General features: G+C 60.6%; 107 protein-coding genes and 3 tRNA genes (1 of these 110 only partly in view). 54 read left to right on the top strand and 56 right to left on the bottom strand.

Annotation, left to right across the window (positions count from 1 at the left end; translation table 11 throughout):
- The 12 genes from ACWNRM_RS10955 to rfaD all read right to left on the bottom strand — a co-directional run.
- Positions 1–234 carry the 5' portion of a nicotinate-nucleotide adenylyltransferase gene (locus ACWNRM_RS10955; protein ID WP_062165514.1) on the bottom strand. The gene continues 423 nt to the left of window position 1, outside the view, so only the first 234 of its 657 coding nucleotides appear in the window; the start codon lies at positions 232–234; the stop codon falls past the left edge of the window.
- Positions 200–1,456, bottom strand: a complete 1,257-nt coding sequence (locus tag ACWNRM_RS10950; RefSeq protein WP_485170818.1) for a glutamate-5-semialdehyde dehydrogenase — start codon at positions 1,454–1,456, stop codon at positions 200–202. Before ACWNRM_RS10950 ends, ACWNRM_RS10955 begins: the two co-directional genes overlap by 35 nt.
- 77 nt (positions 1,457–1,533) lie before the next feature.
- On the bottom strand, positions 1,534–2,688 hold the full coding sequence (locus ACWNRM_RS10945; protein ID WP_485170804.1) for a glycerate kinase: 1,155 nt from the start codon (positions 2,686–2,688) through the stop codon (positions 1,534–1,536).
- A 79-nt stretch (positions 2,689–2,767) separates the two neighbouring features.
- A complete protein-coding gene (ychF, locus tag ACWNRM_RS10940; protein WP_122038308.1) occupies positions 2,768–3,862 on the bottom strand; it encodes a redox-regulated ATPase YchF in 1,095 nt (364 codons plus the stop codon).
- A complete protein-coding gene (gene pth, locus ACWNRM_RS10935) occupies positions 3,862–4,440 on the bottom strand; it encodes an aminoacyl-tRNA hydrolase (RefSeq protein WP_023978854.1) in 579 nt (192 codons plus the stop codon). The genes ychF and pth overlap by 1 nt, the downstream gene beginning before the upstream one ends.
- Positions 4,441–4,460: 20 nt before the next feature.
- Positions 4,461–5,099: a 50S ribosomal protein L25/general stress protein Ctc gene (locus ACWNRM_RS10930; protein WP_023978855.1), complete on the bottom strand. Its 639-nt coding sequence runs from the start codon at positions 5,097–5,099 to the stop codon at positions 4,461–4,463.
- Positions 5,100–5,332: 233 nt separating this feature from the next.
- The gene (locus tag ACWNRM_RS10925; protein ID WP_485170803.1) at positions 5,333–5,917 is read right to left on the bottom strand and encodes a histidine phosphatase family protein; all 585 of its coding nucleotides are present in this window, start codon (positions 5,915–5,917) and stop codon (positions 5,333–5,335) included.
- A 12-nt stretch (positions 5,918–5,929) separates the two neighbouring features.
- Positions 5,930–6,862 carry a ribose-phosphate pyrophosphokinase gene (locus ACWNRM_RS10920; protein ID WP_023978857.1) on the bottom strand — a complete coding sequence of 311 codons (933 nt, stop codon included), beginning with the start codon at positions 6,860–6,862 and terminating at the stop codon, positions 5,930–5,932.
- A 174-nt stretch (positions 6,863–7,036) separates the two neighbouring features.
- Positions 7,037–7,999 carry a hypothetical protein gene (locus tag ACWNRM_RS10915; RefSeq protein WP_485170802.1) on the bottom strand — a complete coding sequence of 321 codons (963 nt, stop codon included), beginning with the start codon at positions 7,997–7,999 and terminating at the stop codon, positions 7,037–7,039.
- Entirely contained in the window at positions 7,996–8,802 is an 807-nt protein-coding gene (locus ACWNRM_RS10910; RefSeq protein ID WP_485170801.1) for a purine nucleoside phosphorylase YfiH/LACC1 family protein, read from the bottom strand. Before ACWNRM_RS10910 ends, ACWNRM_RS10915 begins: the two co-directional genes overlap by 4 nt.
- Positions 8,795–9,628: a prolipoprotein diacylglyceryl transferase gene (lgt, locus tag ACWNRM_RS10905; protein ID WP_485170800.1), complete on the bottom strand. Its 834-nt coding sequence runs from the start codon at positions 9,626–9,628 to the stop codon at positions 8,795–8,797. The genes ACWNRM_RS10910 and lgt overlap by 8 nt, the downstream gene beginning before the upstream one ends.
- Positions 9,629–9,636: 8 nt before the next feature.
- On the bottom strand, positions 9,637–10,617 hold the full coding sequence (gene rfaD / locus ACWNRM_RS10900) for an ADP-glyceromanno-heptose 6-epimerase (RefSeq protein WP_485170799.1): 981 nt from the start codon (positions 10,615–10,617) through the stop codon (positions 9,637–9,639).
- Between the two features lie 206 nt (positions 10,618–10,823).
- On the opposite strand from rfaD, the gene ACWNRM_RS10895 reads away from it, so the two are divergent.
- The 5 genes from ACWNRM_RS10895 to ACWNRM_RS10875 all read left to right on the top strand — a co-directional run bounded on the left by ACWNRM_RS10895 (position 10,824) and on the right by ACWNRM_RS10875 (position 13,456).
- Entirely contained in the window at positions 10,824–11,108 is a 285-nt protein-coding gene (locus tag ACWNRM_RS10895) for an accessory factor UbiK family protein (RefSeq protein WP_485170817.1), read from the top strand.
- Between the two features lie 159 nt (positions 11,109–11,267).
- On the top strand, positions 11,268–11,774 hold the full coding sequence (locus tag ACWNRM_RS10890; protein ID WP_023978867.1) for a type III secretion system chaperone family protein: 507 nt from the start codon (positions 11,268–11,270) through the stop codon (positions 11,772–11,774).
- Positions 11,771–12,565 carry a pyrroline-5-carboxylate reductase gene (gene proC / locus ACWNRM_RS10885; RefSeq protein WP_485170798.1) on the top strand — a complete coding sequence of 265 codons (795 nt, stop codon included), beginning with the start codon at positions 11,771–11,773 and terminating at the stop codon, positions 12,563–12,565. Before ACWNRM_RS10890 ends, proC begins: the two co-directional genes overlap by 4 nt.
- A gap of 140 nt (positions 12,566–12,705) precedes the next feature.
- On the top strand, positions 12,706–13,335 hold the full coding sequence (locus ACWNRM_RS10880; protein ID WP_485170816.1) for a TetR family transcriptional regulator: 630 nt from the start codon (positions 12,706–12,708) through the stop codon (positions 13,333–13,335).
- A 46-nt stretch (positions 13,336–13,381) separates the two neighbouring features.
- Positions 13,382–13,456, top strand: a tRNA-Gln gene (locus ACWNRM_RS10875).
- Positions 13,457–13,814: 358 nt separating this feature from the next.
- Here ACWNRM_RS10875 and ACWNRM_RS10870 read toward each other — a convergent pair.
- The 6 genes from ACWNRM_RS10870 to mnmE form a co-directional block, all read right to left on the bottom strand.
- Positions 13,815–13,890 (bottom strand) — tRNA-Lys (locus ACWNRM_RS10870).
- A gap of 91 nt (positions 13,891–13,981) precedes the next feature.
- Positions 13,982–14,863: a ParB/RepB/Spo0J family partition protein gene (locus ACWNRM_RS10865; RefSeq protein WP_485170797.1), complete on the bottom strand. Its 882-nt coding sequence runs from the start codon at positions 14,861–14,863 to the stop codon at positions 13,982–13,984.
- Complete coding sequence (locus ACWNRM_RS10860; RefSeq protein WP_485170815.1) at positions 14,860–15,657, bottom strand: ParA family protein; 798 nt, start codon at positions 15,655–15,657, stop codon at positions 14,860–14,862. The genes ACWNRM_RS10865 and ACWNRM_RS10860 overlap by 4 nt, the downstream gene beginning before the upstream one ends.
- 4 nt (positions 15,658–15,661) lie before the next feature.
- On the bottom strand, positions 15,662–16,243 hold the full coding sequence (gene rsmG / locus ACWNRM_RS10855) for a 16S rRNA (guanine(527)-N(7))-methyltransferase RsmG (protein ID WP_485170796.1): 582 nt from the start codon (positions 16,241–16,243) through the stop codon (positions 15,662–15,664).
- Positions 16,240–18,096 (bottom strand): tRNA uridine-5-carboxymethylaminomethyl(34) synthesis enzyme MnmG, encoded by a 1,857-nt coding sequence (gene mnmG, locus ACWNRM_RS10850; protein ID WP_485170795.1) that lies wholly within the window; start codon positions 18,094–18,096, stop codon positions 16,240–16,242. Before mnmG ends, rsmG begins: the two co-directional genes overlap by 4 nt.
- Positions 18,097–18,103: 7 nt before the next feature.
- Complete coding sequence (gene mnmE, locus ACWNRM_RS10845; protein ID WP_485170794.1) at positions 18,104–19,408, bottom strand: tRNA uridine-5-carboxymethylaminomethyl(34) synthesis GTPase MnmE; 1,305 nt, start codon at positions 19,406–19,408, stop codon at positions 18,104–18,106.
- A 13-nt stretch (positions 19,409–19,421) separates the two neighbouring features.
- On the opposite strand from mnmE, the gene ACWNRM_RS10840 reads away from it, so the two are divergent.
- Positions 19,422–19,868: a methylated-DNA--[protein]-cysteine S-methyltransferase gene (locus ACWNRM_RS10840; protein WP_485170793.1), complete on the top strand. Its 447-nt coding sequence runs from the start codon at positions 19,422–19,424 to the stop codon at positions 19,866–19,868.
- Positions 19,869–20,128: 260 nt separating this feature from the next.
- Here the strand turns inward: ACWNRM_RS10840 and rho are convergent, their stop codons facing one another.
- The 3 genes from rho to ACWNRM_RS10825 form a co-directional block, all read right to left on the bottom strand.
- The gene (rho, locus tag ACWNRM_RS10835) at positions 20,129–21,424 is read right to left on the bottom strand and encodes a transcription termination factor Rho (protein WP_023978877.1); all 1,296 of its coding nucleotides are present in this window, start codon (positions 21,422–21,424) and stop codon (positions 20,129–20,131) included.
- A gap of 221 nt (positions 21,425–21,645) precedes the next feature.
- Positions 21,646–22,212, bottom strand: coding sequence for a hypothetical protein (locus tag ACWNRM_RS10830; protein ID WP_485170792.1), 567 nt, complete (start codon positions 22,210–22,212; stop codon positions 21,646–21,648).
- Positions 22,209–23,195: a magnesium transporter CorA family protein gene (locus tag ACWNRM_RS10825; RefSeq protein WP_485170791.1), complete on the bottom strand. Its 987-nt coding sequence runs from the start codon at positions 23,193–23,195 to the stop codon at positions 22,209–22,211. Before ACWNRM_RS10825 ends, ACWNRM_RS10830 begins: the two co-directional genes overlap by 4 nt.
- Positions 23,196–23,319: 124 nt before the next feature.
- On the opposite strand from ACWNRM_RS10825, the gene trpB reads away from it, so the two are divergent.
- Both trpB and trpA read left to right on the top strand, forming a co-directional pair.
- Positions 23,320–24,546 (top strand): tryptophan synthase subunit beta, encoded by a 1,227-nt coding sequence (trpB, locus tag ACWNRM_RS10820; protein ID WP_485170790.1) that lies wholly within the window; start codon positions 23,320–23,322, stop codon positions 24,544–24,546.
- The gene (gene trpA, locus ACWNRM_RS10815) at positions 24,543–25,358 is read left to right on the top strand and encodes a tryptophan synthase subunit alpha (protein WP_485170789.1); all 816 of its coding nucleotides are present in this window, start codon (positions 24,543–24,545) and stop codon (positions 25,356–25,358) included. Before trpB ends, trpA begins: the two co-directional genes overlap by 4 nt.
- Before the next feature lie 87 nt (positions 25,359–25,445).
- Here trpA and ACWNRM_RS10810 read toward each other — a convergent pair whose 3' ends face one another.
- Positions 25,446–26,090, bottom strand: a complete 645-nt coding sequence (locus ACWNRM_RS10810; RefSeq protein WP_485170788.1) for an HdeD family acid-resistance protein — start codon at positions 26,088–26,090, stop codon at positions 25,446–25,448.
- 294 nt (positions 26,091–26,384) lie between these two features.
- Between ACWNRM_RS10810 and ACWNRM_RS10805 the strand changes: the two genes are divergently transcribed.
- Positions 26,385–27,416, top strand: a complete 1,032-nt coding sequence (locus ACWNRM_RS10805) for a lysophospholipid acyltransferase family protein (protein ID WP_485172211.1) — start codon at positions 26,385–26,387, stop codon at positions 27,414–27,416.
- A 40-nt stretch (positions 27,417–27,456) separates the two neighbouring features.
- Here the strand turns inward: ACWNRM_RS10805 and ACWNRM_RS10800 are convergent, their stop codons facing one another.
- A complete protein-coding gene (locus ACWNRM_RS10800) occupies positions 27,457–29,652 on the bottom strand; it encodes a TonB-dependent receptor (RefSeq protein ID WP_485170787.1) in 2,196 nt (731 codons plus the stop codon).
- A 319-nt stretch (positions 29,653–29,971) separates the two neighbouring features.
- On the opposite strand from ACWNRM_RS10800, the gene ACWNRM_RS10795 reads away from it, so the two are divergent.
- Entirely contained in the window at positions 29,972–30,631 is a 660-nt protein-coding gene (locus ACWNRM_RS10795; protein ID WP_485170786.1) for a preprotein translocase subunit YajC, read from the top strand.
- 137 nt (positions 30,632–30,768) lie between these two features.
- Here ACWNRM_RS10795 and ACWNRM_RS10790 read toward each other — a convergent pair whose 3' ends face one another.
- Both ACWNRM_RS10790 and ACWNRM_RS10785 read right to left on the bottom strand, forming a co-directional pair.
- Positions 30,769–30,939: a hypothetical protein gene (locus ACWNRM_RS10790; protein ID WP_485170785.1), complete on the bottom strand. Its 171-nt coding sequence runs from the start codon at positions 30,937–30,939 to the stop codon at positions 30,769–30,771.
- Positions 30,936–32,081, bottom strand: coding sequence for an Mrp/NBP35 family ATP-binding protein (locus tag ACWNRM_RS10785; RefSeq protein WP_485170784.1), 1,146 nt, complete (start codon positions 32,079–32,081; stop codon positions 30,936–30,938). Before ACWNRM_RS10785 ends, ACWNRM_RS10790 begins: the two co-directional genes overlap by 4 nt.
- Before the next feature lie 151 nt (positions 32,082–32,232).
- On the opposite strand from ACWNRM_RS10785, the gene ACWNRM_RS10780 reads away from it, so the two are divergent.
- The 6 genes from ACWNRM_RS10780 to mdoH all read left to right on the top strand — a co-directional run bounded on the left by ACWNRM_RS10780 (position 32,233) and on the right by mdoH (position 41,502).
- Positions 32,233–33,441: an OpgC family protein gene (locus tag ACWNRM_RS10780; RefSeq protein WP_485170813.1), complete on the top strand. Its 1,209-nt coding sequence runs from the start codon at positions 32,233–32,235 to the stop codon at positions 33,439–33,441.
- Positions 33,442–33,460: 19 nt separating this feature from the next.
- Positions 33,461–34,990 (top strand): Do family serine endopeptidase, encoded by a 1,530-nt coding sequence (locus tag ACWNRM_RS10775; protein WP_485170783.1) that lies wholly within the window; start codon positions 33,461–33,463, stop codon positions 34,988–34,990.
- A gap of 3 nt (positions 34,991–34,993) precedes the next feature.
- Complete coding sequence (locus ACWNRM_RS10770) at positions 34,994–36,049, top strand: FUSC family protein (RefSeq protein WP_485170782.1); 1,056 nt, start codon at positions 34,994–34,996, stop codon at positions 36,047–36,049.
- Positions 36,050–36,226: 177 nt separating this feature from the next.
- On the top strand, positions 36,227–37,690 hold the full coding sequence (locus ACWNRM_RS10765) for a mannitol dehydrogenase family protein (protein WP_485170781.1): 1,464 nt from the start codon (positions 36,227–36,229) through the stop codon (positions 37,688–37,690).
- A gap of 135 nt (positions 37,691–37,825) precedes the next feature.
- A complete protein-coding gene (locus ACWNRM_RS10760; protein ID WP_485170780.1) occupies positions 37,826–39,349 on the top strand; it encodes an OpgD/OpgG family glucan biosynthesis protein in 1,524 nt (507 codons plus the stop codon).
- Positions 39,325–41,502 (top strand): glucans biosynthesis glucosyltransferase MdoH, encoded by a 2,178-nt coding sequence (gene mdoH / locus ACWNRM_RS10755; protein ID WP_485170779.1) that lies wholly within the window; start codon positions 39,325–39,327, stop codon positions 41,500–41,502. The genes ACWNRM_RS10760 and mdoH overlap by 25 nt, the downstream gene beginning before the upstream one ends.
- Before the next feature lie 216 nt (positions 41,503–41,718).
- Here the strand turns inward: mdoH and ACWNRM_RS10750 are convergent, their stop codons facing one another.
- A complete protein-coding gene (locus tag ACWNRM_RS10750; protein ID WP_485170778.1) occupies positions 41,719–42,249 on the bottom strand; it encodes a YjjA family protein in 531 nt (176 codons plus the stop codon).
- Between the two features lie 250 nt (positions 42,250–42,499).
- Between ACWNRM_RS10750 and ACWNRM_RS10745 the strand changes: the two genes are divergently transcribed.
- Positions 42,500–44,629, top strand: coding sequence for a S9 family peptidase (locus tag ACWNRM_RS10745; protein ID WP_485170777.1), 2,130 nt, complete (start codon positions 42,500–42,502; stop codon positions 44,627–44,629).
- A gap of 40 nt (positions 44,630–44,669) precedes the next feature.
- On the opposite strand, the gene ACWNRM_RS10740 is transcribed toward ACWNRM_RS10745, so the two are convergent.
- A complete protein-coding gene (locus ACWNRM_RS10740) occupies positions 44,670–45,062 on the bottom strand; it encodes a hypothetical protein (protein WP_485170776.1) in 393 nt (130 codons plus the stop codon).
- 167 nt (positions 45,063–45,229) lie between these two features.
- Here ACWNRM_RS10740 and ykgO point away from each other — a divergent pair, with 167 nt between their 5' ends.
- The 3 genes from ykgO to ACWNRM_RS10725 all read left to right on the top strand — a co-directional run bounded on the left by ykgO (position 45,230) and on the right by ACWNRM_RS10725 (position 46,500).
- Entirely contained in the window at positions 45,230–45,355 is a 126-nt protein-coding gene (gene ykgO, locus ACWNRM_RS10735) for a type B 50S ribosomal protein L36 (protein WP_023978233.1), read from the top strand.
- A gap of 37 nt (positions 45,356–45,392) precedes the next feature.
- Positions 45,393–46,175, top strand: coding sequence for a tetratricopeptide repeat protein (locus ACWNRM_RS10730; protein ID WP_485170775.1), 783 nt, complete (start codon positions 45,393–45,395; stop codon positions 46,173–46,175).
- A gap of 70 nt (positions 46,176–46,245) precedes the next feature.
- Positions 46,246–46,500, top strand: a complete 255-nt coding sequence (locus ACWNRM_RS10725) for a hypothetical protein (RefSeq protein ID WP_485170774.1) — start codon at positions 46,246–46,248, stop codon at positions 46,498–46,500.
- 219 nt (positions 46,501–46,719) lie between these two features.
- On the opposite strand, the gene ACWNRM_RS10720 is transcribed toward ACWNRM_RS10725, so the two are convergent.
- Positions 46,720–48,954, bottom strand: a complete 2,235-nt coding sequence (locus tag ACWNRM_RS10720) for a primosomal protein N' (RefSeq protein WP_485170773.1) — start codon at positions 48,952–48,954, stop codon at positions 46,720–46,722.
- Between the two features lie 56 nt (positions 48,955–49,010).
- Between ACWNRM_RS10720 and ACWNRM_RS10715 the strand changes: the two genes are divergently transcribed.
- Together ACWNRM_RS10715 and ACWNRM_RS10710 are read left to right on the top strand one after the other, a co-directional pair.
- Positions 49,011–49,946, top strand: a complete 936-nt coding sequence (locus tag ACWNRM_RS10715; RefSeq protein WP_485170772.1) for a tyrosine recombinase XerC — start codon at positions 49,011–49,013, stop codon at positions 49,944–49,946.
- A 5-nt stretch (positions 49,947–49,951) separates the two neighbouring features.
- Positions 49,952–50,878, top strand: a complete 927-nt coding sequence (locus ACWNRM_RS10710; protein ID WP_485170771.1) for a retroviral-like aspartic protease family protein — start codon at positions 49,952–49,954, stop codon at positions 50,876–50,878.
- Between the two features lie 43 nt (positions 50,879–50,921).
- On the opposite strand, the gene ACWNRM_RS10705 is transcribed toward ACWNRM_RS10710, so the two are convergent.
- Positions 50,922–50,997 (bottom strand) — tRNA-Ala (locus ACWNRM_RS10705).
- A 163-nt stretch (positions 50,998–51,160) separates the two neighbouring features.
- On the opposite strand from ACWNRM_RS10705, the gene ACWNRM_RS10700 reads away from it, so the two are divergent.
- Positions 51,161–51,469 (top strand): YggT family protein, encoded by a 309-nt coding sequence (locus ACWNRM_RS10700; RefSeq protein WP_485170770.1) that lies wholly within the window; start codon positions 51,161–51,163, stop codon positions 51,467–51,469.
- Positions 51,470–51,599: 130 nt separating this feature from the next.
- Here ACWNRM_RS10700 and ACWNRM_RS10695 read toward each other — a convergent pair whose 3' ends face one another.
- The 3 genes from ACWNRM_RS10695 to ACWNRM_RS10685 form a co-directional block, all read right to left on the bottom strand.
- Positions 51,600–52,376 carry an IclR family transcriptional regulator gene (locus ACWNRM_RS10695; RefSeq protein ID WP_485170769.1) on the bottom strand — a complete coding sequence of 259 codons (777 nt, stop codon included), beginning with the start codon at positions 52,374–52,376 and terminating at the stop codon, positions 51,600–51,602.
- Between the two features lie 193 nt (positions 52,377–52,569).
- Positions 52,570–53,355 (bottom strand): glutaminyl-peptide cyclotransferase, encoded by a 786-nt coding sequence (locus tag ACWNRM_RS10690; RefSeq protein WP_485170768.1) that lies wholly within the window; start codon positions 53,353–53,355, stop codon positions 52,570–52,572.
- 136 nt (positions 53,356–53,491) lie between these two features.
- Entirely contained in the window at positions 53,492–54,154 is a 663-nt protein-coding gene (locus ACWNRM_RS10685) for a TetR/AcrR family transcriptional regulator C-terminal domain-containing protein (RefSeq protein WP_485172210.1), read from the bottom strand.
- 252 nt (positions 54,155–54,406) lie between these two features.
- Here ACWNRM_RS10685 and fbaA point away from each other — a divergent pair, with 252 nt between their 5' ends.
- The 4 genes from fbaA to speE all read left to right on the top strand — a co-directional run bounded on the left by fbaA (position 54,407) and on the right by speE (position 57,472).
- Entirely contained in the window at positions 54,407–55,516 is a 1,110-nt protein-coding gene (gene fbaA, locus ACWNRM_RS10680; protein WP_485170766.1) for a class II fructose-bisphosphate aldolase, read from the top strand.
- A 5-nt stretch (positions 55,517–55,521) separates the two neighbouring features.
- Entirely contained in the window at positions 55,522–55,833 is a 312-nt protein-coding gene (locus ACWNRM_RS10675) for a hypothetical protein (RefSeq protein WP_062165544.1), read from the top strand.
- Between the two features lie 206 nt (positions 55,834–56,039).
- Positions 56,040–56,516, top strand: a complete 477-nt coding sequence (gene speD / locus ACWNRM_RS10670) for an adenosylmethionine decarboxylase (protein ID WP_023978244.1) — start codon at positions 56,040–56,042, stop codon at positions 56,514–56,516.
- 83 nt (positions 56,517–56,599) lie between these two features.
- A complete protein-coding gene (gene speE, locus ACWNRM_RS10665; RefSeq protein WP_122038487.1) occupies positions 56,600–57,472 on the top strand; it encodes a polyamine aminopropyltransferase in 873 nt (290 codons plus the stop codon).
- Between the two features lie 176 nt (positions 57,473–57,648).
- On the opposite strand, the gene ACWNRM_RS10660 is transcribed toward speE, so the two are convergent.
- The 3 genes from ACWNRM_RS10660 to ACWNRM_RS10650 are packed head-to-tail and all read right to left on the bottom strand — an operon-like array spanning position 57,649 to position 59,482.
- Positions 57,649–57,957 (bottom strand): hypothetical protein, encoded by a 309-nt coding sequence (locus ACWNRM_RS10660; RefSeq protein ID WP_485170765.1) that lies wholly within the window; start codon positions 57,955–57,957, stop codon positions 57,649–57,651.
- On the bottom strand, positions 57,954–58,901 hold the full coding sequence (locus tag ACWNRM_RS10655; RefSeq protein WP_485170764.1) for an SDR family oxidoreductase: 948 nt from the start codon (positions 58,899–58,901) through the stop codon (positions 57,954–57,956). Before ACWNRM_RS10655 ends, ACWNRM_RS10660 begins: the two co-directional genes overlap by 4 nt.
- Positions 58,898–59,482: a DedA family protein gene (locus ACWNRM_RS10650; RefSeq protein ID WP_485170812.1), complete on the bottom strand. Its 585-nt coding sequence runs from the start codon at positions 59,480–59,482 to the stop codon at positions 58,898–58,900. The genes ACWNRM_RS10655 and ACWNRM_RS10650 overlap by 4 nt, the downstream gene beginning before the upstream one ends.
- A 169-nt stretch (positions 59,483–59,651) precedes the next feature.
- On the opposite strand from ACWNRM_RS10650, the gene ACWNRM_RS10645 reads away from it, so the two are divergent.
- A complete protein-coding gene (locus ACWNRM_RS10645) occupies positions 59,652–61,580 on the top strand; it encodes an alpha/beta hydrolase family protein (RefSeq protein ID WP_485170763.1) in 1,929 nt (642 codons plus the stop codon).
- 60 nt (positions 61,581–61,640) lie between these two features.
- On the opposite strand, the gene ACWNRM_RS10640 is transcribed toward ACWNRM_RS10645, so the two are convergent.
- The 3 genes from ACWNRM_RS10640 to ACWNRM_RS10630 all read right to left on the bottom strand — a co-directional run bounded on the left by ACWNRM_RS10640 (position 61,641) and on the right by ACWNRM_RS10630 (position 64,517).
- Positions 61,641–62,588: a S1/P1 nuclease gene (locus ACWNRM_RS10640; protein ID WP_485170762.1), complete on the bottom strand. Its 948-nt coding sequence runs from the start codon at positions 62,586–62,588 to the stop codon at positions 61,641–61,643.
- Between the two features lie 157 nt (positions 62,589–62,745).
- Positions 62,746–63,615 carry an aldose 1-epimerase family protein gene (locus ACWNRM_RS10635; RefSeq protein WP_485170761.1) on the bottom strand — a complete coding sequence of 290 codons (870 nt, stop codon included), beginning with the start codon at positions 63,613–63,615 and terminating at the stop codon, positions 62,746–62,748.
- A gap of 98 nt (positions 63,616–63,713) precedes the next feature.
- Positions 63,714–64,517 carry a tetratricopeptide repeat protein gene (locus ACWNRM_RS10630; protein ID WP_485170760.1) on the bottom strand — a complete coding sequence of 268 codons (804 nt, stop codon included), beginning with the start codon at positions 64,515–64,517 and terminating at the stop codon, positions 63,714–63,716.
- A 206-nt stretch (positions 64,518–64,723) separates the two neighbouring features.
- On the opposite strand from ACWNRM_RS10630, the gene ACWNRM_RS10625 reads away from it, so the two are divergent.
- Positions 64,724–67,072, top strand: a complete 2,349-nt coding sequence (locus tag ACWNRM_RS10625) for a TonB-dependent receptor (protein ID WP_485170759.1) — start codon at positions 64,724–64,726, stop codon at positions 67,070–67,072.
- Between the two features lie 104 nt (positions 67,073–67,176).
- On the opposite strand, the gene ACWNRM_RS10620 is transcribed toward ACWNRM_RS10625, so the two are convergent.
- Positions 67,177–69,429: a Hint domain-containing protein gene (locus tag ACWNRM_RS10620; protein WP_485170758.1), complete on the bottom strand. Its 2,253-nt coding sequence runs from the start codon at positions 69,427–69,429 to the stop codon at positions 67,177–67,179.
- 217 nt (positions 69,430–69,646) lie between these two features.
- On the opposite strand from ACWNRM_RS10620, the gene trhO reads away from it, so the two are divergent.
- Both trhO and ACWNRM_RS10610 read left to right on the top strand, forming a co-directional pair.
- Complete coding sequence (gene trhO, locus ACWNRM_RS10615) at positions 69,647–70,579, top strand: oxygen-dependent tRNA uridine(34) hydroxylase TrhO (RefSeq protein ID WP_485170757.1); 933 nt, start codon at positions 69,647–69,649, stop codon at positions 70,577–70,579.
- Positions 70,542–70,925: a hypothetical protein gene (locus ACWNRM_RS10610; protein WP_485170756.1), complete on the top strand. Its 384-nt coding sequence runs from the start codon at positions 70,542–70,544 to the stop codon at positions 70,923–70,925. The genes trhO and ACWNRM_RS10610 overlap by 38 nt, the downstream gene beginning before the upstream one ends.
- A gap of 134 nt (positions 70,926–71,059) precedes the next feature.
- Here ACWNRM_RS10610 and ACWNRM_RS10605 read toward each other — a convergent pair whose 3' ends face one another.
- Positions 71,060–72,145 carry a CorA family divalent cation transporter gene (locus tag ACWNRM_RS10605; protein WP_485170755.1) on the bottom strand — a complete coding sequence of 362 codons (1,086 nt, stop codon included), beginning with the start codon at positions 72,143–72,145 and terminating at the stop codon, positions 71,060–71,062.
- A gap of 209 nt (positions 72,146–72,354) precedes the next feature.
- On the opposite strand from ACWNRM_RS10605, the gene ACWNRM_RS10600 reads away from it, so the two are divergent.
- The 3 genes from ACWNRM_RS10600 (at position 72,355) to ACWNRM_RS10590 (ending at position 74,972) form a co-directional block, all read left to right on the top strand.
- Positions 72,355–72,726 (top strand): hypothetical protein, encoded by a 372-nt coding sequence (locus tag ACWNRM_RS10600; RefSeq protein ID WP_485170754.1) that lies wholly within the window; start codon positions 72,355–72,357, stop codon positions 72,724–72,726.
- Positions 72,727–72,873: 147 nt separating this feature from the next.
- The gene (gene ahcY / locus ACWNRM_RS10595; RefSeq protein ID WP_062165552.1) at positions 72,874–74,163 is read left to right on the top strand and encodes an adenosylhomocysteinase; all 1,290 of its coding nucleotides are present in this window, start codon (positions 72,874–72,876) and stop codon (positions 74,161–74,163) included.
- Between the two features lie 137 nt (positions 74,164–74,300).
- Positions 74,301–74,972, top strand: a complete 672-nt coding sequence (locus ACWNRM_RS10590; protein ID WP_485170753.1) for an SCO family protein — start codon at positions 74,301–74,303, stop codon at positions 74,970–74,972.
- On the opposite strand, the gene ACWNRM_RS10585 is transcribed toward ACWNRM_RS10590, so the two are convergent.
- The 3 genes from ACWNRM_RS10585 to ACWNRM_RS10575 form a co-directional block, all read right to left on the bottom strand.
- Positions 74,958–76,319, bottom strand: a complete 1,362-nt coding sequence (locus ACWNRM_RS10585; protein ID WP_485170752.1) for a PepSY-associated TM helix domain-containing protein — start codon at positions 76,317–76,319, stop codon at positions 74,958–74,960. The genes ACWNRM_RS10590 and ACWNRM_RS10585 overlap by 15 nt on opposite strands.
- 9 nt (positions 76,320–76,328) lie before the next feature.
- Positions 76,329–78,737: a TonB-dependent receptor family protein gene (locus tag ACWNRM_RS10580; protein WP_485170751.1), complete on the bottom strand. Its 2,409-nt coding sequence runs from the start codon at positions 78,735–78,737 to the stop codon at positions 76,329–76,331.
- An 82-nt stretch (positions 78,738–78,819) separates the two neighbouring features.
- Entirely contained in the window at positions 78,820–79,218 is a 399-nt protein-coding gene (locus ACWNRM_RS10575; protein WP_485170750.1) for a hypothetical protein, read from the bottom strand.
- Positions 79,219–79,634: 416 nt separating this feature from the next.
- Here ACWNRM_RS10575 and ACWNRM_RS10570 point away from each other — a divergent pair, with 416 nt between their 5' ends.
- The gene (locus tag ACWNRM_RS10570) at positions 79,635–80,855 is read left to right on the top strand and encodes a glycosyltransferase family 32 protein (RefSeq protein ID WP_485170749.1); all 1,221 of its coding nucleotides are present in this window, start codon (positions 79,635–79,637) and stop codon (positions 80,853–80,855) included.
- A gap of 216 nt (positions 80,856–81,071) precedes the next feature.
- Positions 81,072–83,111: a M1 family metallopeptidase gene (locus ACWNRM_RS10565; protein ID WP_485170748.1), complete on the top strand. Its 2,040-nt coding sequence runs from the start codon at positions 81,072–81,074 to the stop codon at positions 83,109–83,111.
- Between the two features lie 116 nt (positions 83,112–83,227).
- Here ACWNRM_RS10565 and ACWNRM_RS10560 read toward each other — a convergent pair whose 3' ends face one another.
- From ACWNRM_RS10560 to ACWNRM_RS10545, 4 genes are all read right to left on the bottom strand, one after another.
- Positions 83,228–83,464 (bottom strand): hypothetical protein, encoded by a 237-nt coding sequence (locus tag ACWNRM_RS10560; protein WP_485170747.1) that lies wholly within the window; start codon positions 83,462–83,464, stop codon positions 83,228–83,230.
- Positions 83,465–83,656: 192 nt separating this feature from the next.
- Positions 83,657–84,826 carry a GNAT family N-acetyltransferase gene (locus ACWNRM_RS10555; RefSeq protein ID WP_485170811.1) on the bottom strand — a complete coding sequence of 390 codons (1,170 nt, stop codon included), beginning with the start codon at positions 84,824–84,826 and terminating at the stop codon, positions 83,657–83,659.
- Between the two features lie 184 nt (positions 84,827–85,010).
- Positions 85,011–85,487 carry a RidA family protein gene (locus ACWNRM_RS10550; RefSeq protein ID WP_122038358.1) on the bottom strand — a complete coding sequence of 159 codons (477 nt, stop codon included), beginning with the start codon at positions 85,485–85,487 and terminating at the stop codon, positions 85,011–85,013.
- 38 nt (positions 85,488–85,525) lie between these two features.
- Positions 85,526–87,076, bottom strand: coding sequence for a TSCPD domain-containing protein (locus tag ACWNRM_RS10545; protein WP_485170746.1), 1,551 nt, complete (start codon positions 87,074–87,076; stop codon positions 85,526–85,528).
- A 218-nt stretch (positions 87,077–87,294) separates the two neighbouring features.
- On the opposite strand from ACWNRM_RS10545, the gene mlaD reads away from it, so the two are divergent.
- From mlaD to ACWNRM_RS10515, 6 genes are all read left to right on the top strand, one after another.
- Positions 87,295–87,795 carry an outer membrane lipid asymmetry maintenance protein MlaD gene (gene mlaD, locus ACWNRM_RS10540; RefSeq protein ID WP_023978262.1) on the top strand — a complete coding sequence of 167 codons (501 nt, stop codon included), beginning with the start codon at positions 87,295–87,297 and terminating at the stop codon, positions 87,793–87,795.
- A complete protein-coding gene (locus ACWNRM_RS10535; RefSeq protein ID WP_062165560.1) occupies positions 87,792–87,998 on the top strand; it encodes a hypothetical protein in 207 nt (68 codons plus the stop codon). Before mlaD ends, ACWNRM_RS10535 begins: the two co-directional genes overlap by 4 nt.
- A gap of 10 nt (positions 87,999–88,008) precedes the next feature.
- A complete protein-coding gene (locus ACWNRM_RS10530) occupies positions 88,009–88,911 on the top strand; it encodes a DUF2155 domain-containing protein (protein ID WP_485170745.1) in 903 nt (300 codons plus the stop codon).
- Between the two features lie 193 nt (positions 88,912–89,104).
- Positions 89,105–89,848, top strand: coding sequence for a trehalose-phosphatase (otsB, locus tag ACWNRM_RS10525; RefSeq protein WP_485170744.1), 744 nt, complete (start codon positions 89,105–89,107; stop codon positions 89,846–89,848).
- Positions 89,848–91,191 carry an alpha,alpha-trehalose-phosphate synthase (UDP-forming) gene (locus tag ACWNRM_RS10520; protein ID WP_485170743.1) on the top strand — a complete coding sequence of 448 codons (1,344 nt, stop codon included), beginning with the start codon at positions 89,848–89,850 and terminating at the stop codon, positions 91,189–91,191. The genes otsB and ACWNRM_RS10520 overlap by 1 nt, the downstream gene beginning before the upstream one ends.
- A complete protein-coding gene (locus ACWNRM_RS10515; protein WP_485170742.1) occupies positions 91,188–91,688 on the top strand; it encodes a disulfide bond formation protein B in 501 nt (166 codons plus the stop codon). The genes ACWNRM_RS10520 and ACWNRM_RS10515 overlap by 4 nt, the downstream gene beginning before the upstream one ends.
- Positions 91,689–91,742: 54 nt before the next feature.
- Here the strand turns inward: ACWNRM_RS10515 and ACWNRM_RS10510 are convergent, their stop codons facing one another.
- The gene (locus tag ACWNRM_RS10510; RefSeq protein WP_485170741.1) at positions 91,743–92,534 is read right to left on the bottom strand and encodes an aspartyl/asparaginyl beta-hydroxylase domain-containing protein; all 792 of its coding nucleotides are present in this window, start codon (positions 92,532–92,534) and stop codon (positions 91,743–91,745) included.
- Positions 92,535–92,880: 346 nt separating this feature from the next.
- On the opposite strand from ACWNRM_RS10510, the gene ACWNRM_RS10505 reads away from it, so the two are divergent.
- Positions 92,881–93,234 carry a UrcA family protein gene (locus tag ACWNRM_RS10505; RefSeq protein ID WP_485170740.1) on the top strand — a complete coding sequence of 118 codons (354 nt, stop codon included), beginning with the start codon at positions 92,881–92,883 and terminating at the stop codon, positions 93,232–93,234.
- An 11-nt stretch (positions 93,235–93,245) separates the two neighbouring features.
- On the opposite strand, the gene ACWNRM_RS10500 is transcribed toward ACWNRM_RS10505, so the two are convergent.
- Positions 93,246–95,045, bottom strand: coding sequence for an ATP-binding protein (locus ACWNRM_RS10500; RefSeq protein WP_485170739.1), 1,800 nt, complete (start codon positions 95,043–95,045; stop codon positions 93,246–93,248).
- Between the two features lie 6 nt (positions 95,046–95,051).
- Entirely contained in the window at positions 95,052–95,765 is a 714-nt protein-coding gene (locus tag ACWNRM_RS10495; RefSeq protein WP_485170738.1) for a response regulator transcription factor, read from the bottom strand.
- A 261-nt stretch (positions 95,766–96,026) separates the two neighbouring features.
- Here ACWNRM_RS10495 and ACWNRM_RS10490 point away from each other — a divergent pair, with 261 nt between their 5' ends.
- The 9 genes from ACWNRM_RS10490 to ACWNRM_RS10450 all read left to right on the top strand — a co-directional run bounded on the left by ACWNRM_RS10490 (position 96,027) and on the right by ACWNRM_RS10450 (position 106,173).
- A complete protein-coding gene (locus tag ACWNRM_RS10490; RefSeq protein ID WP_485170737.1) occupies positions 96,027–96,614 on the top strand; it encodes a nucleotide exchange factor GrpE in 588 nt (195 codons plus the stop codon).
- 129 nt (positions 96,615–96,743) lie between these two features.
- Positions 96,744–98,648 carry a molecular chaperone DnaK gene (gene dnaK, locus ACWNRM_RS10485; RefSeq protein ID WP_485170736.1) on the top strand — a complete coding sequence of 635 codons (1,905 nt, stop codon included), beginning with the start codon at positions 96,744–96,746 and terminating at the stop codon, positions 98,646–98,648.
- A gap of 182 nt (positions 98,649–98,830) precedes the next feature.
- Complete coding sequence (gene dnaJ / locus ACWNRM_RS10480) at positions 98,831–99,973, top strand: molecular chaperone DnaJ (protein WP_485170735.1); 1,143 nt, start codon at positions 98,831–98,833, stop codon at positions 99,971–99,973.
- Between the two features lie 5 nt (positions 99,974–99,978).
- Positions 99,979–100,722 (top strand): 4-hydroxy-tetrahydrodipicolinate reductase, encoded by a 744-nt coding sequence (gene dapB / locus ACWNRM_RS10475; protein WP_485170734.1) that lies wholly within the window; start codon positions 99,979–99,981, stop codon positions 100,720–100,722.
- A gap of 146 nt (positions 100,723–100,868) precedes the next feature.
- Positions 100,869–102,056 carry a methionine adenosyltransferase gene (metK, locus tag ACWNRM_RS10470; RefSeq protein WP_485170733.1) on the top strand — a complete coding sequence of 396 codons (1,188 nt, stop codon included), beginning with the start codon at positions 100,869–100,871 and terminating at the stop codon, positions 102,054–102,056.
- Positions 102,057–102,065: 9 nt separating this feature from the next.
- Positions 102,066–102,779, top strand: a complete 714-nt coding sequence (gene trmB, locus ACWNRM_RS10465) for a tRNA (guanine(46)-N(7))-methyltransferase TrmB (RefSeq protein ID WP_485170810.1) — start codon at positions 102,066–102,068, stop codon at positions 102,777–102,779.
- A gap of 24 nt (positions 102,780–102,803) precedes the next feature.
- Entirely contained in the window at positions 102,804–104,447 is a 1,644-nt protein-coding gene (locus tag ACWNRM_RS10460; RefSeq protein ID WP_485170732.1) for an electron transfer flavoprotein-ubiquinone oxidoreductase, read from the top strand.
- A 59-nt stretch (positions 104,448–104,506) separates the two neighbouring features.
- On the top strand, positions 104,507–105,256 hold the full coding sequence (locus tag ACWNRM_RS10455; protein ID WP_485170731.1) for an electron transfer flavoprotein subunit beta/FixA family protein: 750 nt from the start codon (positions 104,507–104,509) through the stop codon (positions 105,254–105,256).
- A 2-nt stretch (positions 105,257–105,258) separates the two neighbouring features.
- Positions 105,259–106,173 carry an FAD-binding protein gene (locus ACWNRM_RS10450; protein WP_485170730.1) on the top strand — a complete coding sequence of 305 codons (915 nt, stop codon included), beginning with the start codon at positions 105,259–105,261 and terminating at the stop codon, positions 106,171–106,173.
- Positions 106,174–106,266: 93 nt separating this feature from the next.
- On the opposite strand, the gene ACWNRM_RS10445 is transcribed toward ACWNRM_RS10450, so the two are convergent.
- Positions 106,267–106,494, bottom strand: a complete 228-nt coding sequence (locus ACWNRM_RS10445; RefSeq protein WP_485170729.1) for a hypothetical protein — start codon at positions 106,492–106,494, stop codon at positions 106,267–106,269.
- Positions 106,495–106,621: 127 nt separating this feature from the next.
- On the opposite strand from ACWNRM_RS10445, the gene ACWNRM_RS10440 reads away from it, so the two are divergent.
- Positions 106,622–107,872, top strand: a complete 1,251-nt coding sequence (locus tag ACWNRM_RS10440) for an allantoate amidohydrolase (RefSeq protein ID WP_240993426.1) — start codon at positions 106,622–106,624, stop codon at positions 107,870–107,872.
- A 41-nt stretch (positions 107,873–107,913) separates the two neighbouring features.
- Positions 107,914–109,041 carry a pyridoxal-phosphate-dependent aminotransferase family protein gene (locus ACWNRM_RS10435; RefSeq protein WP_122038496.1) on the top strand — a complete coding sequence of 376 codons (1,128 nt, stop codon included), beginning with the start codon at positions 107,914–107,916 and terminating at the stop codon, positions 109,039–109,041.
- A 77-nt stretch (positions 109,042–109,118) separates the two neighbouring features.
- Here ACWNRM_RS10435 and ACWNRM_RS10430 read toward each other — a convergent pair whose 3' ends face one another.
- Genes ACWNRM_RS10430 through ACWNRM_RS10410 form a run of 5 tightly spaced genes read right to left on the bottom strand, consistent with a single transcriptional unit; the run spans position 109,119 to position 114,718 of the window.
- Positions 109,119–109,565 carry a MarR family winged helix-turn-helix transcriptional regulator gene (locus ACWNRM_RS10430; RefSeq protein ID WP_485172209.1) on the bottom strand — a complete coding sequence of 149 codons (447 nt, stop codon included), beginning with the start codon at positions 109,563–109,565 and terminating at the stop codon, positions 109,119–109,121.
- A 20-nt stretch (positions 109,566–109,585) separates the two neighbouring features.
- Positions 109,586–111,163, bottom strand: coding sequence for a TolC family protein (locus ACWNRM_RS10425; RefSeq protein ID WP_485170727.1), 1,578 nt, complete (start codon positions 111,161–111,163; stop codon positions 109,586–109,588).
- A gap of 28 nt (positions 111,164–111,191) precedes the next feature.
- A complete protein-coding gene (locus ACWNRM_RS10420; RefSeq protein ID WP_485170726.1) occupies positions 111,192–113,396 on the bottom strand; it encodes an FUSC family protein in 2,205 nt (734 codons plus the stop codon).
- Positions 113,393–114,415 (bottom strand): multidrug transporter subunit MdtN, encoded by a 1,023-nt coding sequence (locus tag ACWNRM_RS10415; RefSeq protein WP_485170725.1) that lies wholly within the window; start codon positions 114,413–114,415, stop codon positions 113,393–113,395. The genes ACWNRM_RS10420 and ACWNRM_RS10415 overlap by 4 nt, the downstream gene beginning before the upstream one ends.
- Positions 114,416–114,424: 9 nt before the next feature.
- A complete protein-coding gene (locus ACWNRM_RS10410) occupies positions 114,425–114,718 on the bottom strand; it encodes a YtcA family lipoprotein (protein ID WP_485170724.1) in 294 nt (97 codons plus the stop codon).
- Between the last annotated feature and the right edge of the window lie 266 nt (positions 114,719–114,984).

Here is a 114,984-nt window from a genome sequence, read left to right as displayed (position 1 = left end):
ATTTTCGAACGGCGCCATACCTCGCCTTGGCTTGAGCGGATTGCCCGGCGAAACCATGAGCCAGACCTGATCGAGCCGCAGATGGGTCAGGGCATAGCGTGCGAGTTGCAGATGACCCGCATGGGCCGGATTGAACGACCCACCGAGCAGCCCGATCGACACCGCACGATTATCGCCATATTTCGGAATTTCCACCACGTCAGGGGCGGGTCTGCCCGGTGCCTCGGACCTCATAACGGAAGGTCGTAAGCTGTTCGAGGCCGACGGGGCCACGGGCATGGATCTTGCCCGTGGCAATACCGATCTCGGCCCCGAATCCGAATTCTCCGCCATCGCAGAACTGGGTCGAGGCGTTCCACATCACCACGGCACTATCCGTCCCATTCAGGAAGCGTTCGGCGACCTCTGCATTTTCAGTGATGATCGCTTCCGTATGACCGCTGCCATAACGCGCGATGTGGGCGAGTGCCGAATCGACATTCTCGACGACCGCCACGGAGAGACGCGCATCGAGCCATTCCGTCGCAAAGTCATCCGACGTGGCGGGTTCGAGATCATGCACGATATGACGCGCAGTCTCGTCACCCAGAATGGCGCAGCCCAGCGCATGCAGGTCCTGCACCAGCGCAGGCAACAGGGCCTCGGCAACCGCGTGGTCGATCAGCAGGGTTTCGGTCGCACCGCAAATACCCGTACGCCGCATCTTGGCATTGGCGAGTATCTCACGCGCCATCGCGAAGTCGGCGTCCTTGTGGATATAGGTGTGACACAGCCCATCGGCGTGAGCGAGAACCGGTACGCGGGCCTCGCGCTGCACCCGCTCGACAAGCGATTTGCCACCGCGTGGAATGATCATGTCGATTTCACCGGCGGCTGTCAGCATGGCGGCGACGTGTGCCCGATCAGCATCGGGGACGATCTGCACACAGTCACGCGGCAGACCCGCCTTCTCCAGTCCTTCCTGGATGCAGGACTGGATGCATCGCGCCGAATGAAGGCTTTCGGAGCCACCACGCAAGATGACGGCATTGCCGGATTTGATGCACAGGCCCGCGGCGTCAGCCCCCACATTGGGGCGGCTTTCATAGATCATGCCAATGACACCAAGCGGAGTCGCCACACGGCGGATGTTCAAGCCGTTGGGACGTGTCCAGTCACACAGCACCCTGCCCACCGGATCCGGCAGAAGCGCAATCGATTCGAGGCCCTTTGCCATGGACTCGATCCGTGCAGGCGTCAGCGTCAGCCGGTCGATGAAGGCGGCGCTTGCCTTGGAGGAGGCGACATCGCGTGCATTGGCCACGAGAATATCAGGCGCATGCTCACGCAGTGACGCTGCGGCGGCACGCAAGGCCTCGTTGCGCTGGCTTTCCGGGGCTATGGCGAGAAGACGGGCCGCTGCGCGCGCTGGTCCGGTCAGGGCCTTGAAATCGGACACGGTCGTAGCAGCTTCCATCATTCATTCTCCTGTCTGCCTTGCGGCATCTAGCCCGGCCGAACCCGAAACCGGCCCAAAGGGCGATCAGCTATGTATCATGCCTGCGCCGCTTGAAAAGATCGGCCCAGGGCAAGGGTCGCAGCCACATTACGCGCACAACGCCGCAGAGCTTGCTCAGCCTCGCCGAATGCCTCTTCCAGCGTGCAGGGGCGCTCAAGACAGCTGAAAACGGCGTCGAAGCCCGTCGCAAGCAGATCGTCATGCCCTGCACCCAGTGTACCCGCAAAGGCTATTACCGGTTTGCCTGCCCTTTTCGCCAGCGTGGCGATTGCCTGCGGTGCCTTGCCCTGCGCGGTCTGACAATCCAGCCGTCCCTCACCTGTGATGACCAGATCCATCTGGCTCACGAGCGTATCCAGACCCAGAAGTCCTGCCACCGCCTCGGCACCCGGAACGAGCCTCGCCCCGCACAGCCCGACCAGCCCCAGAGCCGCGCCACCCGCAGCACCCATACCTTCCACCGCCGTCAGATCACGCCCGCAGCGCAGTTCCACCAGACTCGCAAGGCGCGCCAGTGAGGCCTCAAGCAGCGGGATCATGGCAGGTGTTGCCCCTTTCTGAGGCCCGAACACGGCAACCGCGCCGGTCTCTCCCAGCAGGGGAGCCGTTACGTCGCACAAAATCTCGATACGGCACTCTGCCAGCCGGGGATCGAGCCGGTCGTCATCCAGAGAGAACACCGCCCCGAGCGGTCCTCCTCCGTGAGGGATTTCCCGGCCCTGCAAATCGCGCAGCGAAACACCCAGCGCCTGCAAGAGACCCGCCCCACCATCGCTGGTTGCACTGCCACCAAGGGCGAGAACCAGATGCCTGCACCCCATATCAAGGGCTGCGCTCATGAGTTCACCCACGCCATAGGTGGTGGTGAAAAGGGGTGAGCGCGATTCGAGGGGGGTTTGGGCCAGACCGGCGGCCTCGGCCAGTTCTATCAGTGCTGTCCGGCCATGATCGAGAACAGCGAAATGCGCCGATACAGGCACACCGAGCGGGCCGCATACATCGCGGGTTTCAAGTTGGCCGCCCAGTGTGCGGGCCATGATGGCGGCAGTGCCCTCGCCGCCATCCGCCACAGGAAAGGCATGATAGCGGGCATCCGGGTAGATTTCCCTGAAACCGCCGATAATCGCCTGAACCACGACCTCTGCCGTCAGGCTCTCCTTGAAGGAGTCACAGGCAACGAGAATGTCCATCAGCGCCTCCGGTAAGACGCCCTATCATTGCCTCAGGATCAGGCCGGTCAAGCCCTGATCCTGTCAAACCCGGATGGTATCAAACGTTGAAGCGGAACAGCAGGACATCACCATCCTGCACCACATATTCCTTGCCTTCGATACGCAGCTTGCCCGCTTCCTTGGCACCGGATTCGCCGCCACAGGCAATGTAATCGTCATAGGCCACAGTCTCGCAGGCAATGAAGCCACGTTCGAAGTCGTTATGAATGACCGCAGCCGCCTGAGGGGCCTTTGTGCCCTTGGTGATAGTCCAGGCGCGCGTCTCTTTCGGGCCGACCGTGAAATAGGTGCTCAGACCCAGCAGGCCATAGCCGGCAGCAATCACACGATCCAGACCGGAATTGCTCAGCCCCAGCCCTTCGAGGAACTCGGCGCGCTCCTCCTGCGGCAGCTGGCTGACTTCGGCTTCGATCGCCGCAGACACCACAACCATGGCAGCCCCTTCGGCCTCTGCACGCTTGCGCACGGCTTCGGAATGGCTGTTACCGGTCGAGGCAGAGCCTTCTTCCACGTTGCAGACATAGAGCACCGGCTTGGTGGTCATGAGCTGCAGGCGGCGGGCGGTTTCTTCCTCACCCTTGGGTACGGCAGTACGGGCGGGCTTGCCCTCGCGCAGGGCGGCCATGATCGGATCCATGATGGCGAGCTGCTGCTGCGCCTCACGATCATTGCCGCGGGCGCGCTTCTGCAAGGCCGTCTGACGCTTTTCAAGCGAGTCCAGATCGGCCAGCATCAGCTCGGTCTCGATGATCTCGGCATCGCGCACCGGGTCTACGCCGCCTTCGACATGGGTGATATCGTCATCCTCGAAGCAGCGCAGCACGTGGATGATGGCATCCACCTCACGGATATTGGCAAGGAACTGGTTGCCCAGACCTTCACCACGAGACGCGCCGCGCACGAGCCCGGCAATATCGACGAATTCGAGGCTGGTCGGCAGGATCTTCTGCGACTTGCCAATACGCGCAAGGTTGTCGAGGCGCGAATCAGGCACGGCGACGCGGCCCACATTCGGCTCAATGGTGCAGAAGGGATAATTTGCTGCCTGAGCTGCCGCCGTTTCGGTCAGCGCGTTGAACAGGGTGGATTTGCCCACATTGGGAAGCCCCACGATGCCACAATTGAAGCCCATCAGCGTTTCTCCCCGCACAGCATGGCGATTTTTGTCATTGTCGCTTCCGGTTCCCCCTTGGCCAGCAGGGGCGACGCCGCAGCCACGGCATCGAGAAGCGTTTCGAGTTCTGTCTGTTCGGCCTTGGCGAAATCGCCCAGCACATGGCCTGTCACACGGTCCTTGTGACCGGGATGCCCGATGCCGAGACGCACGCGCTGATAATTCTGGTCACCCAGCATACGGTCCATGGAGCGCAGGCCATTATGGCCCGCCGCACCGCCACCGCGCTTGACCCTCACCTTGCAGAACGCAAGATCGAGCTCGTCATGAAACGCCGTGATATCGGAAACCGGAATCTTGAAGAACCGCGCAGCCTGCTGCACGCTCTCGCCGGACAGATTCATGTAAGTCATGGGCTTGAGCAGAAGAACCTTCTGTCCCTCGATGCTGCCCTCGGCCGTCTCTCCCTTGAAGCGCGAGCGCCAGGGAGAAAACCGGTAGTATTCGGCAATACGCTCGACAGCCATGAAGCCAATATTATGGCGCTGCCTGCGCATGCCGGGCTCGGGGTTACCGAGCCCGGTCCAGAGTAGCATTGCGGCCACCCTGAGCGGTCTTACTTCTTCTTCGCAGGAGCGGCGGCTTCAGCAGCGGCCTTCGCAGCGGCTTCAGCTTCCATCTCGGCATCGACCGTCGGCGGCGCGATGGTGGCGATGACGAAGTTCGGCAGCTGCAGAACCGGCGTCACGTTCTCGGTGCCGGTCAGGTCGTCCCAACGCACGTTGTCGTGGATGTCGAGCGCGCTCAGATCAACTGTGAAGCTGGACGGGATGTTGTCCACATCAGCCATGACGTCCACCGTGTGACGGACCAGGTTCAGCACGCCACCGCGCTTGATGCCAGGAGCCTTGTCTTCACCGGTCACGTGGATGGCGACGGTCACGTGGACCTTCTCGCCAGCAGCCAGACGCTGGAAATCGACATGGATCGGCGCATCGGTCACGGGGTGCAGCTGCACTTCACGCAGAAGGGCGCGCACGGTGCCACCTTCGAGCGGCAGTTCATACAGGCGCGAGCGCCAGCCACCACGGACCATTTCCTTGTGGATGATGCGCGGATCGATCTGGATCAGCGAGGCTTCCTGCTTGCCACCATACACAACACCCGGCACCAGACCGGCACGTCTCGTTGCGCGCGCTGCCCCCTTACCAGCCTTCGCGCGCGTAGAGACTTCGAGGGACGTCATATTTGTCACGGTATTCTCCCAAATTCATTGCACTCATGGCCTCCAGGGGTGCCTGAGTGATGGGGCGCCTTACCGGAATTGGGGGGGTAAAGCAATGTTCTTCGGGATTCGGAAGGAATTCTTCTCGGGGTTCTGCCTGAAATCCACAAAGGAGCGCGGCCCTTCTGGTCCCGGCCCTTATTCAGACCGGGATGAAGAGAACCTTGTCCCTTTTCGGGGTGCGGGGCAGCGCCCCGCATCGCTCACTCGTAGGCGGTGAGCACCCAGCCATTATCTGTCGGGTCGCAGTAAAGCGGCACGGCATTGGCGAGGCGGACATTGATGGGCAGGTTCATGGCGGCGCGCAGGGCGCGGAACAGGGCCCCATGCGCGACAATCAGAGGGATACCGTCCTGTTCGAGTGCGTGATTCACCGCCCCGGCAGCACGGGTCTTGAGGCCCTCGAAAGTCTCGCAGCCTTCAGGTGTAAACTCACCGGCGATCCACGGATCGTACCAGTCGCCCATAGGCTCACCCTCCATCACACCGAAGCAAACCTCTTCAAGGTCGCGATTTGTGCTGAGCGGCAGGGTGACGCCACTTGAGGTTGCAATGGCCTGCTGGGCCGCCATCGCCGTATCATGAGCGCGCGTGAGCGGAGAAGACACGATCTGGCTGATAGGCGCTGCACCATCGCGCCAATGCTGCGAAAGAGACGCGCCAGCCTTGACGGCCTGTTCGCGACCCGTGGCATTCAGCGGTATGTCCGTGCGGCCCTGGGAAAGGTTTTGGGCGTTCCAGTCGGTCTGACCGTGACGCAGATACCAGAAGGGGCGACGAAGCAGCATGAAAACCGGTCCTTAATCGAAGAGCGAGGAGACAGAGCTTTCATCTGCCACAGCACTCATGGCACGCGCCAGCAGATTGGCGGTGCTGATCTGCCTGATATTGGGCGAGGCTTCCATCGCCTCGGTCGCCGGAATGCTGTCGGTCAGGGTAAGCATCCGGATGGGTGATGCCGTGATGCGCTCGACGGCCTGACCGGTCAGAACGCCGTGGGTGACATAGGCTTCGACCCCGGCGGCACCGTGATTGATGAGCGCTTGGGCCGCATTGCACAGCGAGCCGCCGCTATCGACGATGTCATCAACCAGAATACAGTAACGCCCGCTGACATCACCGATCACATTCATGACTTCCGAAACGCCCGCGCGCTCACGCCGCTTGTCGATAATGGCCAGATCGGTGTTCAGACGCTGCGCCAGCTGACGCGCACGCACCACACCGCCCACATCGGGGGAGACAATCATCAGGTCTTCATTGGGATGGCGCGCATTGATGTCGCGCTTGAAGAGCGGGGCCGCGTAGAGGTTATCGACAGGAATATCAAAGAATCCCTGTATCTGCATGGCGTGCAGATCCATGGTCAGGATACGGTTGGCACCGGCCTCGACCAGCAGATTGGCAACCAGTTTGGCGCTGATAGGGGTGCGCGGCCCCGATTTGCGATCCTGCCTTGCATAGCCGAAATAGGGCATGACAGCCGTGACACGACGGGCCGACCCGCGACGCAGGGCGTCGAGCATGATCAGCAATTCCATCAGATTGTCGTTGGTGGGTGAGCAGGTGCTCTGGATCACGAACACGTCTTCACCGCGCACGTTTTCCTGGATCTCGACAAAGACCTCGGCATCGGCGAAGCGTCGTACAGACACCTTGCACAGCGGGAGACGCAATTCCTGAGCAACGGCACGCGCCAGTGGCAGGTTACTGTTACAGGCGACGATCTTCATCGGGAAACGACTCCGGTCCGGGGCGGCAGCAAACGCGGCCTTCTAACAACGTCGGGCCATGCTGTCATTAACTCATGGGCGCCCACTCCCGCTGATAGAGTGATTTTTACAGGGCTGCGACCGACGCCACTCATGTTCTGGGTATTGGCCCGCTATACGGGTTTTTACCGTAGTTCAGGACTTGCCCGTGGTCGCACTGGCACCCTTCGCCTTGTCAGCCCCGCTCTGGTCAGGCGAGAGCGGCTGGTGATTGCGGCCTGAGTAATTGGTGATGATCTGATGCACGGCACCTGACGCCTCTGCGGCTACGACCATCGCGACATCACCCCATGCGCCATCAAGGGAATGGGCGTCGATATCGTGAAGCTGCGTGGCTGCGCCGGCTTCCTTGCCATCTGCCGCCACGGTGCGCCAGACGATCTCGATATGCTGAAGCGGGTGCCCTGTATTACCGGCAGGACCGTCACTCAGGGTCACGATGCACTCCACGCTGTAATCAGCGGCCTTGGCATCACGCTCCAGCTTGTCATGCTGGTCGGGAAAGCTGGCAACGAAGGCGCGGGCGAGTGCCACATTGCCATCGCCCGGAGCGCCATGCACGCCCTTGAAGAACACCTTGGCAGGGCGGCGCTTGAGGCTATGCGGATCGGCCTGCATCATCGAAGCCTGAATGCCTGTCAGCACATTGGCAATCTGCGGCGCAGAACCGGCGGCAAGGGCTGAAAGCTGGTCAGCCTGACCCTGGGCCCAGACCGAGGCCGCGACCGGAGCCGCGTCCCAATGGCCCCGGGCCTCGCCATTGGGCGTCATGACTTCGTAATGCGGCGTGACCTGATCACCCTGCATGGTTGCCGACAGCCTGAGCCACCAGTCACCCGGTTTGGCAGGCTGCGCCACAGCCGGAAGCGATTGGTCAACCAGTTGCGCCGCGATGTCCTTCGCCCAGAGGGCCGAGGCATTATTGTCCAGCAGTGATGCGGCTGGGGTGGGTATAGCCAGTCTCGGCGGCGGCGTGGTCAGGGCCAGGCGGCGCCCTTCCGGCCCCGGATCACCGAAGGGATGCGGCATATCGACGCACCCGGCAAGCAGCGCCAGCGCTCCACACAGCCCGGAAAAACGCATAATCCAGCCTGTCATGCGACTGCCCCTGCCCTGATGGCTGAAATCTGATGTCCGATTGCACCGCCCCCCGCCAGCGTGCGCCGACGATGGCTGAAAAAGCGTAGCGCATCATACCGGGTGTCGAGCCCGATCATGGAAACATGGCGCAGCCCCGCCCGCCTCAGGCGATACAGACAATATCCCGGCAGGTCGAACAGGTAGTGCCCTGCACGGGGTGCCTTGATGAAAAAGCGCTCGGCATAGGGTGCGACACGCGAAGAGCCATCCAGCACCTCCGCACGCATGTCGGCCCCAACCTCGTATCCCGCCTGGCGGATACAGGGCCCGACACAGGCGGTGACATCCCCTGCGCCAAGAGCCTGCATTGCGTTCAGTGTGGCCTCCAGCACGCCGCCCACGGCACCGCGCCAGCCTGCATGGGCGGCCCCCACAACGCTGCCATCGGCACTGGCAAACAGCACCGGTCCGCAATCGGCCGTAATGACACCCAGTGCGAGATCGTGGCGATCGCTCACCAGCGCATCGGCCCTGGGGCCCTTTCCTGTGGGCCAGACCCCCGTATCATGCGTGAGAACCACGACATCGGGGGAATGGGTCTGGGTCAGACCGAGCAAGGACGACGCCTCAACCCCCAGATATTCCGCCACACGCCCGCGATTGAACGCGACATTTGCCGCGAGATCGGCGGAAGCGAGCGAACAGTTGAGCGTGTCATAGGGCGCCGGTGAGACGCCCCCACGGCGCGTGAAAAAGCCATGGCGGACATGCGACAGCGATGGTACTGGCAAGACCCAGCCGCGCGGTGCCTGATCAGCCATAAGCCTTCTCTCCCTCAAGGGTATGGGGATGGCGAATACCGAATGCCATGAGCCAGAGCCCGGCGAGCGCCATGGGGATGCAGAGCACCTGCCCCATGGTTACGCCAAAAGGCAGAAACCCGATAAAGGAATCGGGTTCGCGAAACAGTTCGCAGAAGCTGCGGGCCAGCGCATAGCCAAACAGGAACAGACCCGACAGAAAACCATAGCGCACGCGCGTCCAGGAACGGCTTACCGCGGCAAGCATGACGCAAAGCAGGACAAGGCCCTCCATAAGGGCTTCGTAAAGCTGCGAAGGATGCCGTGCGATGGGGCCACCTGTCGGGAATACCATCGCCCAGGGCAGCCAGTCCGGCGCCGCACGGCCCCAGAGTTCACCATTGACAAAATTGGCGCAGCGCCCCAGCCCGAGCCCGAGCGGTACGATGACCGTAATACGGTCGGAAAAGGACAGGAAACTCAGCCCGTTGCGCCACGTGAACCACGCCAGCGCCAGAATGACCCCCAGCGCACCTCCGTGAAACGACATGCCGCCCTGCCAGACCTGAAGGATCGACAGGGGATGAGTCAGATAGAAGCCGGGTTTATAGAACAGGATGTAACCCAGACGCCCGCCCAGCACGACACCGAGCATGGCCCAGAAGGCAAAATCATCCACCTGCTCGCGTGTGGCAGCGCGTGGCGCCAGCCCGCAGAGCCGGATAGCGATCTTCCAGCCAATCAGGATCGACAGGATATAGGCCAGCGCATACCAGTGCACGGCCAGCGGCCCAAGACGGAAGGCAATCGGGTCGAATTGCGGCAGGATGATCGGATGGGCGGACATGGGGTTCTTTACAGATAGGGGTCGGGCGTCGCGAGATAATCGCGCACATAGCGGGTAATTCCCGCCTCAAGCGTCGTGAATGGGCGGTCATACCCGGCAGCACGCAGGCGCGACATGTCGGCGCAGGTATAGGATTGATACTGCCCCTGCAGGGCCTCGGGCATATCAATAAACTCGATGCGCCGCGGCACACCAGCCGCATCGCACACTGCATTGGCAAGGTCGACATAGCTGCGCGCCGTGCCGGTGCCACAGTTGAACAGGCCGCTGATATCGGGGTGATCATACAGCCACAGCATCACATCAATCAGATCGCCCACCCAGATGAAGTCGCGCGATTGCGCGCCGTCAGCCAGATCGGGACGGTCGGAGCGGAACAGCCGGGCCGGCGCCCCGCGCATCACCTCGTCATACTTCACCTTCACCACCGAGATCATGGATCCCTTGTGATATTCATTGGGTCCATAAACGTTGAAGAATTTCAGACCGGCCCACTGGCGCGGCATCACGCCACCTGAAGCCTGCCGAGCCAGAAGATGCTGGTCAAACACATGCTTGGACCAGCCATAGAGATTCATGGGTCGCAGCGTCCTGAGCGATTCGGGCGCATCGGAAAAAAGCTCCGGTCGGTCGGCTGCGCCATAGGTGGCAGCAGATGATGCATAGAAGAACGGCACATCGCGTGAGGCGCACCAGTCGAGTAGCGTTTCGGACAGGGTGATATTGGTCTGCCAGACCAGATCGCCATCGCGTGCCGTGGTGCTGCTGATAGCCCCCATATGAAACACGGCCTTGATGCCGGTCGTGTTAATCAGGAAGGCATCGAGTTCCTCCGGGCTGATCAGCCGGTCCGGGGCATGTTTGGCAAGATTGCGCCACTTGCTCTGATCACGAAGGCGGTCCACGACCGCGACAGCCTCACCCCGCGCCTTGAGCGCTGCGACCAGGCACGAGCCAATAAATCCGGCGCCGCCGGTGACGATCATCATGGAACCTGTATAAGACGCCGCAACGCAACCTCCAAGCCACACCAGCCGGAGAAAAGCGCGGCCCTGGCATCCTGATCCTCCATGCCGCGTTGCAGCCGAACGATGTGGGGGCCAGTCTGGGCGGCATGACGCCCTGTGTTGGCTACACGGGGGCATTTTCACCGCCCGGTGACAAGGCCGGGCGACACGACAGCAAGGATACCGCCATGGCAGACCGGCCCCGTTTTTTCGATGATCTCGCAGGTGTCGCCGGAGGTGCCTTTTCGGCCCTGACCGGGCTGCGGGAAGAAGTCCATGCCATGGTGCGCGCGCGGATTGACGAGGTTCTGTCCTCGCTCGATCTCGTGCGACGCGACGAGCTGGATGTGGCCCGCGAACTGGCCACACGGGCGCGCATGGCGCAGGAAGATGCCGATGCCCGCATCGCCAGGCTGGAAGAGCGGCTGTCTGATCTAGAAAAGGCCGTCACCGCCCCACCGTCACACGACTGAAGGCCCTTCGTACCTGCGATCTTGCAACAGGACGCAGGCATACGTAACGTGGCCTGATATGACGATTCGCAGCTTGCACGGCCCCGGATCGTCATATCGTTGCAGACATCCTGATGCGCATCGCCATGCCATGCGCATCACCGGCCCAGGGAGTCCCGAATGCCTGCTCTTTCCTTCTCCTCCTCCTCGCATCAGGATACAAATCCCCTCGACGTCATGGAGCAGATCGTCTGCGGCCATGACTGGGCGTTCGACCGCCGCACAGATTGCGAGATGGCCGCCGAAGCACCGGGAAAATGGTGCGATTACGGGCTGTATTTCTCATGGTCCCGCGAGATCGCAGCCATGAACTTTACCTGCACCTTCGACCTGCGGGCTCCCGCCAACCGCCGCAAGGCGCTTTACGAACTGATCGCACTGGCCAATGAGCGCCTCTGGATCGGGCATTTCAGCCTCGACCTCGAAACCGGCACGCCGGTTTTCCGCCATTCGGTTCTGCTGCGCGGTGCCACGAGCCTTGCCGCAGAAAGCATGGAAGACATGATCGATATTGCCATCACGGAATGCGAGCGGTTTTACCCCGCCTTCCAGTTCACACTCTGGAGCGGGAAATCCCCCGCCGAGGCCCTCGAAGCGGCCATGCTCGATTGCGCAGGTGAAGCATGAGCCTGCCGTCACTGCTTCTGGTCGGTTGCGGCAAGATGGGTGGGGCGCTCTGGCAGGGCTGGCTTGAGGAGGGTCTGGCACCCTCCGTCATTCTGGACCGACGCTGTGAGGCTCCCCCCGCCCCCCACCGGATCGTACGCAACCCTTCGGAGATCCCGCCGGGTTTCAAACCCGACATCATCATCCTGGCCGTCAAACCGGCTGGCATGGAAGAAACCATGGCATCGCTCAGGCCCCTTCTGGACGATACCATTGTCATCTCGATGCTGGCCGCCCGAACCATCGAGAGCCTGCGCGCTGCCTCTGATGGCACCCGCACGAAAATCGTGCGCGCCATGCCCAACACACCGGCCTCGATCGGCAAGGGCGTGACGGGCGTTTGCAGCACCGATCTGGACGAGAATGAGCGCAAGCTCTGCACGACCCTTCTTTCTGCCGTGGGTGACGTCGCCTGGGTAGAAAGCGAAGCTCTACTGGAGGCACTTACGCCCATATCGGGTTGCGGCCCGGCCTATGTGTTCCTGCTGGCGGAGCTGCTGGAAAAGGAAGCTCTGCGCGTGGGCCTGCCACCTGACACGGCACGGCTTATTGCACGAGGGACCGTTTCAGGCGCTGGGGCGCTGCTCGAAGCCTCTCCGGAGGAAAGCGAGACATTGCGCAAAAATGTCACCAGCCCCAATGGGGTAACGGCCAAGGCGCTTGAAGTGATGATGGCCCCGGAGGCCTGGCCCGCCACCATGACCAGGGCGATTGATGCGGCCATGGCGCGAGCACGCGAAATGGCCTCCTGAGCCCAACGCCGCGGAACGCCTTCTGATTTATCTCAGGGAGGCGTACGGGCAAAACCGCTCATTTCCCTGTCATTCGATTGTCACAGCCTGACCATCTTGTATTATTGATGCTGAATGACAGGGACGGGTTCATGACGGAAATCGATCGCGAAGAATTTGATCTGGCGCTTCTGGAGGCAGGCTTTACCATCGCTGCTGAAAAAGGCTGGCCATGCTTCACGCTGGTCGAGGCTGCCCAGCGTGCCGGATTGCCGATCGATGAAGTCCGTGCCCGCTTTCCTTTCCGGCACAGCCTGCTGTTCCGTCTGGGCCGTCTGGCCGACGAATCGGCCTTTCGCGATGACGGTTTGAGCGGATCCGTCCGTGAACGCGTCTTTGATCTCTTCATGCGGCGCTTCGATGTATTCCAGCAATATCGCGAGGGCATCCGGGCTGTTCTGCAGGCCCTGCCAACAGAGCCCGGTCTGACACTCCTGCTTGGTGCCGCCACCCTCGACACGATGCGCTGGATGGCTGAGGTCGCAGGTGTCGAGTGCAGCGGTCTCGGCGGCCTGATGCGTCTCAACGGGCTTGCTGGCGTCTGGGGCTTCGCCCTGCGTGCCTGGGAGAAGGATGAAAGCGCTGACCTTTCGCAGACCATGGCGGCGCTCGATCAGGGGCTCGACAAGGCAGAACGTTTTGGCGTGCTCAAGCCCTCCCCGGACCGCCTGATGGATCAGGCCAGCCAGCGCACCGGCATTGCCGATCATCCGCTCGAACTCGAAACATAATGGCTTTACGTCTGCCATGAGGCAGATTAAAAGCCCTCCAACGCGATGGGATGTAGCCAAGCGGTAAGGCAGCGGATTTTGATTCCGCCATTCGGAGGTTCGATCCCTCCCATCCCAGCCAGCGCCATTTTCCTCTGAAAAACTGATCCACAGAACGAGCCCGCCCGCTTTCGGACGTCGTGCGGATTCATCGTGCTAAAATTCACGATGCAGGCTTATGCCGCAGGCTCGCCCCATACACGGCGCTCTGGCAGATACAGAGCGTATCGAAGTCGCGCGGTCCTGCGACGCTCCGGTATGGCCGCAGACAAGCTGTGCGGGGCGTGACGCGAACATGGCTTATCGTGATGACAGCCGCCAGATGATCGATGCTTCTTTTGAACGGCGGTATCCGTACGTCGAAGCAACAGCAGGCGCCTATCTCAGAACAGGTCTGGGGAAATCGATATTTTGCATAGGAGAAGGTACCGGCGGGGCGATGGTGGGCACACAAGGGCTCGAACCTTGGACCCGCTGATTAAGAGTCAGCTGCTCTACCAACTGAGCTATGTGCCCATAGCCCCGCTCCGGTGAGAGGGCTTCTAACAAAGGGCGGAACAGGCATCAAGAGAAAAAATGCACTATTCCGCATACGAAACTAAAATCCCTATTTCTCCGGGGAAAGCAGACGCATAAGCGTGTCGAACTGATCGAGGCTACGATAGTCCAGTCGAAGCGAGCCGCCTTTGCCGTTGAATTCGATCTTAACCTTGAGGCCAAGACGCGTCGCAAGATCCCGCTCCAGACGGACCAGTTCGTTATCGCGCGGCGCCTTGATCGCTTCCTGTTCGGCTTTGGGGGTCAACCGCGCCAGGGCCTCGGTCTGACGCACGTTCAGCCCACGGGCAATCACGATATCAGCCGCTGCACAGGGGTCAGGATGCGCCAGCAGGGCACGGGCATGGCCTGCACTCAGCAAGCCGTCACGCACCTTCTGGCGTACGGCTTCGGGCAGGTTCAGCAGGCGCAGGATATTGCCAATATGCGGGCGGGATTTGCCCACAGCCCCGGCGAGTTCCTCCTGCGTCAGGGCGTAATCGGTCAGCAGGCGTTGCAGGCCTTCTGCCTCTTCAATCGCGTTGAGATCGGCGCGTTGCAGATTCTCGACCAGCGCGGCAGCCATGGCATCGGCATCATCGAGCAGACGCACATGCACCGGCACCTCATGCAGTCCTGCACGCTGCGAGGCCCGCCAGCGGCGCTCACCGGCGATGATCTGGTAATGACCCTTCCGATCCGGGTCTGGCCGTACGAGAATAGGTTGCAGCACACCACGGCTTCGTATGGAGTCTGCAAGTTCGTTCAGCCTCCCCTCATCCATGTCCACACGTGGCTGGAAAGGACCCGGTGCGAGAAGGTCTACCCCCAACATGGAGGGGGTCGGCACAGCCTCATGCGCGGCCCCCTGCGTACGGGGCAACTCGATCGCCTGGTCGCCAAGCAGGGCGGCAAGGCCGCGACCGAGACGTGGAGCCGGTTTTTTGCTCATGAGGGAGCCCCTTGCTTTTGGGTGAGGCCCAGACGCTGGCCGATTTCCTGTGCCAAAGCGAGATAGGCCTGCGCCCCGCTGCTGCGACGGTCATATTCGAGCACCGAGCAGCCATGGCTCTGGGCTTCGGAAATCTTGATGTTCCGGGGGATCAGTGTCTCCAGAACCTGCTCGCCAAAGAAATTGCGGGCATCGGCCGCCACAAGCTCCGAGAGGTTGTTGCGCCGGTCATACATCGTCAGGATGATGCCCGCCACATGCAGGTCTGCATTGAAGGCCCGCCGCACACGGTCAACCGTCCGCACGATCTGACTGATCCCTTCCAGAGCAAAGAACTCGCATTGAAGGGGGATCAGCACGGCATCGGACGCAACAAGAGCGTTGAGCGTCAGCAGACCCAGGCTTGGCGGACAGTCGATCAGGATGACATCATAACGCCCTGACAGGGCCTCCAGAGCCTCGCGTATGCGGAACTCACGGCGATCACTACCAATCAGTTCAAGCTCCGCACCCGCCAGATCGGTATTGGCAACGATGATGTCGAGGTTGGGTGTCTCTGTCGGGCGCGGCAGCTTTTCGGGCAGCGCTTCCTGCATGAGTGCCGCATAGCTGCCGATCTGGCGTGCATTGTAGTCGACGCCGAGGCCAGTTGAGGCATTGCCCTGCGGATCGATATCGACCAGCAGCACGCGTTGCGTGCTCGCAAGCGCCGCGGCCAGATTGATTGCTGTTGTGGTCTTGCCCACACCACCCTTCTGGTTGGTGACGGCGAGAATACGGGCCTTGCTGCCCATGTCGTTATTCGACACGTTTGATATCGCTTATCTCGATGATGGCGCCACCTGAAGCGGCGCGATTGTCCAGAATTCTGTGCTGCATGTGCCAGCACCGCTCGGCTTCGGTCAACTCGTCGGGAAAATTTTTACCCTTCAAAAACAGGGCTTTCCCTCCCGGCAGAAGAAATGGTGCGCTCCATTCGAGCAACTGGCTCAAAGACGCCAGCGCACGCGCGGTCACATAGGGGGCCGGGGGAAGTTCGGCCCGCTCGATGCGTTGGGACACGACCTGAGCCTTGACGCCGCAGGCCCGCGCCGCCTCGCGCAGGAAAGCACATTTACGCTGGTCAGATTCGACCATCACCATCTCGGCGTCGCAAGCGATGCCGATCATCAGCGCCGGGAATCCGCCCCCCGAGCCCAGATCGATCACGCGTGCGCCTCTGGTGATGAACGGCATCAGTCTGAGCGAATCCGCGATATGGCGCTCCCACAAATGGGGCATGTCACGCGGGCTCACCAGATTGATTCGGGCATTCCACTTCTCCAGGAGTACCGCGAACACCTCGAGGCGTTCGCGTGTTTCACGTGAAACCTCAATCATGCCACGGCCCTCACATGGGCAAGGAGTGCAATCATGGCGGCAGGTGTGACACCCGGCACACGCTGGGCGGCGGCGAAATTGGCCGGGCGCGCGATAGAAAGGCGTTCCTTCATCTCGCTGCTCAGTCCACCGATACGTCCATAATCGAGATCATCAGGCAGCGCGATCTGTGCTTCATTGGCCAACTGACGTATCTCACGCTCCTGTCGTTGCAGGTACCCCCCGTAACGCGCCTCGGTCTCGACATGGCGCCGTATGCGCAGAGGCAACGCACCAAACCACGGGGCCAGACGGGTCGCCGCTTCCTCGTCCGCCTGCCCTGACAGCACGTCGAGCAGGGACCGCCTGCGTCCATCCTGCGAAACAGCAATACCCTGTGCGGCCAGATCCTGCGGGGCATGGATCGGTGCTCTAGCCTGCTCCATTGCCCCATTGATCGCCTCACGATCCTGCTTCAGCCGCGCGGCTCGCTCTGCACCGACACAGCCCATTTCCTCCCCAATTGCAGTCAGGCGGAGATCGGCATTGTCTGCGCGCAGGCTGAGGCGATATTCGGCGCGTGAGGTGAACATACGATAGGGCTCCGAAACGCCCTGCAAGGTGAGATCGTCCAGCATCACACCCAGATAGGCCTGATCACGCCCCAGCACGAGCGGATCATTGCCGGCCACAAAGCGTGCAGCATTGAGCCCCGCAAGCAGGCCCTGGGCACCCGCCTCCTCATAGCCTGTCGTTCCATTGATCTGCCCTGCCAGATAAAGGCCGGTCATGGCCCTCAGGGCGAGACTGGGCGCAAGCTCACGCGGGTCGACATAATCATATTCAACGGCGTAGCCGGGGGTGACGATACGCGCCTTTTCAAGCCCCGGAATGGAGGCCATCATTAGCGCCTGAATATCGGCAGGCAGGCTCGTCGATATACCATTAGGGTAAACCAGATCGCCACCCGGATTACCGGGAAGCCCTTCAGGCTCAAGAAAGATCTGGTGCCCATCTTTTTCGCCAAACCGGACGATCTTGTCCTCGATCGACGGGCAATAGCGCGGTCCCTTGCCTGCAATCGCCCCGCCATAGAGTGCGGATTTCGCCAGATTATCGCGAATGATCTGGTGGGTCTGTGGCGTCGTGCTGGTGATACGGCATGAAAGCTGGTCTGTGGTGATACGCTCGGTCAGCCTACTGAACGGTTCGGGTACGTCATCACCCCTGTCCTCAGCCAGAGAGTCCCAGTCAATACTGTCGCGTGCAAGCCGTGCGGGCGTGCCGGTCTTCAGCCGCCCCATACGCAGTCCGAGGGCTTCAAGCCTTTCGCCAAGACGCGCTGCCGGACGCTCGCCGATGCGCCCTGCCTGCTCCTGCGTATGCCCGATATGAATGACCCCGCGCAGAAACGTGCCACTGGTCACCACAACAGCGCCGCAACGGACCACGCGCCCGTCTTCGCAAATGACACCTGTGACGCGCCCGTCACGCACCTCGAGATCGGCTGCCTCGCCCGCCATGATGGTCAGATTGGGCGTGGCATTCAGTAGCGCCTGAATGGCATTGCGATACAGAAAACGATCGGCCTGGGCACGCGGGCCATGAACGGCTGGCCCCTTGGAGCGATTGAGCAGCTTGAAATGGATGCCTGCCTGATCGGCTGCCCGCCCCATAAGGCCATCAAGCGCGTCAATTTCACGCACGAGATGCCCCTTGCCGATACCCCCAATGGCCGGGTTGCACGACATGGTACCGATCATTTCGGGCTTCTGGGTCAGCAAAAGCGTTCGCGCACCGAAACGCGCTGAAGCCGCTGCGGCCTCACTCCCCGCATGACCTCCGCCTATGACGACAACATCAAACTCGCTCACACACGCCTCATTTACCAATGCAGAATTGTCCAAATATCACATCCAGAAGGGAGTCGACATCAACTTGTCCCGTCAGTCGCCCCAAGGCGCGCATGGCCAGACGCAGCGCCTCACCCCTCACTTCGGGCCAAAGCGCCTCATGTGCCTGATCGAGATAGAGCAATGCTTCCTCAATTCCAGCCCTGTGACGCGCTCGCGTCAGCGGCGCGCCCACGCCAGCGGTCAGGGCCTTGATACGCGCCCCGAGGGCCTGCTCGAAGCCCTCCATCCCCTCACCTGTCTGGACGCTCAGACCCAGCGTATTATCCAGCGCCGGATACAGATCCACCTTGCTGCTGATCATCATGGCATCGGAACGCAACGGCATTTCGTCCATACCTGCCACGACATGTAGCACCAGATCGGCATGTTCCACGTGAAACATTGCCCGGCGTATGCCTTCCGCCTCGATCTCATCCTCGGTCTCGCGCAGCCCCGCTGTATCGACCAGACGAAGCCGCACCCCCTGAAACAGCCAATCAATCGCGATCACATCGCGCGTCGTCCCTGCGCGGTGCGTGACGATCGCCGCATCATATCCGGCAAGATGGTTCAGCAGGCTGGACTTGCCGACATTAGGAGCCCCTGCAATCACCACGGTCAGGCCACGACGCACGATCTCACCGCGCTTGTCGGAAAGATGCGCTTTCAGGGCAGAGCGAAGGTCGTTGAGGGTGCGCGACAGAGCAAGCTCGACCGCCTCAGGCAGATCCTCATCAGGGAAATCGATCAGCGCTTCCTGATGCGCCAGCAATGTTTTCAGGCGCTCGCTCCAGCCTTCATAGAGGCGACTCAAAGCGCCGTCCGCCTGGGCAAGCGCCTGCTGACGCTGACTCTGGCTTTCGGCCTCAACCAGATCAGCTATCGCCTCAGCCTGAAGCAGATCGAGCCTGCCTGCCTGTACGGCGCGTCGGGTAAATTCGCCCGGCTCGGCTGGTCGGGCGCCAAGCGTTGTCAGGGCCATTGCCACACGATCAATGACGGCCGGACCGGCATGGAGGTGCAGCTCAAAGCCGTCCTCACCTGTATAGGAACGCGGCCCCGGTAGCCAAAGCACCATCGCATCGTCCAGATGGTCGCCCTCATGATGCAGCGCCCGCAGGCTTGCATGACGTGGCTCGGGCAGCCTTCCGCCACATAGCGACGCAAGCACCTCTTGAGCCCCGGCACCACTTGCGCGCATGATAGCGATTGCTGCCCGCCCGGTTCCTGTCGCCAGAGCGAAGATGACCTCGCCCTTGCGCGCTGCCGGGCGTTCCATCGCGTCAACCATGTGAATCCCTTCTATGCCCCAGCTCTCGCTTCATTCCCCCATTGGCCCCCTCACCCTCAGCGAGGATGACGGCGCAATCGTTGCCCTCGACTGGGGTTGGGGGCGCGATCAGGAAAAGACGCCTCTTCTTACCCGCGCCCAGACCATGCTGGAACGCTATTTCGACGGCGAGCACGAAAGTTTCGATCTGCCTCTTGCCCCCTGGGGTACCGCCTATCGCAAAGCCGTCTGGCAGGCTTTGCGCGACGTGCCTTATGGTGAGACCATCAGCTATGCCGAACTCGCCCTCAAGGCAGGAGGCTCGGCCCGGTCGGTCGGCGGCGCTATGGCGCATAACCCCATCCCTATCCTGATCCCCTGCCACCGTGTTCTGGGGCGCAGCCATCTGGGTGGTTATTCCGGCGAGAATGGTCTGGACGACAAGCGCTATCTGCTGCGCCTGGAAGGCGTCCCGGTCTGACCCGCCAGCCCTGTAAAGACACTCCGCTGGCAGGCAAATCCTCTCCTGCCGGATAGAGCCTATAGCAGCATCAGTTGGGTACCTTGCCCCAACATGCTTCATGCAGGCCGCGTTCTACGGCACGATCATCCCTCCGCATGAGGCAAGGAAAACGCGACCAAACCGGGTGGCGTCCACGGCGAAACGCCCCTCGATATCGCCCATAAAAAAACCGCCGGAAGCATGAGCCTCCGGCGGTTTTTCATGACCTGCAGACCAGATCAGTTGTTCATGGCATCGAAGAAATCCTGGTTCGTCTTGCTGTATTTCAGCTTGTCGAGCAGGAAGTCCATGGCATCCATCGTCCCCATGGGCGACAGGATACGACGCAGGACCCACATCTTCGAGAGCGACGCACGATCGACAAGGAGTTCTTCCTTACGCGTGCCCGACTTGGTGATGTCGATTGCCGGGAAGGTGCGCTTGTCGGCAAGCTTGCGATCGAGGATGAGTTCGGAGTTACCCGTACCCTTGAACTCCTCGAAGATCACTTCGTCCATACGGCTGCCCGTATCGATCAGCGCGGTGGCAATGATGGTGAGCGAACCGCCTTCTTCGATGTTACGCGCTGCGCCAAAGAAGCGCTTGGGGCGCTGCAGGGCGTTGGCATCCACACCACCGGTCAGCACCTTGCCCGATGAGGGAACAACGGTGTTGTAGGCGCGCGCCAGGCGGGTAATCGAGTCGAGAAGAATCACGACATCGCGCTTGTGCTCAACCAGGCGCTTAGCCTTTTCGAGCACCATTTCGGTCACCTGCACGTGGCGGGTCGCGGGCTCGTCGAAGGTCGAGGACACGACTTCGCCGCGCACCGAGCGGGCCATGTCGGTCACTTCCTCGGGGCGCTCATCGATCAGCAGAACGATCAGGAACACATCGGGGTGGTTGGCGGAAATCGACGAGGCGATGCTCTGCAGCATCACGGTCTTGCCGGTGCGAGGCGGGGCCACAATCAGGGCGCGCTGGCCCATACCGATCGGGGCGACAAGGTCGATCACGCGTGGCGTATAGTCGCGCTGGTCTTTCTTACCCTTGCCGGTGGGCTGAGGCTCGGGTGCACCGGCCTGCTCGACTTCCATACGCAGACGACGCTCGGGATAAAGCGGCGTCAGATTATCGAAGTTGATGCGCTGACGAACCGCGTCAGGCTCTTCGAAATTGATGGTGTTGACCTTGAGCAGCGAGAAGTAACGCTCGCCATCACGCGGGGCGCGGATCTGCCCCTCAACCGTATCACCGGGACGCAGGCTGAAGCGACGGACCTGGGCAGGCGAGATATAGATGTCGTCAGGGCCGGGCAGGTAATTGGCTTCAGGCGAGCGCAGGAAGCCGAACCCATCGGGCAGAATTTCCAGCGTGCCTTCGCCGTAGATGGCCTGATCATTATCCGCCAGGGTCTTGAGAATGGCGAACATGATGTCCTGCTTGCGCATCGAGGAGGCATTCTCGATTTGCAGCTCTTCAGCATAGGCCAGCAGATCGGCAGGTGTTTTTTTCTTGAGTTCAGCAAGATGCATGAAAAGCGCCTTAGATGGGCTATAGTCCACTGCCCGGACGATGTGGCATCGTGACCGTGACAGATGATCGATCGTGAAAGAATGCCCCGTCAGATGGGCCGCAGAACCGGGCCCGACGATGAGCGAAGACGAAAGGGTCTTGAAATAGGCCGCATGAGTGAAACAGGCGGCTCCTAGACCTCAATCTAATGAGAAATAACGCTTTCTGTCAACAGTTCCGATCACCCGTGCCAAGGCTTCATCATGTATTGACCCGAACCGGCCTCTGATGCACCCAGCCCCGGAATAATGAAAACCAGAGGAGAAGAGCCCACCTTCTCGACATAAGCACCGGAAATCATGGCCGGCGCACACTGCCCGTCGAGATGCAGGGGCTTGGGCAACGCAACGTCAATTGTACACGGAACAGGCCCGGCAAAGCCGGAAGCGGGCTGGCTGCGAACCTGCGTGACGTCCTGCCCGGTCAATTTACCAGCAAGAGACGCTGCCTGAAGCGCGCGACTATCGGCATCGAGGGCAATAAACTCGCCATACAGGCGGTTACCCTCGACGTGATAGCCCATCAGAACGCGTACCGGCTGACGTCCGTTATAGCCGTGTACCTGACCAAAGCCGGGCGCATTTATGCTATCGCCCTCGTATCTGAGAGGCTCCTGCACCAGACGATCCAGTAGCTGCTGCGCCTGCGAACCGGTGGGCTGGAGGGAATGACTTGCCGCATACGCCTCAAATGGCTGAGCCGCGAGAGCGAGGCATACGAGCGGGAGGGAAAAAGCGAAGCGTTTCACGTGGAACGATCTCCAAACCAGCCCCGGCGCCAGAAAATGAAAAGCGGAAGGAGCACCGAGGCAAGCATAAGGCACAACGCATAGTAATAGCCGTAATGCCAATCGAGTTCCGGCATGACCTTGAAATTCATGCCGTAAATACCCGCCAGCAGAGTGGGGGTGATGCCCACAAAGCTGACAACCGTAAGCAGTTTCATCCCGTCATTCTGATCGATACTGATGAATCCAAGCGTTGCATCCAGCAGGAACTGAACCTTGACGGTCATCTGCGCCACGTAATCGTTCAGTGAGGCCACGTCGCGCCCGAGAATACGCAGGCGGGTCTGAAGGGCCTCGCGAAATTCGAAATATCGTGCATCACCCAGATACATGCCAATGCGGTCCACCCCCAGCAGGCTCTCCCGGATGGAAGAGGTAAGGTCACCGCTCTCGCCGAGCTCACGCAGGGTCTGTCGCAATATATTGGCGTTACGGACGTGGCGATTCGGACGTTTGGGCGCAAAGACCGTCCGTGAGATCGTATCGAGCGTATGGCCGTCATTTTCCAGAATATCGGCCAGACGGTTCACGATCGTCTCAAGCAGGCGAATGGTCAGTTCCGGCACATCGGAGAGCGCAAAATCGGCATCGTTGGCCGCAAGATCACGGCTCATGGTCTCGAAGGCGGTGTAGCTGGAATAGCGCAGGGTGATCAGCCGGTCCGGCGAAACGATCATACCCACGGGCCATGCCGTCAGCCGCCCATCGATCACCCGCACCAGGGGCATGGAAAGATAGATCACATCCCCACGCCGGTAGTGGCGTGACGAACTTTCGATCTCTTCCAGTGCGGCCCTGCGCGGCAGGGTCAGCCCGGTCACGGCTTCCGCAAGGCGTATCTCATCCTCATTCGGCTCCACCAGATCGAGCCAGGACACGCCTTTCGCATCATCGGCTGCCAGAATTTCGTGAACCGGCTGCCCGACCGGGTGCGCTAGAAACATCTGGTTTTCCTCTCTGGTTCAGGCGCTTTCACCCAGCGGGTCGGGAATGGACGCAACGCCGCCCCTCTGGTATCGCAGAAACCCGCTCGCCATGTCGATCCATGCCCCGGACAGGATAATTTTCATGAGCTCTGAAGTTCCGCCCCGCCCCAACAGCCTGCGCAACGGCCCCGATCAACGCGGTCGCTTCGGAAGTTTTGGTGGCCAGTTCGTTGCAGAAACACTCATGCCTCTGGTGCAGGATCTGTCGGATGCCTACCAGACAGCCAAGGCAGACCCGGAATTCCGACGTGAGCTGGATTACTATTTCCGCGATTACGTTGGCCGCCCCAGTCCGCTCTGGCATGCAAAGCGCCTGAGTGACGAACTCGGCGGCGCGAAAATCTATCTCAAGCGTGAAGAACTCAACCATACCGGCTCACACAAGCTGAACAATGTGATGGGCCAGATCCTTCTGGCACGCCGCATGGGCAAGACGCGCATTGTGGCGGAGACCGGCGCTGGGCAGCATGGCGTGGCCACCGCCACGGTCTGCGCGTTGTTCGGTCTGAAATGCACGATCTATATGGGTGCCGTCGATGTCGAGCGACAAAAGCCCAACGTGTTCCGCATGCATCTGCTCGGTGCCGAGGTGCATCCGGTAACGGCAGGGTCAGGCACGCTCAAGGATGCCATGAACGAGGCCATGCGCGATTGGGTCGCCAATGTGCACGACACATACTTCCTTGTCGGCACGGTGGCCGGGCCGCATCCCTATCCGGAGATGGTGCGCGACTTCCAGTCAATCATCGGCATCGAAACGCGCGAGCAGATGATGGCCGTCGAGGGGCGCCTGCCTGATGTGCTGGTGGCCGCCATTGGCGGTGGCTCCAACGCCATGGGCCTGTTCCATCCCTTCCTCGACGATGAATCCGTGCGCCTGATCGGGGTCGAGGCCGCTGGTCATGGGCTGGATAGCGGCTTCACTGCGGCGTCCATCTCGCGCGGTCGCTCGGGCGTACTGCATGGCAATCGCACCTATCTGCTGCAGGACGAGTTCGGCCAGATCGCCGAGGCCCATTCGATCAGTGCCGGGCTGGACTATCCCGGCATCGGGCCGGAACATTCCTGGCTGAACGATATCGGCCGCGCCGAATATGTGGGCGTGACCGACAAGGAAGCCCTGGAGGCCTTTCAGCTTCTGACGCGCACCGAAGGCATTATTCCAGCGCTCGAATGCGCGCATGGTCTGGCTCATATCATGAAGATCGCCCCCTCCATGTCGCCGGATCAGATCATCGTCCTCAACCTGTCGGGCCGTGGCGACAAGGATATCTTTACCGTCGCCGAGCATCTGGGAGTTGCGCTGTGAGTCGTATCAAGGCCCGTTTTGAATCGCTCAAGGCAGCAGGGCGCGGCGCGCTCATTCCCTATCTTCAGGCCTATGACCCGGATCTGGAAACCTCTCTCGCCCTGCTCAAGGGCATGCCCGCAGCGGGAGCCGATCTGATCGAGATCGGTGTGCCCTTTTCCGATCCATCAGCCGATGGCCCGACCATTCAGGCCGCCGCGCTGCGTGGCCTCAAAGCAGGCGCTACGCTGGCCGGGGTGCTCGATATGGTGCGCGCCTTCCGCGAAACGGATAATGAGACGCCGATCATCCTGATGGGCTATCTCAACCCCATCGACAGCTACGGCCCGGCACGCTTCTGTACCGATGCTGCCAAGGCGGGTGTCGATGGTCTGATCATCGTCGACCTTCCCAAGGAAGAGAGCGATCTGCTGTCAGGCGATGCGCAACGCTGCGGGCTGGATATCATCCAGCTGGTTGCGCCCAACACGCCCGACAGCCGCTTACCCTATCTACTCGATACCGCATCGGGCTTCATCTATTATGTGAGCATCACGGGTATCACCGGTACGCGCACGGCAAGCACCGGTGAACTCGCAGCAGCGCTCCCGCGCCTTCGTGCCGTCAGCCCCCTGCCGGTTGCCATTGGCTTTGGCATCCGCACCCCGGAACAGGCCGCGCAAGCGGCTTCGGTGGGTGATGCCGCGGTTGTGGCCTCAGCCCTGATCGCAACACTCGCCGGCACGCTGGAGGATGGAAAGGCAACCGCAAAAAGCGTTTCGTCCGTTTTGGGTCAGCTGGCAGACATCGCCAAGGCTGTACGCCAGGGCTGAACGTCGCCTTCACGAGCATGTCTTTGCAAAAAAGGCCGCCCTGACACCATGTCGGGGCGGCCTTTTCTTTGTCGGATCGTCGGGAATTTACTTGCCGGCGCGCTTGAGTGACATACCGAACGCCACGGCCGAAATTCCGCCGAAGATCAATTCGATGGCTATGAAAGTCCCGATCAGCCAGAGACCAGACCATGGCAGGGTCACGAAGATGAACACCCCGGTGAACAAGGCAACCGCCGCACTGAGAATCATCGTCCACCAATTGGCCACCTGACGATGCGCCGCAGCCCAGAGCCCACGCATCACGCCCGATGCCATGAAGCATCCAGCCAGAAACGCGGTGAGAAACAATGACCCCGTTTCGGGCTCCTGAATGAGCAGAATACCACCCAGCACATACAGAAAGCCCATCAGGGCAGTGATCCAGAACCGCGATCCGGCCACGTCACGATGGGCAAAGCTTTGCGCCAGATAGGCGACTCCTGAAAAAATGAGCAACATACCCATTACGACAATGCTTGCCAGCGTCGTGACGACGGTATCAAGAAAAGCGAACACCCCAAGCAGGACAAGCGCAACACCGATGCCAATGAACCAGTTTGGTTTCAGCTTCGGCGCGAAGGGCGGCAGACCCGGGATATCACCTCCGGGGAAAATCCCACCGGGAAGGCTGCCGCCGGGAGGGTCTTTTTCGCGGGTATTCGGTTCAGGGGAATTGCCAAAGCCAGACATGTTGCATCTTACCTTTCTTTACCAACACTACGCATGACGAGCGTCACAGGGCGCAAGGCGGCACTCTAAAGAATACGTTACCCGGGCATGCCTCCTTCATTACACCAACCTCGCTTGGGATTACGCCTCCCTGAAGAGCAGGATGTTTCACGTGAAACATCGTCCTGACCGCGATATCGGAACAGATAGGTATGAGGCAATCTCAGACAATCGGTGCGTATTGACTACGCTCCCGACACAAGAGACCGACGCAGGCGATTGTCACATTTGCTTCGTGACAGTATTGAACACTCCATGCGCGTGAAAAACTTTCGAGACCGCTTCGCTGGACTGCTTTCAACCCGGGTTGGCGCCTCGACGAGCCAGCACGCGCGCCGTTGCCCACACCCTGTATTGACTGAGGGCACTCTGGCCGACGGCCCTCGCTCCGGAACAAACAAGGTCGCAGCGGCTCGCGCACTCATTCGTTTGGCTGGGGTTGTCGTCTGGGTGCCGCTCTCAGTGGGTTTCGAGGCCCTGTTGCTCCCCATTCCTGGCGTTCTCAAGATACGCTGGACGCGGGTCATCTGGGGCGTACTGTGCAAATTGCTCGATCTGGATATCCAGATCATCGGCACCCCCGTCGGTACAGTCGGCGGGCAAAAAGGGCGCAATCGGGGTGAGCGCCCCGTTATCTATGTCGCCAACCATTCGTCCTGGCTCGACATCCCTGTACTGGGAACCAAGATCTATTCCGTGTTCGTAGCCAAAGGCGACATCGAACGCTGGCCCATCATGGGGCTGGTCTCCAAGATCGGACGCACCATTTTCGTGAGCCGCAATCGGAGCACAACCGGGCGTGAGCGAGACGAAATGATCACGCGTCTTGCGACCGGAGATAATCTGATCCTGTTCCCTGAAGGCACATCCTCGGACGGGTCACGCGTGCTGCCCTTCATGTCCACGTTCTTCGCGATCGCAAAGCTGCCACGCCTGCCCAAAAATGCGCCGCCCGTGGATATGCCCTCTTACCCGCCCGGACTGACGCCACTCATACAGCCTATCTCTCTGGTTTATGACCGGCTGGAGGGTTTACCCGTCACACGCACCCGACGCGCCATTTTTGCCTGGTATGGCGATATGGATCTGGGGCCTCACGTCTGGCAATTTTTGAAAACACGCAACAAGCGGGCGACTGTCCTGCTTCACGCGCCGCTGGCACCAGAAGACTTCCCCAGCCGCAAGGCACTGGCCAATGCCGCATGGTCTGCCGTCGCACGCGGCGCCGCAGAATTGCGCCAGAACCGGGATACCATGACGGGTTGGCAGCCTGATCTATCGCGCTGACACGCGCGACGGCCAGAACACGACGATCATAACACAACCATCAGAAATCGATTTCTGTCGTTGCGTGATAGCTTCGGGGCAAGCCGGCAACTGCCGAATTCGTGGCATTGGTGCCACCATCGACGGAACTCGGATAGACCGAAGCCCAGTATCGCGCATTGGTCACATTGCTGACCCCGAAGCGAATGACCATCGGCACGCGATATACGTGAAAGCCATAGCGCGCACCCAGATCAAGGGTCGTGAATGAGGCGACGAAACTGCGGTTCTCATTGTCTGCTGCGCGCCTGCCAACAACATGCACACTGGCATTGACCGCGCCACCCCGCATCCAGCCGGGATGATAATCGAGCAGGATATTGGCCTGCACCGGAGCCACCCCCACAACCTGCTTGTGCGATGTCAGTGCAGAGCCTGTGTTGCCAACCTGCGCATCAAGCCAGGTGACACCCCCTATGACACTCAGTGCTTCGCTGACCCGCCCTGCAACCTGCCCCTCGACGCCATAATTGCGTTGTGTTCCCGCCTCGCGATACAGGCTGCTCACCGGATCGGTGAAGGCAAAACCACGTGTCATGCGAAAAGCCGCGGCACTCAGCATCACCCCCGACGAAGGGCGGTATTTTGCGCCCACCTCATATTCTTCCGAGCGCAGCGGTGCGAGCACGTCATTGGCATTCCGGCTCGACGCCGGGGCAACCGGCCCCGCCTGAACAGACCGCCCCCAGGTGCCGTAAAAGCTCGTGTGCTCGTCAAGCCGATAGATCAGGCTCGTCATGGGAGTGAAAACACCAGAGGCGTTATAGGCGGCGGTCGTGACGCCATTGCGGTTGCGGCTCGTCGTGTCGAGCCAGCTCCAGCCAAGTGTCGCCATGATGGAAAAATGGCGGTTCAGCGCCATCGTATCCCCCAGAAGAAGGGATTGTGTCAGGATCGACGCGGATTGATAGCGCCCCGAGAAATAGGGCTGTGTCCCTGCGAATACGGTCGGGGCCCCGATAAGGGCCGTTCCCAGTATCGTGCTCGCCCCTGCGGTCGGATTGAAATTGCCCATGCTGTAACCGTTCGAGCCGAGCACCAGCTGATGCACAAAACGCCCAGTGTGGAACCGGCCATTGACATAGGCGAGGTTCGACCAGACCCGGAAATCATTGGCGGTCGTTGCTGCTGTAATGGTGGTGCGATATCGCCCCGTATCGTCAAGCAAGGCATTGGTGACACCAAAGACATTCCGCCAGGCATCCTGATACAGGCCGCCCAGCGTAAGCGACCAGTTCTCGTTGAATGTGTGGATGACCTTGGCCAGCGCCGTATTGGTTGACGCATTATACCCCGCAAAATCCTGGCCATATCCCTGCTGCGAGAGATCGGGTGCCTTGGGCAGGGAAAGCCCCGTGGCAAAGGTGAACCCTCCGGCATAACCACGCTGGGCATAGCTGTACTGGCTGGCGTCAATCTGGATCGTCGTCTTGTTGTCGAGCCTGAAATCGAAGGCCCCGGCAATCAGCCCGCGTCGCAGATGCGTCCCGGGGGCATAGGTCGTGCCAGACTGGTTGAGCATCGTCACACGATAGCCAAACCATCGCCCATGTCCCACCCGCCCTGATGCATCGAGTGACTCCAGGGGCGCACCCGCCGAGTCCACTCCGAACACCAGACGCTCGCGGGCGTGATCTGTCGGGCGGTTCAGCGTGTAGTCGAATGTCCCCGCTGGATTCTGCGGTCCGTACAGCGCGCCCGACAACCCGTTGAGCACCTGGAGAGAATCGAACATTTCGGCAGCATAAGGGGTCGTGATCACCATATTGAGCCCGTCCATACGGGAATTGGCGATCACATCCGCTTCGAAGCCCCGCGATTGCGGACGGCTGGTATTGGGGTCTCCCCGCATTTCGAGCTGCACCGAAGGCAGGTACTGCACCAGATCATTCGCATTGCGCGCCTGCTGGTTCACGATCACATCCCGTGGGACCGCCATGATGGAAAAAGGCGTGTCCAGCAGCGAGCGCGTGCCCAACGGCCCGAGAGACGCATCATGACGGCCATAATCAGCCCCCATACCGGATGCCTGACGACCGCGCACAATCACATGCTCGTCTCGTTGTCCGGTCTGGAGCTCTGGTTTATCCGGGCCTTGCAGCGACGCTGCCTCGGCCTCGCCTGAGTCTGTGGCTATATTGACGCTGCCCCAAACCAGCAGGAGCAGCAGGGCGGAGCGGGTAGAGTGATCGTACATAATCCGTATTCATGCCGAAACGAATGCCCTCTTGCCAGTCCGCCTCGCGTTGCTTGAAGGGTTTTTGCGCCCAAGTCTTGCGTAATATGCCAGCTTCCGCTGTCAGAAGCCCCCGCCTATGGCCGGGGTACCGGCTACCAGATCGGGACTACGCAACCTGTCGGTGAATTGCGTGAAAGGCTGACCACCCATGTCTCACGCCCCCTTTTCATGGGGGTCAACATGGGGCAGCCTGCACACGCCCATCTCTCCCGCCGGTGAGATGGAACAGTCGACCATTTTGCTCTGACTGACACCCAAGAAGGACAAGAACGCTCCCATGGTTTCGATGACAACGCGCGTGACCCGTCGCTTGCTGCGCCCCGCATTGACTGCCCTTCTTCTCGCTGCTCCGGCTTCGACGCTTTACGTTCCCCATGCCGCAGCGCAGGCAGTGATCACGGGCAACCAGAGCATGACCGCAACGGTCGAGACGATCGACCCGGAAACACGCACCATTTTGCTGCGTGACAAGAAGGGTGGATTGCTCAACCTCACCATCCCCAAGGATGCAAAGGACCTTCCCCATCTTGAGGCTGGAGACCAGATTTCGGTCCGTTTCTTCCAGACGATGGCAGCCGATATTGCCGCACCCGGCACGCCCCTGCCGGAATCGACCGTGTCATCCGCCAAGGGTTATGCCCGTCGTCACCCGCATGGCACACTCGTCTCGTTCCAGCGTCAGCGCGTGAAGGTCGTGGCCGTCGATGCCGCTGCCCATAAGGTAACGATCATCGATCATGCCGATATCACACGCACCATCACTGTGCGCCAGAAGGCGCTTCAGCCTTTGCTGAACAGCCTCAAGACCGGCGATGACGTTGATGTGACGACGATGGATGCCGTGTCGTTTTCCGTGCTCAACCGGACCGTCAATGGCGATGTCTCGGTTACCGAAAAGAGCGGCGAACAGACTCCGTCAGTAACACCTGCTCACTGACTATCCAGGCAGGATGCAGGGCTTTGACCTGCATCCGCAAAGGGGTGAGCCCCTTCAGTCCCCGTTTTGAACCAGACAGGTTTCCAAAGGACGACCGTCCTTGGGCGGGTCATGGGGCTGCACCCCCCTATTTGATCTTACTGTGCAGGCTTGGCTGGCCGCCAGAGCGTATCTGGCGGCGGCAGATGAGGGGAATTATCGATCACCCCATAGCCATCGGCGGCGTAGCCATGATGGGCCACCTTGCGGGGGCCGCACCCCACAAGCACCAGACTGCCGACCAGCAGGGCGAGAGACAGACGCCTCAAGCGCCGGGCTCCAGACGGAGGCTGTCCGCCACGGCACGGGCCAGTCGGGTATAGGCCTGCGCGGCCTCGCTGTCGGGCGAGGAAAGAATGATCGGCGTGCCGGCATCGGCGCTCATGCGAATATCGGCCAGCAGCGGAATTTCACCAAGGAACGGCACATTGGCCTTCTCGGCTTCGGCCCGGGCACCCCCATGACCGAACAGCTCGGTGCGATGGTTACAGTTGGGGCAGCAGAAATAGGACATGTTCTCGACCACGCCGAGCAGCGGCACATTCATGCGCTCGAACATGGTCAGCCCGCGGCGGGCATCCAGCAGGGCAATGTCCTGAGGGGTGGAAACGATCACGGCACCGCGCAGGCTGAGCTTCTGGGCGATGGTCAGCTGGGCGTCACCTGTGCCGGGCGGCATGTCAATCACGAGCACATCGAGGTCGGGCCACGCCACATCACCCAGAAACTGGCCGATGGCCCCCATGACCATCGGGCCGCGCCAGATCATGGCCTGCTGTTCATCCACCAGAAACCCGATGGACATGGCATGCATGCCCCAGGCTTCAACGGGAATGATCTTGCCATTTTCAAGCGCAGGCTTGGCGGAATGACCAAGCATGCGTGGCAGGGAGGGGCCATAGATATCGGCATCCAGCATGCCGGTACGCAGCCCCAGCTTCGCCAGACCGGCCGCAAGGTTGACGGCGGTGGTCGATTTACCCACGCCGCCCTTGCCGGAGGCAACGGCGATGATGGCGCGCACCTGAGGCAGGGCCTTGCCATCGGGGCGTACGGGCTGAGGATGGCCAGGGCTGTTAGCAGGCTGCTCGAGCTGGAAGGGGCGGTGCCCCTGAGGCTGGGGCGCAGCCTTGCCCGGTGCACGATGGGCCGTCAGGATGATCGTTGCGCGCGAGATACCGGGGAGACGCGCAAGAGCGGCCTCAGCACGGGGGCGCAGGGGTTCGATACGCGCCGCATCCTCGCGCGAGGTGGCGAGAGAGACATGGGCGTGTCCATCACGCACCGCCACCCCTTCAAGCGAGGCAAAGCTCAGGACATTGGATGTGCCGGCCTCATTCTGAACCAGGCGCAGGGTCTCGATAATCCTGCGCTGGTCTTCCTCGTTGGCGGGTTTTTCAAAATCGGTCATGGTTGTCCTCTGGCGACGGGGCGCTTCTGGCGACGGGGCCGGGCCTAATCCCTCCCGTTTAACATGGCGGGAAGTGGATCGCGCAACCATCTGCGCGTATGAGCAGGTCAATACCGGGGCAGATGCACTCGGGTCGTCCGGGCAGGAGAGCATGACAGGAATGAGCGAGGCCACAACCGACGCCACCCCTAAACGCAAGAAGCGCGACCATCGCATTGATGCCCTGCGCGGCATCGCGCTGTTGATGATGCTGGCCGATCATGCGCCACAGGATGTGCTCAACCGCTTCACATTGCGCAATTTCGGCTTCGCCGATGCTGCCGAGATCTTTGTGCTGCTGGCGGGCTATGCCTCGTGGCTGGCCTATGGCCGCCTGATCCTGCGCGGGCCGCCAACGGGTGGATGGGTCATGGGTATCGAACGCATCGTGCGCCGATGCTGGCGCCTCTATCTGTTCCAGATGGTCATGTTGCTGGTCTCGGTTTTCACCATACGCCAGTGGCGGCATTATTACCCCGTGCCCGTGGATTTTCTGGAGCCCGAACTGGCCCATGGCCATGAATGGATCTGGAGCGTCCTCAGCCTTCAGGCCCTACCGAACAATCTGAATATCCTGCCCCTCTATATCGTGCTGCTACTGGCCTTTCCGCTGCTGGTCTTTCTGTGGAAGATCTCGCCATGGCTGCTGGGCGGCGTCAGTCTTGCGCTCTGGGGGCTGATCAACAGTGACCCTACGCTCAACCTGCCCAACTGGCTCGACCCCGATGGCTGGTATTTCAACCCGCTGGCCTGGCAGTTCATTTTCACCCTTGGCATGCTGGCCGCCATCATGGCGGGCAAGCGCGAGGGCAATCTACCAGGCCCCCTCTGGGCCAGATGCCTTGCCGGGGCCTATCTGCTGTTCGGCGCGCTTGAGTGCTTTCCCTACGAAAGCTGGAACCTGCCCAGCCTGAGGCCGCTCGCCGTCGTGCCGCAGGCCGACAAGTCCGATCTGGCCATCTGGCGCTGGACAGACGCTCTGGCCATCCTGCTGCTTGTCCAGTCCTCCGTAACGGCCACGCGCCTCTCGGAAACACGCATCGGGCAGGGTCTTGCGCTGCTGGGGCGTCATTCGCTTGAGGTGTTCAGCTTCGGCACCATTCTCGACCTGTTTGCCCGACTGGTGATGAACAGCTTTGGCGATGGCTGGGTCATCCAGATTCTGGTCAATGTGCTTGGCTTCCTTGGGGTCTATGGATTGTCGGTCTGGCTCGATCGCCATCGCCGTCAGGCCGCTCTGATGGCGGGCGAAACACGCAAGGAAGCCCAGGCGGAAGAGAAGAAAGATCGCAGCGCGGAGATAGGTGACGCAAACCCCTGATTTGCGTTAGCCTAGCGCCATGAAACATCGCCTCGTTCTTGCCGCCCTGATGGGCGGTTGGGTTTCCGCCGCCTCCTCCGCCTTTGCCGACCCGGCACCAGCACCGGCAGCAGCTGCGCCGGCGGCTCTTGCACGCAGCGTTCATGCGGCGCCGGACTCCCTGGCCGATCTGGCAGCCAGTCTGCTGCCTGCGGTGGTAAACATCTCGATTTCAGCCACGCTGAAGCCGGGTGAGGATGATGACGACGATGACGGGCCGGATGCCAGCCCCGATGACGGACCGCAGGTACCGCAATTTCCCCCCGGCTCACCGATGGAGAAGTTCTTTCACGATTACATGAATCGCTCCCCCTCGCCTTCCGATCCGCCGCGCAAGATGCAGGCGCTGGGCTCGGGCTTCATCATCTCACCCGACGGATTCATCGTCACGAACAATCATGTCATCAAGGATGCAGACAAGGTTTCCGTAACACTTCAGGATGGCACGGTGCTTCCTGCAAAGATCGTGGGGCGCGACAGCCGGACCGATCTGGCCGTGATCAAGATCGAGAGCAAGACGCCCTTCCCGACAGTGCCCTTCGGCGATAGCGACAAGGCCCGCGTGGGCGACCGCGTTCTGGCCATCGGCAATCCGTTCGGCCTGTCCGGCACGGTCACCAGCGGCATCGTTTCATCGCGTGGTCGCGATATCAATCACGGGCTGTATGACGACTATATCCAGACCGATGCCTCCATCAACCGGGGCAATTCCGGCGGTCCGCTCTTCAATCTCGATGGGCAGGTGATCGGCATCAACACGGCCATCTACAGCTCCAGCGGTGGCTCCATCGGTATCGGCTTTGCCATTCCGGCCAATGATGCCCGTGGCGTGATCGATCAGCTGCGCCGTGATGGCCATGTGTCGCGCGGCTGGATCGGCGTGCGCGTGCAGAACGTGACGCATGAAATTGCCGACAGCATCGGCCTCAAGCCCGAAAAGGGCGCGATGATTGCCGGTATCGATCCCAAGGGCCCGGCCTCTGCGGCAAAGCTGCAGACAGGCGATGTGATAACCGCGCTCAATGGCAAACCCATTGATGGCCATGCCCTGCCGCGCCTCGTGGCCGAAATCGCGCCCGGCACCAAGACGGTGTTCGGCATCTGGCGCAAGGGCAAGACAATGGATGTCACCCTGGTGGTCAAACCCTCGCCCGAGGCGCCGGACATGCCGCCAAGCGATGCCAAGGTGAAAGGCCCAACCAAGCTCGCCCTTGCTGATCTGGGTGTCACCTTCTCTGCCATCGATGACGAGACACGCGGCAAATACAGCCTGTCGGATTCACAGCGAGGCGTAGTGGTGACCGATGTGACACGCGATGGTGCTGCCGATACGCGTGGCCTTCAGCCGGGTGACGTGGTGACGGAGGTGCAGCAGGTCGCTGTGAATTCACCGGACGCGCTGTCAAAGGAACTGGCACGCGCACGCCAGCAGAAGAAACATACCGTGCTCCTGCTCGTTCAGGGTCAGGACGGGCTGCGCTGGGTGCCGCTGCCGCTATCCGGAGACTGATCTATGCCCTTTGCCTCACTGCTCCGGGCGCGCGAGGATGGTGAGGCCCCGTGGCGGCAGATGGTCAGAACCCTCGTTGCGGTGGCCCTGTGCTGGATCATCGGTGAAGCCACCGGGCTGGACGAGACGATCTGGGCCCTGATCACGGCCCTGATCGTCACCCAGTCGAGCATAGACCAGACTTTTTCGACGGCGCGCGACCAGATTATCGGCACGCTGGTCGGTGCCGTCGTTGGCACACTGGCCATCACAACGCGGCTTGTCCTGGGTTTTTACTGGCCAGTCTTCTGTGTTGCCCTGTTACCGCTGGCCTATATGGCGGCGGTTCGCCCCTCGCTGCGCTTTGCCGGGGTGACACTGATGATCGTCTATCTTCTGCCTTCGCATGGCGCAAACCCGTACTGGCCGCTGACCGAGCGACTGACTGCCATTTTCCTTGGTGTGATCGTCGCGCTGGTTGTGAGCTTCGTGGTGCTTCATGCCAGCGCACGGCGGCGCGGTTTCCTCACCGCAGGGCGCATGTTCCGTGAGATGGACGAGCTGCTTCAGGCAGCCCTGCGACGGCAGGAAATGTGGAGCGAACTCGAGGCCCGCAACGACCATTGCGCCCGTAATCTGCTGGTGATCAATGAATGTGTGGCAGAGGCCTATCGCGAAAACTGGGGACTTCTCGAAAAACGCCACCCGATCCTGACCGTACTGCCCGCCCTGATGCGCCGTATGCTCAGTGACACCATGCTGGTGGCCCGTGCCATCAATGCAGGCAAGGACAGGGGCGGCTTTTCTGGCGTGGCCGGGCTGCATACCGGTCTGAGCCATGCCTATCGCTCTCTCGCCCGGCGCTGCGAGATCCATGCTGCGGGCAAGGCCCATGAGAAACCCTATCGCCCGGGACGGGAGGACGTTCTGAGTGCGCTGCCGACGCTGGGGCAGGATGCTTTGCCCGAAATGCACTTCGTCATCGCCCTGCTGCGTCAGGATCTGCGCCGCGCCACAGACGTGCTGATGAGCACGCCCGAAAGCCGGGCGAAAGACCTGAGAGACATGATCGGCAAGTAGGCCCAAGGCAGGGAGCGTCCGCGCAGATTGCGTTGAACTTGTGCTCCCCCTGTTACGTTTCTTCCTGTGATTTGGGCCGGACCATGCCGAACGCTTTTTGACGTGCGTAGCTGGATCTGGTCTTTTTATGTCGGTCAGAAATGGCGCTCCTGAAGCAACAAAAAGGGATTTAAGCTTATGATCACCCGCGAGACCCTGAAGAATCTGCCGACAGGCGTGGCGGCTCCGTCTTACGATCTCAAGGACATCAAGCCCGGAATCCTGCACTTTGGTGTCGGTAATTTCTTTCGCGCCCATGAGGCTTATTACGTCGACAAGGCACTCGCACTGCCCGGCCAACAGGGTTGGGGGATTATCGGTGTCGGCCTGACCTCGGGCGACCGTTCCAAGAAGAAGGCCGAGGATTTCAAGAAGCAGGACTGCCTGTTCTCCCTGACCGAAACGGCCCCCTCAGGCGAGAGCAAGCGCACCGTCATCGGTGCCCTGCGCGACTATCTCCTCGCCCCTGAAAAGCAGGAAGCCGTTCTGGCCTATCTCGCCGATCCGGCCATCAAGATCGTGTCGATGACGATCACCGAGGGTGGCTACAATATCGACGAGCATTCGGGTGAATTCGCGCTCGATAACGAAGCCGTCCAGCGTGACCTGTCCAACCCCGAAACGCCGTCCACGATCTTTGGTTATGTGGTCGAGGGTCTGCGCCGCCGTCGCGATGCGGGCGATCGCGCCTTCACCATCATGTCCTGCGATAACCTGCGTCATAACGGCAACGTGGCACGCAAGGCCTTCCTTGGTTATGCCCGCGCCCGTGACCCGGAGCTGGCAAGCTGGATCGAGGCAAATGCCACCTTCCCCAACGCCATGGTCGATCGCATCACGCCGACCGTCTCGGCAGACATCGCTGCCCGCCTGAACAAGGAGAGCGGCCTGGATGATCTTCTGCCGCTCGTGGCGGAAGACTTCACCCAGTGGGTGATTGAGGATGAATTTGCCGATGGACGTCCCGCCCTTGAGAAGGTCGGCGTGCAGATGGTCGATGACGTGACCGATTATGAGTTCATGAAGATCCGCATGCTCAACGCATCGCATATCTTCCTTGCCTTCTCGGGCCTGCTCCTCGGCTATGATCATATCGACGAGTCGATCAATGACCCCGAGCTGCGCAAGCTGGTCGAGACCTACCTCGACACGGATGTTATCCCGACCCTGAAGGCCGCGCCGGGTGAAGACCTTGAGAAGTATAAGGAATCGGTCATCTCGCGCTTCTCCAACCCGGCGATGGCAGACCAGAACCTGCGTATCGGCAGTGATGGCGCATCGAAAGTGCAGGTGTTCTGGACGGCCACCATCCAGAACCTCCTGAAGGACAAGCGCGATCTCAATCGTGTTGCCTATGGTCTGGCTGCCTATCTTGAAATGCTTCGCGGCAAGAACGAGAAGGGCGGCACATTCGAGCCGATCGAACCGACTTTCACCGATGACACATGGAAAATCGCCAAGAGCGACGATTACGAAGCTGGGTTTGCCCTCCCGGCCTTCGATGGCTGGCGCAAGCTTGACCACGCCGCACTTGACGAAAAAGTGACCGAACTACGCAAGGTTATCAGGGAAAAAGGCGTAAAGGCCGCTCTCTCCATCTGAAAAGGATGCGCGAAAGCCGCACTCATGACAGATTTCTAAGGCAGGCGAGTTTTCCTGTGTCCCAAAGTAACTTATGGGCGTTAGGAAAATCAGACATCACCCGGCATTTAGCCGGGTCTGCCGGAGATAGTCATAGTGCTGCGTCGCGATCTTGTTAAAATCGGTGCTGGCCTCTCGATACTGGGGGCCAGCAAAATTGCCCGGGCAGCGCCTGCTGCCGCTCCGAAGCCGACCCCGTTCGACAACAACACGGTACGGCAGATCGCGCAGAACCTGTCGAAATCCGCCTACAAGGCGCCGCAGCAGACTCTCCCCAGCGCTATCGACAATCTGAACTTCGATCAGTTCCGCGGCATCACCTACAAGGAAGAGCGCGCGCTCTGGCACGGCCAGAACCTCGCCTTTGACGTCGAGTTCTTCCCGCGTGGCTTCCTGTATCGCCCGCGCATCAACATGAACGAGGTGGTGGACGGACAGTCGAGCCCGATCGTCTATGACCCGGACATGTTCAGCTACCCCGACCCGATGCTGCGCGTGACCGATGATCTCGGCTTTTCAGGCCTGCGTCTGCGCAATGCCATCAACACCCCCAATGTCATGGAAGAATGTGCCGTGTTTCTCGGCGCATCCTATTTCCGCGCTGTGGCGAAGGGGCAGAATTATGGCCTGTCCGCTCGCGGCTTTGCCAATGGCACAGGCGACCCGAAGGGCGAGGAATTCGCCCTCTTCCGCGAATTCTGGCTCGAAAAGCCCAAGCCCGGCGTCGACTCGGTCGTTATCCATGCTCTGATGGACAGTCCCTCGGTCGTGGGCGCCTTCCGCTTCACCATTCGTCCGGGCGCTACGACAGTCTTCGATGTGCAGTCGAGCTTCTACCCGCGCACCGACATCACCGAAGGCGGCGTGGCAGCCCTGACCGGCATGTTCTATTTTGATGCCAACAACCGCAATCATGTCGATGACTGGCGCCCCGGCGCCCATGACAGTGAAGCGCTCCAGATGTGGACCGGCACGGGTGCTCAGCTCTATCGCCCGCTGAACAATCCCGTCGATCTCCAGTTCTCGGCCTTCCAGGATGCGAGCCCGCATGGCTTTGGCCTCATGCAGCGTCGCCGCGCGTTCCACGATTTCGAAGATCTCGCGCTGAACTACGAAAAGCGCCCCTCGCTCTGGATCGAACCCATCGGTGACTGGGGCGAAGGCGGTGTCGATCTGGTCGAAATTCCGACACCCAACGAGGTGAACGACAATATCGTGTCGTTCTGGCGCCCCAAGCAGCCCATGCAGGCCGGGCACGAATACGGCTACACCTATCGCATGTACTGGGGCTGGGACACGCCCTGGCCGACCGATCTGGCCCGCATTGGCGCAACACGCGTCGGCGCCGTGACCGATCATGCCGATGGCCGCATGTTCGTGATCGATTTCACCGGCAAGCCGTTCGAGAACCTGCCCGCCAATGCAGCCTTCCACCTCGTACCGCAGGCCTCGACCGGGACCATCAAGAATGTGGTGGTTGAGCCCAATCCGAACATCAAGGGATGGCGTACGACATTCGAATTCTATCCGGGCAGCGCCAAGCTGGCCGAACTGACGTGCCAGCTTGCCAATGAGCAGGGGCCGATTTCCGAAAAATGGATGTATCGTTGGACGCCGTGAGCACCCTTCCCACCTCTTTCACCCCCTTTGACGTGCTTCCGGCGGAATCGCCCCTTGAGATGCCGACGCAGAACCTGCGTCAGCGTCCCGAGACTTTCGGGCGTGACCGTCATCCCCCCACTACACCCTCCCTGCTGTGGTTGCGCCGCCTGCTGGTCATTGGCGGTGCCATCGTCCTGACAGGCTGGGGCGCGTTCGAGATGAACCGCGTGCTTAACAGCATGGGCGTCTCGACGCTGGGCATCATCGTTCTAGCGCTGTTCGTGGTGCTTGGCGCCTGGATCTCGCTTTCTTTCACCTCTTCGCTTGCCGGCTTTGTCTCGGTGCTGCGCCACGGTGGTCTGGGCCTCGGTATCTCGCGCGATACCCCTCTGCCCGCGCTGATGACCCGGACCGCCGTGCTCATGCCCACCTATAACGAGGACCCGGACCGTGTCCTCGTAGGCCTGCGTGCGATCCATGACAGCCTGGTGGCGACCGGGCGTATCGACGCCTTTGATTTCTTCATCCTTTCCGACACGACAGATCCCGATGTCTGGGTTCGCGAGGAGCGCGCCTACCTTGCCTTTGTGCAGGCGGTGAACGGGCAGGGGCGCATTTTCTATCGCCGCCGCCCCAAGAACATCGATCGCAAATCCGGCAATCTGGAAGAATGGGTCAAACGCTTCGGCGGCGCCTATCAGCAGATGCTCACCCTTGATGCTGATTCAGTGATGGATGGCGGCCTGATCGTGCGCACGGTCTCGGCCATGGAGCGCCACGAAAACGTGGCCCTCATCCAGACCCTGCCGGTTATCATCGGTGGCAAGACACTCTTTGCCCGCATGCAGCAATTTGCCGGGCGTGTTTACGGGCCGCTGATTGCTCACGGCATTGCCTGGTGGCATGGCTCGGAAGGCAATTACTGGGGGCATAACGCCGTCATCCGTACCCGTGCCTTTGCCGAACAGGCCGGATTGCCTCACCTGCCGGGCCGCAAGCCTTTCGGTGGTGGCATTCTCAGCCATGACTTTGTCGAGGCGGCCCTGATGCGTCGTGGCGGCTGGGCCATTCACATGGTGCCGGGTCTGTTCGGTTCCTATGAGGAAAGCCCGCCCTCGCTTACCGATGTGGCCATCCGTGACCGCCGCTGGTGTCAGGGCAATCTCCAGCATGGCAAGATCGTCCTGTCACGCGGGCTGCACTGGATGAGCCGCATGCACATGATGGTCGGCATCGGTGCCTATATCACCTCGCCGCTGTGGCTGCTGTTCCTCATGTTCGGTATCCTGATCTCGCTTCAGGCCCATTTCGACCGACCCGAATATTTCGGCGATACCAAGACGCTCTACCCGCACTGGCCGCAGGTCGATCCGGTACAGGCCAAATACGTGTTCATCGGCACGATGGCCGTTCTGCTCGCCCCCAAGGCGCTTGCCCTGATTGCCGCCCTCTTCGATCGTGCCATGCTGCGCAGCTGTGGTGGCTTTGTCCGCCTGGTGGCCTCCATCCTGCTGGAAACACTCATTGGCGGTCTGATCGCGCCGATTGCGATGCTGATCCACACCTCAGGCGTCATTTCGATCCTGCGCGGCCGCGACTCCGGCTGGAATGCCCAGAACCGCGATGACGGGCGCGTTTCCCTCAAGGAAGTGGCGCATGGCTACTGGATCTATACCGCTTACGGTCTGGTCATGGCTGCTGCGGCCTGGTCGGTCTCGTTCTCACTCTTCCTGTGGATGACGCCGGTTCTGCTTGGTCTTGCCCTCGCGATCCCACTTGCTGCCATGACGGCAAGCCGCGATGTCGGGTTGTGGCTCAAGAACTGGGGGCTTCTTCTCATTCCGGAAGAAACCAACCTCCCTCCAATTCTGAGGCTGGCCGCCGAGAACGATCTCCGCCGCACTCAGGCCGAAGCCATGCCTGGCCGTCCCCCGGCCGAGGCCTTCGCTGCCCTGCGCAGCAATCCGGCTCTCGCCGCCGAACATCGCCGCGCCCTGCCCTCAGCCCGTAAACCGGGTGCCGCTATTGACGCCAATCTGCTGGTTGGTCTGCTGAAACTGCGCGAAGCTACCTCCGTGGATAGCGCTCTCTCGACGCTGTCCAGGCAGGAAAAAGCCTCTGTCCTGTGCAGCGCCGAAGGTCTGGATCTGATTCTTGGCCTTCCCGCCTGAATAAGATCCGTGGGGGTGATACCTATTCGTGTATTGCCCCCACAAGGTCCTCCCGGCACCACAAAAAGAACAGAGCTCTTCAATCCTCACGCCGAAGCCACGATGTCTCTGGGGGACAGCGATCCTTTGCCGGGGCATGAAGGGCGACCCGCGCCAATACGCAAAAAAGGCCAGCCGAATGGCTGACCCTTTTCTTCTGGTGGTCGTAGAGGCGACTTACTTGAAATCCTGCCCACGCTGACGCACCTGGGCGCAGAGCTGGGTGCGATGGCTCAGGTCAAGAGTGGACACATCAAAAGGTACATTCGTATTCGTCTGGAGCAGGCCCTGGCCGCCAAGCGAATAATACTGGTCGTTCTGCACATCGGGGCGCTTGGCCAGCTTACGGCCGACGACACGCAGCGTATTGCCATGTACCAGATGATTGCGCACGCAGTAGCTGGCAAGACCAGCCAGATTACCTGCCTTGGCTGAGTCGAGAGCAGGCAGACCGTAATGGTCCAGAACGCCCGGCGTATTGGCTGTGGCAACCGTGTTGCTCAGCCCGCTTCCGCCAACAGCCTGCATGACATGGCTTGTTTCATCAGGTGCACCATCGCGATGAATGGGGATGGAGCCTGCGGGCATGACAGTGGACTGCGTTCCCGGCGCGACCGAAGGTACGGGAGCCTGCTGCGCATGGGCGGTGGCACCAGCAAAAGTGAGACCAGCGACGGCTGTCAGACCGAGACAGAAACGAGATAACATCAGGGCGATCCTTTTTTACTGCTCTTTTTTCAGACCCGTTTCTGCAAAACGAGCCCGTTAAAACGCGCTTTCCCGAAGAGACATCAGGATGAAGGACGTGTGCTTTCCTAACATGTGAGGCACTAAGTGGTTTATTTCCCTATCGAAACTTCGGCTTGGCATGACAGTCCCGCATCATGAGGGCGTTGAGGTGCGCCCCATTCTGCCGCACTCTGGTACAGGTTTTGTTTTTCCAGACTGAGGTCCTGCCATGATTCCTCCCTCGCCACGGCGCGTACCGCACACCATTACCCAGCTCGAACGGGTCAGGCAGGATGACTACGCCTGGATGAAGGACGAGAACTGGCAGAAGGTCCTGCGTGATCCGTCCCTGCTCCGCACGGATATCGCCGAGGCCCTGCGCGAGGAAAACAGCTATACCGAGCACTGCCTGGCCGATGTGGCGCCACAGCGCGCCGCTTTGCTGCAGGAGATGATCGGCCGTATCCCTCCGGCAGAAGATTCCGTTCCCTGGCCCGACGGGGCGTGGCTCTATTTTTCCCGCTTCGCCAAGGATGCCCAGCATCCGATCTATCTGCGCCGCCCCCGGTCCGGCGGTGAGGCGCAAGTCCTGCTCGATGTGGAGGCACTGGCCAAAAGCCACGCCTATTTCGCCCTGGCTGGCGTCCGTCATTCCGATGACCACCGGGTCTTCGTCTATGCCGCCGATACGCAGGGGTCAGAGGTCTATCGCCTGCACAGCATCGATACGACCACCGGTGATGCCTTTGCTCCTCCTGTCGAGAGTGCCGCAGGCAGCTTCGTGATCTCGCCCGACAGTGCCTGGTTGTTCTGGATCTACCGTGATGACCACGGACGGCCGTCGCGCGTCTATCGTCGTCCTCTGGCAGGCGGCGAAGATGTTCTCGTGTTCGATGAGCCCGATTCAGGCTTTTTCCTGAGCCTGTCGGTCACGGCGTCACGCCAATGGATTCTGATCGAACGTGGCGATCATGACACGAACGAGACGCTGCTGATCCCTGCCAGCGACCCGACACAGGCACCCCGCATCGCCTCACCCCTCAAGCGGGGCGAGCGTTATACCCTCACGCACTGGAATGACCGCTTCATCATTCTCACCAATGCGGGAGGGGCGGTTGATTTCCAGTTCAAGCAGGCGCCGGACCAGACGCCATCAAGAGAAAACTGGACGCCTTTCCTCGCGCATGAGCCGGGGCGCTTCCTGCTGGGCGCCGCAGCGTGTCGGGACTATCTCGCCTGGGCGGAACGGGTGAACGGCAACATCGAGATTCATGTCGTGTCAGAGAACACTGCGGGGGACCGTGCCGGGAACACCGCCGATCAGGGCGATATCCGCACGCGGGTCCGCACGATCGGCATGAAGGAGCCCGCTTTCGACCTCACCCTGCTAGGCTTTCTCGAATATGACGACAGCATCCTGCGCTATATCTACGAATCACCGACCACGCCCGCGCACTGGTACGATCTCGATATGCGCACAGGCGAGCAGAGCCTGAAGAAGGTTCGTGAAATTCCCTCGGGTCATGATCCGTCCCTTTACGAGACCCATCGCCTGTTCGCCATCGCCTCTGATGGTGCAGAGGTGCCCATCACCGTCCTAAAGCGCCGGGACACCCCATGCGACGGAACGGCTCCCCTCCTGCTCTACGGGTACGGGTCTTACGGCATCTCGATGGAGTCCGGGTTCAGCACCTCGGTGTTCAGCCTTGTCGATCGCGGCTGGGTCTATGCCGTCGCGCATATCCGTGGCGGCTCGGAAAAGGGCTGGAACTGGTTCCTTGAGGGCCGTGGCAAACACAAACCCAACAGCTTTACCGATTTCGTGGCCTGCGCCCATCATCTGGTCGGGCAGGGCTACGGACAGGCCGGGCGTATCGTGGCGCATGGCGGTTCTGCGGGCGGGTTGCTCATGGGGGCGGTTGCCAATCTTGCCCCGGAGCTGTTCGCCGGCATTGCCGCCCAGGTACCGTTTGTCGATGTGCTGAACACGATGTCAGATGACACCCTGCCACTTACCCCGCCGGAATGGCCCGAATGGGGCAACCCGCTGGAAGACCGCGATGCCTATGACCTGATCGCCAGCTATTCGCCCTATGACAATATCCGCCCCGTGGCCTATCCCCCGGTTCTGGCGATGGGTGGATTGTCAGACCCGCGCGTTACCTACTGGGAACCGGCAAAATGGATCGCGAAACTGCGTGAAGTCGCCACAGGCGGGCCCTTCCTGTGCCGTATCAACATGGATGCCGGGCACGGGGGCTCATCGGGTCGGTTCAAGCGGCTGGAAGAAGTGGCCTATGTCTACGGTTTCGCACTCTGGGCCATGGCGCGTCGCCCGCTGCCGGATCAGACTCCCTGATCCGGAACCCGGCCCCCTTCATACGGGGCCGGGACGATAATCAGTCGTCGCTATCGGCCTGGGGGCGTGGCCTTATGGCCGCACACATGGCCGGGAGCTTTGGATCGGCCTCACCCTTGGTGCGGCACAACGTCCGGGCATCCGTGCCGCAAACCTCGATCGTCTCCTCAAAATCGGATTCGAGCACATCGCGCGCCACAGCCGCATCCTGGTTGTTGCTGTCCGAATCCTGGTTCGCCACGATATTCTGCGTCTTGTGCAGCTCCTTGAGCGCCTCCACACAGCTGTCACTGGCCGAGTCCGGGTCGGTCTGGAGAACGGCCAGAATCCGGTTGAGCACGGAGGCAGGATCATTCTTGGGTTTGGGCGCAGCCTGCGCCGAAAGGGGCAGACCCACCATGAGGGCGGCCAGAACAGGCAGAGCTTTCTTCATGGAATCAGGATAATTGGGTTTTCATCCTTTGAAAACGCCCAAAATAAAGGGTTTCATGGGGTTGAGGCTCAGTCGGGAGTTGACTCTGGCCGGAGCCATGAGTATTCCGACCACCTCTCGCGGGCGCGACGCCCGTTCGTCTTGCATGGCCCGGGAAGCAAATTATCATGAAGATTCGTAACAGCCTCAAATCTGCCAAGCTCCGCGACAAGGACTGCCGCGTCGTTCGCCGTCGTGGCCGCGTCTATGTCATCAACAAGAAGAACCCGCGCATGAAGGCTCGCCAGGGCTAATTCCCTGCTAATGCCGAAACGGAGCTTTCGCCCCGTTTTGACGCGTTACACGGCCCCTCGCGGGGCCGTGGTCAGGCCGTGTCTGCTCCTGGGCAGCGCGGCTTTTGTCGTTCTGGCGCTTTCCCCAGCCAAGGGATCGCCTGACGGCCATCCGGCAACCAGCCATAAACCCGGCCTGCACGGAGCCGCCACCTCTCCTGCAATCCGTGACAAGACGAACACAAGCCGCACAGACAAAGGGCAAAACGGATCTGTCGGTACGCCCCCCGCGACGCGAGATATCGACAAGCCGGATTCTGCCAAGGCCTCTCCCGGTGCCAAGCCCCCCAACGCGCCAAAGCCTGACCCCCTGCAGGAGACGAACAAGGCCCTGCGTATGGCGCATACGCCCGCAGAAGCCCGTGCTCTGGAGCGACGCGCCGAGACGCTGCGCCAGAAGAACCTCTCTGCCAGCACGCGCCTGTTGCTGGAAAATGCCGATTCGAGCCTCAAGGCCCATGATTATCGCAAGGCCGAGGCGGCACTCGACAACGCCCTTGTCCTTCAGCCCGACAGGCCATTCATCCGTCGCGGTCGGGCGCGGGTGCGCTATGCGGCGGGCGATTTCGAGGGAGCAATCAGCGATCTGGGCGTTGCCTTGCAGAAAGACCCTGACGACCCGCTTTCATGGCAATTGCTCTCGCAGGTCGAGGAGGAACGTCACGATCTCAAGGCTGCCCTGCAGGCGGCCCGACAGCTTCTTGTGGTCGATCCGCTGGCCAGCGGCGGTGCCAAACGTGTGAAGGCGCTGCAGGCCCAACTGGATGGACGCGCCATTTAAAGCGCGTCACGATCTCAACTCTGCCTTGATTATGCAGTTTGATGAGATGTCGAAGTCAAAGGAGAACATCATGTTCAAGAAGAACAAGGCTCAGGTTACCGAACTGACGGCCCCCGAGGCCCATAAGAAGGGCTGCTGCATCAGCAAGATGTGCGGCTCGGCCAAGCCGCAGACCAAGGAAGCCATCCTGGGTGGCCTGACCTTTCTCAGCATGTTCGGCCCCAAGAAGCTGCGTCCCCATCTGCAGCATCTCCTCGCCGTGATCGCCATCGTGACTTTCGTCGTCAAGGCCATCAAGCCCAAGCGCGAAGACAAGTCCGCCTGATTTTCACTTCTTCACTCGCCCGGGGATGACAAGGCTCCTCACCGGGCGAGGGCGATACAGGGGGTCCCCGGTCCCTGCAGGGCGCTGCCCTGCACCCCTGAAGGGGCACACCCCTTCAATTCCCGCTTCAAAGTAAGCAGGTTTCCAAAGGACGATTGTCCTTTAGCGGGGTTTGGGGCAGCGCCCCAATGCCAATAAGTCCGGTGAAACGCTTCCTTTCTAGAGAAAGGAAATCGGGTCGATATCAATATCGATACGCTCATGGCTCGTCAGTTTCACGCCGTCGAGCCATGCCCGCAGGATGGGCTGAACCGCCACATTGCGACGGGTACGCAGCAGAAGGCGACGCCGATGGCGCCCCCGCAGAATCGCGAGAGGGGCCGGTGCAGGGCCAAGCACCTGGATACCGGCGCCTTCCGGGGCACGTCCGCCCAGCAGATTGGCGACCTTATCAGCGGCCTCGGCTGAATCCGCACTGACTATGACTGCAGCGAGACGCCCGTAGGGCGGCCAGAAACCGGGCTTTCGCTGCGCTGATTCCTGCTCCATGAACGCGAGATAATCGTTCGAGACGAGCGCCTTCATGACGGGATGATCCCCCAGATAGCTCTGAAGCAGAACCGTTCCGGGCTTTTCCGCACGGCCAGCGCGACCCGCCACCTGATGCAGAAGCTGGACCGTGCGCTCGGCGGCACGCAGGTCGCCACCGCCAAGACCAAGATCGGCATCAACCACACCCACAAGAGTGAGGTCAGGGAAATGCCAGCCCTTGGCAACAATCTGGGTGCCGATCACAAGGTCGATCTCGCGATCGCTGATGCGCCTGACTGCGTCGGCCGTCGCTGACGGCGAGCCCAGCGTATCGGAGGCCATGACCAGAATACGCGCCTCAGGAAAATGCAGCCGTGCTTCCTCATGCACGCGCTCGATACCCGGCCCGACGGCCACGAGGCTGGATTCGGCAGCGCAGGACGGGCAGGTATCGGGCAGGGGCTCATGATGCCCGCAATGGTGGCAGGTCAGGATCTGCCGGGCCCGATGCTCGACCAGCCAGGCCGAGCAATTGGGACATTCCATACGGTGACCGCAGGCACGGCACAGGGTGAGGGGCGCATAGCCACGACGGTTGAGGAACAGCATGGCCTGTTCCTCACGCGCAAAGGTCGCGCTGATGGCGTCTGTCAGGGCTGGCGACAGAAACTGGCCGCGCTCGGGCGGCGCCCGGCGCATATCGACAAGGCGCACATCGGGCAACGTGGCGTTGCCGTGGCGGCTATGCAGCACCACGTGCTGGTAGCGCCCGTGTTCCACATTGGTGAGCGTCTCGAGACTAGGCGTGGCAGAAACAAGAATGGCCGGCACATCTGACAGGCGCGCCCGGACAATGGTCATATCGCGCCCGTGATAGGTTACACCCTCTTCCTGCTTGAACGCTGTCTCGTGTTCCTCATCCACCACAATCAGACCGAGATCGGGGAAGGGCAGAAACAGGGCCGATCGTGCGCCCACCACAACCGGGGCCTGACCTTTGGCAATGGCATGCCATGTCTCGCGGCGTTTCTTGCCGCCCAGTTCGGAATGCCAGAGCGCAGGTTGCACACCAAAGCGTCTGGCGAAGCGATCTGTCCACTGCGTGGAAAGCGCAATTTCGGGCAGCAGCACGAGACATTGCCGGTTGGCCGCAAGACAGGCGGCAATGGCCTCGAAATAGACTTCGGTCTTGCCCGAGCCGGTCACCCCCTCAAGCAGCGTGACGCCAAAGCTGTTCCCCTGCACGGCACTGGCCAGTACATGCGCGGCCGCCTGCTGTTCGTCTGAAAGATGGGAAGGATGAAAAGCAGGGTCTGGCGTGGCAAATAACGGTGCCGAAACAAGAGGGACCTCCCGCAGCAATCCGGCTGCCGCCAGTCCCCGCAGGACAGACGACGAGACGCCGGTCTTTTCCGTCAGGCTTGCCGTGGAGAGGGGAACGTCACCAACGGCCTCCAGCACCGACTGGCGCGCAAGCGTCATGCGCAACCCTGCCGGGTCAGCCTGCCCCCTGACCCAGCCAAGCTGAACCTTTGTGGGCATGGTGTGACGGGCACGAATGGCCATGGCAAGCACAAGGCCGGGCGGCGTCAGGGTATAAGCAGCCAGCCAATCGATAAACCGCCTGAGATCACCCGGTATGGCAGGCATATCGAGCCGCCCCAGCACCGGCTTGAGGCGTGTGAGCGCAATGGGGCGTGCCACGGCGGGTGCAAAATCGGCGGGAACGTCGCTTTGCGTGTCCCATACGCAGCCGGTCTCCTGACGTCGCCCGAGCGGCACACTGACCAGGTCACCCGGCATAACCGCGCCTTCAGGGGCGAGATAATCAAGGGCTGTGGGAAAAGGCAGCGGCAGCAGAACGCTGATGCGCACAGCTCTCTCGCCATCTGCCTTCAGCTTCACTAAGCTCAGTTCTGTCATGCTGCCCAAGCGCCCCCTTCTGCCCTGCCCTCTTAGCCGAGACGAGGTCCGCCGTCATGCTGATGCATGAATGTCTCGATTCATGGCTCGACTGGCTGACCCATGAAAAGCGGGCGCGCCCCAACACTGTTCTGGCCTATCGCAACGATGTCGCGACCGCCCTGGCATTTCTGGGCGAGCATCTGGGGCAGGAGCCCGATCTCTCCGCCTTTGCTTCCTTGCGCACGAGCGATTTCAGGGCATGGCTGGCCTATGACACGAACCGGGCCGAGAGCGGAAAAGGCACGCCTGATGGTCGCGCCCGCTCGCGCGCCAGACGGGTCTCGGCATTACGGTCATTCTATCACTATCTCCATATCAGGCACGGAATCAGCGCCAGCGCCCTGCGCCAGCTCAAGGCGCCAAAGACACGCAAGCGTCTGCCGCGCCCGCTCTCACGCGACATGGCGCGCAGTGCAGCCTCCGATATTGCAGCCCTTGAGCAGCACCCGCTTTGCGCCGTGCGTGACGAGGCCCTGTTCACTCTGCTTTATGGCGCGGGCCTGCGTATTGGCGAAGCCCTGTCGCTCAATCTGCGTGACTGCGACCGCGCTGCAGAGTCCGGATTGCGCGTTACCGGCAAGGGCGGCAGGGAGCGACTTGTGCCGCTTCTGCCAAATGTCCTCAAGGCACTGGCCCGGTGGCGCAGCCAGCACCCCTCCCCGGCCCCGGAGGCGCCGCTCTTCGTGGGGTTACGCGGCAAGCGTCTGCAACCCGCCGTGGCGCGCCGTGTCATGCAGGTTTGGCGCGAGCAGAGCGGTCTGGATAACAGCGCCACCCCTCATGCTCTGCGTCACTCCTTCGCCACCCATCTGCTGGAGGGCGGTGCGGATCTGCGCGCCATCCAGGAACTCCTGGGTCACGCCAGCCTTTCTACGACGCAGGCCTATACGCTGGCCGATGAACGCCACCTCCTTGCCGTCTGGCAGGCCCATCCACGCGCAAGGAAATAACAATAATGCTGCGCCCTCTTGCCTTTCTCCTCGCCATCATGCTGGCGGGCTCAGGCCTGTCGCGCGCCCATGCTGACCCCTGCAAGCCCGAACGTATTGCCGACATTCCGCTCCATAATGACGGGCTGTTCCTGAACGCCCCTGTTGTGCTCGATGGACGTCAGGCGCGATTCATTGTCGATACGGGCTCTGAAGGCAGCCTGATCACGCCAGAGGCCGCCTCGGCACTCAAGCTCGCAGCCGATCCGGCACATCTGACCGTCATACAGGGGCCAAACGGGCGTGGTCAGCTCGCCCCGAACATGATGATACGCGCTCTGTCCATCGGGCTGCTCCCTCTTGGCTCGCGCTCGATACCCCTCGGCGCCCTGCCGGGGCTTCCGGTCCTGTCACCCCCGATTGCCGGTCTTATGGGCGTCGATCTGCTGCGTGGAATGGATGTCGAGTTCAATGTACCGCAAAAACGCCTTACGCTATGGCGTTCACCCTCACGCGACGCACGCTGCCCCATCGCGCCTTCATGGCCTGTCGGTTACACGACCTTGCGGGCCAGGCGCGAAGGGGCCCGTCTGGCGCTGTCCTTCACGCTGGACGGTCATGAGGGGCTTGCCTTGCTCGATAGCGGCGCGCGCTCTCACATACTCTCACGCCGCTTTGCCAACGCCATGGGCATCAGTGACGATATCCTGCGCCGGGATCAGGGCGGCGTGACAAGCGGCGTGGATCTCAATGCACGCTGGTATCACTGGCATCATTTTCACGAACTGCATTTGCAGGAAGAAAAGCCCGGTACCGGCAATCCAGTGTGGAAAGACCCGGTACTGACCGTGTCCGACATGCGAGACAATGCCGACATGCTGCTCGGGGCCGACTGGTTTGCCCAGCATGATATCTGGATCTCGTTCAGCGCCGGACAGGTCTGGGTACGTTAACCCGGTGCACATCGGGACATATCGAAAGTCGGGGAGTGTTCCGTGGTGGAGCTGAGGGGAATCGAACCCCTGACCTCCTCATTGCGAACGAGGCGCTCTCCCATCTGAGCTACAGCCCCACGGAACGCGTCGGAAGCTACACGGTCCTGTCCCAAAGTCAAGATTCGCCTGCTTTATGGTCGCTCCCGCCACCGGCCAGAGCGCTTGCGCAGCTCACATGTTGTCTCATGGCCCTGCCAAACGCTAAGCTAGGCATTCCATCGTTTTTCAAAGAGACCGGATTTGCTGATCATCACCGTTTACAACATCATCATGATGCTGATTCAGCTCTTCACATGGGCGCTGCTGCTATACTGCGTGATGAGCATGCTGGTGGGTTTCCGGATTCTCGATCCAGGCAACCGCTTCGTTTACAATGTCGTGATTTTCCTTGGTCGCATTGTCGAGCCAGTGCTGAACCCCGTGCGCTCGATCCTGCCGCAATTCGGAGCCCTTGATCTGAGCCCGCTCGCCGTCCTGCTGGGGCTTCAGTATCTTGTCGTGCCAATGCTCAACCGACTGGTTTTTGCCTCACTGCATGGCAGTTTCTAAAGGCGCACGATTTGCGCTTTACCGCTTGTTCGCAAGCATTCTGACCGCCGGGCTGCCATCTGTACCGATCCCGCTCAGGGGCTTTCGGCCCTGACCCGGGTCGGTTATGGCAATCCGGCCCAACTCCGACCTAGTCCGCAACGTCACTGAGTTCCTGCCAGCCCAGCCTGGCTGACAACAATGACGCGGTCTGACGCACCTGAGGGGCCAGCGCCTTCATGCGCAGGAGAGGCATGTCGCCTGCGCCACCCGTGACACTGACCGACGCCACGATACAACCCGAAGCATCACGCACAGGCGAGGCAACACAATGGATCCCAATCTCGTCATCTTCCAGATCGAACACGCAATCGGTTGATCTGTAAAAGCGCATGCGATTGATCCAGCTCTGTAGTCCGGCGGGCATATGGCGATAGCTGGTGCGGTACAGGCGCGCCCATTCGCTTTCAGACTCATCCAGTATCAGCGCGCGGCCTGTTCCGGTGCGGGCCAGAGGAAGATGCTGTCCGATACTACTGCGCACGGCAAGCGGGTTGAGCCCCTCCAGGCGCAGCAGATAGATCACGGCATTGTCTGCCCGCACACCGAGATGGACCATCCGACCTGTCGTCTCGCTGAGGTTGTGCAGCAGCGGAGTAGCCAGATTCAGAAGCGGCGTAGCAGCCTGCGCCTGACTGGTGAGCGATGTGAGCTTTTCGCCGAGACCGTAACGTCCCATGGATTTCAGCCGTAGCCAGCCCTGTTGTAACAGAGCTGCGGTGAGACGCTGTGTGGTGCTGCGTGTGCATCCGATTTCCAGCGCCAGCTCGGAAAGCGTATCGACGCCGGCCCTGACGGCCAGGATGATTGACAGGCCACGCCCCAGCGTTTGGGTACCCTGGGGCCAGTCTTTATCCGAATATGCCACATGCCGCTCCATGTTCTCTGAACGGTGCCTTGGACTTGGAAGGGCTTCTCGTTCGTTTTTGAGTTTTTCATTGCTCCACAAGGGAGGCACAAGAGCATCTCATAGCGTTATTCACATACGAATAAACATATATCTTTATTTTCTAGTCAAATCTATGTAATCAAGACATGTGCAGTTCTGATTTTATATAAAATCAGTGTGTATAGTCAGGAAATTTTATCTGGTAAATCGTTGGCCAATATTTTCCCGTGACGAATAATCTGTTATTTTCATGATCATAGGCTATGCCATTCGGGACAGCATCCGGATCATCGAGCCCAATCTCTTCTTCCAAGTTTGTCAGATCAACCCATGACTTCACTTGACCTGTTACGGGATCGATTCTGGCTATTTCAGGCGTCATCCATATATTGGCCCATATTTCTCCATGAATATATTCAAGCTCGTTCAATCTTTTTACTGGAATACCGTCAGCCGTTACGCAGATCTTGCTGATGACATGTAATGATACAGGGTCAAGACGCTTGAGACAGGGCGTTCCGTCGGAGAGAATCAGGGTCTTGTCATCATGTGTCAGGCCCCAGCCCTCCCCGGCATAATGAAATCGCCCCTTCAGCGTCAGTGAAGGGAAATTCCAGACGTAACCATTGCCGCTGCGCCATGTGACACTGATCAACCGGTCCTTCCAGTCAACGATCCCCTCACCAAAATGCCCGTCCGGCACATTGGTCTGTGTCAGGGTTTTGCCCGACTGCAAGTCAGCCCGCCGTATGACCGAATGTCCCGAAAGCCCCGTACTCTCGAACAGCGCACCGTCGCGATAGAACAGACCCTCTGTGAAGGCTGACGGATCATGGGGGAAACGGGCGATAATCTGCGCAGGTTCAACAGGCACATTCGCAAGCCCCGGTGTGGTCACAAGACATGCTGTTATCGCGAGACCGGAAAACGAGGCAATACGGGCAAATGACAGGTGCATGTAGAGAGGGCTTTTCTAGAGCGATTTTACCTGCACGCTATACGCCCACCCCTCATTTTCCTACAATCACCCTCGCTCGATCGGCAGTGCAGCGGGATTGGCCTGCCTGACCAGAGAGATGTCGTAAGGTCCTCGTTTAGGTCGGGCGGCCGTTGATTGCCATGAATGCCTTACCAATACGTTGTGCCACCGCATGGATCTGCTCGGCGCTGCAGTCAATCGGCAGTTCGAAACGCTTGCGCTGGACAAGGCGTGTCTGACACAGCGCCATGAACTGCTCGGCTGCAAAAAGCGGGTCATCCGTCACGATATCCCCCCTCTCGATCCAGTGTTCGATCCATTCCGTCATGGTCTTGAGCGTGCGTCCGAAGCCGTGACGCCAGAATGTATCGGCCAGAACCGGAAAATGCGGCGCTTCGGACACAATGATACGATAGAGACGCAACGGTCCGGGTTGCAGAAGCACGGTGATGAAACGCTCGGCCAGCTTGGTGGCTGATTCTTCACACGTCATGGCCGTCAGGTGACTCTGACAAATGGCGGGCGCGAGTTTACCCCGGCTCAGATCCTCAATGACAGCGCCAAACAGCGCTGCCTTGTTCTCGAAATGATTGTAGAGCGTCCCTTTTGATACACCCGCGCGACAGGCGATCTGGGACATCGATGCCCCCTCATAGCCGGATTCGAGAAAGATCGCCTCGGCCCCATCGAGAATCTGGCGACGCTTGGCATTGCAGGCCGCGCTGTCCCGGGCAGGGTCTTCGTTGTCGGGCGAGGCGATAGTGTCGTTCTTGTTCAACCGGTCCATCCGTGTGAGATGTTGGCCTGATGCCGGACGAATAACGCACCAGATGTGGGGGTAGCCCGGCGGCAGACCCACAGAACTGACCGAACGGGTCGATCAGCGCAAGCCAAAACTGCCCGATGCGCGCCAATCCTTCAGAACTGCAACGAGAATGACTTCAATGTGTCCATGAAAGGTCTAGGCATTGCGCCTGCGGATCGCGATAAATTGGTTGAGACGACCCGTTATCAGAGACATGAGATCCTTATGACCCCTACAAACCCGAATGCGTCGCGCCCCAGCCGAGCCCTGCCCCCGGGAGTTGTCACAGGTGATGACTATCTCACCCTGATTGAGGCCTGCAAGGAGGGCGGATACGCCCTTCCCGCCGTCAACGTCGTGGGCACCGACAGCGTCAATGCCGTGCTCGAAGCCGCAGCGAAAAACAATTCCGATGTCATCGTTCAGTGCTCCAATGGCGGTGCACGTTTCTACGCCGGCGAGGGTCTGGCTGATCAGCACAGGGCCCGCGTGCTGGGCGCTGCCTCGATGGCCCGCCACGTCCATCTGCTGGCCAAGGAATACGGCATCTGCGTGATCCTTCACACAGACCACGCCGATCGCAAGCTCATCCCCTGGGTGGAAGGTCTGCTCGATCTGAGTGAGGCTGAGGTTGCCGCCGGACGCCCGCCTCTTTTCTCCTCGCATATGATCGACCTCTCCGCAGAGCCGCTTGAGGACAACCTGGCCGAATGTGCGCGCCTTCTGCCCCGCATGGCCAAGCTCGGGATCAGCCTGGAAATCGAACTGGGTGTCACGGGTGGTGAAGAAGACGGTGTGGGCCATGATCTCGAAGATCATGAGGACAATGCCCATCTCTATACGCAGCCCGAGGACGTCCTGACCGCCTGGAACCGTCTCTCGCCGCTCGGTCACGTCACGGTGGCGGCGTCCTTCGGCAATGTGCATGGTGTCTACAAGCCCGGCAACGTGCAGCTTCGGCCCGAGATCCTGCTCCATTCACAGGAGCACGTCGCTGAAAAAACCGGCCTTGGCCCCAAGCCGCTCGCGCTCGTCTTTCATGGCGGATCGGGTTCGGAAAAGGACAAGATCACGGCTGCCGTGTCCTATGGTGTGTTCAAGATGAACATCGACACCGATGTGCAGTTTGCGTTTGCCAATGGCATTGGCCAATACGTGCTCGATCACTCCAAGGCCTTCCTGCACCAGATCGACCCCGAGACCGACGCCCCCTACAAGAAGTTCTACGACCCGCGCAAATGGCTGCGCGTTGGTGAAAAGAGCATCGTCGACCGTCTGGAGGAGGCATTTGCCGATCTCGGGTCGAAAGGCAGATCCATCGCTACCAGGGACTGAAGGACGTGACCTGCGAGATCGTCAGGGCGTTCAGCGTCGTGCCAAGCCAGACCGCGTTGTTCGAATCCACTTACGGGCCGGAAGGCCCGTGGGTACGGCTCTACCGCAATGTCCGCGACTATCTCGGCACGCGCCTCATTGCCGATCTCGACAAGCCAGGCGACTATATCGCTATTGATGAATGGACGTCGCACAGGGCCTATCTGGATTTCCAGAAAGACCATCCCGATGCCTTTGCAGCCCTCAATGAGGCCTGCTCGCCCCTGATTCAGGACTGGCATTTCATCGGGGCATTTCAGGTCGTGACAACGGCCTGAAGCCATCTCCCGACTTACAGGGCAGACAACCGCCCTGCGTCTTGTCGCTGCGACACGGCCTTGGCCGGGTCAAGTAACACTATGAAGAAAATCGGATGAATCGGACAGAAAGTCCTTGCATCCGGGGGGCATGACCTTTAATCGGGCGGCCTTGGCCCAAGGGGGCATGTTGCCCAACAGGCTGTCTACTGGTTTAGAGGTACGTGATGAACGCACTTGCTCAACTGGGGATGGTATCGGGACTCCCGAGAGATAACCAGACTGTCACATCGAACACATCTCATGAAGAGGTGTGCAAGGATTACTTCATTGAGCGTGATGGTGAACGCTTCGCCGGTCATCACCTGCTGATCGATTTCTGGGACGCCACGAATCTGGACGATCCCGCAGCGATCGACGCCACGCTTTGCGAGGCAGCGGTTACCGCAGGGGCAACAATCCTGCACAGCCACTTCCATCACTTCACGCCCAATGGCGGCGTGTCGGGCGTGATCGTGCTGGCCGAAAGCCACATCTCGATCCACACATGGCCCGAGCGCAATTTTGCCGCCGTTGACGTGTTCATGTGCGGCGCCTGCGACCCGAATCTGACGATTCCGGTCATGCAGCGTCTTTTCCAGGCCGGTCGCGTCGTCTCTGACGAAGTGCGTCGTGGTCGTGAAAAGATCTCGCCTGCAGGCTGAGCGCGTTACGCTGCGCTCAAAAGCAGACAAGGCCGGGCCCGTTGCCCGGCCTTTTTTTTGATAAAATTGGGAGAGACCGCCTCATGTCTGAATCCTGGATCAACGAAACCCTCTACCCCGACTGGGGCCAGCGTTTTCGCGTCACGCGCGAGCTCGCACGCGTCAAGAGCGACTTTCAGGACATCGTCGTCTTTGAAAGCGACTTCCACGGCCGCGTGCTCGTTCTCGATGGCGTCATCCAGATCACCGAGCGCGATGAATTCGTCTATCAGGAAATGCTCACGCATGTCCCGCTTCTGACCCACCCCGATGCCAAGCGCGTGCTGATCATCGGCGCAGGCGATGGTGGCGTGCTCCGGCGCGTGCTTCAGCACAAGACCGTTGAAAAGGCCGTCATGGTCGAGATCGACGGGGCGGTTATCGAGCTTTCCAAGCAGCATCTCCCCAATATCGCTGGCGACGCCTGGAATGACCCGCGCGCCGATGTCATCGTCGGCGATGGTATCGACTATGTCGCCAAGGCAGCGGACGGCTCGTTCGATGTCATCATCGTCGACTCGACCGATCCGATCGGCGTGGGCGAAGTGCTCTTCACCGATGCCTTCTACAAGGATTGCGCCCGCATCCTCTCCGCTCAGGGTCTGATCGTGAACCAGTGCGGCGTACCGTTCATGCAGGCGGATGAACTGCGTGAAACCAGCCTGCGCCGTGCCAGCTTCTTCCCGCATGTCTCGGCCTATGTTGCCGCCGTGCCGACTTATGTCGGTGGTTTCATGACGCTTGGCGTTGCTGCCAAGGGCGTGAACCCGACAAAGCAGACCGTCGAAGACGTGCGTACCCGCGCAGAGGCCGCAGGTATTCTGGGCACGACACGTTACTGGACCCCGGAAATCCATGTCGGCAGCTTCAACCTGCCGCCCTATATCGCTGAGAACCTGCCCAAGCAGGAAGGCTGATCAGCGTCCCCGGACAGACATCTGTATGTCCGGGGTATGCAGAGCTCTGCCCTGCACCCGCGGAGGGAATTTTCCCTTCGAGCCCCGCTTCGGCTCTTAACCAGATTTGCGAAGGACGACTGTCCTTCGGCGGGGCATGGGGCAGCGCCTCCTGTCAGGACGGCTCTGACTGGGCTCTAGTAGCCCGAACCGCTCAGCAGACGAATGACGATAGCCTGCCATTCTTCCATCAGATCACCATGGCCCATCGCGTGACCGGCGCGCCGGTACCAGTAGCGGGCATTGTCAGTGTCATCTTCGACGCGATGAAGCCAGCCATGAACCCAGTTACATTCCGGGTCACGCTCATTGGCCTGCACGATCTCATGGGCGGCCGCCCAGTCCTCCCGTTTGGCCCACCACAGCGCAAGCAGCGCGGGTGACACAGGATCGGGCGGAATACCGTCTTGCAGGCTTTCCTTGAATACGGACAGGGTCATGCTCATCGGACAACCTCCCAGTCATACCGGACTCCGGTCATATTCTCGGAAGCCTGCCAGAGCTTGGACGCAAGGGGAAGCCCCGTGGCTCTGGGCGGGATAACGGCAGGCCCCGGTGGCCCGCGTCGTTCCCCACGACCGAGCGGCCCGTAATAGCCCCCATCACGCGCCTTGGGAGACAGGGCCGCATGGAGAATGGGCTCGGCGCCCGCAGTGACATCCTGCCCAAGCAGGCGGAACAGGGCGTTGCCGGCACGATCCTGCCCATAAGCCAGCAGGCGTGAAATGGGCGTCTGCGCCGCACTCAGCGCGGCGCTGTTGGAAATGATGGAGCTGGTGGACCAGCCAGGATGAGCGGTGCGAACATGCAAAGGCGCCCCCGCCTCGTGAGCACGCCGGTTGAGCTCAAGGCTGAACATCAGATTGGCCAGCTTGCTCTGGCTGTACCGGTCGAAGCGGCGATAACGCCCAGCGGCGTTCAGATCATCGAGTGGAATATCGCCCCGCCATGCAGCGAGAGACGCCACCGTGACAATATGGGCCTGACCGGCAATGAGCGAAGGCAGAAGCCGGCCGGTCAGCGCAAAGTGCCCAAGATGGTTGGTGCCGAACTGGAGTTCGAATCCGTCCTGTGTAGCGCGTCGTTGCGCAGGTGCCATGACACCGGCATTGTTGATGAGCACATGCACAGGCTGGTCGGCCATACGCTCGACAAAGCGTGCAATGGATGCCAGGGAGGCAAGGTCGAGCCCCTCAAACCGCAGGATGGCACCGGGAAGAGCCGCCTGGATCGTCGCCAGGGCCGCTCGTCCCTTTTCAGCATTGCGCCCTGTCACGATCACGTCGGCACCAGTGCGGGCCAGGCCAAGCGCCGTCGCAAGGCCAAGTCCGCCTGTTGCACCTGTGACAATTACCGTTTTGCCCCGGCAGGAGGGATAAGCGTCTCTCATGCCCTGGCCTTTCCCGCGTGTTCTTCGGCCTCGGCCTCCTTTAGGGCCTCATCGGTCAGACGCTTTTCATTTTTCTTGAGGAAATACAGACAGACGCCGAGAAAAATCACGACGAGTGCGCCGATACCAATGGCCAGCGGACCTGAAAGACTGAAGATTTCCTTACCGAGGAAATAGGTTGCGACAGCGTAACCACCAGCCCACACAACACCGCCAAGCGCGTTGTGCCAGAGAAAGGAGCGCCAGGGCATATGGTTCGCCCCGGCAAGCAGGGCCACGAATACGCGCAGGATCGCAACGAACCGTCCGACGAAAACAACGGTTCCGCCATGACGCTTGAACAGATAGCGACCCAGCATCAGGCGCTCATGGGTCAGGCCAACCTTGCCGCCATGCTTTTGCAGAAGCTTGAACCCGATTGAACGCCCGATCAGATAGCCAAGATTATCGCCCATGATGGCACCCGTCACGGCAGCAACGACGACCCATCGGATTTCAATATGATGCGTGGTCGCGGCATAGAGGGCCGCCCCGATAATCAGGCTCTCGGCGGGTAAAGGCAGCCCCATGCTCTCGAGCATGACGACGACGCCGACGATGCCGTAGCCATATTCCTTGAGCAGATGTTCTAGATAATGCAGCAGGGCTCTGATCCTTGCAGGCGTAGCGATAAAGAGGTCAGACTTGATGCCTGAAAGCCGCTCCCAGGAAAACTCGTCAGATGGTTTCTCCCGGATTATCCTGAATTCCATGACGAATCCATCTTCGATCCCTCCCGGTTCCTGGCCTTCCTGGGTGTCATCCGACCTCGTTGCAGGGCGTAGCGTGTCCCTTTCCGAGCTTCAGGCACGAGGAGACAGGTTATACTGGCTCGAAGGCAGACCGCAGGAAGGGGGGCGCACGGCCCTCGTCAGCCTCAAACGCGGCGAAACGCCACGGGATTTGCTCCCCATCGATTACCAGATCGGCACAAATGTCCATGAATATGGTGGCGGCGCCTATGGGGTGTCTGCATGCCAGAAAGTCGTTTTCAGCGATCGCAGGACCGGGGCTGTCTCGCTCTATCATCCTGATGGCAGCATCACCCCCATGGCCTGCACAGCGGGCTGCGCCTATGCGGATTTCAGTTTCGATGCCACTGGCAGCGGCGTTTTCGGCGTCAGGGAAGATCATCGCGGGGAAGGCGAACCCCGCGCCGCCATTGTCTGGCTCGACAGGCAGGACGAAATCGTTCTGGTCGAAGGTGATGATTTCTACGCCGCACCGCGCCCCGCACCCGGCAACGGGCATCTGGTATGGATAAGCTGGTCGCACCCCGATATGCCGTGGGATGCCACGAGACTCCTCATCGCACCGCTATCATGGCAGGCACGGCGCCCGCATATTGGCGCAACAAGCATACTCGCAGGCGATGGTACACGATGCAGCTCTGTCGATCCTGTCTGGGAAAGCGCTGACACACTTCTGGTCAGTCTGGACGCGCAGGGTAGCTGGCGGCCTTGCCGTTTTTTCATCCCGAATGAGACAGACACACCGGTCGGCCCCGACTATCTGCCAGATCCGGGAGGCGAGACAGGCTTTCCGCACTGGGTTTTCGGTCAGCGCAGTCTGTCGCCCATCGGGCAGGGGCGTGTCATGGCCCAAATCATTACAGAGGGTCTGAGCCGTACCGCCCTGTTTGAAAATGGAATGTGGACGACATGGCCGCATATCGATGCGGCTCAGGTACCCGTCTGGTTCGGTGACGAGCCTGCCTGGATCGAGACTGCCCCCGATGCTCCCCCCGCCATCGTCATTGGCCACCCGCAACGGATCATAAGACGCGCTTTCGATTTTCCATCAGGCATCGATGCGCGGGATTGTGCGATAGCCCGACCGATCACTTTCCCTGTCGGCCATGACGCTTCCGGCGGGGACAACATCCTGTCTCACGCACTTTTCTATGCCCCAGCGAACCGGCATCACAGTCTTGCTGACAACGAAAGGCCGCCTCTGGTGGTCATGGCGCATGGTGGCCCCACAGGACGGGCCAGCACAGCGTTTTCCTTCAAGGTGCAGTGGTGGACCAGTCGCGGCTTTGCCGTGCTCGATGTCAATTACCGGGGATCGACCGGGTTCGGGCGCACCTACCGCGAAGCCCTTGAGGGGCAGTGGGGTGTCGTCGATGTGCAGGATTGCATAGCCGCCGTGCGCCATGTCGTCGCACAGGGGCTGGTCGATCCCGCACGCTGCGTCATACGGGGCAGCAGTGCCGGGGGGCTCACCGTTCTCATGGCGCTGGCGATGTCCGATGTCTTTGCTGCGGGTTGTTCGCTTTACGGTGTGACCGATCTGCGCGCCCTGGCAGAGGAGACGCATAAATTCGAGTCCCGCTATCTCGATCGGCTGATTGGCCCCTACCCCGAGCAGGCCGCTCTCTATCTGCAACGCTCACCGATCAGCCATGTCGAGACGATCAGATCGCCCACACTGTTTCTGCACGGAGACCAGGACAAGGTCGTGCCTCTGGCACAGGCCCAGGCCATGCATGATGCGCTTGTGGCGCGGGGGCGGCAGTCCGCCCTGCACATCTACCCCGGTGAGGGTCACGGTTTTCGTCAGCAACAAACCCTGCAGGACAGCTTCAAGCGCGAGCTGGCCTTCTACCAGCAGGTCTTTGCATCATCGCAACACGCCTGACGGGAACGAATACGGCCCGGTCGAGGCGCATCACAGAACGCGCCTCGATCCTGAAAACGATCAGGGTGTTGCGGAGGACGGGGCCCCCATCGCGCTGACAGGCGCAGAAAGGGCCGTATTCAGGACATCTGCAAGCCTCACCCCCGCCTGCTGCAGGCGCGTCTCGATCACCGGAAAAGCAATATCCGTGTAAGCCGCGCCGAGATCCTTCCTGTTGCCGCCGGGCAGGGCGCCATAGGCTATGGAACGGGCCAGACCGTGGCTTTCATCGGTCCACTGCACAACAGCCTTGTGCATGGTGTCGGGAGAAAGCGCGCCGGACCAGAATGCGGCCTGACCAGGGGTGATCTGGCTGTTCAGCCGGTCGGCCTCCTCACGGGCTTTGGCAAAGTCGATCGTGTAATGCGGCCCCACGACCAGATGCCGCTCATGGTCCATAATCCCCTCATCCCACAATGAATGAAGGTTCTCATGGCCGTTCCGGTCCTGACCGAAATAAGAGACCTTTACCATGTTGCCGCCCTTGTCATGGTCTCGCTCGGCAGCATGAAGGGGCTGATGCAGATCGCCCACCAGATGCACCACCCATTTCAGGGCAGCAAGACGTGCTGCGGGCGTCGCCTTCGGGTCTGCCAGCACGTGTTCCATCTCAGGCAGTTTTTCGGTGACGCAGATATCGTTGCCGCAATCGCGCGCCTTGTCATAAGTCGCAAAGGCAGCATCGGTATCGACATAGTGCCACGGTAGCGTCTGTGGCAGGCCGCCTTTTTCCGGCGGTACATGCCCGATCGTATCGGGCCATGAGGCCACCTGATCGAGGCTCTGGTGATGCTCGAGTGCAAGAAGCTGCGTTACGGCACTGGCAGCCTGCGGCGTAAGGCGGCTCTGTGCGATATCAGCGACGATGGCATGCCCATAGGGACCCCAGGCCTGGGCAGGTTTTGAGGCAAGGGTCAGCGCGGCAACGGAAAGCAGTGCCGGGAGGGCGAAAAGCGAGCGACGTGTCATGAGGCCTCGGAAACGAAAGCAGCAGGAAGTGCGACTACCGTTTCACTCCCGGACCGAGGATGCAAGGGATGTTATGATGACACCCTCGTCTCTCGCCCCTTGCTGACAGCGCGGGTGACGGACCACCCGGAAAGCCCTCGTTTGGCCGCCCGGACGATCAGGCGCCCAGTCGAACCGACCAGCCAGCCGACCAGCTTTCTCCGGGCTGAAGATGCAGCAATCCCGGTTTTTCCTCGAAAGCCCCGTCGAAATCGGCCGGGCTGGAATATCCCATCCAGGGTTCGAGGCAGAGGAAATCGGAGCCCGGCTTCATCCAGATGCCGAGCTGCTCGAAACCATGCCAAGAGAAAACCAGCGCCTCGCCCGTACGGGCATGGAAACGCAGCTTGCGGCTGACCGGATGCAGGAAGATCAGCGCGTCATGGTCGAACAGGCGGTCATCGAGCTTCAGAATTCCATCCTTGACCGGGTTGGTCCGCGCCCCCGGGGCAATCAGCCCTTCCTCAAGAACAGCGAGAGGCTCTGGCTCGGGAGCCTCGAATTCGAGCACATGGTCTGTCTTGTCTGTTCCCGGCACCAGCGGCCAGATAAAGGCCGGATGAGCCCCGAGCGACGCATGGAGAAGGCTCCGGCTGTCCGGATTGCCCAGCGTATAGGCAAGGTGCAGGCCATCTTCATCGAGCGTGTATTGCAGCGTGAGCCGGAAGGCGAAAGGAAAGATCGCCCGGCTTGTCGGATCATCCTCAAGCACCAGCGTGCAACCCGTCTCATGGCGTTCGACCCAGCGAAAGACGCGATCACGGGCAAAACCATGCTGCGTAAGGGTATAGTCGAGACCATCGATCAGGGCATGATTGTCGCGCAGACGCCCTACGATCGGGAACAGGACGGGAGAATGGCGTGGCCAGGCACCCCCGGTCCAGATGAGCTCGCGCCCCGTTTCGTCACAAAGTGAACAAAGCTCGGCACCCTGGGCAGCAACGCGCGCCTTGAATCGCCCATTGCTGAAGACATGGCTGTCGGACATCACTCATCGCGCTCCTGTTTCCGGCCTGCGGCAGCGATCACCCGGCAAGAGGCAATCTGGGTAAAGGTCCAACGACCTTCCCCAAAAACCATCGCAGATCAAGAGACTGTTTCGTGAGGGAGTGGTAATCTGACAGCCCGTTCGAGCCCGGCAAGACGTTGCCTGACCTCATCGAGCAACGCGTGTTCCCCTGCTTCGATGGGCGCGCATGCTGCGCGCAAACGGGTTTCAAGCCGCGCCCGCATGGCGAGGAGAATATCAGACGTCGCCTCCTTGACCGCCTTACGCCACCACATGAGGGCTGCTGCATCAGCGCCCCGATCGCTGAGCAGGGTCGCGTAATTATGCTGCCCCCGGTAATCGCCAGCCTCAGCCGAGCGTTGATACCATATCTCGGCCTGCGCCTTGTCCTGTGTTACCTCCCACCCCTCTTCAAGAAAACGAGCATAGAGATTCATGGATTTGGCATGTCCGGCCTCAGCGCCGGCTCTGAAAAGCGAGAGAGCCCGCGCCAGATCCCGCGCCACCCCCATACCGCGCATGGTCAGGATTGCCAGGTTGTAGCATCCCCAGGCATCGCCTTTGAGAGCCGCCTGCTCAAAACAGGCAGCAGCGCGTGTCAGATCTTGCGTGCACCCCCAGCCGAACTGGTAACATCGCCCGAGCATGTTCAGACCGGGGCCAAACCCGGTCAGGGCTGCCCCCTCGAACCATCTGAAGGCAAGGTCGGGCCGCGGGGGCATATAAACGCTATCGCGCAATATCTGTCCCCATTGCACCTGCTCAAGCACATGACCCGCGCTGGCTCTCTCGCGGATTGTCTTGATAGCCTCGGGCAGGCGGGCATATCGCGATGCAGGCTCGCAGCTTCTGAGCGCCGCAATACACCTTTTATGCATCATGCCCTGTATCCACCGGATACACAGCACGCGTTGCGCCATCCGTCGATAAATGGGCAGGATCAGATGCGGCATTTTGAGATTACTGTGGCGTATGCTCAACATTTTGCAAAAAGTTACATACATTTCGCAACAAATCAATTGAGATTAAGTCGCGGTATCACTATTGAGTTGCGAAACTCTCGCAACTCAATGGAGCGTCGTATACGATGCGGTCCCTTTCGCGCAAATCGCTGTCTCTTTTACCGATGCTGACCGGGATCATTCTCGGAACGACCCAAACTCATGCCGCAGATGACAGCGCGGCGGACCGCCAGAACAAAAAACCGCAGCGCCAACGCAAGGCTGACAAACGCAAGGCGGAGCAGAAACCGGACGAGCAGATCACGGTGCTGGGCAATGGGTTCAACACACTCAAGGACCCGATCGGTCTGTCACGCATGCCGCAGGACGCGCTGCACACACCGCAGCAGATCAATATCGTGCCACAGATGCTGATGAAGCAGCAGAACGTGAAATCGGTCGATGAGGCCTTGCGCAACGTTCCGGGTGTGACCTCTTCGATTGGCGAGGGTGCAGGGGGCATGAACGGCGATCAGTTCCTGATCCGTGGTTTTCAGGCGCAAAACGATATCTATCAGGACGGTTTGCGCGATTTTGGCGTCTATAGCCGCGATGCGTTCAATCTGGAGACAATCTCCGTCATCAAAGGTCCCTCATCCGAAGTGTTCGGTAATGGAACGACGGGTGGCGCCATCAACATGGTCACCAAGACCCCGACCCTGACCGATCATTATGGCGCAGAGTTCAATGGTGGTTCGGGGTCGTATTATCGTGGCGTTCTGGACGTAAACAAGAAGCTCGATGACCACACCGCGCTGCGCATTACCGGCATGGGCAATGAAAACAATATTGTCGGGCGCGATTTCATCTATTCCCATCGATGGGGCATTGCCCCCTCCATTGCATTCGGTCTGGGCCGCAAGGCAACGCTGGTCCTGCAATACATGCATCAGCAGGAGAATTCGGTACCCGATTTCGGCGTGCCCGTCGTCACACCGCCCGGCGCGAAGGTCGGTGGTCCGATCACCGAATACGGTATCCGCCGCACCAATTTCTATGGCACCGACAGTGACCAGAATGCCACCAACGACAATATGGAGACGGCGCGTTTCTCCTACAAACTCAATGACCATATCAAGTTCTTCGATGACCTGCGCGGTGGGCAGTTCTATCGCACGTTTGCCGCATCCAAGGCGACCTGCGACACGACCTGCGTCAATAATTACTTCCTCGGCCATCCGGCTTCGGCGCTCGTTGCGCGCTCTGGCCCCAGCGGGGCTGGTAATGGCAAGGGACCGGGCACATACATGGCCCCCCTGCCGTATCAGCAGACAAGCTGGTCGGTTCAGAATGTCGGCTCGATGGTCGCCGATTTCCGCACGGGCTTCCTGAAGCATCAGATCGTGACCGGGTTTGACATCGAGCGCGTCAATGACGTGCGCTCGCAATCGACCTATCTCAAGGCCAAACCCTATGCGTCCCTGGTCAACCCGAACCCCTATGTCGGCAATCTGCTCATGGTCCCGGGCGATCTGAACCCCGCCGGTCTGGTCAGCCTCGGCGCGCTGGGAGCCAAATCACATTCCAACGGCTATGGGTTTGATACAGGTCTCTTCTTCTATGATCAGATCTGGCTGACCAACTGGCTGTCAGTAAAGGGCGGCTTCCGCTGGGATCGGTGGCAGACAAGCTATAATCTGACCGGCGGCAATGTCGCGACCAACCCGGACATTCATTATCATCAGGTCAGCAGCGTCTTTAACCCCAATGTCAGTCTTGTCGGCACACCGGACGAGCACCAGACCTACTATTTCACATGGGCGACATCGACCACGCCAAGCGGCATGTATGTCACCAATGGCTCCGTACCCATTCGCCCCGGCACAAATTCCTTCGCCAGCCCGGAAAAGGCCACGCTCTACGAAATCGGGGCGAAATACAGCGCCTTCCATGACCGCATGGGCTTTACCGCATCACTTTTCCGCCTGGAGAAGAACAACGCCATCAATGCGGACCCGGTAACGGGTGAGGTGCTTGGCTCAAGCGACAAGCAACGCAATCAGGGCCTTGAACTCTCTGTCAGCGGCATGATCATGCGAGGCTGGAATGTTTCGGCCACCTACGCGCTGTATGACAGCGACACACTCGCCTCTGATACCGCAGCCGCGGTGGGCAAGCAGGTGCAATATGTACCGCACAACCAGGCAACACTCTGGTCTGTCTACGAGGCTTTTCCGAACACGCCTTACAACGTTTCATTCGGTGGCGGGGTAACCTGGCGCCAGCAGGTCTGGCTGAACACGACCAATACACTGCGGGTGCCTGCCAATCTCGATTTTGATGCCGTCATTTCGCATCGCCTCGGCCAGCACTGGAAACTTGCCCTGAATGGTTACAATCTTGCCAATCGGCTCAACTACCAGAGTCTGTTTTCCAACCGTGCCACCCCTTCGGCGGGACGATCCTTCCTCGGGCAGATCAGCATGAGCTACTGACCCGGCCGGGCGTTTCCCCTCGATGCCGGGCAGCCATCGAGGGGCCTATGATCGCCTTGGGCAAAAAGCCGCGCATGATGATGAGGGCTCTGATATGAGGCTGTTCAGCCATAAAGGCGCGAGGGACATGCCTCGCGTGCAGAAACCGACACCAGTTTTTCCTGCTGCCCGATGCTCTCGCAGATCATAACTGAATCGGGATGCGCTACGTAGGGTCCGGCGGCATCAACCCGCAGGGCAAGAAGCGCGATACCGCCAGGACGCCGCTCAGGGAGGGACAAACGGGCATTGCCGTCGGTCCAGCGCCGTCCGCATGTTTCCAAAGGCTTCCAGCCCTCGACATCGCCGTTCGCCAGAACCTCCGGCACTTCAATTGTCCCCCAACTGTCATAGATCCTGATATCACTTACCAGCACACCCAGCGTGCGTCGGTCATCGACATAAGGGCCAATGGTATCACTCGGTCGACTCCTGTTCGAGACGATACGCACGTTCTGTGCCTCTTCCGGCAGGGCAAAGACATATTGTCCACCCTGGCTCCGGTGCTCGGCAATCCATTCACCTGCTTCTGTCACAATATGCAGTTCAGGGTCATGGGTCGTGAGCACATGCTCCGGGGCCTCGAGCCCGAGAGAAAACGCCTCGGCCCTGCGCAAAAGACGCTCGTGAACTGGTTCCACGAAATCGCGCGCTGTGATCAGAGGAGCAGCGGCAGAATCCTGCCATGTGAGTGTACGACCACCCAGCACATGAATCTTGCCTGCCTGTCGAAAACGCCGACGATCGCCGGTATCCAGATAACTCTCGCTCAGGACACCGTCAGACATGATAACCGCATGGTCCTCAGTCTCGATGTGGAAATAGTCATACTCGATGACTGTCTTGTCATAATGGATAGACCTTCCATTCACGAGCATGCGTACGGGAATGAAGGCACCATCCAGCAACAGACAATGCTCGGCGGTAATCAGCAGATCCTTGAAGGGCATGCTCTCACCAAGCGCATCCCTGACCACGCGGACCGGATAGCCCGACAGATCATCCGACTTGCCTGCATCAATCACTGCATGGGTGCGTCCGGCCCAGATCACGCTACGTGGGGTGCAGGTATCGCCCTGATACGCCATGACGTGATCACCGATGCCAATGTCTTCTATCGGCACAGCGCCGCTCTGCGTCTCGATGAGTGTACCCGCCAGAAAACAGGGGGCAGGCTCGGTGGTGGTCAAGCCCCCCCCCGAGACATAAAGCTGACCGCCATTCTGAATCAGGGTTGGATCACTGATTGATGCACCCGAGTAGACTGATACCGTGAAGTTACCATTGGTCGCGGCTCCGATATACGGTGCATCGATACTGGCGCCGCTGTAGACATAGGCATCAGAGTAACCATCTGTGCCAGATCCGCTATTGATATAAGTGTCACTGATCGAGCGAGCGCCCGAATACAGATAGACGACATCTGAGTTCAGCACATTGGCCGAAAGCGTGGCACCATTCATGGCCGAAACATAGCCATTGAGCAGCAGCGTGTTCTGCATGACGCCGCCATTCATGACCGACACGGTCGCCACACTGCCGCTGATCGTGGCCCCAGAGACGACCGCGCCGCTCGATATTGTGAGCGTCGAAATGCCTGACAGGATCACCCGTCCGGTCGCCGAAACAGAACCGCTCACATAATAGGTGATGTTGTTCGACAACACAGCCGACCAGGTGCCCCCCCTGAGCACCGTGGCGCCCTGTGTCGGTGGCACAACGGCGGCGCTTCCACTGCCATAGGCCGTCGCCATCGACAACACACTGCCTGCGCCGGTATCGACATTCGCCACAATGGCCCCGGACGAGAGATAGGCAGAGGCTCCGGAGCCGAGCGTAAGCCCTGAGACCGTGGCACCCGAATAGGCATAGGCAACCAATCCGGATTTCGCCCCATTGGTCATGGTCGCGTCCAGCAGACTGGCACCGGAAGACACATAGACATAGGCGTTCCCGTCTGCCACGGAACCACTATTGAAAAACACATCCCCTATCGAGCTGGCCCCGGCAGACAGGGTGACCTCGTCGGAGTTGAGCGTATTTCCTGTAATGATGCCGCCACTGGCAACACGCAGATAGCCATTGACCTCTGTTGACGAGATCATGGCACCACCATTCAGTACCGACACTGTGGGGATACCACCCGAGAGCAGGGCTCCGGAGACAACCGCTCCCTTGGAGATTGTCAGACTGTTCACATTCGACAACACAACAGCCCCGGTGGCGGAAACGCTGTTGCTCACATACCAGGTGACGCCGTCACGATTGATCGCAGACCAATCACCGCCACTCAGCACAGTTGCCGATGTTGTCGCCACAGTCTTTGCCTCCCAGTGATGGCACCTAAAGAGACATGCAAGGCAACCACATTCTGGGTATTACTCTCTCCGCTCTGCCAAGTGCAATCAGGATTGACATGGTGTGACATGAAACCAGACCGAGTCAGTCATGCTCGGCCATTCTTGATAGGCGTTGCGGCCCGACCTGCGCTATGCAACCGGCAACATCATTTTCAAGGTTTCAGGGACAGTCATCATGTCGCAGCCGCCGGTCTGCATCGCCGCCCTTTATCGCTTCACCCCCTTTGCCGATCCTGCCGCTCTGCGGGCATCGCTGCTTGAGGCCTGCCTGCATCACGGCATAAGGGGGACGCTGCTTCTGGCACGCGAAGGGATAAACGGCACCATTGCAGGCAGTGCCGAGGGCATCGAGTCCATACTGGCCCATATTCGCAGCCTTCCCGGCTGCGATGCGCTGGAGTGGAAACTCTCCTGGGACGACACCATGCCGTTCAACCGCATGAAGGTGCGTCTCAAGCGCGAAATCGTCACAATGGGTCAGCCCGATATCGACCCGCTGGCCGGTGTGGGGCGCTACGTCCCCGCCACCGAGTGGAACGCGCTGATCTCTGATCCCGATACCATCCTCATCGACACGCGAAACGACTATGAAGTGGCAGTAGGCACCTTCAAGGGGGCCATCGATCCCGACATTCAGAGCTTTCGTGAATTTCCCGACTGGTTTCGTGCCCGCCGCGCTGCGCTGGAAGCCGAAGGGCGTAAACCTAAAATCGCCATGTTCTGCACAGGCGGCATACGCTGCGAAAAATCGACGGCCTTCGCCCTCTCCGAAGGGGTTGAGGATGTCTATCACCTCAAGGGCGGCATCCTGAAATATCTGGAAGATGTGCCCGAAGCTGAGAGCCTGTGGGAAGGCGAGTGTTTCGTGTTCGACCAGCGCGTGACCGTGCGCCACGGGCTGGAACCCGGTGCCTATGATCTGTGCCACGCCTGCCGTCGCCCGGTATCGGCACAGGACAAGACATCACCGCTGTTCATTGACGGAATCCAGTGTCCTGCCTGCGCGGCCGAACGTACCGATGAACAGCGCGCACGTTATGCTGCGCGCCAGCATCAGGAAGATCTTGCCCGTGCCCGCGGTACCCATCACATCGGCGGTGACGCCTGAACGGGCAGAACACCGCCTGATGGAGCAACGCCTGACGGAACACGGCCTGAAGGAGATCACCATGATTGACGAGCCATCCGGGTACCACTGGGCCTCCGATCCGTGGTTCACTGACGCCCTCGACCGCTTCATTGAGGAACGCGACAAGGGGCGCACAACCCTCACCCTGGATCTGGAGGCCATCGAGGACAGTATCTTCAACGGTGACGGCGCCGCCTATCGTCTGATGGAAGCGATGGCGAGCGTCATACGTGAGGAGGGCCATGACGGCTGTCGCGGCGCACCACGCGTTCTTCTGGCAACGCTTCAGCGCCTGAGCGAGCTCAAAGGCAAGGAAACACCATAATCAACAAACACTCGGAATAGTGTGTATGGGGCGTCGCCCCACACCCCACCAAAGGACGGTCGTCCTTTGGAAACCTGTCTGCGAGGGTAGGACGCGGGAGTAACGCCGTCTTTCAGAATTGTGAGGCAAGGCTATCAGAGCAAGCGGGCGAGTTTCAGGAACACCCAGGTCAGGATCATGGCGATAAAGCACACGGCTCCGGCTTCGAGCGTGCCATAGGCACCGCTGGCCAGATACATCCCGCCTGTGTTCATGCCAAAGAACCCGGTCACCAGCGTTGCCGGAAACATGAGGATGGTGGCCGCCGTCAGGATATAAAGACGCCTGTTGGTTTCTTCCGCCTGTGACGACCCGAGTTCATCCTGCAACGAGCGGGCACGATCGAGAAGGGCGATCATGTCATCGAGCGCGGCGTGAACCTGACGTTCGGTGCGGTCGCGCAATTCGTCCTCGGCCCATTCAGGCAGTTCGAGATCCTCGTCGCGCAATACGCGATCGATGGGGGTAACCACACGCCGCAATTCGGTGGCACGGCGTCGGCCCTTACCCACAATACCGCCAAGATGACCCAGATCGGTGCGGCGCTCGATCAGCAGCAGCGCATCCTCGGCGCGGTCCAGTTCGTCATCCAGCTTGCCGATCTGGCGGCGCACACTGCCGGTAAATTCACGAAGGGCGCGGTCGATCACACCCGCAGGGCTGCGGGGAATGGAGTCCGCACGAAGGGTGCGAAAGGCCGCGCCGAGCACGGGGATGGGGTTACGCCGCGTGGTGATGAGAAGATCCGGGCGCATGGCAAAGCGCCAGGCGCAGATATCGCGATCTTCCTCCGAAACGGCATCGTCAAACGCAGGCAAGGCCCCCCAGACAAGGCCGGGCATGGCTTCCAGCATGACGCCATATTCTGTCTCGGCCAGCATGGCACTGACATCCTCAGGCAGGCAGGGCAGGGTCGCCACATGCTGTCTGGCCGAGCTGTGCACCGTATCGAAATGGAGCCACGCCCAGCTTTCCGAGGGTTTCGGATAATTCGAGGGCGGCGTACGGTCGTTGAGCAGGCTCTCGATTTCATGCGGCTCAAGTGGCGAGGGGTCCTCACCCGGTCGGGCCCTTACGGCCCATACCAGCCCATTGGCAATGCCATGGGGCAGCGCGCCTGACGGCTTCATATCCTGGCCCGCCACAACGGAGAACGGCATCTGTGAGCGTGTGTTGGACATGCCATCCTCCATCCTGAGGAAATCTTTGTTCTGGGCGAACGCTGTTCGCTGTCTCGCATGGGTGAGGAGCCCAGGCAACCGCTTTCAAAGCTTAATGTAGCCGCAAGGAAACCGGAACGCCGCCGGTTTGTTACCAGTTCATCAAGATGTCCCGCAAAACGAACAATCAAGCCTGACATCGTTACCCCGTTTTTCGACAGGAGCCTGTCATGAAACATGTATTCAAAGCCGCTCTGGCCGTCTCTGCCCTGCTTGCAGCCCCCGCTCTGACCCCGGCCCCTGCATTCGCACAGGCCACCACGGCCACTGACAGCGAGCAGGCACCCTCGGCCCAGAAGGCAGAGACGCTCAAGAACCAGTCGACCCAGATCCACAACCCGACCGAGCAGAACAAGACGTTCAAGAACCAGATGAACGAGCAGCCCGACCCCAAGGCGCCGAGCGCGCCCATGGGCACGGCAACGCCGACGGGTCAGACCTCGGAGAAAATGCCCATCTCATCGCCCCAGCATGAGAAGGCCTCCAAACACAAGCACAGCATGAAAAGCATGAAGATGTCAGACAAATCGGCCCAGCAGTAAGGTTTGTCTCCAACGGCCCTGCCGTTGGCGCATCGGCAGAAGGCGCTCGATCCTGAGTGGATCGGGCGCCTTTTTTCATGCGCGCTGGCCCAAAGCAGGAACTCGCTCTATACAAATGCCCCTCACCAGAGAAACAAGGGTTTCAGAATGACCGATTACAAGGTGCGCGACATCGCCCTGGCCGAATGGGGCCGCAAGGAAATCTCCATTGCCGAGGGCGAAATGCCCGGCCTGATGGCGCTCCGCGAGGAATACGGCGCCAGCCAGCCGCTCAAGGGCGCGCGCATTGCGGGCTGTCTGCACATGACCATCCAGACCGCCGTGCTGATCGAGACGCTGACGGCTCTGGGCGCGACCGTGCGCTGGTCGTCCTGCAACATCTTCTCGACCCAGGACCAGGCTGCTGCTGCCATCGCCGCGACCGGCGTGCCGGTTTTCGCCTGGAAGGGCCTGAGCGAAGAAGAATTCTGGTGGTGCATCGAGCAGACCATCAAGGGTCCCGATGGCTGGACACCGAACATGATCCTCGATGACGGCGGCGACCTCACCGTGCTCATGCACGACAAGTACCCCGAGATGCTGAACGACGTGCGCGGCCTGTCCGAAGAGACGACCACGGGCGTGCATCGCCTGTGGGAAATGGCGAAGAAGGGCACGCTGAAGGTTCCGGCCATCAACGTGAATGACAGCGTCACCAAGTCGAAATTCGACAATCTCTATGGCTGCCGCGAGAGCCTGGTGGACGCGATCCGCCGCGGCACCGACGTCATGATGGCGGGCAAGGTTGCCGTGGTTGCCGGTTACGGCGACGTGGGCAAGGGCTCAGCCGCCTCGCTGCGCAATGCAGGCTGCCGCGTGCTCGTGACCGAAGTCGATCCGATCTGCGCCCTTCAGGCCGCGATGGAAGGCTATGAGGTCGTGACGATGGAAGCCGCCGCACCGCGTGGCGATATCTTCGTGACCTGCACAGGCAATGTCGACATCATCACCGTCGAGCATATGCGCGAGATGAAGCACCGCGCCATCGTGTGCAATATCGGGCATTTCGACAGCGAAATTCAAGTCGAGGCGCTGCGCAACTACAAGTGGGACAACGTCAAGCCGCAGGTGGACGAGATCGAGTTCCCCGACGGCAAGCGCATCATCCTGCTGTCTGAAGGCCGCCTCGTGAACCTCGGCAATGCCACGGGTCACCCCTCCTTCGTGATGTCGGCCTCCTTCACCAACCAGACGCTGGCGCAGATCGAACTCTGGACGGCAAAGCCGGGCCAGTACGACGTCAAGGTCTACACCCTGCCGAAGAAGCTGGACGAGAAGGTAGCCGCGCTGCATCTCGCCAAGGTCGGCGCCGAGCTGAGCAAGATGAGCGACAAGCAGGCCGATTACATCGGCGTGCCGGTTGCCGGTCCGTTCAAGCACGAAGAATACCGCTACTAAAAAGGGCACGCAGGGCCCAGCCCTGCAAACCGCTGGAGGGCTGGCCCCTCTGGCAACCCTTTATGCGGGGATGAAAGGGGTTCGCCCCTTTCCGGGGAGCGGGGCAGAGCCCCGCCTCTTCCATCAGGGAGACGCGCATGACCCGAAAACGCTCCGCCCCCAGACCAGCCCGCTCAAAACAACCCGGCTCCCGGCGGGCGGCATTACGCCTCTGGGCCATGCCCACGCTGATCATTGCCGGGCTGTTTGCCGGGGCCATCGGGTGGCAGGCCCTGACTGCCCATCGGCACACAACACAAATTGGCGGGCCCTATAGCCTGATCGACAGCGCCAATCACCCAACCACTCAGGCGCGTTTCGCCGGGCGTCAGACTCTCATCTATTTCGGCTATACACACTGCCTGGACGTCTGCCCGTTGACGCTCGCAACAGTGGCGCAGGCCTATACGCTGCTTCCGCCCGGAACACAGCGCCCCGTCCCGCTTTTCATCACACTCGATCCGGAGCGCGACCGCCCCGAGGATATCGGGGTCTATACGCGGCGCTTCTCACCCGAGATCATCGGTCTGACGGGCACAGCCGCCCAGATCGATGCTGTCGCCAAGGCCTTTCATGTGACGTCCCATGTGACCGTGGACCCCATGGCAGGCCATGACAGGGGCGGCGAGGGAATGGGGGATTACCGGATCGACCATTCCTCCGTGCTCTATCTGATGGATGGCCAGAATCACCTGCAGGCCATCCTGCCGGCTGATTCGAGCCCCGCCACGGTGGCTCATAATCTCGCGCCCTATCTAGCGAAGCGCTGAAAATTGCCTGCCCAGAAACCGCCCCGCCAATGCCAGCAGCAGCAACGAGGCACCGAGCTCGGGTAGAAGAATTCCCATAACCCCCATGACCGCCAACGCACCCCAGCCAATGGGCCGCGGCGAACTTTGCGGGGCATCGAGATGGCCCGGTCGGCGGCGCCTGAGCCAGAGTATAAGCGCTGCCACCGAGGCGAGGGTGAGCAAGAGCGCGACAATGAGGTTCAGGAGCAGATTCAAGACCCCGAACAGATGCCCCTCGTGGAAGGCGACGCCGTAGCCGATCAACCGGTCGGACAGCCCCTTATCGGCAAAACGGGTGACATGAGTGACTTCCCCTTGCGCTGTCACGCTGGCCACGACCCGCTTCGGGCGGTTCTGGGCATCGGAGCGTATGTGCCATACGTCCCTGGCACTGGCTGGCGGGGTGATGAGAGTTGGCGCAGGGAAAGCAAGCTGGCGCGCCGTTTCATACACAGCGTCCAGCCCCGCCTGCGGCGACATGGTCTGAGGCGCGGTGTCCATCGCCATACCCGCCATCTCGGCGTCCGACATACCAGGCATGGTGGCATGGCCTGAAAGGGTCGCAGCGATAGGTGCCGCCCCGATCTCCCAGTCCTGGACGGCAACCAGCCTGCCGAGACGGCTTTCGACCGCAGCGAAGGCCGAGCCCCAGACGAAGGACCAGGGCAGACCCGACACCAGAAACAGCACAAGAACGAGCGAGATCCACATCCCCCCGACAGCATGGATGTCGCGCCAGAACAGGCGATTTTTCGCGCCCAACCTTGGCAGGATGGTACCGCCCGCACCCGCCTTTCGCGGCCACCAGAGCAGGAGCCCGGTCACGATCAGAACCAGTGTCCAGGACGCGACCATTTCCATGATGACGGAACCCCAGTTGCCGATCAGCAATTGCCCGTGCAGCCGGAACACCAGCCGCTCGAAACGCGTCTGCTCGTCGCGCTGGGCCATAACCCTGAGCGTAACAGGGTCGATATAGACACGTGCGACATCTGTGCCATGAGCCACCAAGATACGCGTGGCCTGAGTTTTGCGGAACGGCATCTCCAGTGCGAGGAAATGCCCTCCCGGCACGGCGGCCAGGGCAGCATCACGCTGAGCGCTCACGGTCTGTGGCATCCCAGACGTAACAGCGTGATCGATATGGCGGTCGAGCCAGGTCTCGATCTGGGGTTTGAACAGATAGAGTGAGCCGGTCACGCAGAGCATGATCACGAAAGGCAGGCAAAACAGCCCAGCAAAAAAATGCCAGCGCCAGAGCATGGCCCGATCGGGCCAGACCGGACGAGTATAAATAGAACGAGGGGTGCGGGAATTCTGCGTCATGGTCATTCCTCAGAACCGTACCCGCACGCCGCCAAAAAAGGCACGTGGGCTGCCCGCATAGATCGAGCCTGTCTTTGCAGCCAATACGGAGGCTCCAGCCTGCTGCCCATTGGCGAGCAGGCTGTCGCTGATGGTCGTCGCCCCTGCGGCATAGACAGTATTGGCGACATTCTGCACCTCGAAATAGCTGTACAGACGATGCACCCAACCCAGCCTTGCGGGTGGGTCGTAATGCACCTCCAGATTGAGCAGACCATATCCGGGGACTTTGAGCAGATTGGCATTGTCGATAAAAAAGGCACTGCGCCATGTCACTTCGGCAAATCCGCCAAGCCCCTCGAACGGCCCTGAAGGCTGATCATAGAGCACACGCCCATTCAGGAAATGCGGCATGACCCCGGGGATCAGATTCCCGTTGCGCGAAAAGCTGCGCGACAGCGTACTGTTTGACAGGATCTCGGTATAGTTCGTGTAGATCTGGTTGTCATAGGTATAGGACAGGCGCAGCTTCGCCCCCGGCAGGCTGTGCGGGAGGGCCTGCCATGTAGCGGCGAGTTCCACGCCACGATGCTGCGAGGCCGGCGCATTGAAGGTATAGCTGCCTGCCTGGGTATTCACCCCTGCCGACTGGCTGACCAGCTCGTTCCTGTAGAATTCATAAAATCCGGTCGCCTGGATATCCACATCCGGCGACGGGTGCCATGCCGTGCCCAGATCGATCCCGAGGCTGCTCTGGCTCTTGAGCTGGGTGTTGTTGCCGTAATTGCCCTGCGGCGTGACGAAGAAGCTGGAATAGCCCGGCGTGGCATAGGCCGTGCCGAGCCGCGCATGCCAGGTCCAGGCCTTGTCGGGGGTGAAGACGACCGAGGCCTCAGGGGCAAGGTTGAAGAAGCGCCGGTTGGCCGTGATGTATTGCGCTCGCGTGGCGGTAGCGCTGCGGCTGTAGACGGTCTGCACCGCTCCAATATCGGATTGCGTGCCACCAAGCCCGATCACCGCATGCCATCTGGGCGCAAACTGCCAGTCTTCCTCAAAACGCAGGCCGATATTCCACTGATGGCCATAAGAGGTCGATGTCTCGCTGCCCCGCGTGGCCCCCGCCTGCGGCAACAGGGCATAAACCTGATAGCCGTAATCCATGTAGTCGAAATTCGCTCCGACAAAGCTGGTAAGGGGCGTTTTACCGAGCGTGTCGCGACGGGTGAGATCCGTCTGAACATTGTAGGAGTTGAAAGGCCCCACAAAGGCTGTGGTTGAAGTCGGCTGCTCGACATGGCGCTGGTCATAGGTGAACTGGGTGCGCCAGACCATGCGCGGCGTGAAATCATGCTCCCATCGCAGCCCAACGATACTGCGCCGGTCGAAGCGCCCCAGATTGGCCTGTTGCGGTGTCACGGCCGTCTGTGCGCCATAGGCACCGTTGCGATAGAGCGAAACCGTGCCGCATCCAGCAGCAGCCCCAGAAGCCGTAGCGCATCCCCGCTGATAGGGATTGAGTCGATACTGGTTCAGTGACAGCCGCAGCGGCAGGAACGCATCGGTCACGTTGTTGATGAATTTAAAAACAAGACGGTCGCTGGGGGAGAGCGATACACGCAGGCGCATGTTCTCGGTCGAGGTTGCATACTGGCTGTTAGCAATAAATCCGTCGCTGCGCACATCGCTGGCAAAAAGTATGAAGTCATAGACACGATTGCCTGCGCCCAGCGTCATGTAATTGTTGAACATGCCAAAGCTGCCGAAATCCGAGCCGAGTTCGAGCCCGTGGATCGACGCGCCGCTGCGCGTGCGGAAATTGATTGCGCCATTGATGGCGTAGTTTCCGTAAAGCGTGGAGGCCGGCCCCTGAAACACATCGACCCCCTCATAGGCATGAGGATCAATCAGATCGGCACGCGCCGTGCCATCGGGCTGGGTGACGGGAAATCCGTCCTCAGACACTTGCAGGTTGCGCAGCCCGTAGGATTGACGGGCGCCTGACCCGCGGATGGAGACCACGGTATCACGCGGGCCGTTCCCCTGAAGGAAGCTCGCCCCCGGCACCGTCACCAGCATGTCCGCCACGTTCTGGGCCACATGACTGGCAAAATCCGTGCGCTCGGCGCTGTAGGTGGTCTGGCCTACAGGCGAAAGGGTGACAGGCCCGCGCGCCTGTCCCCTGACGAGGATGGACTCAGGCGCGGGTCTTGTTTCCCCATGCGTGATTGGACTGACGGGCCGGGAGGCCGCCAGCCGATCGGGCCTGTGGGACGACTTGGCTGAAGGGGTATGTGCGGACGGGGGGCGCACCAGATGACGCGCCGGCCCTTCCAGATTGGTAGCCGGAACGGTGGACGCGAAAGAGGGTGCGCAGGCCCATGCAAACAGGGCCGGGACTGTGCTGCCGCAGAGCAGGACAGCGCGATGAATAAGGGGCATTGACCATGTACCTGACAGGGAACGGAGGTCACGAGTCATTGGGCGCGGAGCAGCGCCTCGGGACATCATGAGTCGAAAGGGGTCAGGTGAAGGAGGGGGGCCCCTGGGCCGAGCGGGTCACAAACCCGTCGCAGGGTGGCCCACGTATCGGTGGGAAGCACCAGAAGCAACGGAACGAGCCCGGTCCAGCCAGAACAGAAACAAGGACAAGCGCAGTCAGGAGAGGCGCATGGGACTCCATCGCGCTGACAAGACAGGCCGTGTCATCGGCACACACGGTGTCGTGATGCTTTCCACCAGAACTGACGGGCGCAGTGCTGTCGCACAAGACCTCCAGCGCACTCAACATACCCTGAGGGTCGTCCGATGAGAACGTGAAGGCCGGGACTGGTGATCCGGCGACAAGACGCATTGCGACGGCAAACAGGCTCAGAAGCCAGAAAACCACCCTTACCCTGTTGTTTTGCCGCGCAGATGCCATGACCCTGTTCAGTAGGCGATCCAGTCGGATTTGCCCACAGCATTGGCTACCCCATCAGCCACAGAGCCTGGGCTCCGACATGGAAAACAGAATAAATATACAGACATGAATCCACCACAGTTTCTACAGATTTCAGAAAATCCTTATAGTTACCCTGGCAAACACGAAAGTTCATTATTTGAATGTGGGCACTGCACGACACACAACGAGCATTCGACCCGAAATATCATATCAATATAAAAATTTTTGGTTCTTGTTTCCAAATATTTCAAATTTATTATATCGTGTATATATTATATATATAGAAATAAATCGACGATTATTGCTTTACTGTCTTCACCATTGAATGGACATGGCGATACAGATGTGAGATAAATCGCCAAAGCATTTGTCACAGAAGCGGGAATTCAAGGGCAATGGACAGCAAGAATCCGGGATCAGACCACGCCTCGACCGATATCGATGCCTGGGATGAACTACGGTCTGACGAGACCCCCGAGATCAAAGCCGCCCCTGTGTCCGCTACCTTGACGGGGCTGGACTCCCTTGACGATGCGGATTTTGCTCATGACGGGCAGGCAATTGATTTCTATCGCCAGAATGGCTGCAAGACTGTCATGCATGCCTTCACTCTGGCCAATATTCTGCATACAAGCTTCCGCGTTCAGGAGGCCTCACGCTTTTATCGTGTCGCGTTCGACATGCATTCCAAAAGCCCCGGTGAATACCCGCTTGCCCAGTCACTGCTTCAGGCGCGTCTGCTCTGCCTGCTGAAATCCGGCAGCGATCTTCCTGCGCATGAAGTCGCTGAGTTGCGCGCTCTTTGCATACCTCATGCCAATTTCATCGAAAGCGTTCACAAGGCCTGGCGCGAAGGCGATCCCACAGGGGCCATGCGTCTGACGGCCAATGCCTTCGAGGAATTTCATACAGGTGAGGAAATCGATTCCCTGTATCTGGGCTTCGCGCTTCAGGCGAACTTCCCCTTTACCAAAGGATGCGCCGATCATCGCGTCATCCCGAACAGGCTTTTCCTCTACTGGGACAAGAACCCACCCGAGGAGATTCAGCGCAATTTCGAGTTCCATCGCCAGATTTCAGGGCTTGATGTCAAAATTCTGGATAAGCCGGAGGCCGAACAGTGGCTCTATGATGTCTATGGTGTCGAAGCCCGTTCGCTCTTCCTCGGTGCCCGTCATCCGGCTGAAGCGGCCGATATCCTGCGCGTTCATGTCATTCAGGCGCTCGGTGGCTGGTGGCTGGATGCCGACATCCGCATCCGTGACGAGCAGGCCCTTCAATTCATGCTGGACCGCCACGAGCAGAATGTCCTGTTCCTGACACATAACAACGTTGTTCATAATGACTTCTTTGGTGCCGTGGCACAGAGCCCGCTGCTGAACGAGGCCCTACTGAACGTCTACCGCAACTGCTATCTCCATCCAGGCCTGTTCATCGCCTACAAGACCGGTCCGGGTGTGTTCAACCGCGCGCTGAACCGTCTGATCCATCGCGACGTATCGGGTCTCGCGCCTCTGGCACCGACCAGCGTGCATGATCACCATGTGTTCAGCCGCCTGATCGAGGAATTCGACACACCCTACAAGCACCATACCCCACACTGGCAGGCGGTCTGATCTGACTTCTGAGGGGCGCTTTCGCTGGCTGTATGGCGGTACCCACCTCTGGTACTGACATATAGTTTGAGAAAGCGCCCTTTCTGTATCTGATGCGCCAAGAACCCATACGGCATTACTGGCTGCACGAGGCCAGATAAAACCGTCTTGTCTAATGAGATCGGAAGTGAAACGATTGGGGGAACAGGTATCCCCAGTCGACAAGGTCTCTTCCCGATGCGCTTGCTTATCCCTCTTATTGGCGTGGCGTCCTGTCTGGGCACCGCGCTGGCGGCCCGACCTGCGCCAAGCCAGTCCATGCCCCTCTCCATGCGTCCTGTCTTCGATACGCTGGTCCTGCCCGATGCTCCGGGTCTGTGGAACCGCACCGGCTCCGGTCATCCCGGCCCCGGCTACTGGCAGAACCGCGCCGATTATCGCATCGAGTCACGCATCGACACGGCCAGCCAGACCCTGAGCGGCGCAGAAACCATCACCTATACGAATAACAGCCCCGACGCCCTTGATGTGTTGTGGCTGCAACTCGACCAGAACATGTATCGCAAGGACTCCCGCTCATGGGTGGCCTATCCCGACTGGCATCCTGCCAGCTCGGACGGCTTCGTGATCGAGCAGGTTGCCCTTGAGGAGAATGGCCATGAAAAGCCGGTCTCCTTTCGCATTTCAGACACACGCATGCAGATCACCCTGCCTGCCCCTCTTGCCGCGGGCGGAAAGCAGCTTAGGCTGCATGTCACGTGGCATCATACCATTCCCGGCCTCTGGGGCGGCCGCACGGCCGTCACCCCGGTCAAGGACGGGAAGATCTACGAGATTGCCCAATGGTATCCGCGCATGAGCGTTTATGACGATCTGCGCGGCTGGGACACACTTCCTTATCTGGGGCAGGAATTCTATCTGGAATACGGCACCATCGACTACGCCGTGACCGTGCCATGGAATTTTACGGTTGTCGGCTCAGGCGCCCTCACCAATCCGCAGGACGTGCTGACCCCGACGGAGCGGGCACGTCTGGCTGAAGCCGCCAAAAGCGACAAGCGCGTTCTCATCCGCACGGCGCAGGATGTGCTTGACCCTGCCAGCCACCTCGCCCGCTCGGGCGAGAAAACCTGGCGCTTTCATATGGAAAATACGCGCGACGTGGCCTTTGCGGCCTCGCCTGTTTTCATCTGGGATGCTGCCAGACTCGACCTGCCTGCCCTGCCCGCTGCCAAAGGCCAGAAACCGCAGCCGCGTCTGGCCATGTCCGTCTATCCACGCGAAGGCGCAGGGCCGCAGGCATGGGATCGCTCGACGGAATATGTCAAACACGCGATCGAGTATTTCTCGTCACAATGGTACCCCTACCCCTGGCCAAACGCCGTCAATCTCGGCGGCCATGGTGCGGGAATGGAATATCCGGGCATCGTGTTCGATGGCTGGCAGGACAGGAACGACGTACTGTTCTGGATCACCACGCATGAGTTGGGCCACGGCTGGTTCCCCATGATCGTCGGCAGCAATGAGCGTCGCCATGCCTTCATGGATGAGGGGTTCAATACCTTCATCGACGCCTATGCCTCACAGCATTTCAACCACGGTGAATACGCGCCCAAGAAAGACGCGGAATTCGCCCCGGAAACAGGTGACCCGGCGAAGGACATCGTGCCGGTGCTCACCGCCACCGATGCGCCAACCCTGATGATGCCCTCTGAACTCGTGCCAGAGAAATACCGCCACAAGGTGACCTATTTCAAAGGTGCCTACGGGCTGATGCTGCTTCGGGAAAAAATCCTCGGACCAGAGCGCTTCGATGAGGCGTTCAGGGCCTATATCCGGGCCTGGGCCTTCAAACACCCCACGCCGTCGGATTTCTTCCGCTTCATGTCCAGCGCAGCGGGGGAGGATCTGACCTGGTTCTGGCGCGGCTGGTATTTCGAGAACTGGTGGCCGCAATACCGTCTGGATGGCATAACCACCCAGCCCGCAAGGGAGGGGCAGCCCGGCAGCATCGCCATTGGCGTGCGCAATGAGGGCAAGCTTCTTCTGCCTGTGCTGCTGCGTGTAACCTGGCAGGATGGGTCGCGTCTGGAGCGTCTCATCCCGACAGAGGCCTGGACGCTTCATGACCGGCTGAGCCTCAGCTTTCCCGATCACGGTACAGTCAAGACGATTGCGCTCGACCCTGATCAGGGTCTGCCCATTCCCGATCGCAGCGGCCTGAGCCTGTCACCCCAGGCAACGACAACCGCCCCGCAGGAACCTGCCCACCCCTGAAATCCCTATCCCTGAATCCAGCCCGCCGGTTTTCGGCAGGTCAGCCGAAACATCAGGGACGGGAATTCATCATTCTGGCAGGGCCGATCATTCCGGTACCTGCCAGAATAGCGCGTTCAGATGGCGAGGCCTTCCGTACGCTCGCTCCAGTGGGTCGAGCCACCCGAAGCAGATGCCTCGCTGCGCTCAGCACTGTCGAAGCCGAAAAACATCTGGGCTTCGGCCCAGACAAATGAGGACTGGGCCATATGGCCGTGTGTTGCGGCACCCTGCGATCCCTCGCCCCGGCTGCCATGGCTTTGCGCCAGCAAGCGGGCAAGATCGGCAGCGCCGGTCGAAAGATATCTGATCATTCAGTCTGACCCTTGCGACTGCGCCCCCGACCGGAGCATTTCCCCCAGCCAGACAAAGGCGCATGGAAAAAACGGCCCGAAGGATTGTCATCGCGGGGGTTCTCTCCCGGGATTTCAATCCGCCGGAGGGGCATGGGAAAAACCGCATTACCCCGGAAACAGGGTCAGCCTATATGATAGTGAGAGTCGTTCTCAACAACTATTTTCATGGCGATAGGGCGAAAGAGCGGCGAGTGCGTCTTTCTCTTCGAGAATGGCCCGTCTCTCCTCGGCAAGATAGGGCCGCACAGCCCGCGCCAGAGCCGGATCTCGGATAAAGTGGGATGAATAGGTCAGGCTGGGCAGGTAGCCACGCTGGATCTTGTGCTCACCCTGCGCCCCTGCCTCGACACGAGACAGGCCATGCGTGATGGCAAAATCAATGGCACGGTAATAACACAGCTCGAAATGCAGGAAGGGCCACTCGCCCTCGCATCCCCAGTTGCGCCCATAGAGCGTATCGCGCCCTGCCAGATTCAACGCTGCTGCCACGGGCTCGCCCTCGTGCAGGGCTTGCATCAGCACGATTTTCTCACCCAGACGCTCTGACAGACCCGAAAAGAAAGCGCGGGTCAGATAGGCCTGTCCCCATTTGCGGTCGATGGTCGCCTGATAGAATCCATAAAACCGATCCCAGTCGCGACCGGTGATTTCCGGCCCGCGCAAGGTGCGAAATTCCAGCCCGCATCCCTGTGCATCACGCCGCTCACGACGGATCGCCTTGCGTTTGCGCGAGGCCAGCGCTTCGAGAAACTGCTCGAAATCCTGATAACCATTGTTATGCCAGTGATATTGCAGGCCCAGCCGCTCCATCCAGCCATGTGAGGCCAGAGCCTCCTGCTCCTGACCGGTGCAGAATGTCATGTGAATGGAGGACAGACCCAGCTCCTGACAGGCCTGACGCAGCGCATCGCCAAACACCCCGCGTACTGTCCCTTCCGTAAGGTGATCATGGGTCAGCCGGACTGGATCGATGAGCAGACGCGGCCCGCTGACGGGAGAAAACGGGACGGCAATCTGAAGCTTGGGATAATAATCCCCTCCCGCCTGCTCATAGGCGCGCGCCCAGCTCTGGTCGAAAACATATTCTCCGTAGGAGTGACCCTTGAGGAACAGGGGAGCCACGGCAACCAGCGCCTCGCCATTCCTGAGCGCCGCATAACGCGGCAGCCACCCTGTTCTGACCCCGACAGAGCCGCTTTCCTCAAGCGTCAGGAAAAAACCGTGAGACAGAAAGGGGTTATCGTCCCCGGCACAGCGATCCCAGAGAGCGGCGTCAATTTCGGCAATGGACGCATGAAGCGTCAGGGACCAGTCTGTCATGGGCAGCATGTGGTCCGGGCCGGGAGGCAAAACAACCTTGTCCGGCATCGTCAGGCTGCAAAACGTGGCTTTGCGCATCCTGCGCGCCTGTCAGGGGTGATTGACCAGCGCAGGGCAGTCCCGAAAAGCGCTGTCAGGCGCGGCAGCAGAAATGCCACGCCCGCAGGGCTTTTCGAGGGGGTGATCAGGCGATTTCGATCAGCGCCTCAACCTCGACCGGCGCATCCAGCGGCAGGGAGGGTACGCCGATGGTGGAACGGGCATGGCGCCCGGCGTCACCGAACACGGCAACCGCCAGATCGGAGGCGCCATTCATGACGGTGGCGTGCTGCGTGAAATCAGGCGTGCAGGCAATGAACCCACCAAGACGCACAATGCGCTTCACGCGGGCCAGATCGCCCAGTTCGGCCTGCACCTGTGCGAGAATGTTGAGAAAGCAGAGTTCGGCACATTCACGCCCCAGCTCGGCCGCAACATCCTCACCCAGCTTGCCTGTGGCCTTGAGCGTACCGCCTGAAAGCGGAAGCTGGCCGGAAACGACCAGAAGCGAGCCCGTGCGTGCCACAGGCACATAGGTTGCCACCGGGGCTGCGGCCTTGGGCAGTTCGAGCCCGAGAGCGGCCAGACGGGCGGTCGGGGTTTCGTCAGGGGTCTGTGACATCGGCTTGTCTCCTTGCAGAGGGGCTGAGGGGATCTCCCTCAGCTGACCAGTCGCAGCCTGCCACGCTCACGCGGCGGAAGATCACCCGGGATATCGAGCGGCAACATCGGATCCTCCTCGATCACGTGAGGATCTTCGGGTGCACTGTCGGGCAGACGCTTGCCCAGATAACTATCTGACAACGCCCTGAAGGCATAATCAAGCAGCGATGAGGCATAAGCCGCCACAGGATCGCCCTCGACCGTACCGGCAGGCCCGAAGCGCGTATGGGCAAACTGCTCGACATACGCCGCCAGCGGGGCACCGTGCTGGAGGCCGATGGTCACGGCCTGTCCGACGCTTTCAAGCAGGCCACGCACCATCGCGCTCTCACGACCGGGCGTAAGCGAGATCTCGCCCAGCGAGCCATCCTCATATTCACCCGTCCGCAGATAGAGCCGATGCCCGCCAATCGCACTGCGCTGCGTGAACCCGCCGTGACGTGCCGGCAGGGGGCGGCGCACACCACGCTCCAGACGCGCACGCAAAGGCAGGGGCGACGCCGGATCGGGGCGCGCAGGCATGCGATCGACAAATCCGGTCAGGGCGCGATGCATCAGAAGATGGGCATCGGGTCCGGGCTGGGGCAAGGGATTATCGCCCAGCACCGCACGGGCGAGCGCGCCTTCCAGCGACAACCCGCGATGAGCCAGCCGTGACAGGGCGCTTGCACGCAGCGTTCCATCGGCACGCAACGGCGAGAAGATGGGAGCCAGCCCACATGCCTCGACACCCAGCAGGGCATCGACAGGGCCGGGCTGGGAGAAGCCGGTCTCGATCAGCACCCTGTTGGGCAGATCGGGCAGCGTGTCCTCCATCTCGTCGCGTATCTGGCGCCCTGTAACTTCAAGTCCCGGGATCGGGCAGGAGACGGGAGGCAGCGGCACCGGCCCTGCACCCTGACGCGCGAGGGAGGTGGCAAGCCAGCACAGATAGCAGGCGGCATCACGCCCGGTCTCACTGTCATAATCGAGCCCCATGAGGGCGAGACAGCTATCCAGATTGGTCAGGAGCAGCGTCCCTGCGGGGCCGCCCTGAGCCTCCTGCTCGGGGGTCTCGGCCGCAGGACTATCAAAAAGTGGCAATTCACCATTGAGCATGGGGCCATTGACCGCATGGAGGCGTCGCAGGGTACTACAGGCCAGACGAACAAGCGTGACAAAGGCTTCACCTTTGAAATCGCCCTCCTGAACAAAAGCCGCCAGATTGACCACGAACCCGCTGCGACGATCGACCTGATCCTGCCAGAGCGGCGCCATCGGCGCCATCTGTCGTTCCAGCAATGCGGCTGCCAGCGCAGCTCCAAGACCGGCACTGCCGACTGAATCACCCGGCAGGGCAGGCAGGCTGGTCAGCCGGTCGAGCCAGCGAGCGGCCTCGCTCGAAAGGCGCAGGGCGCCAGTCGATGCCGAAAGCTGCAAAAGCGCTATTGCCGCTTCGTCTTCCCAGCTTGCAGGAAGGGTTACGGCGCGCAGGGCGAGATCGTCCGGATCGGCAGCGACATGCGTTGTGCGCATACGCACCCCGTTCCAATGGAGAAGCGTTGTCATACCCTTGAATCTAGGCATCGACTCGGGCCGGGAAAAGGGTGTTTCGGCACCAGCCACAGGGGATAATGGTCCGCAAAATGGGGATATGGTGGATAACATTCCCGCCCCCTGCCAGGGCAGGGTGATGGACGCTTGCAAGCGAAGCCTGTAGGAATGGCAGGGTTGTCTTTCAACAGCGCACCCTTTCCGGGGTCCAAGCCTGCGAGTTGCCAAATCCCATGAGTTCACTGTCTGGCGTGCGCCCTCGTCGCGATCTTCTCGAACTGACAACCGGTTTCGTGGTTCTTGCGATCCTGGCGGCCCTGCTTGCCCTTGCCGTTCTGGGCCGTCATCAGGGTGGCAGCGACGGCTATATGCTCAAGGCCGTTTTCAACCAGATCGATGGCCTTTCGGTCGGGTCGGATGTCCGTCTGGCCGGCATCACGGTGGGCCATGTCACCTCCGAGCAGGTCGATCCGAAAAGCTATCGTGCGCAGGTCAGCTTCACGGTACGCAATGGCATCAATCTGCCAACCGACAGCGCCGCCATCGTGACGTCTGACAGCTTGCTTGGAGGGAAGTATATTGCTCTCTCCCCCGGCGGCGATGAAAAGAACCTGACACCCGGCTCCGTCGTAGGGCAGACCCAGGGGGCCATCAGCCTCGAACAGCTTCTGAGCAAGTTCATTTTCTCGGTGACGGACTCGCTCGACAAGAGTCGCAAGGCCGCCACCCCATGAGCGAGGCGACACCCTGGACCGACCGCAACGGCACCCCGATTGCCTGCGTGGAGAAACTCAAGGTCCTGCGTGAAAACGACACCGAGCTGCGCCAGACGCTGCAGGACGTGTTCGAGGATGCCCTGCTGATGGGCGTCGCCCCCGATGTCATGCGCCGCCATCTGGCTGGCATGATTGACGCGCTGGAAGAACTCAATCCATGAAATGCGCCCTATGAAACGCACCGGGATACACGCTCTTGTTCAAACGCAGGGCCACAAGCGCGGCCTGCGTTCCTCGGGCCTCGCGCCTCTGGCTGTTATTGCCCTCATGGCCGCCCCTTCCATGCCCGCTCTGGCGGCGGAAGCCGTCGCGCCTCCGGTGATGTATCCGGCTGGTCTGTGGCAAGGTCGCGGTGAGGCCGTGATCCGCGTTCTCAACCGGACCGACTCCCATATCGAGACAATGACCATTCCGGTTGGCGGGCAGGCGCAATATCGCAGCCTGCATCTTGGCGTCACGCGCTGCGTCGAACGCCCCGAAACCCTGCCGAGCAATGCGGCAGCCCTCATCACCACCAGTGACGACACGGACCCCGGTGCCCATTACACGGGCTGGATTCTGGCGCAGGAACCTTCACTTGGCGCCTACAAGAGCGCGCTCTACGGCATTTCGGTCGTTGCATGCTCCGGCCCGAAGGCCGACCCCACACTCGCCCCCCTGCCGCAGCCGGTCGTGCCTGTTCTGGGCACGAACACACCTGATAGTGCCCAGAGCCAGCCGGGCGATCTGAACGATCCATCCCAAGGTTCTGCCGCGTTACCTGTGCGCTCCGGCACACTCCCGGCAAATGGCGGTAACCCGGCCAGTGGTGCTTCGGCCGGGCCGACCCGCCTTACGCCGCTCGGTGACCCCGCAAACAGCTCACACCCCATGGGAGGGGCTTATAATCAGCCCACCCGCAACGAGACGAGCCAGGGACAATCACTCCCTCGTCCCCCCCAGTCTCCTTCGTCCAGCGCCGATCAGGGTGGTCCCATGCAACTGGCGCCCCTTTCGGGCGGGCCGGTATCAAACAGCGCGCCATCGAATGGCGGTGGTCAGCCCCTTCCGCCCCCGCAGCCCTACGGACAGTAACATCGCAGGCCTGCCCATTGACGGCGTGGCGCCCGGTCGCCACGCCGTCCGACAAGCCCGATCCAGTGTCGCGGATCGGGTGCAAAGCAACAAAATGACATGACGACCATATTCTGATCAGATTTGGGGCTGATAACGCAGCTGTGCCTGTATTTCGGTGCAACCGCGTATCAATGAGGAAGTTATCAAACCCATGACAACCCCCTCTCCCACGGCGACTCCGTCATCTGGCCCAATCGCGCCCTCTGCGGATCACGCAGCCTTTCTGCTCGATTTCGACGGGACTTTGGTCGATATTGCCCCCACACCGGCTTCTGTTCAGGTCGAGCCCGGCCTGATCGAGACGCTGCTGCGCCTCAGAGACCGTTGCGGCGGTGCGCTTGCCATTGTTACCGGGCGTCCGATCGAACAGATCGACCATTTTCTGCCCGGTATCCCGACCGCTGTTGCAGGCGAGCATGGGCTTACCCTGCGTCGCAGCCTTGATGGACAGGAAGAACCTGTTGTCACAACGCCCCTACCCCCGGAATGGCAAAGCCGTGCCGAAGCCCTGACTGGGCGTTTCCCCAATACGGCGCTCGAACGCAAGAAGGCGGGGCTCGTGCTGCATTATCGTGGTAATCCCGACGCTGGCAGCATTTTCGAGCAGGAAATCATCGCATGGCTGGCGGGTCAGGATGATTTTGAAATTCATCCGTCCAAGATGGCCTGGGAAATCCGCCTTGCCGGTATTCACAAGGGCAATGCCGTCGAGGCTTTGATGGCGCAGCCTCCTTTCGTCGGGCGCATACCGGTTTTTGTCGGGGACGACGTGACTGACATGGACGGCGTTCGGGCCGCCAAGGCTCTTGGCGGGGTCGGTTATCTCATTCCTGATGACTTCCCGACCGCCCATGAATTCAGGGCATGGCTTGCCCGCTATGTGGAGACTGCCTGATGGGTCGCCTCGTCGTTGTTTCCAACCGTGTCCCTGCCCCGCGTGAACGCAGCCAGCCCGCAGGCGGTCTGGCTGTGGGCGTACGCGATGCCGTGCGTGGCACGGAGAGCCTCTGGTTTGGCTGGTCAGGCCGCCACACCACGCAATCCCGCGAGCAGACGCCCAAGCTCGACACCCATGAGAGCTGCACCTATGCCACGATCGATCTGACGCGCAGCGAGTACGAGCATTTCTACGAGAAATTCTCCAACGGGCTGCTTTGGCCACTCTGCCACTATCGTATCGGGATCATCGACTACAAACGGATCGACTATAAGGTCTATCGCGAGGTCAATGCCCTCTTTGCCGATCAGCTCGTCACTCTCTTGCGCGAGGACGATACGCTCTGGGTCCATGACTATCATCTCTTCCCGCTGGGCGCGAAACTGCGTCGGCGTGGCGTGAAGGCCAAGATCGGCTTTTTCCTGCATATCCCGTTCCCGCCCTGGAGCGTGACACGCGTGCTTCCCTGCGCCGAGGAAATGCTGCGTGAGATGGCTGCCTATGACCTCATCGGTGTGCAGACCGAGGAAGACGCCCGCAACATGAACGGGTGCTTCGAGGCCAATAATCTGCCCAACCGCGCCGTTCATTTCCCGATTGGCATCGACCCGGTCGAATTCAGCGAGCAGGCCGAACAGAATGTCATGGCCGAGGAGGTTCAGCGCCTCCAGGCGTCCCTTCGTGGCCGCAAGCTCATCCTTGGCGTGGATCGCCTCGACTACTCCAAGGGGATCCCGGAGCGCATCCACGGCTACGAGACTTTTCTCAACCGCTACCCCGAGCATAAGGGTGAGACGGTTCTCCTGCAGATCACACCCGTCTCACGCGCCGGTGTCGCCAGCTATCGTGCGCTGCGTCGTGAGCTTGATGAGATGGCAGGGCATATCAATGCCATGCATGGTAACTTCGACTGGTCACCCATTCGCTACCTCACCCAGTCTGTCCCGCGCGAGGTTCTGGCCGGTTTCCACCGCATCGCCGATGTGGCACTGGTCACCCCGTTGCGCGATGGCATGAATCTTGTGGCCAAGGAATTCGTCGCCGCGCAAAGCGCCGATGATCCGGGCGCCCTCATCCTGTCATCGCTCGCCGGCGCTGCGCCTGAAATGGAGCAGGCCCTCATGGTGAACCCGTATGATCACGAAGGCATTGCCGATGCGATCCATGCCGGGATCACAATGAGTCTTGAAGAGCGGCAAAGACGCTGGCAGGCTCTGCATTACGACGTCACCCAGAATACCGCAGCAAACTGGGCCGATCGTTTTCTTGAAATGCTCAGAGAGACCGAAAGACAGGAATGATTGCTCGACTGACCGGTGGATTACTGTTTTTCGCCGGTATGGCCGCAATTGGCGTCGCCTGGTGGGCCGAGCACGTGCTCGGCTATGCCCCGTGCGAGCTTTGCCTTATCGAGCGTGCGCCGTGGCGCATCGTCGCCTTTCTTGGCGTTCTGGCCCTGCTCATCCCGGGTATGGTCGGGTTCTGGGCCACGGTCCTGAGTCTGCCAGCCCTTGCTGCAGCCGTCATGCTGGCCGGGCTCCATAATGGCGTTGAGCAGAAATGGTGGGAAAGCCCGCTTCCGGCCTGTCACGCACCCGTATTCCATGCAGGCGCCAGCTTCCACGAGCGTATGGCCAGTATGCCTCTTCGTCCTGCCAAACCCTGCGATGACCCGACCTATCTCTTTCATCTGCCTGTTTCGATGACGGTCCTCGGCGGTATTGCTGCCGCGCTGCTGTTCATCCTCGTCAGCTATAGCGTCGTGCTTCAGGCCCGGCGCTGGCATGCGGCACGCTGAACAGGCCGTTTCATGCCCCTATCCTGATTGAGGCAGGGACATCAGGTACTTCGGTCAATGAGAACCAGCCGCCGCGCCTGATGTCGGCCCCGGCATCCGGTCGAGCCGCTTCTTTATCTCCTGAACAAATCGCGAGTGGCGCACACAGAACAGGAACAGGCGAAGCAACAGTCTTGCAGGCAAACGACAGGGACGCTGTATCTGAATAAGAAGGATATAGCGATCTTCCCCGGTATCGTTCAGCACCTGGTGGTTATAGGTGTCGTCAAACAGCAATGACTCACCATCTGCCCAGGAATAGACGTGGTTCCCATCATCACCCTCAATGGTGATCTGACAGGAAGCCCTGTCTCTGGGGATCCTGAGCCCGAGATGATAAACGAGCGTTCCTTTCGTCATTCCAACATGACGAGGGATACGACAACCCGCCTCGAGTACGGAAAAGCTCGCCGTTACCAGACCGGGAACACGTCGCAGCAGAGCGGCCGTTCTGGGAGCCCGGCGGCAATTCTCCTCACGACGATAGCCATACCCCTCAAAAAAGAACGAGCGCCAGCGAAGATCGCCCGCAATACGGCCGTGCTCTTTCGATATAGCCCCCAGGGATGGAATATCCTGAGCGCGAAGCTGGACAGCCTCATCGCGTATGACTTCCCAGTTCTGTTCGATCATCCGCACCCACGGAAAGAACCGCGCATCAACCAGGGCAGTATTCGGAATGAGAGATTGCTTGATAATAAAGCGATCAACAGACGGACGCATGTCCTTGCCGATCTGATAGAGCGATTTCCCAATAAACGGTATCTTCCGTCCGTGATCTTGCACACGTTTGCCGAGGTAATCCACCAGTTCCTCCTTTTTTCGGGACCTTGCCCTGACTGGAAGACTGTTTCAATCATCACTGATAGTTTTTCAGGGCATGTACGCCTGATTGACTCGCACCAATATTCTGCCGCTCATCAGCAGTACGTACCGGTGCGAAAAGACAAGCGTCAGACGCAGACCTTCCTGGAAATGTCTTACACGACCAAAAAATAATTTTTTTTCTCATAATATGAGATTATTTGACATTCATTTTGCCTATATGGGGATTTTTTCCTCAAAAAACTTTCGTACCGCTGATTTGGCATGACGTTTGCATGAGTAAAATCGAACCTCAGGCACAGGGCTTGAGGCACACAGGATTTCGATCATGCTCACATTCACCAAGTCGATCATTGCTGCTGCCTGCCTCGTGGCACTCGCTGCTCAACCTGCAATGGCAGAAGACGGCACGGCTGGAACCATGCAGGTCAAGCCAAACCAGACTGCGCAGATTGACGTGACAAACACCAATCTGACGTCAGACCGCGACTGGAACCGTGTTGCCGATGCCATTCGCGCAAAGGCAGCCGATGTCTGCGAACTCAGTGTCGGTGCAAGTGAGCGCCGTGAGGCTGAAATCGAAGAGTGCACCCAGGCAGCGTATGACAACGGCGTCCAGCAAATGCGCGATATCTATGCTCGCCGTGTCATGGTCAGCCAGACACGTCTGGCACATTCGTGAACGAGCCGGCGCTACAGCGCGCGTGGCAAGAGGATGACGAAACGGGCGCCTGTAATCCGACCCGTTTCGTCATAACGGTTCTCGGCATGGAGCGTCCCGTGAAGGGCCTCGATAATCTGGCGGCTGATCGCCAGCCCCAGGCCTGAATGCTGGCCGAAATTCTCGGTCTGGGGTCGCTCCGAATAGAAGCGGTCAAAAATATCCTCGAGTTTGAGAGGCGGAATACCCGGCCCCTCATCACTCACCGTTATACGGATCTGCCTGTCCTCGGGACGCATGAAGAGCGTTATATGCCCACGTGGGGGAGAGAATGAAATGGCATTGCCAATGAGATTGCGCAGGACCTGAACAAGACGGTCCTCAACAGCCAGAACACGCAACGGATGATTGGCATCGTCGTGGGAGTCATCAAGAATGATGATCGCGTCTTCCGGTTTGCGCGTCGTCTGATGCATCTCCGTCAGGATAGAGAGCAGCATACCGACCGCCACGGGTTCAGAACGTGTTCGTGACAGCTCGGCGTCGATACGGCTTGCATCCGCAATATCGCTAATCAGCCGGTCCAGACGGCGGACATCGTTGTTGATGATTGCCAGAAGGCGCGTCTGTCGTTCGCGGTTCTCGATACGCGGCAATGTCTCGATGGCCGAGCGAATGGATGAAAGCGGGTTCTTGATTTCATGGCTCACATCAGCCGCAAAGCGCTCGATCGCGTCCATGCGGGCCCATAGTGCAAGCACGCTGCCACGCAGTGCCCGCGCAAGCACGCCAATTTCGTCACGGCGTACCAGCAGGGATTCCGGCACGCTGTCAGCGCGCCCGGCCACATCGCGCATGTCATGCGACGCCACCGCAAGACGCAGCAGCGGGCGGGCGATGGTGATCGAGAGATACCATGACAGCAGGACCGTCACGGCCATCGCCGCCAGAAACAGCGAGAGTATGGAGGACCGGACGGCAAACAGCGAACGATCGACTTCCTGGGCCTGGCGTGTAAGCTGGATGATCCCCACGGTCTGACCGTCATGGATGACCGGCTCTGCCACCGTGATCACCAGCTCATGCTCGGGGGTACGCCGGATATAGGGCGCGGCTTCGGCACCCCGATATTCGCCTGCCGAGCGCAGAGGCGGCGGCGCATCCTGCGTTTCCAGCATAACAATCCCCTCGCGGGAGGAGAGCGGCAGCAGGGAAAGCAGCCATTCATAGGCAATTTCGATGCCGTTATTGCGTGGCGGCTGCCAGCGTGGCGGCGGCGCAGGCTCGCCCGCCCCCGACTGCCCCTTGCGGTCGCGGCGCACAAGGGCGGCTTCGTTCAGGCTATCGGCCACCAATGTGCCATCCGGCCCGACAAGGCGCGCGCGCACATTGGGGCTGGGTTCGGTCAGCCGAAGCAACAAGGGCCGCGCCTGCGCCCCGTCGAGCATGAATTCGGCACCAGGAAAGGGATGACGGGCCGGGTCGCGCACCACGGCAATCTGCCCCATGGCCGCCGCGTAGATATGGGCCTGCTCGCGCAGGGCATTCACATCGGTTTCAAGCAGGCTGTTCTGGAAGTCGTTCAGGAAAAGCAGCGTGACGGCCAGAATCGCCAGAGGCAGCGTATTGAGCAGGAAGATACGCCGCATGAGCGGCGAAGCGAAACGCGGCAGCTGGAAGCGGCGTGTGATCCGGCGGCTCTCGCGTCCAGCCTCCAGCGCCAGCGTGTCACCATGGCGAAATGAGCGCCGACGCAGGCGTTTGAGGGCCTGTGACATGCCGCCCGGCGCGCCGCGCCGCGACCGCCTGCCGATTGATTCACGCTGCGGCATTCCGGATCAGTCTTCCTTGTAGCGATATCCTATGCCGTACAGGGTCTCGATCTGGTTGAAGTTGTCGTCGATCTGCCTGAACTTCTTGCGGACACGCTTGATGTGACTGTCGATGGTGCGGTCATCCACATAGATGTTTTCACCGTAAGCCGCATCAATCAGCTGGTCGCGTGATTTTACCATGCCCGGACGAAGAGCCAGCGCCTTGACCAGCAGGAACTCTGTGACGGTCAGCATGATATCCTGACCCGCCCAGAGGCACTGATGGCGTGTCTCATCAAGGGTAAGGCTGCCACGCACGATGGCGGCGCCTGCGCCTGACGTACCGTTGCCCTCGGCGCGGCTGGCATCCTGCCGGCGCAGCAGGGCGCGGATGCGCTCCAGCAGCAGGCGCTGCGAGAAAGGCTTGGTGATGTAGTCGTCCGCACCCAGACGCAGGCCCATGAGCTGGTCCAGCTCCTCATCCTTGGAGGAGAGGAAAATGACCGGCAGGGATGAGCGCGCGCGCAGGCGCTGCAACAGTTCCATACCATCCATGCGCGGCATCTTGATGTCCAGCACGGCCAGACTGACAGGACGCGCGAGTATGCCCTGCAAGGCGGCTTCGCCATCGGTATAGGCGTGCACAACAAACCCTTCAGCCTCCAGCGTCATCTGGACCGAAGTGAGGATGTTACGGTCATCATCCACCAGGGCGATGGTGTGCTTTGTCGTCTCCATGCGCGATTTATCCGCCTTCAATTTCTGCCTGTTGCCAATCCAAGGGGGGTTGGCATATGGCTTGTCACAGCCACCTATATCTTACCACGCGGCTGCGCCCAAGACGGGGCTGCCGAAAACGGTCGGACATCGCTGAATGGTCGACCCGAGTGTTTCCGTGGCTTCTGGCGGTCATGCTCGCCCCGTTGCGGGGGAGTACGCTGAAGCCGACCTTTTGCTGCCCGGCCTGACCGGGCCCGATTTTTCGAGGTTGCGACCACGATGACGACTGAGAATACACTGCACGACGCGCAGAACGACGCCCCGGCACCCGAGACCGCCGAAGCGACCCAGGCCACCGCTGATACAACAGGCCAGACGCCTGAATCACGTATTGCCGAGCTGGAAGCCCAGGTTGAGGAATTCCGCGACAAGTGGATGCGCTCCGAAGCCGAGATGCAGAATTACCGCACCCGCGCCAAGCGCGAAGTGGAAGATGCCCGCCAGTATGCGGTGCAGAAATTCGCCAAGGACGTGGTCGAAGCGGCTGAGAACCTGCAGCGTGGCCTTGCCTCCCTGCCGCCCAAGGCCGAGGGTGAAGAAGGGCTCGTCGCCAAGCTGCGCGAGGGCTTCGAGAGCACGGAACGCTCTTTCCTTGGCATTCTGGAACGCAATGGCATCACCTGCCAGCATCCGGTGGGCGAGGTGTTCGACGCCAATCTGCATCAGGCGATGGCCGAGCAGCCGAGCGACGAACACGCGGACGGTACGGTAATGCAGGCCTGGACCCCCACCTGGACGCTTCATGGCCGTCTGCTCAAGCCCGCCATGGTCGTTGTGGCGAAGGGCGGCAACAAAGCCGCAGAATGAGGCTTGAAACCCTCGTCATGCGCTCCTAGATTTTATCTGTAACCCGCCCCTGCCGAGGCAGGGAGACAAAAACAAGGGCGTTGCCCGGTGCCTGAATGGGCCGGACGACGCCGCTGAGAGGACTGAAATATGAGCAAAGTCATTGGTATTGACCTTGGCACCACGAATTCTTGCGTCGCGATCCGCGAAGGCGATGAGACCAAGGTCATCGAAAACAGCGAAGGCGCACGCACCACGCCGTCCATGGTCGCTTTCACCGCCAACGGTGAGCGTCTCGTCGGACAGGCCGCCAAGCGCCAGGCTGTCACCAACCCTTCCGATACGCTGTATGCCGTCAAGCGTCTGATTGGCCGTCGCTATGACGATCCGACCGTCGCCAAGGACAAGGAAATGGTCCCGTACGAAATCGTACGTGGCGATAACGGCGACGCATGGGTCCGCGCCCGTGGCGAGAACTATGCCCCGTCGCAGATCTCCGCTTTCGTGCTGGGCAAGATGAAGGAAACCGCCGAGGCCTATCTCGGTGAGACCGTTTCCCAGGCCGTCATCACGGTTCCGGCCTACTTCAATGACGCCCAGCGTCAGGCAACGCGCGATGCCGGTCGTATCGCCGGTCTTGAAGTGCTGCGTATCATCAACGAGCCGACCGCTGCCGCTCTGGCCTATGGCCTTGGCAAGCGCGATTCAGGCACGGTGGCCGTGTATGACCTTGGTGGTGGCACGTTCGACGTGTCGATCCTCGAGATCTCTGATGGCGTGATCGAAGTGAAATCCACCAATGGTGACACGTTCCTTGGTGGTGAAGACTTTGATAACCGCATCATTGGCTACCTCGCTGACGAGTTCAAGCGCGACCAGGGCATCGACCTGCGCGGCGACAAGCTGGCTCTGCAGCGTCTGAAGGAAGCCGCCGAGAAGGCCAAGATCGAGCTTTCCTCCTCCAAGGAAACCGAGATCAACCTGCCCTTCATCACGGCTGATGCCTCGGGTCCGAAGCACCTCGTGGTCAAGCTGAGCCGTGCCAAGCTGGAAAGCCTGGTTGAAGATCTGGTGCAGCGTACGCTCGGCCCGTGCCGCGCAGCGCTCAAGGATGCCTCGGTTACCCCGGCTGAAATCGACGAAGTCATTCTCGTTGGTGGCATGACACGTATGCCGAAGGTCATCGAGACCGTGAAGCAGTTCTTCGGCAAGGACCCTGCCCGCAACGTCAACCCTGACGAAGTGGTGGCGATCGGTGCCGCTGTTCAGGGCGCCGTGCTCAAGGGCGACGTGAAGGATGTTCTGCTTCTCGACGTGACCCCGCTTTCGCTGGGCATCGAGACTCTGGGCGGTGTCTTCACCCGTCTGATCGATCGCAACACGACGATCCCGACCAAGAAGAGCCAGACCTTCTCGACGGCTGATGACAACCAGAGCGCTGTGACCATCAAGGTCTATCAGGGCGAGCGCGAAATGGCGGCAGACAACAAGCTGCTTGGTAATTTCGACCTCACCGGGATTGCTCCGGCTCCGCGTGGCGTACCGCAGATCGAGGTCACGTTCGACATCGATGCCAACGGTATCGTCAACGTGTCGGCCAAGGACAAGGCGACCAACAAGGAACAGCAGATCAAGATCCAGGCTTCTGGTGGTCTGAACGATGCCGATATCGACCGTATGGTGAAGGAAGCCGAGGCCAATGCCACGGCAGACAAGGCCAAGCGCGAGATGGTCGAGCAGCGCAACAACGCCGAGGCCCTGATCCATCAGACTGAAAAGTCGCTGACCGAAGCTGGCGACAAGGTTCCGGCAGCTGACAAGGCTGAAGCGGAATCGGCAGTAGCTGCGACCCGTGAAGCCATGAACGGCACGGATCTTGAGGCCCTGAAATCAGCGACCGAGCGTCTGACCCAGGCTGCCATGAAGATTGGTCAGGCTGTCTATGCCCAGTCTCAGGGTGAAGAGGGTGCCGCCGGTGGCGAAGCCCATGCTGCCAAGGACGAAAACGTCGTCGATGCCGATTTCGAGGACGTGGACGACAGCAAGAAGCACTGATCTCCCCAAGGAGGGGTTCGCCCCTCCAGCGGCTCGATGCTTTTGACGCCCGTCCTTCCTGAGGGAAGGGCGGGCGTTTCGCCGTTCAGCCCGACGCGGTTCTACCCGCGTTGCTTTGATTGCCCCCGCTGGTCATTACAGGCCGCATATTCTGATCCCTGGATCTCCTGACGAGGACTCCCATGGCCACCAAGATCGATTTCTACGCTGTTCTTGAAGTCTCCCGCACAGCCTCTGCCGATGAGCTCAAAAAGGCCTATCGCAAGCAGGCCATGCGTTATCATCCTGACCGTAATCCGGGGGATGAAACCGCCGAGCACAAGTTCAAGGAAATCAACGAAGCCTATGATGTTCTGAAAGACGAACAGAAGCGCGCTGCCTATGACCGCTTCGGTCATGCTGCCTTTGAAAATGGCGGTATGGGCGGCGGTGGTTTCGGGGGCGGATTCGGCGGTGGTGGCCTCGATGACATCTTCGAGATGTTTGGCGACATGATGGGGGGCCGCCGTGGCGGCGGTCGTCGTCGCACCGGCAATGACATTCAGGTTCAGGTCGAAATCTCGCTTTCCGAGGCCTATGAAGGTGTCAAGAAGCCGGTCGAAATCCGTACACGCGTCGCCTGCGAAAGCTGCCATGGCACGGGATCGGCTGACAGCAACCCCGGCGACGTTACCTGCCCGACCTGTCATGGCGCCGGTGCCGTGCGTGCGCAGCAGGGCTTTTTTCTGGTCGAGCGTCCCTGCCCCACCTGCAAGGGCTCGGGCAAGGTCGTGCGTAATCCCTGCAAAAGCTGCAAGGGAAGCGGCACAACAGAGCAGACGCGTTCGATCGAGGTTCCCATTCCCGCCGGCGTGGAAGATGGCACACGCATCCGCCTGACGGGCGAAGGCGAAGCCGGTGGCAGCGGTATCCAGCCGGGTGATCTCTATGTGCATATTGCGGTAGGTGGCAGCGACATCTTCCAGCGTGATGGGGCCAACATCTATTGCCGCGTGCCGCTTCGCATGACGCAGGCGGCGCTCGGCACGGAAATCGAGGTGCCTGTCATCGATGGCAGCCGCGCCAAGGTAAAAATCCCTGCCGGCACGCAATCGGGCGAGAATTTCCGCCTGCGTGGCAAGGGCTTCTCGGTGCTGCGCTCCAGCGCACGGGGTGATATGTATATCCAGGTCGCCGTGGAGACACCGCATCATCTCAACGCCCGCCAGAAGGAGCTTCTTGAGGCTTTCGAGGCCGAGGCTGGTGAGGCGCAGGAGCAGGAAAAGGCCAATCCCGAGCACACGGGGTTCTTCGCCAAGGTCAAGGACTTCTTCGAAGGGAAGTAAGAGCCATGCGTATCGGCATTGCAGGTATCACCGGTCGCCTCGGCGCGCTTTGCGTCGAGGAAGTCGCGGCATCCGGGCTTGAGCTCTCCGGTGGGCTGGCACGCAAGGCCGATCCGCAGAAGCGGATCATGACAGATCCGGCTCAGCTGGCGGCGTGCAGCGACGTTGTGATCGATGTCAGCAGCCCGGCTGCGATACTGGCCAATGCCGAAGCCTTCGCGCAGGCCGGCTGCGGCTGGGTGATCGGGACAACAGGGTTCGGCGCCGCGGAAGAACTGGCCATCCGCGCGGCCGCAACGCAGATCCCGGTGCTGCGGGCTGCCAATTTCGCACCCGGCCTGACCATGTTGCTCGATCTGGCACGTCAGCTCGGCGCCAGACTGCCGGCCCATGAATATGATGCTGAAATCCTGGAAACGCATCACCGCCAGAAGCGCGATGCCCCGTCCGGCACGGCCCTCGCCATTGGTGAGCGCCTTGCCGAGGGCCGTGGTGTCGCACTGAACGACGTCATGGAAGTCAATCGCTCAGGCGTACGGGGTGAGGAGGCTATCGGTTTTGCCTCACTGCGGGCCGGGCAGATTGTGGGCGAGCACAGCCTGATCCTGACTTCGGGTACGGAACAGATTACCCTGTCGCATCGTGCCTTCGACCGACGGGTCTTTGCCCAGGGTGCTGTAAAGGCTGCCCGCTTTGTGGCAGGTAAACCTGCCGGGTTATATGAGATGACGGAAATATTCGGCGGCTGAAACGGGACTGCCTTGCGTCTGAAACATAACAAACGCTTGACCCCTGCGGCTGTATGCCTCTAAGGACAGCCCTCTCTTGCGGGTCGGGCGCAGGTTGTCGCACGTCCGTACTCCTTTCTTTCACTCATTCCCTGCGAGGTCCCTGAGTGCGTAACTACGGCGAATTTCTCTTCACATCGGAATCCGTTTCTGAAGGTCATCCGGACAAGGTCTCTGACCGTATCAGCGATACCGTTCTGGACGCCTATCTGGAAGCAGACCCGGAAGCCCGCGTTGCGTGCGAAACCCTCTGCACCACCAACCGTGTCGTTCTGGCCGGTGAAGTTCGTGGTCCTGCTTCGATCACCAGCGAATTGCTGATCGAGCGCGCCCGTCACGCCATCAAGGATATCGGTTACGACCAGGACGGTTTCTCCTGGAAGAACGCTGAAATCACCTCCCTGCTGCACGCGCAGTCCGCCGACATTGCCGTCGGCGTCGATAGCGCTGGCGAGAAGGATGAAGGCGCTGGTGATCAGGGCATCATGTTCGGCTTTGCCACCCGCGAGACCGAGCACCTGATGCCGGCCCCGCTCTTCTATGCGCAGTCGATCCTTGAAAAGGTGCGTGACTACCGCAAGAGCGGCCATGCTCTGGGCGTCGGCCTGCTGCCGGATGCCAAGAGCCAGGTCACGCTGCGCTATGTCGATGGCAAGCCCGTTGGCGCGACTTCGGTCGTGATCTCGACGCAGCATATCGAAGGCATGCGCCAGAACACCATTCGCGAAATGCTGCGCGAAGTGGTCCGTGAAGTCCTGCCGGAAGGCTGGATGTGCCCGGAAGAAGAATTCTACGTCAATCCGACGGGTAACTTCGTGATTGGTGGTCCCGATGGCGATGCGGGCCTGACGGGTCGCAAGATCATTGTCGACACCTACGGTGGTGCAGCCCCCCATGGCGGCGGCGCCTTCTCGGGCAAGGACCCCACCAAGGTTGACCGTTCGGCTGCCTATGCCGCGCGCTACCTGGCCAAGAACGTGGTTGCTGCCGGTCTGTCCGATCGCTGCACCATCCAGCTCAGCTACGCCATTGGCGTGTCCAAGCCGCTCTCGGTCTATGTGGATCTCGATGGCACGGGCAAGGATATCGACGAAGCCCGTCTCGGCAAGCTGCTGAACGAAATGGTCGATCTCTCGCCGCGCGGCATCCGCAAGCATCTGCGCCTGAACCGTCCGATCTATGTGCCGACCTCGGCCTATGGCCATTTCGGTCGCGTGCCCGACCCGGTGCTGGACAACTTCACGTGGGAGCAGACCGATCTGGTCAGCTCGCTGCGCGGTGCCCTCAACCGCTGAGGTCCCCAACTGTCTGACACCTCTCTCAAGTCCCAGCCTGAGCGGCTTTATGGCCGCCAGCGCGGGCACCCGCTCCGCGCCCGCCAGCAGCGCCTTCTCGATGAGGCCCTGCCCAGGCTCCGCCTGAACCCCGAACAGGCCGCCGCTCCGCAGGCCGCCTTCACGGGCGCTCCTGTTCAGGGCGTCTGGCTTGAAATCGGGTTCGGCGGCGGCGAACATGCGCTCGATCAGTCACAGCGCAATCCGGATGTCGGCTATATTGCCGCCGAGGTTTTCGAGAACGGGCTGTGCTCGCTCATGTCCCGCATCGTGCCGGAAGGCGAAGAGGACACGATCACACCGCCGGATCATTTCCGTATCTGGCCCGATGATGCGCGTCAGCTGCTGAAATCCCTGCCCGATGGCTGCCTCGACCGCGCCTATCTGATGTTCCCCGATCCGTGGCCCAAGGCACGCCATGCCAAGCGTCGCTTCATCCACCCGGAGAATATTCGCGAACTGGCCCGCCTGCTGAAGCCCGGCGCCGTCTGGCGCGTTGCGAGCGATCATCCCGTCTATCAGGACTGGGTGTTCGAGATCATGGGCGCGCAGGATCTGTTCGATGCGCCCCCGCCTGCCAAAGGCGAGCGCCCCGAAGGCTGGTCACCCACACGCTATGAAGCCAAGGCCTACCGCGAAGGCCGCGTGCCGTTCTACTGGACGTTCACGCGCCGCGGTGCCTGATACCGAGTTGGATCGGAACACCGCATGAGCACGCAAATCGAACGCGAGGAAATGGAATTCGACGTGGTGATCGTCGGCGGAGGCCCTGCCGGCCTTTCCGCCGCCATCCGACTGCGTCAACTCATGCCGGAAGCCACGATCTGCCTTGTTGAAAAAGGCAGCGAAATTGGGGCGCATATCGTCTCGGGTGCAGTGATCGAACCTCGCGCCCTGGCCGAGCTCTTCCCCGACTGGCAGGAACGCGGCGCACCGCTGAAAACCCCGGTGACGGAAGAAAAAGTGCTTTTCCTGACCGAAAAGCGCGGCTTCGTCATCCCCTTCATCGACAAGCTCATGCCCGCCATGGCCAATCACGGCAATTATGTCGTGTCCCTGGGCGAGGTCTGCCGCTGGCTCGGCACCCAGGCCGAGGAGATGGGCGTTGAGATCTACCCCGGCTTTGCCGCCGCCGAACCCTATATCGAGGATGGCCGCCTGTGCGGTGTCATCACCGGTGATATGGGCGTCACGCGTGAGGGCGAGCAGGGGCCGAACTTCGCACCCGGCATGATCCTGCGGGCAAAACAGACCATCCTGACCGAGGGCGTGCGCGGCTCGATCAGCCAGCGCGTGATGAAGCAGTTCAATCTGCGTCAGGGTGTGGACCCGCAGACCTATGGGCTGGGCATCAAGGAAGTCTGGGAAATCCCGGCCGAGAAGCACAAGCCCGGCTTCGTGCAGCACAGCTTTGGCTGGCCGATGGATGACGGCACCTATGGCGGCGCCTGGCTCTATCATTTTGGCGAAAACCTCGTCTCCTACGGTTTTGTCACCGGGCTGGATTACAGCAATACCTGGCTCTCTCCCTTTCAGGAGATGCAGCGCCTCAAGACCCATCCTGAATTTGCGAAGCATCTCGAAGGCGGTCGCCGTCTGATCTATGGCGCGCGTGCCCTGTCAGAGGGTGGCTTCCAGTCCCTGCCGCGTCTGTCCTTTCCGGGTGGCGTTCTGGCGGGTGATTCCGCAGGCTTCCTGAACATGCCCAAGATCAAGGGCACGCATACAGCCATGAAATCCGGCATGCTGGCCGCCGAAGCCGTGGCCGAGGCGCTGGGGGGCGAAGGCCCCTGCGAGGCCACGAGCTACACGCGCCGTTTCAAGAGTTCATGGCTGTTCAAGGAGTTGTTCGAGGCCCGCAATGTGCGCCCCGCCTTTGCCCGCTGGGGCAATCGCCTTGGCGCGCTCTATGCCGGGATCGACAGCCTGATTTTCCGTGGCCGCGCACCCTGGACGCTGCATTTCCGTCATACGGATCATGAAGCGCTCAAGCCTGCCGAGCAGTGCAAGCCCATTGCCTATCCAAAGCCGGATGGCACGCTGACCTTCGATCTCACCTCGTCGGTGTTCCTGTCGGGCACCAATCATGAGGAGGACCAGCCGGTCCACCTGAAGCTGCGTGACCCGTCGAAATGGCTGCCGGTCAACTGGGGCATTTTCCGCTCGCCTGAAAGCCGCTACTGCCCGGCCGGTGTGTATGAGGCGCTGGAGGAAAACAGCACCATGCGCCTGCAGATCAACGCGCAGAACTGCGTGCACTGCAAGACCTGCGACATCAAGGATCCGACGCAGAATATCGACTGGTGTGTGCCCGAAGGGGCCGGTGGACCGAATTATCCTGTCGGTATGTGATTTTGAGTCGCAATAAGGTATGAACCCTGACGACAAATTCCAGGATCGGCGAGAAACAGATGAAGATAGTGGTCCCGGTCAAGCGGGTGGTGGATTACAACATCAAGCCCCGCGTCAAGGCCGATAACAGCGGCGTCGACACGCAAGGCGTGAAGATGTCGATGAATCCCTTCGATGAAATTGCTGTCGAAGAAGCCGTCAGGCTTCGCGAAAAAGGCGCTGCCTCCGAAATCGTGGTGGTGACCATCGGCGTGGCCGAGGCGCAGCCCGTTTTGCGTACGGCCATGGCCATGGGTGCCGATCGTGCCATTCTGGTGCAGACCGACGCCGAACTGGAGCCGCTGGCTGTCGCCAAGCTGCTCAAGGCCATTGTGGATCGCGAAAATCCCGGTCTGGTCATCATGGGCAAGCAGGCCATTGATGACGATATGAATGCGACCGGCCAGATCCTGGCGGCACGTCTCAACTGGCCGCAGGGCACGTTTGCCAGCTCGGTTGCCGTCGAGGACGGACGCATCACCGTGGTGCGTGAAGCCGATGGCGGGCTCGAAACAGTGCGTCTGGCACTCCCGGCCGTGGTCACCACCGATCTGCGCCTCAACGAGCCGCGCTATGCCACCATGCCCAACATCATGAAGGCCAAGAAGAAGCCGCTCGAAACCATCGCTGCCGATACGCTGGGCGTGGACATCACGCCGCGTCTGGAGACGGTGAAGGTGGTCGAGCCGCCCGTGCGTCAGGCCGGTATCAAGGTATCGAGCGTTACCGAGCTGGTTGGCAAGCTGCGTGACGAAGCAAAGGTGATCTGATCATGACAACTCTGGTTCTGATCGAAGCCGAAGGCACTGCCATCAAGAAGGCAAGCCTCTCCGCCGTTGCCGCAGCCCGCCATTTCGGTGCGGTCGATGTACTGCTGATCGGCACAGAAGGTGCCCAGGAAGCCGCGAAGATCGAGGGGATCACCCGCGTTCTTCATGCGGACTCCACACCGCATCTGGCCGAGTGCATTGCCGCCCTGATTGCCGATCGCGCCAAGGATTACGATCATATCGTTTCCGCCGCGACGGCCTATGGCAAGAACACCCTGCCCCGTGTCGCAGGTCTGCTGGATGTGCAGCCGATCACTGAAGTGGTCGAGATCATCGACGCCGATACCTTCGTGCGTCCGATCTATGCCGGTAGCGCACTCTCCACCGTGCGGTCGCGCGATGCGATCAAGGTGCTGACCGTGCGTAACGCCAATTTCGAGGCCGCCAAGCTGGGCGACGCCTCGGCGCCGATCGAAGCCGTCTCTGCTGCGGTCGAGGTGCCGGACGCCGAATATGTTGGCATCGAGCTGACTCATTCCGACCGCCCCGAACTGGAATCGGCTCGTGTGGTGATCTCGGGTGGGCGCGGCCTGAAGGATGCAGCCAATTTCAAGCTGCTCGAGCCTGTGGCTGACAAGTTGGGCGCTGCCATTGGTGCGTCGCGCGCGGCGGTGGATGCCGGGTTTGCCCCGAACGAAATGCAGGTCGGTCAGACCGGTAAGATCGTGGCCCCTGATCTCTATATCGCTGTCGGTCTTTCAGGCGCCATCCAGCATCTGGCAGGCATGAAGGACAGCCGCGTGATCGTGGCGATCAACATGGATCCCGAAGCCCCGATCTTCAACGTGGCCGATTACGGCCTCGTGGGCGATCTGTTCGAGATCCTGCCCCAGCTCAAGGCCGAACTGGGCGCCTGAACACGTCCCGAACCTGCCCCTTTTTCAGCGAGGCAGGTTCGGTTCCCGACGGCCAGATCGTTCTGGCTCGTAGTCTGGCGCCAGAACGCCGCATTACTCCTCTCCGGTCGGATGCACTACGCAGGGGAAGGCTGTTCTCCCAGTCTCGCAACGCCCCATCGCGATACGCGGCAGCGACGCATCCTGCTTGTGCCAATACGGTTCGGGAGGGAGGCCAGTCCTACCGGCGATAAGCGGCTTGCCAGCGCTCTTCAGCAAGACGGTATCGAACCGATCTGATTTCACGCGCCCGCAAGCCGTATCGAGGTCGAGCGCGCTCATAACCCCGCCATGATTGCCGCCATACCGAAGCGCTTCACAACACCGATCGTGCCTGGACGGAACGGAATCTTTCCTGCGGGACAGCTTTCCATTGTTTTTCGGCGTCGCATGGGACATGCTTGTATACATGACCCAGATCATGGACATTCAGGCAGGCGGCGCCCGTGCCCGGGCGCGTTGCGACGAACTCGGTATCGCTCCCTATAGCGACCAGAGTGACGGACTCTTTCGCCCCTATCTCGGCCCGGCGCACAGGGCCACAATTGGCAGACTGGCCCAGTGGATGGACCAGGCGGGCATGAGTGTTGAAACCGATGCCGTGGGAAATCTCGTCGGGCATTATGCGGGTGTGACACCCGACGCACCCGTTCTGCTGATCGGCTCGCATGTGGACAGCGTGCGTGATGGTGGGCGCTATGACGGCATGCTGGGTGTGTTGCTCGGCATCGAGACCGTGGCCTATTTCAACGAACGCGGCCTCAGACTGCCTTTTGCGCTTGAGGTCATCGGTTTCGGAGATGAGGAAGGCTCCCGTTTTCCCACCTATATGATGGGCTCACGCTCTGCTGCCGGCATGAAGCAGCAGATCGATGACAGCATCACCGATCGCGATGGCGTGTCACTGCGTCAGGCCCTTGCGGATTGGGGGTTGGATGTCTCGCGCTTTCATACTGCCAGACGGCAGAACGTTTTCGCCTATATCGAAGCGCATATCGAGCAGGCCCCCCATCTGGAGCGCGCCAGTCTGCCGCTCGGTCTGGTGCGGGGCATCGCCTCTCAATATCGCTTCCGCGTCACGCTGACAGGCGAGGCCGACCACGCCGGAACGGCCATGCACGAACGTCGCGATGCCCTGGCCGCCGCCGCCGAGGCAATTTCGGCCATCGAGCGCATCGGCGCACAGGACCCGGTCGATCTCGTGACGACAGTGGGCTGGCTGACTGTCGAGAACGGCGCCCCCAATATCGTGCCGGGCAAGGTCGCTCTGACCATCGACATCCGGGCGGTGACACCCGGTGTGCGTGAAAGCGCTGCCCAGGAAGTCAGTGACACGCTGCAGGCCATCTGCACACGCAGGCGCATCCGTCTCGATATCGAGCGCATACAGGATCTGGCTGGCGCGCTTTGCGATGAACGCCTGACATCCCTGCTTGGCCGCGCTGTGGAAGAACGGCAGGGCACCACGCCCCCCATGCTGCTCAGCCAGGCCGGGCATGATGCCATGATCATGGCCAATCTCGCCCCCATGACCATGCTGTTCATCCGCTGCAAGGGCGGAATCAGCCACAACCCCGCAGAATCTGTCGATGACGCCGATGTCGAGGCGGCGCATCAGGCCCTGGTGACCTTCGTCACGCGACTTGGAGAAACGATGTGAGCAGTTTTTTCGGTGAGATCAACCCGCCGCAGCGCCTTCTGATGGGGCCGGGCCCCATCAATGTGCATCCGCGCGTGCTGCGGGCCATGGGGGCGGACATGCTCGGCCAGTTCGATCCCGAGATGACCGATTACATGAACCAGACGATGGCGCTTTATCGTCAGGTGTTCATGACCGAAAACCGCTGGACATTCCTGATCGACGGCTCAGCCCGCGCCGGTATCGAGGCCGCCCTGACCTCACTGATCGAGCCGGGCGCCAAGGTTCTGCTCATCCGCTCCGGGCGTTTTGGCATGTTGCTGGGCGAGATTGCCGAGCGCCTTGGTGCCGAGATTGCCACGATCGATCTGGAATGGGGTCAGGTCGCCACGCTCGATCAGATCGAGGCCGCGCTAGCCGAGCACCGTCCCGCCGTGTTTGCCGCCATTCATGGCGACACCTCCACCACCACGGCACAGCCGCTTGAAGGCGTCGGCGCACTCTGCCGCCGCTATGGTGCCCTTTCCTATGTCGATGCCACAGCAACACTCGGTGGTATGCCGGTCCGCACCGATGAATGGCAGATCGACGTGGTTTCGGCTGGCCTGCAGAAATGCATGGGCGGCCCGCCGGGCAGCGCACCCATCACGATCTCTGACCGGGCAGCCGAGTTCATTTTCTCACGCCGCAAGGTCGAGAGCGGTATTCGTCGTGATGACATCAGCGATGGCACGCGCCCGTTCATCCGCTCAAACTATTTCGACCTCGCCATGGTCATGGATTACTGGTCCGAAAAACGCCTGAACCACCATACCGAAGCCACGTCGATGCTCTACGCCGCACGCGAATGTGCCCGTCTGGTGCTTGAGGAGGGGCTGGAGAACCGCTTCGCCCGTCATGTGGCTGCCGGCAAGGCGATGTCTGAAGGGCTGCGTGGTCTTGGCCTGACGCTCTATGGTCAGGATGCGTATCGTATGAGCAATGTCACCGGGGTCTATATCCCTGAAGGCATTGATGGCGAGCGTGTGCGGGCCCGTATGCGCGACGAATACCAGATCGAGATCGGCACCGCATTTGGTCCGCTGGTGGGCAAGATCTGGCGTCTGGGCGCGATGGGCTACAATGCCGAGCAGCACAAGGTGCGTCTGACCCTGGCCGCTCTCAAGGCTGTTCTGGAAAGCGAGGCCTGACCACTCTCGCAGGCCAGGTGAGACCCGAGCCATTCGATCAGGGCTCGGCCGACCCGGCCCGGTTGATCCTGGCCGGACTAATCCAGACCGGGGCCATTCAGTCGGCTGTGAATCCGGGCGATCACTCTGCGGGTAATCGCCAGTTCCTCAGCATCGATCCCTTCGGTGACGGTCTGCTCGATAACCCGTGAGAAACGCAGGACCTCATCAAGGCGCCCAGCACCTTCCGGGGTGATCTGCACGTAGAAGGCCCGTCGGTCTGCCTCATCGGGCTCACGGGTTATGAAGCCCTTTTCCTCAAGCGTGCGGAGGATGCGCACCATGGAGGATTTGTCGAGCAGAAGGGCTTCGGCAATTTCCTTGGGGTGCATGGGGCGACCATATCGCTGCAATTCCAGCAGGGGCTGCCATGTCGCATCGGTCAGATCATGAGGGCGTAGCCTGACATCAAGGATCTGCCGCCAGCGCCGGGCAATCAGCCCCATCATGCGTCCCAGAGTCAGGCTCTCTTCTACTGTGCTCACCGGGGTGCTCACCGGGGCGCTCACCGGGGCGCTGCCGTATTCATGTCGTCGGGCATGTTGTTCGCCAGATCAAGCTGCCCGGTTGCATGGGCCAGCGCTGCCGCCTTGGTAAACGCCTGAGCAACACTTACGGCAAGCGATGCCTGCGCCTCGAACAGGGCCGCAGCTGCTGTAGATGCATCCGTCATGGTGCCAACCCCATGCGCATAGGCCTGACTGGCCCCTTCATTGGCCGTGCGGGCGGCATCGTTCAGAACACGGGCGGATTTTACCTGGGCAAGCGCCGTTTCAAGCGCATCCTGACTGTCAGCCACCTGCCGCTCGACGCTCAGACGATCCTTGAGAAGGGTCGCCTCGGCTGCATCATGCTGCGACTGCGCCATGTGGATGGCATTGGCACGCAAGCCCCCCTGATAGATTGGCCAGCTGACCTGAAGAAAAGCCCCGGCTTCCGGCTGTGCAATGGCCGAGGCCGGCGCCGAGCGACCCGTTCCATAGGTCTTGAGCGCCCCCAGATAGCCTGACATTGTTCCGGCAAAGGCAACACGCGGCATCAGCGCGGCCTTGGATTCCGCAATGGCTTCGTCGGACGCGCGCAATCTGGCAATATCGGCCAGAAGATCGGGCCGCGACGCCAGAGCCTGATCCACAAGCTGCCTGATCTGACCCGGAGAACTCTGGGGCAGGGCCTGTACAGGCATCGGTTCTATCTCGAGCGGCAGGGTGGCAGGCAGGCCGGTCACCTCCAGCAGGGCATGATGGGCGCCATGCTCGGCATCGACCGCCTTGTCCAGATCGAAACGTGCCTGAGCCAGATTGCGCTGCGCCGTAGCCACATCGACGATCGTTGCTTCGCCATGCTCATGACGCGACTGCGCAGCACGCAGCAAAAGCGCCATATTATCCACGGCATGGTGAGAGGCCGCGACAATGGCCTGCGCCGCCTGCTGGCTGTGATACGCGCTGATCACATCCAGAATGAGTTGCTGATGAACCGCCGAAAAGCCGAAATTGGCGGCAAGCGTCTGGAATTTCGCTTCATTGATCCTGGCCCGCGTGCGGCCAAAATCGAGAAGCAGATAATCAAGCTCAAGCTTGGGGAACGCCGCTGCGCCATTCGATGTCAGATAACCGCGGCTCGACAGATAATTGGGCAGGGGGAGTGCCATGCGCTGGAAACCGCCCATGGCCGAAAAAGTAAGCTGGGGCAGCATGGCGGCACGCGACATACCGACACCGATGGCCGCCTGCCGCGCGCTCTCCCACGCAATGCGCGTGCGCGGGTTGTTGCGCTCAGCCAGATCGATCAACTGCGGCAGCGACAACACATGATCCTGTCCCTCCGGCAAGGCATGCTGCGCATGGCCGGCGCTGGATGATGCCCCTCCAACCCCCTTGCCTGTTGGCCAGTCGGGAGAAGGATTGCGTATGTCGGGCGGCAGGGTGAGACCCGTCGCCCCGTGGGGATGCCACGCGTGATCGGCACTCTGCGGCGCCAGATCGCGCGTGTCATTGCATCCGGCCAGCATCGCACCGAGCATCAGAAGAGAAATACCGCGCAACAGGAGGGTGCGGTGTGAGACGAGGTTTGGGGTCATCGGAAAAATCCGTGCTGCATGGCGGGCATCAGGCCTGTTCTGTCATGGCGCCCTGTCCGGGCCGTGCTTCAGCGTCAGGGTCATAGCGCTGGATAATCAGTCTCAGCCCCTCATCGAGCAGGCCGAACCACACCATGCGCTGGGGGTCATGAGGCAACAGGGGCAGGGGTGGCAGACGCATCTGAAGGGCAAGACCGTCGTGGCCGTCTTCCAGCCATTGCGCCAATTCGCTGAACCATCCCGCAAGCTGATCGACCTGCGCCTGTGCCATGTCGTCAGGTTCGCGCCTCACATCCGAGATGACGGCCACGGGAATGGAAAGAAGCTGGATGTCACGCACAAGGGGCAGGGTGATATCGGGAATGAAGGCGTTGCCCTTCAGGCGCTCTTCCTCGAAAGGCGCATTGCGCAGGGCCATACGCGTTGCAGCAATGGCGCGACCGAATTTCTCGCGTTCCATTTCCTGCCCGATATCGACAGCCTGCTCAGGATGCTTGCGCCGCAAGGCTATCAGCCCGCCCAGCTGGCGCACCGCTCCAACCAGATGGCTGCGCGCCACATTGGTCGCACTCACCGGCCATAGCGCCGCGGCCATCAGATACACGACGACATTACCGATCAGGATACCCACAACGCGGTTGCGCGCCGTCTCCATGTCCAGCGTCGGGCCATAGCCCTGCAGGATGGTCATGAAATAGGCCATCGCAATCTGCACGCCGGCATAGGAGATGCGCTCGCTGCCGCTCTTGATCCAGCCTGCGAAGGCAGCCACCGGGATCACCACCAGAATGAGATCGAGAACATCAGTGAGGGATGGCATGAGGGTAAGGATGGTGCCAATGCCGCATACCGCCCCGATCATGGCGCCCGTGACACGCAGGAGCATCTTGTGAACGGAGTCACCCACTGTGCCGAGGGAGACAAGAAAGCACGTCACGACGCAGGTCTGGATACCCGGCCAGGAGGTAAAACGCGTGATGGCGTAACAGATGACCACGGAAAGCGCGATCCGTATGGCCGCCTGCGGATAGGCCGGGTTCGTGAAGGCATCCGGCTTGAAAAAACTGCGGGCCGCCGCCTTGATTTCAGGCGCAAACTGGGCGGCAGTCGTCTCGGGGCGGACAAGCAGGCCGTGAATGATGGTGACTGAACGAATGAATTCACTGGCCAGCGGGTAGAGCTTCGGATCATCGCTGAATTCATCGGCAAGACGTTGGAGCGCAGCCTCATCAAAATCGATCACGGCCACGTTGTCGCGCCCCTGTCGATAGACAGCACCGCACTGCTCCACGATCAGCCCCATACGGTGCAGGAAGGCCGTGCCTCGCCCGGTTGTATCGAGCCGACTCCAGGCCAGCAGGATCATGACAAGACGGGCCGTATTGCGGATCATCGCAATCCCGACATGACGGCTCGTGATTTCAGGATGAAGCTTGATGCTCAGGTCATGAAACTGGCGCAGCGAGGCCACGCCCTGATCGGCCAGTGAGGCAATCTGGCGCATCTGGGCCGTCTCAGGTCGTGCCCCGGTTTCGCACCCCTGTGCCACGGCGCGGAAGCGCTGTGCGAGCCCGGCCCGCAGCATGGTGAGCGGATCATGCCCGGCCAGGCGATTGACCACCGCAATGATCGACAGCGCGATGACAAACACCACGCCGACCCATAGCAGGGTATGCAGCATGGCCTCTTCGGGCGGCATGAACGCCGCATCGGGCACGGCACTATCGGTCGTATTGCCAATGAACCCGTCCAGCGAATAGCCGACATTCTGCAGCATATCCGCGCTCATGGTCATGTAGACGATCCAGAAGAGCAGGATATTGGCCAAAGACCCCATGGTCATGGCCTGTGACAGAAACCCTGCTGCGAGAGTCAGCAGAAGCATCAGGGGCAGGCGTAGTCCGGGCTCGGACAGGCTGAGCATCAGGAAAAGGATTGTCAGCCCGGTGCCTGCCACAATCACTGCCCCGCCCATCAGCGCCGTGCTGGTATTGGAGGCAGCGTCATTGCCGGACAGGAAGAAGCAGATGAAGACCAGAACCGGCAGATCGGGAATGCGGAACGTCTCGCCGATCAGGATCGTGACAATCACCTGAAAGACGAGCAGGGCCGTGTTGCGTGCCCGACCGGGAGATGGCGCCATTTCCTTTTTGAGGAAGGCAAAGGTCGATGGCGTTTCCTCGCGCCAGATCCTTCGCCTTGGCAGCACCAGCGCCTGCTCGGCGGTGTTCATCGCATCACGACCACAACCAGAGTGCCTCCGATGCGCATCAGGTCAGTCGGGGGATTATCAAGCCGGATACGAACCGGAAAACGCTGTGCGATGCGCACCCAGTTCAGGGTGCGCGGCACCTTGGGCAGGCCATTGGCGCTCATCCCCTCATCGGGCACAACACCGGCATTGAGACTTTCGAGCGTGCCACTGATGGGTGTGCCGGGCTGCGCCATGGCATACACCGTCACCTTCTGGCCCGGCGCCAGCCCGGCGAGCTGCGTCTCGCGGAAATTCGCGATGGCCCACCATTTCTCATCATCGACCAGCGTAAAGACTGGCTTGCCCGTCGTGGCGTATTCACCAGCGGCCACATTAAGGTCGGTCACGATGCCATCACAGGGTGCCCTGACCGTGGTCAGACGCAGGTCACGCTCTGCCTCACGCAAGGCCGCCTGGGCCGCTGCCAGATCGGCACGCAGGGGTGCCACACTGCGCACAGCCTGACGGGCAGCAACAGCCGATTGCAGGGCAGATTGCAGGCTTGCCTCGGCACTGCGTGTTTCAGCCCGTGCCTGATCCAGCGCCTCACGGGTCACGAAACCCTGCTTCTCAAGAGGGGACAGGCGCGCCTGTGTGGCCTGGGCAAGGGTCAGCCGCGCCCGCGCACTGGTTACCGAGCTGGCCTCGGCACCGGCATGGGATATCTGGGAACTGACCTGACTGGTCTGCACGTCAATCTGGGCCTGCAGACCATCGACCTGCGCCTGCGCCTGCTGCACACGGTAGGTGTAAGGCTCAGGATCAATCACATACAGGATGTCGCCGCGCCTGACCTTCTGGTTGTCGTGAACCGGCAGGGAAACGATGCGTCCACTCACTTCAGGTGCGAGGTGGACGATATTGGCCGCGATATAGGCGTCTTCAGTGCGGGGCCGACTGTGCAGGCGATCCAGCACCAGAAAGCCCAGAATCACACAGGCCGCCAGCAACAGGATAAGGAGCGAGATACCGCCGATGCGGGATGGAAGAGAGCGCATGGACACCGCCTAGTGACCGAAAAACACAAGCCAGACCACGAAGGTGATGGCGACCATGAAAGCGAGATAGGTCAGCATCGGGGCAGGCACAGCCTGCTGGAGCCCGACAACCCCGATGACAGCGCGCAGCAGAGCGGCTGCTACGGCACCGATCGTGGCACACAGCATCCATGACGGGAAAAACGATCCCAGCACATCCTGCAACGGCGCCCGTGTACAGCCCCCAAGGCCAAGCGCCATGAAAAACGGGAGTGACCGCCACAGGGCCGAACCTGGTCGGCTGGGATAGGAGGTGAGGCGCATGGTTGGCTCGTCGATCCTGATGATGAGATCTGAACCATGACACAGATATGGTTTACATATCAACCATATTGATAGAGCGTTTTCTTTGCTGATTGAATCATTTGGGATTCCCAATCTGTGTGTGATCTGATTCAAGGTAACGGCCGGGATGGAGGCCGGCGCTGGATGTCGTCACGCACCCTGTCTCTGGATTTACGCGCCCGCGTTGTCGCGGCGGTTTCAAAGGGCCTGTCCCGCCGGCAGGCTGCCGAGCGCTTCGGCGTCAG

Source organism: Asaia sp. A2, assembly GCF_057319415.1.
Note: the sequence above shows the minus strand (reverse complement) of the source record. Positions and strands in the feature narration are given on the sequence as shown.

Coding starts and splice junctions, on each gene's coding strand:
- ACWNRM_RS10640 (WP_485170762.1), bottom strand. CDS start 62,588: ATGACACGTCGCTCGCTTTTCGCCCTCCCGGCACTGCTTTCCGTTGCC.
- ACWNRM_RS10785 (WP_485170784.1), bottom strand. CDS start 32,081: ATGACCGATTTTGAAAAACCCGCCAACGAGGAAGACCAGCGCAGGATT.
- ACWNRM_RS10435 (WP_122038496.1), top strand. CDS start 107,914: ATGGGGCCGGGCCCCATCAATGTGCATCCGCGCGTGCTGCGGGCCATG.
- ACWNRM_RS10555 (WP_485170811.1), bottom strand. CDS start 84,826: ATGACAGACTGGTCCCTGACGCTTCATGCGTCCATTGCCGAAATTGAC.
- mdoH (WP_485170779.1), top strand. CDS start 39,325: ATGGATGTATCGTTGGACGCCGTGAGCACCCTTCCCACCTCTTTCACC.
- dnaJ (WP_485170735.1), top strand. CDS start 98,831: ATGGCCACCAAGATCGATTTCTACGCTGTTCTTGAAGTCTCCCGCACA.
- ACWNRM_RS10635 (WP_485170761.1), bottom strand. CDS start 63,615: ATGTCCGACAGCCATGTCTTCAGCAATGGGCGATTCAAGGCGCGCGTT.
- otsB (WP_485170744.1), top strand. CDS start 89,105: ATGACAACCCCCTCTCCCACGGCGACTCCGTCATCTGGCCCAATCGCG.
- proC (WP_485170798.1), top strand. CDS start 11,771: ATGAGCCTGCCGTCACTGCTTCTGGTCGGTTGCGGCAAGATGGGTGGG.
- ACWNRM_RS10490 (WP_485170737.1), top strand. CDS start 96,027: ATGACGACTGAGAATACACTGCACGACGCGCAGAACGACGCCCCGGCA.
- ACWNRM_RS10600 (WP_485170754.1), top strand. CDS start 72,355: ATGAAACATGTATTCAAAGCCGCTCTGGCCGTCTCTGCCCTGCTTGCA.
- ACWNRM_RS10715 (WP_485170772.1), top strand. CDS start 49,011: ATGCTGATGCATGAATGTCTCGATTCATGGCTCGACTGGCTGACCCAT.
- speD (WP_023978244.1), top strand. CDS start 56,040: ATGAACGCACTTGCTCAACTGGGGATGGTATCGGGACTCCCGAGAGAT.
- ACWNRM_RS10910 (WP_485170801.1), bottom strand. CDS start 8,802: ATGGCTGATCAGGCACCGCGCGGCTGGGTCTTGCCAGTACCATCGCTG.
- ACWNRM_RS10810 (WP_485170788.1), bottom strand. CDS start 26,090: ATGTCTGGCTTTGGCAATTCCCCTGAACCGAATACCCGCGAAAAAGAC.
- fbaA (WP_485170766.1), top strand. CDS start 54,407: ATGACCCCTACAAACCCGAATGCGTCGCGCCCCAGCCGAGCCCTGCCC.
- ACWNRM_RS10415 (WP_485170725.1), bottom strand. CDS start 114,415: ATGCGCTCTCTTCCATCCCGCATCGGCGGTATCTCGCTCCTTATCCTG.
- ACWNRM_RS10690 (WP_485170768.1), bottom strand. CDS start 53,355: ATGCACCTGTCATTTGCCCGTATTGCCTCGTTTTCCGGTCTCGCGATA.
- ACWNRM_RS10650 (WP_485170812.1), bottom strand. CDS start 59,482: ATGCTCGAGAGCATGGGGCTGCCTTTACCCGCCGAGAGCCTGATTATC.
- ACWNRM_RS10740 (WP_485170776.1), bottom strand. CDS start 45,062: ATGAAGAAAGCTCTGCCTGTTCTGGCCGCCCTCATGGTGGGTCTGCCC.
- ACWNRM_RS10550 (WP_122038358.1), bottom strand. CDS start 85,487: ATGTCACAGACCCCTGACGAAACCCCGACCGCCCGTCTGGCCGCTCTC.
- ACWNRM_RS10520 (WP_485170743.1), top strand. CDS start 89,848: ATGGGTCGCCTCGTCGTTGTTTCCAACCGTGTCCCTGCCCCGCGTGAA.
- ACWNRM_RS10915 (WP_485170802.1), bottom strand. CDS start 7,999: ATGACAGGCTGGATTATGCGTTTTTCCGGGCTGTGTGGAGCGCTGGCG.
- ACWNRM_RS10800 (WP_485170787.1), bottom strand. CDS start 29,652: ATGTACGATCACTCTACCCGCTCCGCCCTGCTGCTCCTGCTGGTTTGG.
- ACWNRM_RS10660 (WP_485170765.1), bottom strand. CDS start 57,957: ATGAGCATGACCCTGTCCGTATTCAAGGAAAGCCTGCAAGACGGTATT.
- ACWNRM_RS10585 (WP_485170752.1), bottom strand. CDS start 76,319: ATGACGCAGAATTCCCGCACCCCTCGTTCTATTTATACTCGTCCGGTC.
- ACWNRM_RS10780 (WP_485170813.1), top strand. CDS start 32,233: ATGACAGGAATGAGCGAGGCCACAACCGACGCCACCCCTAAACGCAAG.
- mnmE (WP_485170794.1), bottom strand. CDS start 19,408: ATGGTTGACGCGATGGAACGCCCGGCAGCGCGCAAGGGCGAGGTCATC.
- ACWNRM_RS10840 (WP_485170793.1), top strand. CDS start 19,422: ATGCCCCAGCTCTCGCTTCATTCCCCCATTGGCCCCCTCACCCTCAGC.
- ACWNRM_RS10825 (WP_485170791.1), bottom strand. CDS start 23,195: ATGTTTCTAGCGCACCCGGTCGGGCAGCCGGTTCACGAAATTCTGGCA.
- ACWNRM_RS10575 (WP_485170750.1), bottom strand. CDS start 79,218: ATGGCATCTGCGCGGCAAAACAACAGGGTAAGGGTGGTTTTCTGGCTT.
- ACWNRM_RS10865 (WP_485170797.1), bottom strand. CDS start 14,863: ATGAGCAAAAAACCGGCTCCACGTCTCGGTCGCGGCCTTGCCGCCCTG.
- ACWNRM_RS10565 (WP_485170748.1), top strand. CDS start 81,072: ATGCGCTTGCTTATCCCTCTTATTGGCGTGGCGTCCTGTCTGGGCACC.
- ACWNRM_RS10505 (WP_485170740.1), top strand. CDS start 92,881: ATGCTCACATTCACCAAGTCGATCATTGCTGCTGCCTGCCTCGTGGCA.
- ACWNRM_RS10860 (WP_485170815.1), bottom strand. CDS start 15,657: ATGGGCAGCAAGGCCCGTATTCTCGCCGTCACCAACCAGAAGGGTGGT.
- dnaK (WP_485170736.1), top strand. CDS start 96,744: ATGAGCAAAGTCATTGGTATTGACCTTGGCACCACGAATTCTTGCGTC.
- dapB (WP_485170734.1), top strand. CDS start 99,979: ATGCGTATCGGCATTGCAGGTATCACCGGTCGCCTCGGCGCGCTTTGC.
- pth (WP_023978854.1), bottom strand. CDS start 4,440: ATGCTACTCTGGACCGGGCTCGGTAACCCCGAGCCCGGCATGCGCAGG.
- ACWNRM_RS10895 (WP_485170817.1), top strand. CDS start 10,824: ATGGCAGACCGGCCCCGTTTTTTCGATGATCTCGCAGGTGTCGCCGGA.
- ACWNRM_RS10720 (WP_485170773.1), bottom strand. CDS start 48,954: ATGACAGAACTGAGCTTAGTGAAGCTGAAGGCAGATGGCGAGAGAGCT.
- rho (WP_023978877.1), bottom strand. CDS start 21,424: ATGCATCTTGCTGAACTCAAGAAAAAAACACCTGCCGATCTGCTGGCC.
- ACWNRM_RS10945 (WP_485170804.1), bottom strand. CDS start 2,688: ATGGACATTCTCGTTGCCTGTGACTCCTTCAAGGAGAGCCTGACGGCA.
- ACWNRM_RS10920 (WP_023978857.1), bottom strand. CDS start 6,862: ATGAAGATCGTCGCCTGTAACAGTAACCTGCCACTGGCGCGTGCCGTT.
- ACWNRM_RS10450 (WP_485170730.1), top strand. CDS start 105,259: ATGACAACTCTGGTTCTGATCGAAGCCGAAGGCACTGCCATCAAGAAG.
- ACWNRM_RS10765 (WP_485170781.1), top strand. CDS start 36,227: ATGATCACCCGCGAGACCCTGAAGAATCTGCCGACAGGCGTGGCGGCT.
- ACWNRM_RS10605 (WP_485170755.1), bottom strand. CDS start 72,145: ATGTCCAACACACGCTCACAGATGCCGTTCTCCGTTGTGGCGGGCCAG.
- ACWNRM_RS10805 (WP_485172211.1), top strand. CDS start 26,385: ATGCGCGTGAAAAACTTTCGAGACCGCTTCGCTGGACTGCTTTCAACC.
- ACWNRM_RS10530 (WP_485170745.1), top strand. CDS start 88,009: ATGAAACGCACCGGGATACACGCTCTTGTTCAAACGCAGGGCCACAAG.
- rsmG (WP_485170796.1), bottom strand. CDS start 16,243: ATGATTGAGGTTTCACGTGAAACACGCGAACGCCTCGAGGTGTTCGCG.
- rfaD (WP_485170799.1), bottom strand. CDS start 10,617: ATGATGATCGTCACCGGCGGCGCCGGATTTATTGGCTCGTGCCTGGTC.
- ACWNRM_RS10535 (WP_062165560.1), top strand. CDS start 87,792: ATGAGCGAGGCGACACCCTGGACCGACCGCAACGGCACCCCGATTGCC.
- ACWNRM_RS10750 (WP_485170778.1), bottom strand. CDS start 42,249: ATGTTATCTCGTTTCTGTCTCGGTCTGACAGCCGTCGCTGGTCTCACT.
- mlaD (WP_023978262.1), top strand. CDS start 87,295: ATGAGTTCACTGTCTGGCGTGCGCCCTCGTCGCGATCTTCTCGAACTG.
- ACWNRM_RS10545 (WP_485170746.1), bottom strand. CDS start 87,076: ATGACAACGCTTCTCCATTGGAACGGGGTGCGTATGCGCACAACGCAT.
- trhO (WP_485170757.1), top strand. CDS start 69,647: ATGTCGCAGCCGCCGGTCTGCATCGCCGCCCTTTATCGCTTCACCCCC.
- ACWNRM_RS10560 (WP_485170747.1), bottom strand. CDS start 83,464: ATGATCAGATATCTTTCGACCGGCGCTGCCGATCTTGCCCGCTTGCTG.
- ACWNRM_RS10570 (WP_485170749.1), top strand. CDS start 79,635: ATGGACAGCAAGAATCCGGGATCAGACCACGCCTCGACCGATATCGAT.
- ACWNRM_RS10440 (WP_240993426.1), top strand. CDS start 106,622: ATGACCCAGATCATGGACATTCAGGCAGGCGGCGCCCGTGCCCGGGCG.
- ACWNRM_RS10770 (WP_485170782.1), top strand. CDS start 34,994: ATGCCCTTTGCCTCACTGCTCCGGGCGCGCGAGGATGGTGAGGCCCCG.
- ACWNRM_RS10630 (WP_485170760.1), bottom strand. CDS start 64,517: ATGATGCATAAAAGGTGTATTGCGGCGCTCAGAAGCTGCGAGCCTGCA.
- ACWNRM_RS10455 (WP_485170731.1), top strand. CDS start 104,507: ATGAAGATAGTGGTCCCGGTCAAGCGGGTGGTGGATTACAACATCAAG.
- ACWNRM_RS10775 (WP_485170783.1), top strand. CDS start 33,461: ATGAAACATCGCCTCGTTCTTGCCGCCCTGATGGGCGGTTGGGTTTCC.
- ACWNRM_RS10495 (WP_485170738.1), bottom strand. CDS start 95,765: ATGGAGACGACAAAGCACACCATCGCCCTGGTGGATGATGACCGTAAC.
- speE (WP_122038487.1), top strand. CDS start 56,600: ATGTCTGAATCCTGGATCAACGAAACCCTCTACCCCGACTGGGGCCAG.
- ychF (WP_122038308.1), bottom strand. CDS start 3,862: ATGGGCTTCAATTGTGGCATCGTGGGGCTTCCCAATGTGGGCAAATCC.
- ACWNRM_RS10515 (WP_485170742.1), top strand. CDS start 91,188: ATGATTGCTCGACTGACCGGTGGATTACTGTTTTTCGCCGGTATGGCC.
- ACWNRM_RS10795 (WP_485170786.1), top strand. CDS start 29,972: ATGGTTTCGATGACAACGCGCGTGACCCGTCGCTTGCTGCGCCCCGCA.
- ACWNRM_RS10580 (WP_485170751.1), bottom strand. CDS start 78,737: ATGCCCCTTATTCATCGCGCTGTCCTGCTCTGCGGCAGCACAGTCCCG.
- ACWNRM_RS10590 (WP_485170753.1), top strand. CDS start 74,301: ATGACCCGAAAACGCTCCGCCCCCAGACCAGCCCGCTCAAAACAACCC.
- ACWNRM_RS10410 (WP_485170724.1), bottom strand. CDS start 114,718: ATGCGCCTCACCTCCTATCCCAGCCGACCAGGTTCGGCCCTGTGGCGG.
- ACWNRM_RS10745 (WP_485170777.1), top strand. CDS start 42,500: ATGATTCCTCCCTCGCCACGGCGCGTACCGCACACCATTACCCAGCTC.
- ACWNRM_RS10420 (WP_485170726.1), bottom strand. CDS start 113,396: ATGAACACCGCCGAGCAGGCGCTGGTGCTGCCAAGGCGAAGGATCTGG.
- ACWNRM_RS10655 (WP_485170764.1), bottom strand. CDS start 58,901: ATGAGAGACGCTTATCCCTCCTGCCGGGGCAAAACGGTAATTGTCACA.
- ahcY (WP_062165552.1), top strand. CDS start 72,874: ATGACCGATTACAAGGTGCGCGACATCGCCCTGGCCGAATGGGGCCGC.
- ACWNRM_RS10645 (WP_485170763.1), top strand. CDS start 59,652: ATGACGAATCCATCTTCGATCCCTCCCGGTTCCTGGCCTTCCTGGGTG.
- ACWNRM_RS10500 (WP_485170739.1), bottom strand. CDS start 95,045: ATGCCGCAGCGTGAATCAATCGGCAGGCGGTCGCGGCGCGGCGCGCCG.
- ACWNRM_RS10725 (WP_485170774.1), top strand. CDS start 46,246: ATGTTCAAGAAGAACAAGGCTCAGGTTACCGAACTGACGGCCCCCGAG.
- ACWNRM_RS10950 (WP_485170818.1), bottom strand. CDS start 1,456: ATGGAAGCTGCTACGACCGTGTCCGATTTCAAGGCCCTGACCGGACCA.
- ACWNRM_RS10890 (WP_023978867.1), top strand. CDS start 11,268: ATGCCTGCTCTTTCCTTCTCCTCCTCCTCGCATCAGGATACAAATCCC.
- ACWNRM_RS10425 (WP_485170727.1), bottom strand. CDS start 111,163: ATGACCCCAAACCTCGTCTCACACCGCACCCTCCTGTTGCGCGGTATT.
- ykgO (WP_023978233.1), top strand. CDS start 45,230: ATGAAGATTCGTAACAGCCTCAAATCTGCCAAGCTCCGCGACAAGGAC.
- ACWNRM_RS10445 (WP_485170729.1), bottom strand. CDS start 106,494: ATGAGCGCGCTCGACCTCGATACGGCTTGCGGGCGCGTGAAATCAGAT.
- ACWNRM_RS10460 (WP_485170732.1), top strand. CDS start 102,804: ATGAGCACGCAAATCGAACGCGAGGAAATGGAATTCGACGTGGTGATC.
- ACWNRM_RS10710 (WP_485170771.1), top strand. CDS start 49,952: ATGCTGCGCCCTCTTGCCTTTCTCCTCGCCATCATGCTGGCGGGCTCA.
- ACWNRM_RS10625 (WP_485170759.1), top strand. CDS start 64,724: ATGCGGTCCCTTTCGCGCAAATCGCTGTCTCTTTTACCGATGCTGACC.
- ACWNRM_RS10925 (WP_485170803.1), bottom strand. CDS start 5,917: ATGCTGCTTCGTCGCCCCTTCTGGTATCTGCGTCACGGTCAGACCGAC.
- trpB (WP_485170790.1), top strand. CDS start 23,320: ATGAGCTCTGAAGTTCCGCCCCGCCCCAACAGCCTGCGCAACGGCCCC.
- lgt (WP_485170800.1), bottom strand. CDS start 9,628: ATGTCCGCCCATCCGATCATCCTGCCGCAATTCGACCCGATTGCCTTC.